At 56.9% G+C, this 81,377-nt stretch carries 66 protein-coding genes (1 of these 66 cut by a window edge); 34 read left to right on the forward strand and 32 right to left on the reverse strand.

Features of this window, described 5'->3' with window-relative positions; genetic code table 11:
* Positions 1 to 437, forward strand: the final stretch of a protein-coding gene (locus NG99_RS13035) for a proline racemase family protein (protein WP_052130694.1). The gene continues 607 nt to the left of window position 1, outside the view; only the last 437 of its 1,044 coding nucleotides appear in the window; the start codon falls outside the window, past its left edge; it ends in the stop codon at positions 435 to 437.
* A 133-nt stretch (positions 438 to 570) separates the two neighbouring features.
* Here the strand turns inward: NG99_RS13035 and NG99_RS13040 are convergent, their stop codons facing one another.
* Genes NG99_RS13040 through NG99_RS13055 form a run of 4 tightly spaced genes read right to left on the reverse strand, consistent with a single transcriptional unit; the run spans position 571 to position 5,386 of the window.
* Complete coding sequence (locus NG99_RS13040; RefSeq protein ID WP_034893359.1) at positions 571 to 2,154, reverse strand: aldehyde dehydrogenase (NADP(+)); 1,584 nt, start codon at positions 2,152 to 2,154, stop codon at positions 571 to 573.
* A gap of 50 nt (positions 2,155 to 2,204) precedes the next feature.
* Positions 2,205 to 3,677, reverse strand: coding sequence for an aldehyde dehydrogenase (locus tag NG99_RS13045; RefSeq protein ID WP_034893362.1), 1,473 nt, complete (start codon positions 3,675 to 3,677; stop codon positions 2,205 to 2,207).
* A gap of 21 nt (positions 3,678 to 3,698) precedes the next feature.
* Positions 3,699 to 4,487 (reverse strand): amino acid ABC transporter ATP-binding protein, encoded by a 789-nt coding sequence (locus NG99_RS13050; protein ID WP_332308349.1) that lies wholly within the window; start codon positions 4,485 to 4,487, stop codon positions 3,699 to 3,701.
* Positions 4,487 to 5,386 carry an amino acid ABC transporter permease gene (locus NG99_RS13055; RefSeq protein ID WP_052130695.1) on the reverse strand — a complete coding sequence of 300 codons (900 nt, stop codon included), beginning with the start codon at positions 5,384 to 5,386 and terminating at the stop codon, positions 4,487 to 4,489. The genes NG99_RS13050 and NG99_RS13055 overlap by 1 nt, the downstream gene beginning before the upstream one ends.
* A gap of 178 nt (positions 5,387 to 5,564) precedes the next feature.
* Between NG99_RS13055 and NG99_RS13060 the strand changes: the two genes are divergently transcribed.
* The 5 genes from NG99_RS13060 (at position 5,565) to NG99_RS13080 (ending at position 11,010) form a co-directional block, all read left to right on the forward strand.
* The gene (locus NG99_RS13060) at positions 5,565 to 6,785 is read left to right on the forward strand and encodes a D-arabinono-1,4-lactone oxidase (protein WP_034893366.1); all 1,221 of its coding nucleotides are present in this window, start codon (positions 5,565 to 5,567) and stop codon (positions 6,783 to 6,785) included.
* Between the two features lie 87 nt (positions 6,786 to 6,872).
* On the forward strand, positions 6,873 to 7,979 hold the full coding sequence (locus NG99_RS13065) for a mandelate racemase/muconate lactonizing enzyme family protein (RefSeq protein ID WP_034893371.1): 1,107 nt from the start codon (positions 6,873 to 6,875) through the stop codon (positions 7,977 to 7,979).
* Positions 7,979 to 9,037, forward strand: a complete 1,059-nt coding sequence (locus NG99_RS13070) for a proline racemase family protein (protein WP_034893373.1) — start codon at positions 7,979 to 7,981, stop codon at positions 9,035 to 9,037. The genes NG99_RS13065 and NG99_RS13070 overlap by 1 nt, the downstream gene beginning before the upstream one ends.
* A gap of 25 nt (positions 9,038 to 9,062) precedes the next feature.
* Positions 9,063 to 9,971: a dihydrodipicolinate synthase family protein gene (locus NG99_RS13075; RefSeq protein WP_034893376.1), complete on the forward strand. Its 909-nt coding sequence runs from the start codon at positions 9,063 to 9,065 to the stop codon at positions 9,969 to 9,971.
* Between the two features lie 58 nt (positions 9,972 to 10,029).
* Entirely contained in the window at positions 10,030 to 11,010 is a 981-nt protein-coding gene (locus NG99_RS13080) for a dihydrodipicolinate synthase family protein (protein WP_034893380.1), read from the forward strand.
* A gap of 169 nt (positions 11,011 to 11,179) precedes the next feature.
* Here NG99_RS13080 and NG99_RS13085 read toward each other — a convergent pair whose 3' ends face one another.
* Entirely contained in the window at positions 11,180 to 12,607 is a 1,428-nt protein-coding gene (locus NG99_RS13085; protein WP_034893383.1) for an NAD(P)/FAD-dependent oxidoreductase, read from the reverse strand.
* A 210-nt stretch (positions 12,608 to 12,817) separates the two neighbouring features.
* Here NG99_RS13085 and NG99_RS13090 point away from each other — a divergent pair, with 210 nt between their 5' ends.
* Complete coding sequence (locus NG99_RS13090) at positions 12,818 to 13,702, forward strand: transporter substrate-binding domain-containing protein (protein WP_084110519.1); 885 nt, start codon at positions 12,818 to 12,820, stop codon at positions 13,700 to 13,702.
* Positions 13,703 to 13,921: 219 nt separating this feature from the next.
* Positions 13,922 to 14,578: a GntR family transcriptional regulator gene (locus tag NG99_RS13095; protein ID WP_034893388.1), complete on the forward strand. Its 657-nt coding sequence runs from the start codon at positions 13,922 to 13,924 to the stop codon at positions 14,576 to 14,578.
* 58 nt (positions 14,579 to 14,636) lie between these two features.
* Here the strand turns inward: NG99_RS13095 and NG99_RS13100 are convergent, their stop codons facing one another.
* Positions 14,637 to 15,374 carry an amino acid ABC transporter ATP-binding protein gene (locus tag NG99_RS13100; RefSeq protein ID WP_034893391.1) on the reverse strand — a complete coding sequence of 246 codons (738 nt, stop codon included), beginning with the start codon at positions 15,372 to 15,374 and terminating at the stop codon, positions 14,637 to 14,639.
* A 299-nt stretch (positions 15,375 to 15,673) separates the two neighbouring features.
* Here NG99_RS13100 and pxpB point away from each other — a divergent pair, with 299 nt between their 5' ends.
* The 9 genes from pxpB (at position 15,674) to NG99_RS13145 (ending at position 24,519) form a co-directional block, all read left to right on the forward strand.
* Positions 15,674 to 16,333 carry a 5-oxoprolinase subunit PxpB gene (pxpB, locus tag NG99_RS13105; RefSeq protein WP_034893394.1) on the forward strand — a complete coding sequence of 220 codons (660 nt, stop codon included), beginning with the start codon at positions 15,674 to 15,676 and terminating at the stop codon, positions 16,331 to 16,333.
* Positions 16,330 to 17,304, forward strand: coding sequence for a 5-oxoprolinase subunit C family protein (locus tag NG99_RS13110; protein ID WP_034893397.1), 975 nt, complete (start codon positions 16,330 to 16,332; stop codon positions 17,302 to 17,304). Before pxpB ends, NG99_RS13110 begins: the two co-directional genes overlap by 4 nt.
* A 19-nt stretch (positions 17,305 to 17,323) precedes the next feature.
* The gene (locus NG99_RS13115; protein ID WP_034893400.1) at positions 17,324 to 18,106 is read left to right on the forward strand and encodes a LamB/YcsF family protein; all 783 of its coding nucleotides are present in this window, start codon (positions 17,324 to 17,326) and stop codon (positions 18,104 to 18,106) included.
* Between the two features lie 11 nt (positions 18,107 to 18,117).
* Positions 18,118 to 18,951 (forward strand): transporter substrate-binding domain-containing protein, encoded by an 834-nt coding sequence (locus NG99_RS13120; RefSeq protein WP_034893403.1) that lies wholly within the window; start codon positions 18,118 to 18,120, stop codon positions 18,949 to 18,951.
* A 148-nt stretch (positions 18,952 to 19,099) separates the two neighbouring features.
* Positions 19,100 to 19,894 carry an enoyl-CoA hydratase gene (locus NG99_RS13125; protein WP_034893406.1) on the forward strand — a complete coding sequence of 265 codons (795 nt, stop codon included), beginning with the start codon at positions 19,100 to 19,102 and terminating at the stop codon, positions 19,892 to 19,894.
* Positions 19,895 to 19,897: 3 nt separating this feature from the next.
* Positions 19,898 to 21,094: a CaiB/BaiF CoA transferase family protein gene (locus NG99_RS13130; protein ID WP_084110520.1), complete on the forward strand. Its 1,197-nt coding sequence runs from the start codon at positions 19,898 to 19,900 to the stop codon at positions 21,092 to 21,094.
* A gap of 54 nt (positions 21,095 to 21,148) precedes the next feature.
* Positions 21,149 to 22,357 (forward strand): aspartate transaminase, encoded by a 1,209-nt coding sequence (locus tag NG99_RS13135; RefSeq protein WP_034893409.1) that lies wholly within the window; start codon positions 21,149 to 21,151, stop codon positions 22,355 to 22,357.
* A 12-nt stretch (positions 22,358 to 22,369) separates the two neighbouring features.
* Positions 22,370 to 23,923, forward strand: coding sequence for an MFS transporter (locus tag NG99_RS13140; protein WP_052130696.1), 1,554 nt, complete (start codon positions 22,370 to 22,372; stop codon positions 23,921 to 23,923).
* Between the two features lie 74 nt (positions 23,924 to 23,997).
* A complete protein-coding gene (locus NG99_RS13145) occupies positions 23,998 to 24,519 on the forward strand; it encodes a gamma carbonic anhydrase family protein (protein WP_034893412.1) in 522 nt (173 codons plus the stop codon).
* On the opposite strand, the gene NG99_RS13150 is transcribed toward NG99_RS13145, so the two are convergent.
* The 5 genes from NG99_RS13150 to NG99_RS13170 all read right to left on the reverse strand — a co-directional run bounded on the left by NG99_RS13150 (position 24,520) and on the right by NG99_RS13170 (position 28,305).
* Positions 24,520 to 25,272, reverse strand: a complete 753-nt coding sequence (locus NG99_RS13150; protein WP_052130697.1) for an amino acid ABC transporter permease — start codon at positions 25,270 to 25,272, stop codon at positions 24,520 to 24,522. It abuts the gene before it with no gap.
* Positions 25,273 to 25,278: 6 nt separating this feature from the next.
* A complete protein-coding gene (locus tag NG99_RS13155; protein WP_034893414.1) occupies positions 25,279 to 25,980 on the reverse strand; it encodes an amino acid ABC transporter permease in 702 nt (233 codons plus the stop codon).
* Between the two features lie 68 nt (positions 25,981 to 26,048).
* Entirely contained in the window at positions 26,049 to 26,471 is a 423-nt protein-coding gene (locus NG99_RS27625) for a hypothetical protein (protein ID WP_157032628.1), read from the reverse strand.
* Between the two features lie 17 nt (positions 26,472 to 26,488).
* Positions 26,489 to 27,853 (reverse strand): acetyl-CoA carboxylase biotin carboxylase subunit, encoded by a 1,365-nt coding sequence (gene accC, locus NG99_RS13165; protein WP_034893417.1) that lies wholly within the window; start codon positions 27,851 to 27,853, stop codon positions 26,489 to 26,491.
* A complete protein-coding gene (locus NG99_RS13170; protein WP_034893420.1) occupies positions 27,853 to 28,305 on the reverse strand; it encodes an acetyl-CoA carboxylase biotin carboxyl carrier protein in 453 nt (150 codons plus the stop codon). The genes accC and NG99_RS13170 overlap by 1 nt, the downstream gene beginning before the upstream one ends.
* Before the next feature lie 243 nt (positions 28,306 to 28,548).
* Between NG99_RS13170 and nac the strand changes: the two genes are divergently transcribed.
* On the forward strand, positions 28,549 to 29,514 hold the full coding sequence (gene nac, locus NG99_RS13175; RefSeq protein WP_072017594.1) for a nitrogen assimilation transcriptional regulator NAC: 966 nt from the start codon (positions 28,549 to 28,551) through the stop codon (positions 29,512 to 29,514).
* A 32-nt stretch (positions 29,515 to 29,546) separates the two neighbouring features.
* Here the strand turns inward: nac and NG99_RS13180 are convergent, their stop codons facing one another.
* The 4 genes from NG99_RS13180 to NG99_RS13195 all read right to left on the reverse strand — a co-directional run bounded on the left by NG99_RS13180 (position 29,547) and on the right by NG99_RS13195 (position 33,523).
* The gene (locus tag NG99_RS13180) at positions 29,547 to 29,978 is read right to left on the reverse strand and encodes a RidA family protein (protein WP_034893422.1); all 432 of its coding nucleotides are present in this window, start codon (positions 29,976 to 29,978) and stop codon (positions 29,547 to 29,549) included.
* Positions 29,975 to 31,192 carry a pyridoxal phosphate-dependent aminotransferase gene (locus NG99_RS13185; RefSeq protein WP_034893425.1) on the reverse strand — a complete coding sequence of 406 codons (1,218 nt, stop codon included), beginning with the start codon at positions 31,190 to 31,192 and terminating at the stop codon, positions 29,975 to 29,977. Before NG99_RS13185 ends, NG99_RS13180 begins: the two co-directional genes overlap by 4 nt.
* 175 nt (positions 31,193 to 31,367) lie before the next feature.
* Positions 31,368 to 32,816, reverse strand: coding sequence for a heavy metal sensor histidine kinase (locus NG99_RS13190; protein ID WP_052130699.1), 1,449 nt, complete (start codon positions 32,814 to 32,816; stop codon positions 31,368 to 31,370).
* Positions 32,813 to 33,523, reverse strand: a complete 711-nt coding sequence (locus NG99_RS13195) for a heavy metal response regulator transcription factor (protein WP_034893428.1) — start codon at positions 33,521 to 33,523, stop codon at positions 32,813 to 32,815. The genes NG99_RS13190 and NG99_RS13195 overlap by 4 nt, the downstream gene beginning before the upstream one ends.
* Before the next feature lie 256 nt (positions 33,524 to 33,779).
* Here NG99_RS13195 and NG99_RS13200 point away from each other — a divergent pair, with 256 nt between their 5' ends.
* The 7 genes from NG99_RS13200 (at position 33,780) to NG99_RS13230 (ending at position 42,646) form a co-directional block, all read left to right on the forward strand.
* On the forward strand, positions 33,780 to 34,991 hold the full coding sequence (locus tag NG99_RS13200) for an efflux RND transporter periplasmic adaptor subunit (RefSeq protein ID WP_034893430.1): 1,212 nt from the start codon (positions 33,780 to 33,782) through the stop codon (positions 34,989 to 34,991).
* Positions 34,984 to 38,160: an efflux RND transporter permease subunit gene (locus tag NG99_RS13205; RefSeq protein ID WP_034893433.1), complete on the forward strand. Its 3,177-nt coding sequence runs from the start codon at positions 34,984 to 34,986 to the stop codon at positions 38,158 to 38,160. Before NG99_RS13200 ends, NG99_RS13205 begins: the two co-directional genes overlap by 8 nt.
* A 594-nt stretch (positions 38,161 to 38,754) precedes the next feature.
* Complete coding sequence (locus NG99_RS13210) at positions 38,755 to 39,561, forward strand: transporter substrate-binding domain-containing protein (RefSeq protein ID WP_034893434.1); 807 nt, start codon at positions 38,755 to 38,757, stop codon at positions 39,559 to 39,561.
* Positions 39,562 to 39,596: 35 nt separating this feature from the next.
* A complete protein-coding gene (locus NG99_RS13215; RefSeq protein WP_034893437.1) occupies positions 39,597 to 40,271 on the forward strand; it encodes an amino acid ABC transporter permease in 675 nt (224 codons plus the stop codon).
* The gene (locus NG99_RS13220) at positions 40,271 to 41,011 is read left to right on the forward strand and encodes an amino acid ABC transporter permease (protein WP_052130700.1); all 741 of its coding nucleotides are present in this window, start codon (positions 40,271 to 40,273) and stop codon (positions 41,009 to 41,011) included. The genes NG99_RS13215 and NG99_RS13220 overlap by 1 nt, the downstream gene beginning before the upstream one ends.
* Before the next feature lie 22 nt (positions 41,012 to 41,033).
* Positions 41,034 to 41,771 (forward strand): amino acid ABC transporter ATP-binding protein, encoded by a 738-nt coding sequence (locus NG99_RS13225; RefSeq protein ID WP_034893440.1) that lies wholly within the window; start codon positions 41,034 to 41,036, stop codon positions 41,769 to 41,771.
* A gap of 140 nt (positions 41,772 to 41,911) precedes the next feature.
* Complete coding sequence (locus NG99_RS13230; protein ID WP_198138773.1) at positions 41,912 to 42,646, forward strand: GntR family transcriptional regulator; 735 nt, start codon at positions 41,912 to 41,914, stop codon at positions 42,644 to 42,646.
* Between the two features lie 55 nt (positions 42,647 to 42,701).
* Here NG99_RS13230 and NG99_RS13235 read toward each other — a convergent pair whose 3' ends face one another.
* The 10 genes from NG99_RS13235 to NG99_RS13280 form a co-directional block, all read right to left on the reverse strand.
* Positions 42,702 to 43,127: a Rid family hydrolase gene (locus NG99_RS13235; protein WP_034893443.1), complete on the reverse strand. Its 426-nt coding sequence runs from the start codon at positions 43,125 to 43,127 to the stop codon at positions 42,702 to 42,704.
* 27 nt (positions 43,128 to 43,154) lie between these two features.
* Positions 43,155 to 43,916, reverse strand: a complete 762-nt coding sequence (locus NG99_RS13240) for an SDR family NAD(P)-dependent oxidoreductase (RefSeq protein ID WP_034893446.1) — start codon at positions 43,914 to 43,916, stop codon at positions 43,155 to 43,157.
* Between the two features lie 40 nt (positions 43,917 to 43,956).
* Positions 43,957 to 44,697 (reverse strand): amino acid ABC transporter ATP-binding protein, encoded by a 741-nt coding sequence (locus NG99_RS13245; protein WP_034893448.1) that lies wholly within the window; start codon positions 44,695 to 44,697, stop codon positions 43,957 to 43,959.
* Positions 44,694 to 45,350: an amino acid ABC transporter permease gene (locus NG99_RS13250; RefSeq protein ID WP_034893452.1), complete on the reverse strand. Its 657-nt coding sequence runs from the start codon at positions 45,348 to 45,350 to the stop codon at positions 44,694 to 44,696. Before NG99_RS13250 ends, NG99_RS13245 begins: the two co-directional genes overlap by 4 nt.
* A gap of 2 nt (positions 45,351 to 45,352) precedes the next feature.
* Positions 45,353 to 46,015: an amino acid ABC transporter permease gene (locus NG99_RS13255; RefSeq protein WP_034893454.1), complete on the reverse strand. Its 663-nt coding sequence runs from the start codon at positions 46,013 to 46,015 to the stop codon at positions 45,353 to 45,355.
* A 39-nt stretch (positions 46,016 to 46,054) separates the two neighbouring features.
* Entirely contained in the window at positions 46,055 to 46,882 is an 828-nt protein-coding gene (locus NG99_RS13260; protein ID WP_034893552.1) for a transporter substrate-binding domain-containing protein, read from the reverse strand.
* A gap of 98 nt (positions 46,883 to 46,980) precedes the next feature.
* Positions 46,981 to 48,048, reverse strand: a complete 1,068-nt coding sequence (locus tag NG99_RS13265) for an LLM class flavin-dependent oxidoreductase (RefSeq protein WP_034893457.1) — start codon at positions 48,046 to 48,048, stop codon at positions 46,981 to 46,983.
* Between the two features lie 31 nt (positions 48,049 to 48,079).
* On the reverse strand, positions 48,080 to 48,586 hold the full coding sequence (locus NG99_RS13270) for a flavin reductase family protein (RefSeq protein ID WP_198138774.1): 507 nt from the start codon (positions 48,584 to 48,586) through the stop codon (positions 48,080 to 48,082).
* 385 nt (positions 48,587 to 48,971) lie between these two features.
* Complete coding sequence (locus NG99_RS13275; protein WP_034893463.1) at positions 48,972 to 50,123, reverse strand: epoxide hydrolase family protein; 1,152 nt, start codon at positions 50,121 to 50,123, stop codon at positions 48,972 to 48,974.
* A 91-nt stretch (positions 50,124 to 50,214) separates the two neighbouring features.
* Positions 50,215 to 51,189 carry a GlxA family transcriptional regulator gene (locus NG99_RS13280; protein WP_034893558.1) on the reverse strand — a complete coding sequence of 325 codons (975 nt, stop codon included), beginning with the start codon at positions 51,187 to 51,189 and terminating at the stop codon, positions 50,215 to 50,217.
* 234 nt (positions 51,190 to 51,423) lie between these two features.
* Between NG99_RS13280 and NG99_RS13285 the strand changes: the two genes are divergently transcribed.
* From NG99_RS13285 to NG99_RS13310, 6 genes are all read left to right on the forward strand, one after another.
* On the forward strand, positions 51,424 to 52,041 hold the full coding sequence (locus NG99_RS13285; RefSeq protein ID WP_034893466.1) for a pyridoxamine 5'-phosphate oxidase family protein: 618 nt from the start codon (positions 51,424 to 51,426) through the stop codon (positions 52,039 to 52,041).
* 143 nt (positions 52,042 to 52,184) lie between these two features.
* Positions 52,185 to 53,192 carry a LacI family DNA-binding transcriptional regulator gene (locus NG99_RS13290; RefSeq protein WP_034893469.1) on the forward strand — a complete coding sequence of 336 codons (1,008 nt, stop codon included), beginning with the start codon at positions 52,185 to 52,187 and terminating at the stop codon, positions 53,190 to 53,192.
* Between the two features lie 64 nt (positions 53,193 to 53,256).
* Positions 53,257 to 54,759, forward strand: a complete 1,503-nt coding sequence (locus NG99_RS13295) for a xylulokinase (protein ID WP_157032629.1) — start codon at positions 53,257 to 53,259, stop codon at positions 54,757 to 54,759.
* Positions 54,759 to 55,943, forward strand: coding sequence for a mannitol dehydrogenase family protein (locus NG99_RS13300; protein WP_034893475.1), 1,185 nt, complete (start codon positions 54,759 to 54,761; stop codon positions 55,941 to 55,943). The genes NG99_RS13295 and NG99_RS13300 overlap by 1 nt, the downstream gene beginning before the upstream one ends.
* Positions 55,936 to 57,075 (forward strand): mannitol dehydrogenase family protein, encoded by a 1,140-nt coding sequence (locus NG99_RS13305; RefSeq protein WP_034893478.1) that lies wholly within the window; start codon positions 55,936 to 55,938, stop codon positions 57,073 to 57,075. The genes NG99_RS13300 and NG99_RS13305 overlap by 8 nt, the downstream gene beginning before the upstream one ends.
* A 107-nt stretch (positions 57,076 to 57,182) precedes the next feature.
* Positions 57,183 to 58,469, forward strand: a complete 1,287-nt coding sequence (locus NG99_RS13310; RefSeq protein WP_034893480.1) for an MFS transporter — start codon at positions 57,183 to 57,185, stop codon at positions 58,467 to 58,469.
* 132 nt (positions 58,470 to 58,601) lie between these two features.
* Here NG99_RS13310 and NG99_RS13315 read toward each other — a convergent pair whose 3' ends face one another.
* Complete coding sequence (locus tag NG99_RS13315; RefSeq protein WP_052130701.1) at positions 58,602 to 59,546, reverse strand: LysR family transcriptional regulator; 945 nt, start codon at positions 59,544 to 59,546, stop codon at positions 58,602 to 58,604.
* Between the two features lie 158 nt (positions 59,547 to 59,704).
* On the opposite strand from NG99_RS13315, the gene NG99_RS13320 reads away from it, so the two are divergent.
* Entirely contained in the window at positions 59,705 to 60,628 is a 924-nt protein-coding gene (locus tag NG99_RS13320) for a carbon-nitrogen hydrolase family protein (RefSeq protein WP_034893483.1), read from the forward strand.
* A 105-nt stretch (positions 60,629 to 60,733) separates the two neighbouring features.
* Entirely contained in the window at positions 60,734 to 61,249 is a 516-nt protein-coding gene (locus NG99_RS13325; RefSeq protein ID WP_034893486.1) for a DUF2778 domain-containing protein, read from the forward strand.
* 250 nt (positions 61,250 to 61,499) lie between these two features.
* On the opposite strand, the gene NG99_RS13335 is transcribed toward NG99_RS13325, so the two are convergent.
* A complete protein-coding gene (locus NG99_RS13335) occupies positions 61,500 to 61,985 on the reverse strand; it encodes an Hcp family type VI secretion system effector (protein WP_034893493.1) in 486 nt (161 codons plus the stop codon).
* A 149-nt stretch (positions 61,986 to 62,134) separates the two neighbouring features.
* Positions 62,135 to 64,165 (reverse strand): TonB-dependent siderophore receptor, encoded by a 2,031-nt coding sequence (locus tag NG99_RS13340; RefSeq protein ID WP_034893497.1) that lies wholly within the window; start codon positions 64,163 to 64,165, stop codon positions 62,135 to 62,137.
* Between the two features lie 121 nt (positions 64,166 to 64,286).
* Here NG99_RS13340 and NG99_RS13345 point away from each other — a divergent pair, with 121 nt between their 5' ends.
* Positions 64,287 to 65,183, forward strand: a complete 897-nt coding sequence (locus NG99_RS13345; protein ID WP_034893500.1) for an AraC family transcriptional regulator — start codon at positions 64,287 to 64,289, stop codon at positions 65,181 to 65,183.
* Here the strand turns inward: NG99_RS13345 and NG99_RS28905 are convergent.
* From NG99_RS28905 to NG99_RS13370, 4 genes are all read right to left on the reverse strand, one after another.
* Complete coding sequence (locus tag NG99_RS28905; RefSeq protein ID WP_052130702.1) at positions 65,173 to 67,509, reverse strand: alpha/beta fold hydrolase; 2,337 nt, start codon at positions 67,507 to 67,509, stop codon at positions 65,173 to 65,175. The two genes, NG99_RS13345 and NG99_RS28905, sit on opposite strands and share 11 nt — an antisense overlap.
* Positions 67,496 to 68,632 carry a Gfo/Idh/MocA family oxidoreductase gene (locus tag NG99_RS13360; RefSeq protein WP_034893503.1) on the reverse strand — a complete coding sequence of 379 codons (1,137 nt, stop codon included), beginning with the start codon at positions 68,630 to 68,632 and terminating at the stop codon, positions 67,496 to 67,498. Before NG99_RS13360 ends, NG99_RS28905 begins: the two co-directional genes overlap by 14 nt.
* Entirely contained in the window at positions 68,629 to 74,820 is a 6,192-nt protein-coding gene (locus NG99_RS13365; RefSeq protein ID WP_052130703.1) for a beta-ketoacyl synthase N-terminal-like domain-containing protein, read from the reverse strand. Before NG99_RS13365 ends, NG99_RS13360 begins: the two co-directional genes overlap by 4 nt.
* Before the next feature lie 55 nt (positions 74,821 to 74,875).
* A partial coding sequence (locus NG99_RS13370) for a non-ribosomal peptide synthetase (RefSeq protein ID WP_034893506.1) occupies positions 74,876 to 81,377 on the reverse strand: 6,502 nt, incomplete at its 5' end.

Raw genomic sequence — 81,377 nt, forward strand, 5'->3', positions numbered from 1 at the left:
GCAACAGCGTCAACGACACGCTGAATATTCCCGATCCCGCTACTGGCCAGCCGTTTCATGTGCCGATGGTGATCTTCACCGAAGAGCAGAACAGCAGCGGTAGCTATCGCAATCTGGTGTTCTTCGGCGAATCGGGGGTGGATCGTTCCCCCGGCGGCACGGGAACCTCGGCGAGAATGGCCCAGCGCTACTATCGTGGTCAGCAGGATAAAGGTGAGAAGTTTTTGCATGAGAGCATTATCGGCTCCGTCTTCGAAGGCACGATTGCGGATACGACAGTGTTAAACACTGTTCAGGCTATTATTCCAGCCATACGCGGACGCGCCCATATTATCGCGCAGTCGACGTTCCTGCTCGATCCTCAGGACCCCTTCGCTGAAGGTTTCGGTGTGGCTTACGGTAGCGACGCCAAACCCCCCGTTTACCTCGCCGAATAGTCCGTCTGAGCCACGCCGGGCGGTGCCCGGTGGTGGCCCGCGAGAATCTTACGCTAGTGCTGATAACGGTTGCCTTCCTGTGGCCTGGCTTACATTCACCGGCATTCCATTGCCGGGTTTACCTTTCAGAACGTCATGATGCAAGGCTGTCGCGCGTGTGTACGCCATTAACAAGGCGCAGCAGATTGAGCGGGTTCTCATCTTTCAGCGCGTCAGGCAGCAAAGCGGGCGCATAGTTTTGATAACAGACAGGCCGCAAAAAACGTTCAATGGCTAGCGTTCCTACCGAGGTGCCGCGTGCATCGGAAGTGGCTGGCCACGGACCGCCGTGCACCATCGCATCACTGACTTCCACGCCGGTGGGGTAACCGTTCAATAACAGACGACCGGCCTTGCGCTCCAGCAGGGGAACCAGCGTGGCGAAGTTGGGTAAATCACTCTCCTCAGCCAGTAACGTGGCCGTTAGCTGACCTCGTAACCCGCTCAGCGCGCTGGACAATTCCGCTTTATCGGCAACGGAGATGGCGATCGTCACCGGGCCAAACACTTCTTCCTGTAGCAAGGGGTCGCCATTAATCAGCAGTCCGGCCTGCGCCTCAAACAGCTGCGGAACGGCCTGAGTTCCCTGCTGGGATTGTCCGGCGAGATGACGTATGCCGCCATGCTCTCGCAACGCCGCCAGCCCTTTTTCATAGCTGCTGAGCACGCCGCGATTCAGCATGGTCTGCGGAGGACTCTGGCTGATGTTTTGCGCCATCTGCCGTAAGAAAGTGCGATAGTCGGGCGAATCGATGCCGACGATCAGTCCGGGATTGGTACAAAACTGGCCGCAACCGGCCACCACCGAGTCGGTCAGCTCGCGGGCGATTTTCTCGCCGCGCACCGCCAGCGCGTCCGGCAGTAGGATCATCGGGTTGATGCTGCTCATTTCGGCAAACACCGGGATCGGATCGGGGCGGGCCGCCGCGATATCGCACAACGCTCGCCCCCCCTTCAGCGAACCGGTAAAGCCTACCGCCTGAATAGCCGGATGGCGCACCAGCGCCTGGCCAATGCTGTTGCCGAAGATCATATTGAACACGCCCGCAGGCATACCGGTTTTGCGCGCCGCCTGGACGATGACGTTAGCCACGCAGTCGGCGGTAGCCATGTGACCGCCGTGCGCCTTCATCACTACCGGACAACCCGCGGCCAGCGCCGAGGCCGTATCACCACCGGCCGTGGAGAAGGCGAGCGGAAAGTTGCTGGCGCCAAATACCGCTACCGGCCCAACCGCGCGCTGCATCTGACGGAGATCCGGGCGAGGCAGCGGCGTGCGTTCTGGCAGGGCGGTATCAATGCGGGCGCCGAGAAAATCTCCGCGTCGCAATACGCTAGCGAATAAGCGCATCTGGCCGCTGGTGCGGCCACGCTCGCCGCGAATGCGTCCTTCCGGCAGCGCCGTTTCGCGCATCACCAGCTGAATAAAGTCGTCGCCGGTGGCGTCCAGCTCGTCAGCAATCGCCTCTAAAAACAGGGCGCGCTGCGCCGGCGAGGTAGTGTGAAAGAGGGGAAATGCCTGTTCAGCGGCCCGACAGGCCAAATCCGCTTCGCGTTCCGTTGCCTGATAAAACGTCCACGGCAGCGCTTCGCCGCTGTGTGCGTCAACGCTCTTCAGCGTGAGGCTGCCTTGTTTGCTACGTTCGCCGTTAATGAAGTTTTCACCAAGGATATTCATGGTACAACCTTTTGCAAAAGCGACGGCGATCCCGTCGCTTTGGGGAGTGATCAGGAGAGGGAAACCCAGATGGTCTTCAGCTGTGTGTATTGATCAAAGGCCTCAATGCCTTTGTCATAACCGCCAAAGCCTGACGTTTTCATGCCGCCAAACGGCGTGGTGATATCCCCTTCGCCGTAGCCGTTAACCGCCACGGTGCCCGCCTGTATCTGACGCGCCATGCGCACCGCAACGTTGATATCACGCGCAAACACCGTTGCCGCTAAGCCATAAGAAGAGTCGTTAGCGATCTGAATCGCCTGTTGTTCGCTGTCGAAGCTGAGGATCGCCACTACCGGGCCGAAAATTTCATCACGCGCCAGCGCCATCTCTGGCGTGACGTTATCAATGACGGTGGCTTCAATAAACAGGCCGCCGCTCTCCTGCCGCACCTGATTACCGCCCAGCACCACGCTGGCGCCAGCCTGTTTTGCCGCGTCGATAGCGGCCAGTACCCGCGTCAGGGCTGAAGGCTCAATCAACGGGCCAAGGCGGGTGCTGCGGTCGGTGGGGTCGCCGGTTTGCCAGACCTGGGCCGCGCGAATAAAGGCCTGAAGGAAGGCGTCTTTAATCGAGCGGTGCACCAGAATGCGTGAGCCGCAGGTGCAGTTTTGCCCCATGTTCCAGAACGCGGCGTTCGCCAGGTTTTCCGCGATGGCGTCGAGATCTTCCGCCACGTCCGGCATGACGATTTGCGGACTCTTGCCGCCGCACTCCAGCACCACTTTTTTCAGGTTGCTGTCGGCAGCATAGCGCAGGAACTGACGGCCAATCTCGGTGGATCCGGTGAAGGTGAGGGCATCCACATCGTTATGCAGGCCGAGTGCTTTTCCGGCGATATGTCCTAAACCCGGCACCACGTTAACGACCCCGGCTGGAATGCCAGCTTCCAGCGAGAGTTCGGCGATGCGCAAGGTGGAGAGCGACGCCAGCTCGGCGGGTTTGATCACCAGCGAGTTACCCGCCGCCAGCGCCGGAGAGATTTTCCACGACAGGGTGGCCGCCGGGAAATTCCACGGCAGTACCATGCCGACCACGCCAACCGGTTCACGGACGATAAGCCCGAGCTGACCTTCACCGGTCGGCGACACTTTGCCGAACACTTTATCGATGGCCTCAGCGTACCAGCGCACGTTATTCACCACGTCCGGCAGGTCGAAACTTTCACAGTCGGTGAGCGGCTTGCCGGCATCAATCGAGTCCAGCAGCGCCAGCTCCGGCGTGTGTTGCTCAATCAGGCTGGCAAATTTCAGCAGGATGCGCTTGCGTTCGCGCGGCTCCATTTTGCTCCATACGCCGCGATTAAATGCTTCACGCGCTGCGCTGACCGCCTTATCGACGTCTGCTGCTGAGCAGGCCGCAATCTTGTTGAGTAATTTGCCGGTAGCCGGATTGAAATTATCAAAAACCTGTTTCTGCTCAGCGTCAGTAAACCGGCCATTAATAAATGCCTGAGTACGCACCGTTTCGGGTAAGGAAGTCATAGTTTCTCCGTGAACGTTCGGTTACAGAACTTTGCCAAGAAAGGCTTTGGCACGTTCGTTTTGGGTATTGTTGAAAAATTCGTGCGGGCTGCCCTGTTCAACGACGATGCCGTTGTCCATAAAGACCACCTTGTCGGACACTTCGCGGGCGAAGCCCAGCTCGTGCGTGACAACGATCATCGTCATGCCCTCCGAGGCCAGCGAGCGCATGACGCTCAACACCTCGCCTACCAGCTCGGGGTCGAGGGCGGAGGTGGGCTCATCAAACAGCATCAGTTTGGGTTTCATCGCCAGCGCCCGGGCAATCGCCACGCGCTGCTGCTGGCCGCCGGAAAGGGTACGGGGATAGGCGTTGGCTTTGGCGGTCAGTCCGACTTTCGCCAGCAGGTTCATCGCATCGGAGGTCGCCTGGGCTTTACGGACTTTTTTGACGTGCATTGGCGCTTCGATGATGTTCTCAAGCACCGTCATATGCGGAAACAGATTGAACCCCTGGAATACCATGCCGATGTCGGCACGCTGGCGCGCCACTTCGGATTTTTTCATTTCATACAGTTTCCCGTGGTGTTCGCGATAGCCGACGGTTTCGCCACCCACCTGCAACAGGCCTTTTTCGATGCGCTCCAGATGGTTCATGCAGCGCAAAAAGGTGCTTTTACCTGAACCCGAGGGGCCAAGGATGCAGCAGACGTTGCCATATTCCACCGTCAGATCGATACCGCGCAGTACCGGCAAGTGACCGAAGGATTTTTCCACACCGCGTGCCACCACTGCGTGTTGCGAGGGAGGATAAGAAGTAAAAGACATCATTATGCGCTCCTTAGCGTTTCATCTTCGGGTTTGGCCTCGGTGGAGGCGGCCAGAGAGCTGTGCTCACTGCGGGCGAAATAGCGCTCGACGTAATGCTGTAACACCGAAAGCACCGAAGTCAGCAGCAGATACCAAATCGACGCGACGATCAGTAAAGGAATGGTCTGGAAGTTGGCGGTGTAGATAAGCTGGGCGGAGTAAAGCAACTCCTGTAAGGCGATAACGCTCACCAGCGAGGTGGTTTTTAACATGCCGATCAGCTGATTGCCGGTAGGGGGAATAATGATGCGCATAGCCTGCGGCAGAATGATTTTCATCATTACGCGGCCCCCTGACATCCCCAGCGCTTCAGCCGCTTCACGCTGACCATTCGGCACCGAGTTGAGGCCCGCGCGGACGATCTCCGACATATAGGCGCCCTCATTCAGGCCCAGGCCTAGCAGCGCGGCAACGTAAACGGTGATGAACTGGTTGGCGTCGAATACCCCGAGATTGGGCCCAATCGGAAAGCCAAGGGTGATTTCGGGATAAAGCGCCGACAGGTTAAACCAGAAAATCAGCTGCACCAGCAGCGGCGTGCCGCGAAATGCCCACAGATAGGCGAAAGCGATGCTGTTCAGCACCGGATTTTTCGACATCCGCATCAGCGCCAGCAGGGTGCCAAGCACCATGCCAATCGCCATTGCGCCCAATGTCAGCCAGACCGTCGCCATCAAGCCGGAGAGAATGGAGTCGTCGAATAAATACTGCGCGACCACCGACCAGTGGAAGCGAGGATTCGTCACCATCGACACCACTAAACCGGCGGCAATGACGAGGATCAAAATGGCGGCGACCCAGCGCCCATGATGTTTCAACGGCACAACGGGTTTAGCTTCCATTTCGTTTTTGTCTCTCATTATCTGCCGATTTAACAATTGTGTTTGTGTCACTTTCGTTCCCCTAAACATGCTTGAAACTCGCTGTGAATGTATGTGAGACTGTGCGGTAATCGATAACCGATAGCCGTTAACACATAATGTGTGTTTAGATTTTATCCGTCAAGTTCAATCACGAACAAATTGGAGGAGGGTGATCATGGCGACATTTACCTGGACAAACTGGGGTAAAAATCAGTCGTTTAGTGCGGCGCAATTCGCAAAACCAGCCAGCGAAGAGCAGGCCGTCGAGCTGGTGCGCCGGGCATTGCGCCAGGGGAACAGCGTGCGGGTCGCCGGCAGCGGACATTCGTTCACGCCAGTGGTGCAAACCGACAGTCTGCTGCTCGATCTCTCCGCGTTCAGCGGCGTAATCAGTGTGGACCATGGACAACGGCAGGCCACTGTCGCTGGCGGTTCACCCCTCGCTGCGCTGGGAGAACCGCTGTGGCAACAGGGCCTGTCAATTGAAAACCAGGGTGATATTGACGCGCAATCCATTGCCGGGGCGATCGCCACCGGCACCAAGGGTTCTGGTATCGCCTTCGGCTCGCTCTCTTCACGCGTGACCTCGTTGCGCGTGATCAACGGCCTTGGCGAGGTGGTCGATATTGATGCGCGCAGTGAAGATTTTCTCAACGCGGCTCAGGTGTCGCTCGGGATGCTGGGGCCGGTACTGCGCGTCGGATTGCAGCTGGTGCCAGCTTACAGGCTGAAAGAAGAAAATGTCATCCTGCCAATGCAAGAGGTGTTACGTCAGTGGGATTATTTTCTTGAAAACTATCGCCACTTCTCATTCTGGTGGATGCCGACGGCGAGGTCGGCCGCTATGTACCGACTGGGCGATGTGCCTGCCGATCACTGTTTCGTCAAACTGCTGCGCGAAGTGCCGGTCGGCGAAAACGATCGCCCTGAAGGGACGCTCAACCAGCGCACCGATCGCGCTTATCGCATCTATCCCGATGGCACCACCGATGCCGAGTTTCATGAACTTGAATATATGGTGGCGGCCGATGACGCGCGGGAAGCGGTGGCGCGGATGCAGCACCTGATGCTGAAACAGTTCCCGGAGGAGATTTCGCCGCTACAGGTGCGCTGGCAAAAGGCCGATCGCGGTTTTCTTTCGCCGCAAAGCGGGCGCGACAGCACCTCCATTTCGGTATCGGGCGAGATTGGCCGCGACTACACGCCGTTTTTGCAGGCCGTCGATCGCACGCTACAGCCGCTGGCAGCAAGGCCGCACTGGGGAAAACTGCATTTTCTCGATGGTCAGCGCGTCGCCGCGCTTTACCCTGACTATGCGCGTTTTCTGCAAATCCGTCGGCAGTTCGATCCACACAATCGCTTTCTTAACCCCCATCTGGCGGCGCTGTTCTCCTGAAACCGGCTGGCGGAAAAAAGCGCATTGACAGCCTTAAAGTTGAATGTAATATATTACCCATAACCAATCACCAACATGAGCGGACCCATGAAGATCACGGCAATTGAAGTTTATGGACACCAACTGACCTATGCGCACGGTGAATATGTGATGTCGGGCGGACGTGCCGCGCAGCGCCAGCACTCCACGCTGGTCCGTATCCTGACCGATGAGGGCGTGGAAGGTTGGGGCGAAAGCTGCACGCTGGGCGGCACTTATTTACCGGCCTTCGCGGAAGGGACGCGGGAAGCTGTCCGGGTTATGGCGCCGTCATTAATTGGCGAAGACCCGACTAATCTGGTGGCGATCCATCAGCTGATGGATCGCTCACTGCTCGGACAGAACAGCGCCAAAAGCGCTATTGATATCGCCTGCTGGGATCTGTTGGGCAAAGTGGCCGGGTTGCCGATCGCGCGTCTGATTGGCGGCATTGCCCAGCCGGATTTTCCGCTGTATGAGGCGGTACCGCTGGCGTCGCCCGCCGACATGGCGGCATTTGTCCGTATGCGCAGCGAAGCCGGGATCAGCCGCTTTCAGCTGAAGGTCGGCAACGACCCTTATGACGACGCCGCCCGCACCCGCAGCGTGGTTGAAGCCTGCTCTAAAGATGTGGTGATCGTGGCGGATGCCAACGGGGGCTGGAACCTCCAGTCGGCGGTGATTGCCGTGCGCGAGCTGGCTGGATTGAACATCTTTATTGAACAACCCTGCCGCGATACCGCTGATTGCGCACTGGTGCAGCGCATGAGTTCGCTGCCGCTGGTGATGGACGAATCGGTGGTCAATGCCGCAGAGCTCTATCGTGCGAAATATGATGCGGGCGCGGTGTCCGTCAACATTAAGCTGGCGCGCGTCGGAGGGATCACCGGGGCCGTGCGTATGCGCGATCAGGCTCAGGAGCTCGGCATGACGATCTGTATTGAAGACGTGTGGGGGGGCGATCTGACCAGCGCGGCAGTGGCCCACGTAGCTGCCAGCACTCGCGCTGATGCGCTGATGCACGCCTCATTTTTTAATGACTGGACGCTCGAACACGTTGCTGGCTACCAGCCGCGCTCGGTGCGTGGCCGGGGTAAAGCGCCTGAAGCCCCCGGACTGGGCATTGAGGTCGATATCCATACCCTCGGCCCGGCTCTGTTCCGGGTGGAAAAGTGATGAGCGGCTTTTCACTGCCCGCCAGCGCTATTGACTGGCTCCAGCGGGCCGATCGTCAAACGATACTGGCGGTGGATTCACACACCGGCGGCAATCCAACCCGCATCGTCTTATCCGGCATCGATCTGCCTGCACAAGCGTCAACGGTGGACGGTGCGCGCAGATGGTTGCGCGAGCACGACGATCGCTGGCGCCGTCGTCTGGTGCACGAGCCGCGTGGCGGAGGACTGACCTGCGCGGTCCTGCCCGTCTTTACGCCAGAAGATGATTGCGATATTGGCGCCGTGTTCCTTGAACCGGGGTCTTATCCGCCGATGTGCGGCCACTGCATGATTGGCTTTGCATCAACGATCGTTGAGCTGAATCTGCTCCCTGACCTGTGGCGCGACGATCCCTGCCGCACCTCGTTTCGCGTTCGCACCCCTGCGGGAGCGATTGGCATAACCGCAAGGCGCGAAGGCGACAGATTCACCACCGTGACGCTGGTCAACGTAGAGTCTTTTGTAGTCAGCCAGTCCACCTGCGAGGTTGACGGGCGAGGCATTCCGGTCGAGCTGCTCTATGGCGGCGATTACTATATTTCGGTGGATGCCAGAAAAATCGGCCTGGCGCTAACGCGCGATAGCGCGACCGAGATTGTGCAATTCGCCCGGCAGCTGCGTGCCGCCTACACGCGAAACGGCGTGCGCGATCCGCTGGATAACGCCACGCTGGATGTCTATCAGGTCCTGTTTTATGACTACGACCCGGCGCAGCCGCTGCGCGCCAAAATTGTGGTGGTGGCGCCGCCGGGGGTCATTGACCGCTCGCCCTGCGGCACCGGCACCAGCGCGCTGTTCGCCAAACTGGTGACGGAAGGCCACGTACGGCCGGATGAGGTGGTGACCACTGAGAGCATTATCGGCTCAACCTTTACCGTCACCGCCGAACGGCTGCGTAACAGCGGACAACGCTGCTTTATTACCCCTGCGCTCACCGGGCGCGCTTACATCAACGGATTCCTGACTATCGCAGCTGATTCAGATGATGAACTGGCTGATGGTTTTCCGCCGCTCTGACATACATTAATGGAGATTCAGCACAATGACCCTTAAAGGTGTACTTTCCGCCATCGTCACGCCGTTCACTGCTGATGGTGAACAGATTGATGAAAAGGCGCTGCGCAAGCTTGTGGACCAAAACATCGCCGATGGCGTAGACGGCTTTGTTCCTGCGGGCGGTACGGGAGAATTTTCCGTTCTGTCGCATCAGGAGCGCCTGAAGCTGGTGGAGATTGTCTGCGAACAGTCCGCGGGCCGCGCCACGGTGCTGGCACACGTTGGCGCAACGTCATCGCGTGAAGCCGTGACTTTTGCCAGGCACGCTGAAAGCGCCGGGGCTACGGCTCTGATGCTGGCGACGCCTTACTATGAGCCGATCGGCTTCGACGAAGCCTTTTCCTACTACGCCGACGTTGCTGCCGCCACCGATCTGCCTGTCTGCGCCTACAACTTCCCGCCGGCGACCGGTCTGCATCTGGATGTTGATTTCCTGCTGAAGCTGGCGCGCGAGATCCCGCAGGTGAAATATGTCAAAGACTCCTCCGCCAACATTATGCAGATGAATTCGCTGCTGATGGAACATCGCAACGACATCACCTTCTTCAACGGTGAAGACGTGCTGATGCTGCCAGCCATGCTGATGAAAGCGCCGGGTATGGTGATGGGCACCGGTAACTTTATGGCGCCTGCGCTGGCCACTATGCAGCGTGCGGTAGAGAAGGGCGATGACCAGACGGTGGTGGATATCTGGCGACAAATCTACCCGCTGGTCTTCCTGCTGGGTTCCGGCCGTTACAACAGCGGTATCAAGGCCGCCTGTGAACTGCTGGGCCTGCGCGTTGGGCCAGTGCGCGCGCCGATTCCACAGTACAGCGCCGCGCAGAAAGAAGTCCTGCGTCAGACGCTGGCTGCGCTTGACCCGGCCTTACTCACTGGCGCGGCGCGCCAATAATTTCAATTACGGCAATCCGCGGTTGCCTGATTTCACTGAACGGGATGGGAGAAGTGCTATGAAAGCAAAAATTTTTTCCGGCGTTATCCCGGCGTTAATGACGCCGTGCGATGAGGGCAGGCAACCTGATTTCGATTCGCTGGTGCGCAAAGCCAAACAGCTGATCGCCAGCGGCATGTCGGCGGTGGTGTACTGCGGTTCGATGGGCGACTGGCCTCTGCTGACCGATGCTCAGCGTATGGAAGGCGTCGAGCGGCTGGTCAAGGCCGGTATTCCGGTGATTGTCGGCACTGGCGCAGTCAACACGGCTACGGCAGTGGCGCACGCGGCGCACGCGCAGAAGGTTGGGGCGAAAGGCCTGATGGTTATCCCACGCGTGCTGTCACGCGGTTCGGTCATTGCCGCTCAGAAAGAGCACTTCAAAGCTATTCTGACTGCCGCGCCGGATCTGCCTGCGGTGATCTATAACAGCCCGTATTACGGCTTTGCCACCCGCGCCGATCTGTTCTTCACTCTGCGCAGCGAACATCCGAATCTGGTTGGCTTTAAAGAGTTCGGCGGCTTTGACGATCTGCGCTATGCCGCTGAAAACATCACCAGCCGCGACGACGATGTCACGCTGATGGTGGGGGTGGACACCGCGGTGGTGCACGGTTTTGTCAACTGTGGCGCAACCGGCGCAATTACCGGCATCGGCAATGTCTTGCCGTTTGAAGTGCTGCATCTGTGCAAGCTTTCACAGGCGGCGGCAGAAGGCGACAGCGACGCGCGCCTGCGCGCCCAGGAGCTGGAACAGGCCCTGGGTATCCTCTCCTCGTTCGATGCCGGTCCTGATTTGGTGCTGTTTTTCAAATACATGATGGTGCTGCGCGGCGACAAAGAGTATGCGCTGCACTTTAATCAGTCCGATGTATTGAGCGACAGCCAGCGCGGATATGTGGAGAAACAGTTAAGTCTGTTTGACCGCTGGTACGACGAATGGAGCCAGCTGCCGGGCGCAGTGCAACGCTGCAAAAGCGGTATGGAACGGGCCGCGTAACGGCGGCCAGTAAAACAGAAGGGCGGTTCATGGTGAACCGCCCTTTTTTGTGGGCAAACTAAAGGGGAATTCTCAGCGAATTCCCCTTTGTTCATCCGTGCAACTGGGGGCTTGCGATCCCCCCTGGTCATGCTGCTGGTAACGCCGGTTAGCCGGAGAAAAACCGGGCTTATGCCTGCTCCTTAAAAGGCGCGGTTTTGCGTTCAACCACTTTCAGCGGCGTCCATTTCTGCTCCTGACCGCTGAGGTGAACGCGCGCGCGGCGTGCCGCTTCATGGCCGGAGCCGGTCGCGATCTCCATGTTGCCAATTTCGGCAAAGTAATCGCCGGCAAAATGAATATTCACATCATTACGTTCGCAATAGCTGAGCATCGGCTGGAAATCAAAACCGGCAGGGCGATAGGTGTTGCCCGGCGTCCAGCGCTGCACAATCGTCTCTTTAACGTGGCCCTGTAAGGTGGGGAACATTTTGTAGACGTCCGCCAGATAGCGGTCGCGGATCTCGTCATCGGTTAACTTCAGCATCTGACGCGCCGGTTCACCGCCGGAATAGACCATCAGACTGCCGCCCGGCTTGCGCTGTCCGGTGGTGCGCAGTGGGTTGGCGTGGTTGAAGAACATATCAAAGGACGCGTCCGGCGTGGTAATCGCATAAATATCATCATACGGCATCGGGCCTGGCTCATCGGTAATGATCCCCATTGTCGGGAAGGGACCGTACTGCACGGCTTGCAGCGTCTGACGGACATCGTCCGGGATCTCTTTGACAATATCTGAGGCCTGATAAGCGGGCACTGCGATGATCACTTCCGCAGCGGTAACAACCTGTTCCTGACCTTCACTTTCATAGACTACGGTAACCAGATCGCCGGTTTTGCTGACGGATTTCACGCTGGTGTGATAGCGCACGCGATCGCCCAGCAGCTCCATCATCACTTCGCCAAAACGTCCCGACCCGCCATTTAGATTCAGCGCCATTGAGTCGCCTTTGCCGGCCCACACGGCGCCAAACAGCGAGACGCCAACGCCGGCATGTTGATCTTCCATCTCGGCGGCTGCCCGGCGGGCGGCTGACTGAAACAGCGCTTCAAGGCGTTTTGGCAGCGGGCCCATAAAATCGCGGAAAGACTGGTCTGCCAGATAGCTGGCAACGCGCGCGCGGCGGCGCTGATTGTTCTCGCCATAGACGGGCGCCATCGCCTGTTGCCAGCCCTTTACCGCTTTCAAAATCTTTAAGCCACGAGTCGCCATGACGAAGCGTTCGCGAAGGGTCATGTTCAGCGTCAGCGGCAGCGCGGAGACCATTTTCGGCTTGTAAACTTTACCGCCCCAGCAAATAGCAAACTTATTGCCGGGGATCTTGATCACCTCTAAACCGATGGAGTGGAGGATGTTACGCATATGCGAGCCCGCTGGCGGAAAAAGGTGGCCACCCAGGTTCAGCCAGTAATCGCCACGGGACATCGAATACAGCCGCCCGCCCAGCCGGTGCGTTTTTTCCAGAACCAGAATTTTTTTATCTCTGAGTTCCCAGGCCGCAGACAGACCGGAAGGGCCGCCGCCAACAACAATGACATCAAAATCGGGTTTAACCATTTTCTTGTTTCACCTCAATTGCTTGCTTGTACGATTGTCTCGCCCTGACGAGGGGGTTGTCCTGCACGCCGCCGATCGTGCGAGTGTGAATTTGCACAGTTGCAGTGGCTGTGTGTAACGGGTAATATATTACACGTAATACCTTATTGTCAAACTGGCGTACTTCTTCCAAACCTTTATCGTGACGTGCATTCACCAGAGGAGAGTTGTATGAAATCAAGTCGTTCTAAGGGGTTGTGTCTGCTTGCCTTACTGGCAACGGGCGCGCTCGCAGGTAGCCATGCCATGGCGCAGACCGGCGCAACCAAAGCCGATAATGTCGCGGCAATGCTGCCGAAGGCACTGAAGGACTCAGGCGAGCTGCGCATCGCCGTTCCTGATATCGGTAAGCCGCTGGCCTACAAAGAGGGCGGTAGCCTGAAAGGCATGGATGTCGATTTGGCACAGGCGGTAGCCGCCACCATGGGGCTGAAAGCTAACATCAGCCTGATCCCCTTCTCGGCCGCACTGACGGGCTTACAGGCCAATAAATTTGATATCTCCTACGGCGAGTTTTACGTCACTAAGGAGCGCCTGCAGGTGGCGGACTTCGTCACCAACTGGCAGGACTACAGCACCTTCCTGGTGAAGAAAGGCAAAGCCTTCCAGCCTAAGGCGCTGACTGACATTTGCGGCCAAAAAGTGGGCGCGATGGCCGGTTCTGCCGAACTGGCCACTCTGAAATCCGCCGGAGCCGGCTGTTCCGGCAAGCCGCCGATTGTGAGCGCCTTCCCATCAATTAACAACGCGGTGCTGGCGCTGAACAGCAGCCGGGTTGAGGGGGTGTTAATTAACCGGGGCGGGGCGCAGGAGTCTATTCGACTGGATACCGGTTTAGACGCCTCGGGTGAAATTGGGGGCGGGCCAACCGCCACGGCGATCGCGCGCAACGCCAACGCCGGAGAGCTGCTGGTGGCGATGAAAGCGGCCTATGACCATCTGATCCAGAGCGGTGAATATGGCAAAATTCTTGATAAAAACGATACCGCTTACGGGGCGGTGACCGCCGCCGAGACGTTTAAAGAGGGCTCCACCCCGCCAAAATACGGTTTTTAGTGGTTTCCCAGGGACGGGGCACTATTTTCACGGTGAAATAGCAGCAAACGGCTCCGCTGAACGATAGAAAAAACTAATGCATCCGGCGAAGATTTTCACGCTGAATGCGGTCTGGCATTTCCATTATGATAAGAAAAGTGAATCACTGTTGAGAAAGTCAGATAACGGAATTAATATGTAGCATGTTATCGACTACTGCAGTATGCGTCTGAGGTTTATATGGAACAGGAACATCAAGTTTTACGGCAATCAAATTTGCGCGATCAGGCGCTCTCTATTCTCAAGCTACGGCTGATCTCTGGCGACCTTGCTCCGGGGCAAATTTACTCCGCCTCTGCGCTGGCGGAAGAGCTGGGGGTGTCTAACAGTCCGGTGCGTGAAGCGATGCTGACCCTGGTGAATCAGGGATTGATGGAAACGGTACGCAATCGTGGTTTCCGCGTGGTGCATTTCAGTGATAAAGAGCGGCAGAATGTCTACGACCTGCGCGTCCTGCTGGAAGTGCCGTCAATGGTCAAACTGGCCACGCTGAAAGATCGCATCGCCGTGCGCAAGGACGAATTCATGAAGATCGCCGCGGATATGGTTATTTACGCCAAAGAGGGGAACATTCCGGGGTATCTGGAAATGGACCACCGGTTTCATCTTGGTCTGCTGTCGCTGCTGGGGAACGAGCCGCTGGTGGCGATTGTTGAAAATCTGCGCGACCAGTCGCGTCAGTATGGCCTGAAAGCGCTGCGCGAAAGCGGCGGGCTGGTAAAATCAGCCGAAGAGCACCAGCCGATTCTGGAAGCGATGCTCGCCGGGAAAACGACGCTGACCTCAGAGCTGATGACGCGCCATTTGAGTCATTTTATGTCTGACTGGGCTGGCTGAAGGCAACACGCTACGGCCTGACGCGTGCGTCCGGTACCGCAAGCGCCCGTCCGGGCCGCTAATGATTGCGCAGATCGCTGATGAATTGCCGGGCGCGCGAGTGGCTGGGGGAAGTAAAGAAGTGCTCAGGCGTTGCCTTTTCCAGGATCCTGCCTTCATCCATAAACCAGATAGTGTCGGCGACTTCCCTGGCAAAATTCATTTCATGCGTCACGCAGATCATGGTCATACCGTCTCTGGCAAGGGCGCGCATCACGTTGAGCACTTCACCGACCATCTCCGGGTCTAGCGCGGAGGTTGGCTCATCAAACAGCATCACCGGCGGTTTCATCGCCAGCGCACGGGCGATAGCGACGCGCTGCTGTTGCCCTCCCGACAGCTGACCGGGATAGGCATTGGCCTTGTGTGATAATCCCACCCGCTCCAGCAGCTCGCCAGCGAGCGCCTGAACCTCATCGCGCTTAACGCCAAGCACCTTAGCCGGGGACAACATAATATTTTCCAGCACCGAAAGATGCGGAAAAAGATTGAAGTTCTGGAACACAAACCCTATTCGGGTTCGCAGCTGGTTGAGCCGGGTGCTGGTGCCATGAATATCCAGACCATCAAACAGTATTTGCCCTTTCTGAATGGATTCAAGACGATTCACCGTGCGTATTAACGTTGATTTTCCCGAGCCGGAAGGCCCGCATATCACCACCACTTCCCCTTTTTTAATCTCGCCATTCAGTTCTTTTAGCGCAGGGTACTCGCCGTACCATTTACTGACCTGATTAAAAATAATAAACGGGGTCATACTCACTCCCTAATCTGAACTGAACCAAGCCAACTAAAAATTGGCGCCGGACGCCAGTGAGACATCACTCAGAACACCCTGAATTTTGACTGTAGCGGGACAGGCACTGAGTGCATAAGACAGGATGATTTTGATGACATAAACAGCAATTATAGTAGTGGGCGTCCGTTTGCCGCTTACCGCCACGCCGTGAGAAATTCTTATAAGCGCTGGTTATCACAACATAGTGCATGAATATTTTTTTCTTAAGACTCAGAACATTAGTCTGGTGCTATCAACGCCATTCGGAGTTCTGAGTCATGAACGATTGTCCCGTAATTAGTTGCCTGGGCACCAGCGCACTGCTGTTTGATGCGGGTGGGGTAACAACGCTAGCCCAGCAGCAGCGCATCTGGGCACTCAGCATGGCGGCCTCAGGCTGGAAAGAGATCCGTGAAGCGGTGCCTTGTCTGAATAATTTGCTGCTGTTCTTTTCTGATACTCCGCCCCGGCAAATTGACTCTCTGCGTGAAAAGCTGCTGAACGAGTGGAACAAAAACGAATACCTCCAGTTAGAAGGCAAAATTGTTGAGCTTCGCGTCGACTACGGCGGCGAGTTTGGCCCACGGATGGAACATGTCTGTGAACACACCGGACTGAGCGTTGAGAGCGTCGTCGAGCTGCACAGCACGCCTCTCTATACCGTTTTTGGTCTTGGAAGCCATCCCGGTCACTGCTATCTGGAGGGGCTGGATCGGCGACTTACCACCCCGCGACGTAAGGTTCCCATTCTGGATAATCCGCTCGGATCGGTGGCTATCGGCGGGTCGCAAACCAGTGTTTCAGCCTCCGCCGGACCAAGCGGCTGGAATCAGATTGGGCTGACGCACAAAGCGTTCTTTGATTACACCGCTTCTCCGCCTGCCCTGATGCGGCCGGGAGATAAAATTCGCTTCTGCCCGGAAAAGGTGATCCGATGATTGAGATTATCTCAGAAACTCGCCTGAGCAGTGTCCAGGATCTTGGCCGCTATGGTCAATTACATCAGGGCGTCGGGATGTCCGGCGTAATGGACAAACCGGCGCTGAGCATTGGCAACATGATGGTGGGCAACGATCCCAACGCGGCGGGCATAGAGATTCCGTTTTTCCCCTTTACGATCCGCTTTCACCAGACCTGCACCTTTGCTGTTACCGGCGCGGATACGCAGGCCAGCCTGGAGCAAAAACCGCTGTTGCCCTGGTGGACTGCGCGCGCGCTGGCTGGACAAACGCTAACGTTACGCCGCCCTCGCTCAGGCGTGCGGGCCTATCTGACCGTGGCCGGAGGGATTCAGGTTGATAAGGTGCTGGGATCGCGCAGTACCCAGTTACGCGGCGCCTTTGGCGGCATGGAAGGGCGAATGCTCCAGCGGGGCGATCGGCTGCCGCTGCATCAGGACACAGACCGGGGAGCCGGTGACTTCGGCATCGTGCCGCCAGACGAGATATTGCCGTTACTGAAAGATAATCAGCCAGCGGTCCGGGTTATTCCCGCCGCTGAATATCCGCTGTTTCCGCCGGCGTGTCGTCAGGCGCTGTGGCAGGAACCCTGGAAGATCACCTCGCAGAGCAACCGCTATGGCTTCCGGCTGGAAGGCACGCCGCTGCTGCCGGAGAAGCCGCTGGAAATGCGCTCTCACGGTATTGTGCCGGGAGTGATCCAGGTTCCTCACGGCGGGCAGCCGATTATTCAGATGCGCGATGCTCAGCCGATGGGAGGCTATCCCAAGATTGGCGCGGTGATTGAAGCGGATATCTGGCGGTTAAGCCAGATACCGATTGGCAAATCCGTGCGCTTTATTGAGACGAATTATGAGCAGGGCCTGGCGGCTCTGGAAGCGGTTCAGGGGTATTTGAAACAGGTACGGGAGATGGTGACCCTTCACCAGATATCCCGCAAAACGGCATAACGCTGACGGGGAAAGAACCATGTTAGAAGTCGATATTAATGCCGATCTCGGTGAAGGATTTGGTCCATGGAAAATGGGCGAGGACGAGCAGTTAATGCAACTGATCTCTTCAGCCAATATTGCCTGCGGATTTCATGCGGGCGACCCCTCGATCATGCGCAATACGCTGTTGCGCGCAAAAGAGCTGGGCATTGATGCTGGCGCGCACGTAGGGTTTCCTGACCTGGTTGGCTTTGGCCGCCGTCGGATGATGATCGATCCCCAGACTTTATGTGACCTGGTGCTGTATCAGCTTGCCGCCATTTCGGGCATGGCGGAGATGATTGGTCATCCGATCAGGCTGATGAGCTTTCATGGCGCGCTGGGCAATATGATCGCTGAAGATGAAGAGCTAGCTACTCCGCTGGTCGCCGCGGTGGCTGCCTTCAATCCTGAGCTGGTGATCAAGTCTTCGCTCAGCCCCTGTATTCGCAACGCGGCGGCCAGATGCGGCGGCATTAAGGTTGAAACTGTTTTTCATGCTGACCGTGAGTATGACGAGCAGGGATTACTGGTATCACGAAAGCTGCCGGGCGCGGTGATTCACGATAATCAGAAAGTGATGCAGCGCGTCAGTCAGTTCCTGCATGAAGGCACCGCTAAGACTATTGCAGGCAACACTATTACTATCCCTGCGCGATCCATTCTGGTTCATGGGGACAATGCCGGTGCCGTTGAGTTGGCTCGTGCTATCAGAGAAGAAGTCATCCGCCTGGGCGGAAAAGTGGTTCCTTTATCAAAATTGTCTTCCACTCTGGGTTAAGGGGAATGGTCATGCGTATACGAACACTCACAGCACTGCTGTTGGTCAGTCATCTTGTGCCACTGGCTGCCCATGCCGAGCAGTTAGATGACGTGCTGGCGAAAAAAACGATGGTATGCGGCGTGCAGTCCAGCACGCCGCCGTTTGGCTATCCCGATCCTGAGACTCGCGCGCAGATTGGGCACGATGTGGATTTATGCCGCGCCATCGCCGCGAAGTTAGGCGTGGCGGTGACCATCAAACCGGTCTCTACCGAAGCGAAAGTCCCGGAGATTAAGCTGGGGCATGTGGATATCGGCATTATGAACCTTGCCTACACCGTTTCCCGGGGTAAGGAGATTCACTTCAGCGATCCCTATTACGTCACCCGGGAAATGCTGGTGGTGTTAGCGAGCAACCCGAAAAATACGCTCGCTGAATTTAAGGGCCAGCGCATTGGCGCCAGCAAAGGGTCGACATCGGAACTGGCGATCCGCCTGCAAGGCGCAAAGCCAGTGACCTTTGAAGATGCCGCCTCGGCCTATATCGCCGCGATTCAGCACAAAACGGTTGGCTTTGTGAATAACGAAATGACCGCTAAGCAGTTTATTCAGCGGGCGAAGAAAAGCGGCGTTGAGCTGAAGATGATTGCTGAGCCGATGGCGCTGGAGCCCGTTAGCGTAGGAATGCGTTATGGCGAACCGAAAATGTACGACAAAATAAACAGCATTCTTTTTGAACTCGAAAGCGATGGGACGCTGAATAAAATCTGGGATAAATGGATTGGCGCAGGCACGACCTACAATATGGTCCGCAAGGACAAAGTCCAGAAAATGTCGGACATTAATTTTAAACCACTTCCCTGATAATAATGGGTGAGCGAGGTTACTGCCTGGCTCACTTATTAACGTCGACAGATTGTAAGTTTGCTGAAAAGTAAACGCGGCTGATAAAGCTGCGTTTCATTCACGCATCTCTGCTGTGTATCCGGCGGAGATAAATAAAGAGGTGAATATGACTACGGAAACATCGAAAATTATCTCCAGGGTGACTGGTCCAATTGGCTGGATTTCCTTTAACGACCCGGCTAAGCATAATGCCATTTCTATTGATATGGCGCGCGCCGTACCTGAAATTGTCGCCAGCTTTGAAGACAATAAGGATATACGCGTCATTATTTTACGGGGCGCGGGGGAACGTGCCTTTGCCGCAGGCTCGAATATTTCCTCTTTTGGCGAAGTCAGAAATAATCCCGAGCAAAATCACCAATACCATCTGATTAATGAAGCCGCCTACAATGCATTCTATTATTGCTCTAAACCTACCATTGCAATGATTAAGGGTTATTGCATCGGCGGCGGCCTGGATTTTGCCACCAGCTGCGATATTCGCCTGTGCGCTGATAACGGCGTCTTTGCTATTCCCGCCGCCCGGCTGGGGCTGGGTTACGGCTATGAAGGTCAAATCCGGCTCAACCGCATTGTCGGCCCCATGTATGGTCGCGACATTTTCTTCACCGGCCGTCATTACAACGCGCAGGAAGCGTTAAAGATGGGGCTGGTGCATAACGTGGTGTCCGGCGAAAACTTTGAACAGTACGTTAACGAATATGCGATGAAGGTGGCGCAGAATGCGCCAATGACGCTGGCCGCCATTAAACGGGCGTTTATTGAGCTGGAAAAAGACGAAAGTGAGCGCGATATGTCCGCCGCGCAAAAATTAATTGATGCCTGCTTCAAGAGTGCAGATTACCAGGAAGGCCGGGCAGCATTTGCTGAAAAACGGCTTCCACAGTTCAGGGGAGAATAGGCCGTGACTGAGAAAGCCAATCGCCAGGGGCCGCTGGCGGCAATTAAAGTACTGGATTTAACCCGCGTTCGGGCAGGACCGGCCTGCGTCCGTCAATTTGCTGACTGGGGGGCTGACGTTATTAAAATTGAAAGCCCTGAATATATGGAGGTCAGCGACGGCTGGGGAGGATTACGTGACGGGCCAGATTTTCAGAATCTCCACCGTAATAAAAGATCGCTGGCCATTAATTTAAAAGATCCCGAAGGTATAGCCATTTTTTATAAATTAGTCGCAGAAGCGGATGTGGTGGTTGAGAACTTTCGCCCCGACGTTAAATTCCGCCTTGGCATTGACTACGAAACGCTGGCTGAGATTAACCCGCGCATTGTTTATGCCAGCATTTCAGGTTTTGGTCAGGATGGGCCCTATGCGAAACGTCCGGGTTTCGATCACATCGTACAGGGAATGGGCGGACTGATGTCCCTGAACGGCGATGCAAGCCACGGCCCGATGCGTGCCGGGTTTGCCGTGGCTGATGTCGGCGCGGGGATGTACTGTGCCATCGCCATCATGACGGCGCTGCTGGAACGCCAGACTTCCGGTCGCGGCCAGTGGGTCCAGGTTTCCCTGCTACAGACGATGGTGTCGATGCTTGATTTTCAGGCCGCGCGCTGGCTCTTTTTGCAGGAGATCCCACAGCAGCCCGGCAACGATCATCCGACTTCCATTCCTACCGGCGTTTATCCCACTTCAGATGGCTATATCACCATCGCCGCAGGCGAACAGGCGATGTTCCGGCGTCTGTGCGCCTCTCTGCAGCGAATGGATTTGATGGAGCATCCCGACTTCTGCTCCGAATCGCTGCGTTCAGAAAACCGGGTCGCGCTGAATACCATCCTGTCAGCTATCACCCGTACCCGTACCCGCGCGGAATGGATCGCCCTGTTTGAGAAAGATTCGGTGGCAGCCGGTCCGATTAACAGCATTGATGAGGTCTTTGCCGATCCCCAGGTTCAGCACCTTGGCATCGCGCAACCTTTGCATCATCCAAGGCTTGGTGATGTGGAGGTCGTCGGCCAGCCCTTTATTCTCAACCGCACACCGAGCCAGATGCGTACGGTCGCGCCCGATCGCGGCGCGCACAACCACGATATTTTGTCCGACATCGGCTATTCGCCGGAGCAAATTACCGCACTGAAAGAGAAGGGTGTGCTGTAGCGCCTGCGTGCAGTGGTCAGGTCATCGTAAAAGCAAAAACAGATGGAGAAGGCTATGAGTAATTCCCGTATTGCACAACGAATTCAGCAAATTAAGCAATCCCCCAGTGGCGCCGCCGCCGACCGCGCTCTGGAGTTGAAGCGTCAGGGTAGCCCGGTTATCAGCCTGGTGGTGGGTGAACCTGATTTTGATACGCCGCAGCATATTCGCCAGGCCGCGTGGGAGGCGATGGAGCAGGGCGATACCCGCTATACGCATAACTCCGGCACAGTCGCGCTGCGTGAGGCGATTGCGCAGAAACTCCAGACTGAAAATGGCGTGAGCTATGCGCTGAACGAAATCATCGTCACGCATGGTGCGAAAGGGGCGGTGTTTCTGGCATTAGGGGCCACGCTCAATAAGGACGATGAGGTGATTATTCCCGCGCCTTACTGGGTCTCCTACCCGGATATGGTGAAACTGTGCGAGGGCAAGCCCGTGGTGGTGCCCTGCCCGGAGTCTGCCGGTTTCAAGCTGACGCCGGAAGCGCTGGAAAGCGCTATTACCCCAAGGACGCGCTGGCTGCTGATCAACTCTCCCAGTAATCCGACGGGAGCCTGCTACACCGCTGAGGACTATCGGGCGCTGGCGCAGGTCCTGCTGCGACATCCGCAGGTGATGGTCATGACCGACGAAATTTACGAGCACATTCGCTACGGTTCCCTTGAGAACCCGAATATTGTGGCGGTGGAACCACAGTTACGCGACCGAACGCTGATCGTTAACGGCGTCTCTAAAAGTTATGCCATGACCGGATGGCGCATCGGTTTTATTGCCGGGCCAGCCGATCTGATCAAGGCGATCGCCACCATGAAATCACAGACGGCTGGCGCAACCTGTTCCATCAGTCAGGCTGCGGCTATCGCCGCCTACTCGGGCGATCAGTCGGTGCTTGCCCATAACCGGGAAATCTATGCTCAGCGTCGCGACAGCGCTATTCAGCTGATCAATGCGATTGAGGGTTTGTCCTGCCTGCCGCCCGACGGCGCGTTCTATCTCTATATCAACTGTGCCGAAGTGATCGGCAAGCGCACGGCCAGCGGAACGCTGCTGGAAACGGACAATGACGTGGTGCTCTATCTGCTTGAAAAAGCCAACGTGGCGCTGGTTCCCGGCTCTGCCTACGGACTTTCTCCCTATTTCCGCGCCTCCATTGCGACATCAATGCAAAATATTGAGACGGGCTTTTCCCGCATCGCCAGCGCCCTGTCAGCATTGCAATAGAGGGGCAGCATCATGGCGGAATCTACACCCTCACTTGCGCTGCACGATGGCCAGCCGCGTGACTTCAGAGCCTCTCTGTTGGCGATGTGCGGCATTTCGCTGGTGATGCTGCTTTCTTCACTGGAACAGACGATAGTGGGCAATGCGCTGCCCAGTATCGTGAACGACCTGAAAGATTTTGATTTGTATGCCTGGGTGGCCACCAGTTATCTGCTGGCCAGCATGGTGGCGATCCCCATCACCGGCCGACTTGGGGATTACTACGGGCGAAAGCCCTTTGTCCTGGCCTCCACGCTGATTTTTACCCTTGGCTCGGTCTGGTGCGGCCTGGCCCGCGAGATGCTGGAACTGGTGTTTGCCAGGGGGCTACAGGGGATTGGCGGAGGGATGGTGATTGGTAGCGCCTTCGCCTGTATCCCTGAGCTTTTTCCCGACACCCATCGTCGTCTGCGCTGGCAAATTATTCTTAGCGTGGTTTCCAGCGTGGCGAATGCCGCAGGCCCGGCTCTTGGCGGGTATGTCAGCAGCCACTATGGCTGGCGCTACGTTTTCTGGCTGAATATTCCGTTAGGGTTTATCGCGCTGCTCTTTGCATGGCGATTCCTGCCCTATTTTCCGCCGCGTGCCAGGGGCAAACCGCGGGTCGACTGGCCGGGGGCGGTGATGGTTGCGGCGGCATTAATCTCCCTCCAGCTGCTGGTGGAGTGGCTGCCTGAGCGGCATCTCCAGCTGATTTGCGGCCTGGCAGGCATCCTGGCGATCTCGGCTGTCGGTCTCTGCTGGTGGGAACCGCGGGCGCGCGATCCGCTGCTGCCGGGGGCGCTGTTTGCTCATCACGCGCTGCGTAAGCTTTATTATCTGGCCCTGCTGATCGGCGGCGTGATGTTCTCCTTCTTTATCTACCTGCCGCTGCTGTTTCAGGGGGGCTACGGCTTTGCTGCCTCAGACGCGGGCGTGCTGATCACGCCGCTGGCGCTGTGCATGACGCTCGGGGCGATAGTTAACGGTCGGCTGGTTACGCGTATTCCCAACCCCTCACTGTTACCCTTCCTCGGCGTCAGCCTGCTGTTGCTGGCGAGCCTGGGCTTTGCGTTTATCGGTACGCGCGCAGGTTTCTCCAGCCTGCTGGCGCTGACCTTTACCGCTGGCTGCGGGTTGGGTTTTACCCTGATCAACCTGACGCTATTTACCCAGTCGCTAACGCAGCCGCAGCATATGGGGATTGCGACCGCCATGCAAAAATCCCTGCGGCTGGTTGGGGCTTTAATCGCGACGGCGGTGATGGGAACGCTGGTGAAAAGCCTCTATCAGTTTAATGTGACGAGGATCTTCACCCGTGCCGGGCAGGTTCAGCACATCATGCTTTATAATGATCCTCAGATGCTGATTCGCAGCGGGCAGCCCATTGATGCCCTCCATCAGACGCTGTTGCCGCTAGCCAGGCAGGCATTGCTTCATGCCATGTCGATGAGCCTGGCGTTTGTGGCGCTGTTGGCGGTGATTGCGCTGATTCTGATCGCCAAACTGCCTTCTATCCCGCTGAGCCAAAAAACGTCGGATAAGTAAACGTTCAGGCCATCAATCAGACCTTCACTTCTTTATATGCCGGCCGAGGGTCGGCAGCGCATGCAGGAGTTCTCATGATCTACCAGTTAGGTTCTTACCGCGTTGAGATTGACGACAACGCCTGGGTAGCGCCCAGCGCCAGCGTGATCGGCAATGTGAAGCTGTCCGCCGGGTCAAGCGTGTGGTTCAACGCGGTGATTCGCGGAGACAACGACCATATCTTTATCGGCGCCGATGCTAATGTGCAGGATGGCGCTGTTTTGCACGCTGACCCCGGCACGCCTCTAACCGTGGGGCGCGGCGTCACCGTGGGCCACAAGGCCATGCTGCACGGTTGCGAGATTGGCGATTACAGCCTGATTGGCATGAATGCGGTGGTGCTGAACGGGGCCAGAATAGGGCACCACTGCCTGATTGGCGCCAGCAGCCTGGTGACCGAGGGAAAAATCATCCCTGATTATTCTCTGGTGGTGGGGTCGCCCGCCAGGGTCATCCGTACCCTGACAGAACAGCAGTGGCGATCGCTGGAGGAAACCAGCGCTAATTACGTCAGTAATGCGGCAAAATACCGCGAATTACTCTCGCCACAGGGGTAATTACCCCTGTTCACGCACTGATGCGGAACTCATCCGGGCAGCGGCAGCAATATCCCCCTTACTGCGACGCTTGCGTTCAATGCGGTTCTCAAGCGAGCCTGCTATTCGCGTCAGGCCATAGCAAAGAATAAAGTAAGTTATCGCCAGGATGGCGTAGACCTGAAAAGGCTTGGTCAGCAGTTGGTTGTTCACCTGATTAGCGGCAAAGGTCATTTCCTGCAGATTAATAATATAGCCGAGGGTGGTTTCTTTAATGATGCTGATGAACTGGCTGACGATGCTCGGCAGCGAGTTATAAAGCGCCTGAGGGAGAATGATGTACCACAGGTTGCGAAAATACCCCATCCCCAGTGCTCGTGCGGCTTCGCTCTGGCCTTTTGGTATCGCCTCCAATCCTCCCCTGATCACCTCGCTCAGATAGGCGCTCTGATAGAGCACCAGCGTGCAGAGCATGGTGACGAAGGCGCTAATGCTGTGTCCGATCAGCAACGGCACCAGAAAATAGGTCCAGAAAATAAACATGATCAGCGGCACGCCGCGGACTATGTATACCCAACAGGTCAGCGGGTAACGTAGCCAGCGGTAGTGGGAAATGCGCGCGGTAGCCAGCGCAATGCCGACCGGAAAGGCGATCAGTAAGGCCAGTACCGAGAGGATTAAGGTACAGGCCAGGCCGCCGAGCGGACCATGAGGGTACTGACCGATTAAAAACAGTTCCCAGTTGTTGCGTATAATGTCAAAGAAATCAAACATAGTGTGTTATCCCGCGTTTTCAATTCGGTAACGGCGGGCCAGCAAAGCACCTGCCCCCATCATGGCAAGTGAGATCAGCAGATAAACCACCGTCGCAACCAGGTAGACTTCAAAGGTGCGATAGGTGTAGTTCTCGACTTCACGCGTGGCATAGGTCAGCTCGCTCAGGCCAATCGCCATCGCCAGGCTGGTGTTCTTAAACAGGGTGACGGTGTGATTAATCAGGGAAGGCAGGCAGTTACGGATCGCCTGGGGCATGACCACATTATGTACCGCGCGGATATAGCCCATGCCCAGCGCCCGTGACGCTTCCATTTGCCCCTCGGGCACCGCCCTCAGTCCACTGCGCAGGTCTTCAGAGAAGAAGGCGGCTTCACACAAACTCAGCGCGATAACGGCGAAGATAAATTCATAGCCAAAGTCGGCAAGCCATGCCTGCAATGCCTCAGGCAGCAATGAAGGGATTGCGAAATACCACAGCATCAGCTGCACCAGCGTCGGCACATTGCGATGATAAGCAACATAGCCCGCCACCAGGCGACGGCCGAATGCGCTGCCGCTTAAGCGGACGGAGACCAGGATCATCGCCAGCACGATCGCCAGAATCCAGGTGGTCACCGCCAGCTGTAGCGTTGTTTCTAAGCCATGCAGTATCTGCTTACCGTATTCACCCGTGAGAATCGGGCGTAAATCAAAATGCGTGCTCATTGATCATTTCCTGTTGTAAACAGTGATATGACATGGCGGCCGCTGAGCGGCAGCCCACCGACGCTGTATTAAACCGACAGCCCGTCAGGTCCCCTGATGGTGAAGAGGGTCATGCCGTAGCCCACCAGTTCGCCCGTCTTTACCTGAGGTTCACTCAGAATGCCGCTGCCGGTAGCCAGAACGGGCAGGAGTAATGCGTCAACGCGCAGGAATGCCACCATATCCCCCTCATGAACCTCCGTGCCAGCCGCGACGGGGGGCGTGGAGTGAGAGGGATGAAACGGCAGGAACGTGCCGACGTTGAGCGCTTTGACCGCCTGCTGCTGCTGCGTGACGGCGACTGATGCACCGTCCTGCTGGTGAGAGCGGGGGACTGGGCCTGTTGGACGCCGCCGCAGCAACAGATGGCTGTCCGGCAGCGTCAGGGTTAGCTGGGTTAGCTGCGTCTGCTGCATCCAGCCCAGCATGAGTCGCAAATCAGAAATTTCCATCGAGCCTCCGATACAGGTTAAAGGGATTCCGCACGCGCTGATTTTTCAGCCAGCCAGCGTTCGAGATGATGAATATCTACCCCGCCTTGACAAAACTCAGGCTCGATAAGGATTTGCTGGTGCAGGGGAACGGTGGTGGTGATGCCTTCCGCGCGTAGCGTGCTCAACGCCAGGCGCATACGGCTGAGCGCCTCATCGCGATCTGCACCGAAGGTAATTACCTTGGCGATCATCGAATCGTAATAGGGCGATACGCGAAACCCGCTGCTGACATGAGTGTCGACGCGGACGCCGCTGCCTGCTGGCGCCGTCCAGCGGCGGATGATGCCTGGCGCTGGCATGAAGGTGGCAGGGTCTTCCGCGTTGATGCGGCATTCAATGGCGTGGCCGCTACTTTTGATCGCGTCCTGGGTTAATTGCAGTTTTTCACCCCCGGCGACGAGGATCTGCTGCTGAACAATATCGATGCCGGTAGTCATCTCGGTGACGGGATGTTCCACCTGGAGTCGGGTGTTCATTTCAATGAAATAGAACGCGCCATCCTGATAGAGAAATTCAAAGGTGCCGACGCCGCAGTAGCCGATATCCAGGCAGGCCTTAACGCAGCGCTGGCCAATTTCGGCTATCAGCGCCGGATCGATACCCGGCGCGGGCGCTTCTTCCAGCACCTTCTGGTGACGTCGTTGCAGGGAGCAGTCGCGGCTACCGAGCCATAGTGCCTGGCCATGGCTGTCGCAAAGTACCTGAATCTCGACGTGACGCGGATGGCCGAGATATTTTTCGATATAAACCCGATCGTTATTAAAGGCATGACGTGCTTCCTGCTGCGTCAGGCTGATGGCGCTACTGAGCGCCTCGCGATTTTCCACCACGCGCATACCGCGTCCGCCGCCGCCGCCCGCCGCTTTGATCAGCAGCGGGTAGCCAATGGATGAGACTTTTTCAGCCAGCTCATGGTCATCATCGGGCAGCACGCCGTCATAACCCGGAACGCAGGGCATACCTGCGTTTAGCATGGCGTGTCTGGCGGCGATTTTATCTCCCATGGTTCGCAGGCAGTCAGGCGATGGCCCGATGAAGGTTAATCCAGCGGTGGCCACCTGTTCAGCAAACTCAGCGTTCTCGGAGAGGAATCCATAGCCCGGATGAATGGCGTCGGCCTGGGTAGCTCTGGCGGCGAGCAGCAGAGCCGCCGGGTTCATATAGCTGCCTGCTAAAGGCGCAGGACCGATGCATACCGACACATCTGCCAGACGCAAAAATTCGGTGTCCTTATCCGCCTCTGAACAGACCACGACGGTTTCAAGCCCAAGCCCCTGACAGGCACGCAGAACGCGCAAAGCAATTTCGCCACGGTTAGCGATCAGTACGCGCTTAAACATTATTCACCCCCGGCAGCGTCGTCAGCGTTTGCAATGCGGAACAGCGGCTGCTCAGCATCGACGTCTTCGCCGGCATTCACCAGAATCGCCTGGAGCCTGCCGCTGCACTCCGCTTCAAGCGGGTGGAACATTTTCATCGCTTCCAGCAGCCCCAGCGTTTGCCCTTTTTCAACGCGATCGCCAGCTTGTACAAACGGCGGTTTGCCGGGGGCGGGCGTCAAATGGAGCACCCCATAAAACGGGGCACATTGGGTATGGCTGTCGCTAACCTGCGGGAATGGCGCTGACGAGGCTGATAATGCCGTCGCGTCGGGTACAGCTGGTTCTCTCTCACCAGACAGAGAGGTCTCCCTGAGCAGCTCAAGCGTGCAGTCATTCTCACTGAATTTAAGCTCTACCAGGTCGCTGGCTGCCATCAAATCAATCAAGGCCTTAATTCGTTGTTGATCCATATATTTTCTTTCTCCGTTTATACGCAAACTGGGGGAGGGAGTGGATTAGGGTTGAATATATCGCTCCGTAGTGGTGCACGATAAGACACATCCTCTCTGAGGTAATAAACGGTGTTTATAGAAAACTGAATCTGGATTAGAACGTTACCAGAAAAAAGAGCCCTCATTCATAAGAGTGGCATATATCCTGCATCATATCTCTCCATTCGGGTTTTCAACTCTTTGTATTCAGACAAATAAATTATGAATCTTCGACGCCTACAGTATTTTGTCAAAAGCATTGAAATTGGCAGCCTGACCCAGGCGGCAGAAGTTTTATTCGTCGCCCAGCCAGCGTTAAGCCAGCAACTCTCTGTTTTAGAACATGAATTAAAGCAAACGCTGTTAATCCGTAATAAGCGGGGCGTAAAGCCTACGGAAGCGGGGAAAGTCCTTTATCGAAAAGCTCAGCTTATATTACGGCTGTGCGAGCAGGCGCATATGGAGGTGCAGACCGCAGGGCAGAATTTATCCGGCAGCGTCAGCGTCGGTCTTTCACAGTGCACAATAGCCGAACAGCTTGCTATTCCACTGCTCAAAGCGGTGCGGGAAAATTATCCGGGGATTTCACTTAACCTTAATCAGAATTCCGGGGTGCGCCAGAGCGAGCTGGTGATGAATGGCACTATTGATTTGGCGTTGCTGGGAACCAGCCTGTACGGCAGCAATATGCCGCACGGGATTCATTTCACGCCTTTATTAGAAGAAGAGATGTATTTCGTCAGCGACCAGCCGATTGCCTGTGAGAAACAATTGAATTTGCAGGATGTGCTGGATCAAGAGCTGATCTTACCCAACCGCAATCACTTTATCAGAAAAACCGTGGATGATGCCTTTATCAGCCTTGGCAGCACGCCACGGGTGGTGGCGGAAATTTCAACGCATCTGACGCTAAATCAGGCGCTTGATGCAGGCATCGCCTCAACCATCCTGCCTGCCTCCGTGGCTATCCACCTGTGCGATAATTCTCCTCGCCTGCACTGCGCTCGCATCCAGCCGGTGATGGTGACGACGCTCGCGCTGTGTGAGTCTAAGTCGCTGTCGCTGTCGCTTCCGTCTCAGGCGGTGAAGCAGACTTTACTTAATATCCTGGCGGAATATACCCTGAAGCTCCGTATGCGTCACGACCACGGTTCAATGAGGTCATTGCCGATCCCGACGCTGGCATAAAGCGGCGCTGATGCGGCTTCACGTTGCCCTGTTCAGGGCGACGCTTTACCTGCCGCAACCACCAGTTGGATCTCCACCGGCGAGCTGCCCGGCAGCGAGATGACGCCGACCGCCGCACGGGCGCCAATACCCGCGCTGCCGTACCTTTCCAGCAGATAATCCGAGGCATAATCCGCCAGCTGCGCATGTGCCGTGAAGTCGCTGCGGCTGGCAATAAACACGGTCATTGAAAGCACGTCAGCCACGATCTCGTCCGGCATCAGCAGTGAATGCGCCGCCGCTATGGCGTTAGCGCACGCCAGCATCACCGCCTCGCGATACTCTGACAAAGGAACATCGTTAGCTACCGGGCCATGCTGAATCAGTACGCCCTCGCGGCGTGGCGTCATCCCTGCTGTATAGATAATATCGGCATGGCGTTTCGCCGGGCGGTAGTTGCCCTGGGGAAGGGGGATAGTGTTCATTTCCGGTAGCGTCCAATCAGGGTTGCCATTCTTTCTACCGCTTTAATTGCCGCCTGATGATCCTGCGAGAAGTTAAGCCGTACGCTTTGGGTTGCATGAGGGCTGAATTCGGTCCCGGGGGTGACAATGACATTGGCCTGATGGCGTAGAACCCGCACAAAGTCCTCCGACCTCAGACGCAGCTCAGGTAAGCGGGGGAACAGATAGCTGCCAGCCTGCGGGCAGCGGATGGCGACCCCGTCGATGGCGCTAAACGCGTTAATCAGGTCGTCGCGAATGGCCTGGTGCAGGCGAATACGCTCTTCCATCCAGCCCGCGGGTTCGCTAAACCAGCCTTGCAGCACCGACTGACTGTAACCGCCAGCGCGCAGCGAAACGATGGCCTGAAGTTTCTCCATGCGATTGATAATGTGAGCCGATCCGAAAGCGACGCCAAGACGATAGCCACTGAGTGATTCGGTCTTTGACGGTCCCATAATGGTGATCAGATTCTCAGGTATTACCGGCTGCGCGCACAGATGGGTATAGCTTTCGTTGCTGTAGAGCAGGCGGGAATAGAGCTGGTCGACAATCACCGTTACGCCATAGCGCTCTGCAAGTTGGGCGATGATAGCAATCTCTTCGGCAGAATAAACGACGCCGGCGGGGTTGTTGGGATTGGAAAAGACGAACACTTTGGCACCCGCTTTAAAGGCGTCTTCCAGCTGGCTGAGGTCCAGCCCGGCACTTTTGTCGTTCGCCAGATAGTCCATGCTGACCGGCACTATCTCGCCGTCGAAGAACTCCACCAGTTTTCTGTTGGCAAAGTAATCAGGCTGCACGATAGCGACTTTGTCACCCGCAGAGGTGGTGGTGGCGATAGCCAGAAAAAGCGCGCCCTGCGAGCCAGGCGTCAGGATCAGCTGCTGGTGGCTGGCAATCGAGGCGCCGGTAAAATCCCCCAGCCGCACGGCCAGCTTTTCACGGATCTGGCTGTCGCCGCGGTACTCTGTATAAGCGCGCTTGCCGCCAATGTGAACCCCTTCGACAAATCGCTCCAGCGAACCCGGCGTGGGTTCAAATGCATCGACATCGCCATGCGAAAAGTCGACCTGAATGCCGGGTAACGCTTCTCCGAGGGTTAGTGAGGCAAGGCTGCTGTCATTCTGGCGAACCTCCTGGCCTGGCGCATTATCCGTAGCCAGTTTTCTGAATTTATTTTCAAGTGCTGTCATAGGGCCCTCAGCGGCTAAGTGAATAAAATCTGACCGATCGTGCTGTCATAAAAATGTTTGTTTAAGTGATGTAACCAGCGCGTCGTCGAACTTAACTCACCCTCAGTCAGTAAGATAGAAGACAGTCTGTTTGAAGTAATAATCAGAACTTATGGATGGCGGGGCGGGGGCATATTCAGTGCGTTAGTTCACTGATGGCGCCCTGAATGGACTCCGGCGAATGAGGTTCGATCGGTCGATCGGCGAGGAAAGAGGGGGGCGTTAGCGAAAGCAAAAAACCAAAGGTATTGACCCCGTTGGCGCTATTAACAAAGACCTCTCCCCGGTGCATCAGCGCGATAGCTCGTACGATCGACAAGCCCAGCCCGTGATGCATGTCACTGTGTACCCGTGAAGAGTCAACCCGGTAAAAGCGCTCGAACAGCCGCGCCAGATGCTCCGGCGCAATCTCTTCACCGCGATTGGTGACGGCTACCCGGGCAAAGCCGTTTTGCTGCTGTAACTGGATACAGACCGTACTCCCGGCTAAGGCATGGCGGGCACTGTTCTCCAGCAGGTTGGCCAACGCGCGGTGAAACAGGCGTCGATCGACATACGCCCGGATCTCGCCAACGACTTCAATAGTCAGACTGTTTTCAATAAACGAAGGCTCGACATATTCCGCGGTTTTCAACGTTTCTTCGCGAAGCGAGACATCGCTCAGCTCCGTCGCGTACTGGCCTGCCTGAGCATGTGACAGGAACAGCATGTCGTTGACGATAGAGGTCATGCGTTCCAGTTCTTCCAGATTCGACTGCAACAGCTCTTCCAGCTCATGCGCGCTACGTTCTCGCGCCAACCCCAGCTGCGTCTGGCCGATCAGGTTGGTTAGCGGGGTGCGCAGCTCATGGGCGACATCGGCGTTGAAACTCTCCAGTTGGCACCACGCCACTTCCTGCCGCGCCAGAACGCCATTAAAGGAGTCGGCCAGGTTATGGAGTTCCGACGGCAGGGCGGCACTGTCCAGACGCTGGCCGGCATGGCCGGGCACCAGATGGTGCGCCTGCTCACTCAGGCTGACCACCGGGCGCATACCGATGCGCGAAATCAAATAACCCAGCAGGGCGGCCAGCGAGACGGCTAGTAGCGAGATCAGCGCCAGTGCATGGGTAAACTCGCGCAGCGTATCCATATAGGGCGTGGAGTCCATCGCCACCACATAGCGTATGGATGGGCGATCGCCCAGCGCCGGGAGAGTGGAAATCAGAATATAAAGCGGGTAGTCGCCTTGTGGATTGGGCGTGCTGGCGAAGCCGTCCGTTAACGTGGCCAGGTTTTTGCTGGTCGGTGGCGGCGTGCCAATGCGATAGCGCGGATCGCGACTGATAACCCAGTGCTTTACCATTCCCCCTTCGCTGCTGGACATATTGTTGAGCTTTTGTTGTACCATCGGCCAGTCGTGCACGGTGCCTTTACTGGCGATAAACGGCGCGATCAGCGAATGGCGAAAGTGCAGTTCCTTGTGCATCTGATTTTGCAACGAGGTCAGCAGCGAGCCGCGCATCACCATAGCTAACGCCAGCATTAGCAGGGCCATGGTCACGGCAAACATCAGCGCCATACGGGTGGAAATGGATATTTTCATTGGGTGCGGAGCCGCAGGGCGTTATCGTCGTGGGCGCGCGCTTCCAGCACGTACCCCATGCCGCGTACCGTATGCAGCAATTTTAGCGGGTAGGGCGCATCGATCTTGGCGCGCAGCCTTTTAATCGCCACCTCTACCACGTTGGCATCGCTTTCAAAGTTCATGTCCCATACCTGTTCGGCAATCATCATTTTTGACAGGATCTCTCCCTGATGGCGAGCCAGCAGGCTAAGCAGCGCGAACTCTTTGGCGGTCAGATCGATGCGGTCGCCGCCCCGGATCACCCTGCGCGCCAGCAGGTCGACGTGCAGATCGTTAATCTGTAGCTGGGTAACGTCAACGCCGTCGCTGCTGCGGCGACGTAGCAGCGCCTGAATGCGCGCGACCAGTTCGATTAGCGAGAAAGGTTTAGGCAGATAGTCATCCGCGCCGCGCCGCAGCCCTTTAACGCGTTCATCTACCGACCCGCGCGCCGACAGCATCAGTACCGGCGTCTGCTTACTGGCGCGCAGACCTTCCAGCACCGCATAGCCATCTTTACCCGGCAGCATCACGTCGAGGATCACCGCATCGTAGTCCTGCTGTACCGCCAGATGCAGTCCTTCAATACCATCGCTGGCGACGTCAACAGTGTAGCCAAGTTCGCTTAACGCACGGTTAACGTATGACGAGGTTTTCTCTTCATCCTCAACCAACAGTAATCGCATGGCTTCCTCCGTTATTCAGCACCAGTCGTCAATTAATCACGTAATCCGTCGCCGCGCCAGGTAGTTTATGCCAGTTATCAGGTCGCCAGGCTGACGGCTGGCTGACATTTCTGTCAGCCAGCGCTGCCGTTGCTTATAAAGCACCGTAGCTGACACGAATGTTATCTGCCGGTCACGTTGAGGTCAGTTATCCGCTCGTAGAGTAAATCCCATGCCGCTCTCCAGCGCTGTCCAGCATGTAAAAGGAAACCTCTCTATGAACGCCAAAATCGCCTCTCTTTCCGTCGGCGTGATTGTTATCGCTGTCTCTCTCTCCCTGTGGATGGTGATGGCAGCCCGAAAAGCGCCACCGGCAGCGCCACCCCCGGCGCCGCGAGTAGGCGTGGTCACCTTGAAAACTCAGCCTGTAACGTTGACCAGCGAGCTGCCGGGGCGCACCAGCGCCTTTCGTAACGCTGAAGTACGACCGCAGGTGGGGGGGATTGTGCAAAAAAGGTTGTTTAACGAAGGTGACGAGGTAAAAGCGCAACAGCCGCTGTACCAAATTGATCCGGCGCTCTACCAGGCGGAGTATAACCGCCGCAGCGCCGCGCTGGTTCGGGCCAATGCGCAGCTGCGCACGGCAACGCTATTAATGCAGCGTTATCGTCCGCTGGTTGAGAGTCGGGTTATCAGTCGTCAGGCTTATGACGACGCCGTTGCCGCTCAGCAGCAGGCGCAGGCCGATGTTCAGGCTGCCGAGGCTGACCGCGTCACCGCGCGCATCAATCTGGTGTATACCCAAGTGCTGTCGCCAATAGACGGTGTGATTGGTCGCTCAGCCGTAACGGAAGGTGCGCTGGTGACGGCGCAGCAGACTGGCGCGGTGGCGGCGGTACAACAGATTGATCCTATCTATGTGGATATCACACAGTCCAGTGCTCAACTGTTACGGCTGAAAAGCGCGCTGACCAGCGGCGTGTTAACGCCGGGAGAGGACCAGCAATCGGCAGCCGTCACCTTAACGCTGGAGGACGGCACGCATTACGCCCACCCTGGAAAACTGCAGTTTTCCGAGATTTCAGTCGATCGATCCACTGGCTCGGTAGTACTGCGCGCGGTATTTCCAAATCCCCAACGTCTGTTACTGCCGGGTATGTTCGTTCGTGCGCGGCTGATGGACGGCATGGCGGCAGAAAGTGGCCTGCTGGTGCCGCAGCGCGGCGTAACGCGCAACCCGCGCGGGGAGGCGACAGCTCTGGTGGTGGAGTCTACGGGTAAAGTCGCGCTGCGTAAGCTGATCACCGAACGCGCGCTGGGCGATCGCTGGCTGGTATCGGCAGGCCTTGCACCAGGCGATCGGGTCATTGTTGAAGGGGGGCAAATGGTGCGTCCTGGCTCGCAGGTAACCGCAGTGGAGTGGCAACCTTCCCCGGTCACGGTCAGCGTAAAACCGGAAGGTCAGTCTGAGGAGGCAAGCAATGGCTAAATTCTTTATCGAACGGCCGGTTTTTGCCTGGGTTCTGGCGATTATCATGATGCTTTGCGGTCTGCTGGCCATTCTTACCCTGCCGGTGGCGCAGTATCCGGCCATCGCGCCGCCAACCATCAGTATTCAGGTTACTTATCCGGGGGCATCGGCGAAAACGGTGCAGGACACGGTAGTGCAGGTGATTGAGCAGCAGATGAACGGGCTGGACAAGCTGCAATATATTTCCTCCGAGAGCAATTCAGACGGCAGCATGACTATTGCGCTGACCTTTGCGCAGGGCACCAACGCTGATACCGCTCAGGTACAGGTGCAGAACAAGCTGGCGCTGGCCCAGCCGCTGTTGCCGCTGGAAGTACAACAGCAGGGTATCCGCGTAACTAAGGCCTCGACCAGTTTTCTGATGATACTGGCCTTTGTGTCGAATGATGGCAGCATGACCCGCCAGGATTTGGCGGACTACGTTGCCTCCTATGTGCAGGACCCCATCAGCCGCACCAGCGGCGTAGGTGACTTTCAGCTGTTTGGATCGCCTTATGCCATGCGTATCTGGCTAAATCCGGCTGCGCTGGTGAACTACAGCCTGACCGCCAGCGATATCAGCAATGCCATTCAGGAGCAGAATGTTCAGATATCGTCCGGCCAGCTGGGGGAGCAGCCCGCACTGCCGGGGCAGGAGCTGAACGCCACGGTGATTGGCCCCTCGCGTTTGCAGACGCCGGAACAATTCGGCCAGATTCTGCTAAAGGCCAATCCGGACGGCTCGCGAGTCAGGCTGGCGGATGTGGCGCGCATTGAATTGGGGGCGCAGAACTACTCCACCGATAGCTACTATAACGGTGCTGCGGCGGTGGGATTGGGGGTTCGGCTGGCGACCAACGCCAACGCGGTGGAAACGGCAAAAGCGGTGCGCGCCACCCTGGATGAGTTAACGCCGTTCTTCCCACCGGGCATGGAGGTGGTTAATGCCTACGACACCATTCCGTTTATTAGTTTGTCGATTGAGAACGTGGTGCGAACCCTGGTGGAGGCGATCATTCTGGTCTTTGCCGTAATGTACTTGTTCCTGCAAAACCTGCGTGCCACGCTGATCCCGACGCTGGCGGTGCCGGTGGTTCTGCTTGGCACTTTCGGCGTGCTGGCGGTGTTTGGCTACTCGATCAATACCCTGACTATGTTCGGCATGGTTCTGGCGATTGGCTTGCTGGTTGATGACGCTATCGTGGTGGTAGAAAACGTTGAACGAATCATGCATGAAGAGGGGTTATCACCCCGGCAGGCTACCCGCAAATCGATGGAGCAAATCACCGGGGCGCTGGTGGGGATCGCCATGGTGCTGGCGGCAGTGTTTGTGCCGATGGCGTTTTTTGGTGGATCGACCGGCGTTATCTATCGGCAATTTTCCATCACCATCGTCTCCTCAATGGCGCTGTCGGTGATTGTCGCGGTAGTGTTTACCCCGGCTCTGTGCGCCACGCTGCTCAAGCCGGTCAATACTCAACAGCATACGGAGCGTAAAGGCTTCTTTGGCTGGTTTAACCGACGCGTAGCCTGGGCTAATCAACGTTACGCCGCTTCGGTAATGCGAGGGCTCAGCCGTCCGCGCAGGCTGATGGCGATCTATCTGGTCATTGCCATCGCTACCGGGTGGCTGTTCACCCGTATTCCGACCTCGTTCCTGCCGCAGGAGGATCAGGCAATGCTGTTCGCCCAGATTCAGGCGCCAGCGGGCGCGACAGGGGAGCGTACCCGCGACACGCTGCACAGCGCCACTGACTATCTGCTCAGAATGGAAAAAGACAGCGTGCGCTCGGTGTTTGCCATTTCCGGTTTCAATTTTGGCGGTCGGGGGCAGAATGTCGGCACATTGTTTATCCGGCTACGCGACTGGGATCAGCGACAAAATCCTGAGCAGAAGGCCGATGCGCTGGCCGTCCGCCTTAATGGCCAGTTCGCCAGGGAATTCCGTGATACCCGCACCATAGTCGTATCGCCGCCAGCGGTGCGGGAATTGGGTAACGTGTCGGGTTTCAACTTCCAATTAATGGATCGTGGCGGTATCGGTCATGAGCGACTGCTGGACGCGCGTAACCAGTTTCTGGCTGCGGCGGGGCAGAGCCCGATATTAAACAGGGTGCGATCCAACGGTATTGAGGATGCTCCGCAATACGAATTGCTGATTGACCGTGAGAAGGCTCGGGCGCTGGGTGTGTCGATTGGCGAAGTCAACCGCACACTCTCTCTGGCCTGGGGCACCGGCTATGTAAATGATTTTATCGATCGTGGTCGGGTGAAACGGGTATATATGCAGGGCGATGCTCCCTCACGTATGCTGCCACAGGATTTAGAGCAGTGGTTCGTTCGTAATGATAATGGCGATATGGTGCCGTTCTCGGCGTTCGCCAGCGCTAAATGGAGCTACGGCGCGCAAAAGCTCAATCGTTATAATGGTGCGCCGTCGTTTAACCTGCAGGGTGAACCTGCGGAAGGATTCAGCTCAGGCGAGGCGATGGCGGAAATGGAACGCATTGCCGGCACTATGCCGCCCGGCGTAGGGTTTGACTGGACCGGTCTGTCGTTTGAGGAGCGGTTATCCGGTGCCCAGGCCCCGGCGCTGTATGCTATCTCGCTGATTGTGGTGTTTCTCTGCCTCGCGGCGCTGTATGAGAGCTGGAGTATCCCCAGTGCGGTAATGCTGGTGGTGCCGCTGGGAGTGGTCGGCGCGGTGACGGCCACTTTGCTGCGCGGGCTGTCTAACGACGTCTATTTTCAGGTAGGACTGTTGACCACCATCGGGCTGGCAGCGAAAAACGCCATTCTGATCGTTGAGTTCGCCAGAGCGCACTTCGAAGCCGGAGCCAGTCCGGTAGAGGCAGTGGTTCATGCCGCCAGGCAGCGACTGCGGCCCATTCTGATGACTTCGCTGGCGTTTATTCTCGGCGTGGTACCGTTAGTGGTAGCCAGCGGGGCAGGCTCCGGCAGCCAGAACGCCATTGGCACTGGGGTCATTGGCGGTATGCTGACCAGCACTTTCCTGGCGATTTTCTTTGTACCGGCGTTCTTTGTCATCATGCTCCGGCTGTTTCGGGTACGACGCCTCAGTGAACGGCTGAAAGAGGAAGAAGCCGCAGAAACCAGCGCCACGCCCCAGGAAGGGGCATCATCATGAAGCCGTTGCTTTCGTCAGGACACTGAGCGGTAGTGCACTGACGCCGGGTTATTAGCGGGCCAATATTTCCCGTGGCACGCTATCCAACAGTCATTCTCTTATCAAAATATCCCCCTTGTTGAGGGGGATTTATCCTGCCGGACTTCTGGTGCTAAAGGAAGCCGAATTTAAACCCGGGGCATTTCTCTCTTCGATTGTGAGTTTATTAAATACTCCAGCTTCTCTTTGGAATACCCTTTTTTTACTGAGTGAAACGAGGAGGATTATTTCTGATTGTTTTTACCATCTGGTAAAATAAACGCCATGGTGCCTTTTACTGGTGCACCCTGCACCTTGATGGTTAATTTTTGTCGAAATTGAAGTTAAAAAATATAAGTAATTGGTATACTTAATTGAGATCAATATGTTAGTGACGTACTGACTGCACCCGATCGGAACATCCCCGCCTAACCGTTTAATTCCATTGATTATAAACAACTTTATCGTCCGATTTGACAAGATTAAAACTGATTGACAAAAAGTGGATTGTTGACAATCATCAATCCTCCGTTTCGGGAAAAATACGCATTACTCCTTTAAAGGTGAGAAAGCGCTATGTTTAAAAAACTGATAACAGTGTTGCTCGGTGTTTTCGTATTATTACTTGCCGTGAATGTTGCCAATGCCAGGACCTTAGATGAGATTATTAAAAGTGGCGTAATCCGCGTCGGCGTATTACCCAATTCGCCACCGCAATCGTCGATTGGCGCGACTAATCAGCTGGAAGGTTTTGACGTCGATATTGCTAATAAACTGGCGAGCGAATTAGGGGTGAAAACCGAATTCGTGATGACCGAAATTGCCCAGCGCGTGCCGTTCCTGGTTGCGGACCGGATCGATATTTGCCTCGGCGGCTTAACCCGTACCGTGGAGCGCGCCAAATCTATTAGCTATACGGTGCCGCTGCATACTGAATCGATGGGCGTGCTGACCACCAGTAAAGTGGACATCAAAAGCTGGAAAGAGCTGAACGACGAAAAATATACCCTGGTGCTGATTCGCGGCGTCTGGACCACAGACTTCCTGAAGCAGAATCTCCCGAAGGCGAAAATTCTCTACGTTGACACCATGGCGGATACCATTCGCTCACTGGCGCAGGGGCGGGCCGATGCGCTGGTCGAGAACATTGAGTTCTACGTGCCCTTTACCAAAAACTATCCCAACGTGCAGTGGAAAGTGCTGCCGGAAGCGCTGAACACCGCCTATGACGGTATCGGTCTGGCGCAGAACAATACCGCGCTGCGCGACGTGCTGAATACTGCGCTATACGATGTGCACACCAGCGGCTTCGTTAATCAGACGTGGGAAAAGTGGTTTAAAGCCCCGATGCTGGTGAAAGTGGTGCCCTCACCGTACTTCTGATGTCTCAGGACGCAGCCACACAGGAGTAATCCGCTATGCATTACAGTTTTCAATTTGGCGAGGTGATAAAGCACTGGCCTGAGCTGCTGTCGGGGGCGCTGATCACGCTACTGGTTGCTTTTCTCGCCTTCTGGATTGGCTGCGTGATTGGGCTGCTCGGCGCGTTAGCCGTGCAGCACGCCCGGCCAGGCGTTCGCCGTATGGTGCGGGGCTACGTGGTGTTTTTTACCAACACGCCTTCGCTGATTCAGATCTTCGTCCTGTTTTATGGCCTGCCGGATTTTGGCATTGTGCTGTCGCCGATGACGGCAGTGCTTATTGGGCTGTCGCTCAATGCCGGAGCCTATCTCACCGACATCATGCGCAGCGGGCTGGTATCGGTGAATAAAGCGGAGCTGGAAGCGGCGGAAACGCTCAATATGTCCCTTATGCAGCGCTTTCGTTTCGTCACGTTGCCGCATCTGGCGAAAACCATCTATCCGCTGCTCTCCAACTTTTTTATCTGGATACTGCTCGGTAGCTCGATCGGCGGTCTGTTCGGCGTCAACGAACTGACCGGCGCGGTGATTGAAATCAGCGCCAGTACCTTCCGCAGCATTGAATCGTTCGCCGTTGCCGCCGGACTGTACGTGGTGCTCACCTTTATCGCCAGCGCCTTTCTTTATGCTATCGGCTACTGGTGTTTCCGTGTACGGGCGAGGTTTATCTGATGCTTACATTGTCGCAGCAATTAACCAATCTGTTCAGCCAGTTCACGCTGGAGTTTATTCTGGAGGCGGCGCTTAACACGCTGAGCCTGTCAGCCATCGGCTGTTCAGTTGGGCTGCTGATGGGTTTTTTAATTGCCTGCCTGCGCCAGACGCGCCATCCCCTGTTTCTGCCGCTGCGCGCGGTGGCGATTGTCGCGGTGGAATTACTGCGCCGCATTCCGTTTCTGGTCACGCTGTTTCTGATGTTCTTTCTGTTCCAGGGCTTCGGCTACAGTCTGTCGTTTTATGTGATTGCGCTGATCTCAGTGTGTCTGATCGCCAGCGCCTATATGGCCGAGATCTTTCGCACCGGCTTCGAGTCGGTGTCACACACTCAGATTGAGGCCGCGCAGACGCTCAATTTCAGCTACCGCCAGATTGTGCTTTACGTGATCTTGCCGCAGGCGTGGAAGGTGGTGATCCCGCCCGCGTTCAGCTTTATGGTCTCCTTTATTAAAGACACGGCGCTGGCATCGCAACTTGGCGTGGTAGAACTGACCTTTTCCGCCAAGATCCTTATCAGCCGTGGGTACTCCGAGTTCCTGATTTATGGCGTGATCCTGCTGATTTACTTTGCCATGTCATATCCGCTAAGTCTGGTGGGACAGCGGCTGGAACGTCGTCTGGCCTCGCCGGGGACGGCGGCAGCCCGCGTCCCAGCCAGCATGACCAACCCCCTTTCACCCTTATCGCCGCCCTGATGGCGTGTACCGGAGTGATGCTATGTCGCAGTTAGAAATTGTTGAACTGAAGTGCTCTTACGGTGAGCATCGGGTGCTGAACGGCATCAACCTGACCGTGAAGCCTGGTGAAATTGTCAGCCTGATTGGCGGTTCCGGCTCTGGGAAGAGTACGCTGCTGCGGGTAATTATGGGACTGACCAGGCCCGAAGGCGGGGCGGTGCGCGTGCAGAACAACGAGGTGGATTACGACTCGATGTCCAGCGTGAGCGAGATCCGTGAGAAGGTTGCTATCGTGTTTCAGCAGTACAACCTGTTCCAGAATATGAGCGTGCTGGAAAACGTCATGGTGACGCCGGTTAAAGTGCAGAAGCGCGACCGGAAAGTGGTGCTTGAGGAGGCGATGGCGCTGCTGGATAAGGTCGGTATGCGCCACAAAGCCGAAGCCTACCCGGCCAGTCTGTCCGGGGGCCAGCAGCAGCGGGTCGCTATCAGCCGCGCGCTGGCGCTGAAACCGCAAATTTTGCTGCTGGACGAGGTGACCTCGGCGCTGGACCCGGAACTGGTAAGCGAAGTGCTGAATACTGTACGTCAGCTGTCGCGCGAAGGGATCACCATGATTCTGGTCTCCCACGAGATGCGCTTTGTCCGCGAGGTGTCGCACAAAGTGGCGATGATGGATCAGGGCAAAATTATTGAGTTTGGTACGCCGGAAGAGATTTTCACGGCCCCCAGACATCAGCGTACTCAGGATTTTATGAACCGGATCGCCTGGCATTAATCCGTTGCGTCAGCCTCACTCCCCTTAAGCGACCTGAGCCGGTGCTCAGGTCTTTCTTCGTGCCGAAGATTGTCGACAATCAGCGACTTCAGCCGCTATGCTATTTTTTTGTTTCCTTAACTCAGGGATGTCTTACCGTCATGCCGATCAAAAAAGATGCCGTAAGCCGGGCGCAACTGGTGCCAATGAACAATATTGCCAGCTCGGAATATGCGGCCGACCAGATTCGGGCCGCCATTATTAAGGGGCTATTTCGGCCTGGTGACCGCCTGGTTGAAAAGAACCTTACCGAACAGCTCAATATCTCACGTCATCCTATCCGCGAAGCGCTGCGCCGTCTGAACCAGGAGGGGCTGGTGGATGTTCGTCCCAATCGGGGGGCGGTGGTGGCGAAACTTGACCCTGCCAGCATTCTGGAGGTGTATGCCATCCGTTCGGCTCTGGGCGAACTGGCGCTGAAGGCGTTTCACGATAATCCGGCGCTGCCGTTTGCCAGTGAGATGAAAGCGCTGGAGAAGATGGCTAACGCGGCCCTCAGGCTGGCGCGTCAGGACAATCAGCAGGCGACCATTCTGAACGACCTTGAGTTCCAGGAAACCATCGTGATCGCCAGCGGGCTGGAGCGATGCGCGCGCTATTTCGCGGAAACTACGGTGGAGGTAAAGCGTTTCAATAACCTGACCGGTATTGTTTATACCGAACGTGAAGCCGACGCGCAGCAATACGTGGTGGCCCTGGTCGCGGCGATTAAAGCGCGTGATATCGACAAAGCGCTCGCCATCTGGAAAGACAAATTCGCCAAAGCCGTGTCGCGGTATATGGCGCTGGTGGAGAAAGAGCAGAGTGTCGGGAAAATTGTGAAGAAGGTGAAATAAGCCTTAATCCAGGTCAGCATCAATGCCGACCTGGAATACTGCCCCAAACAGGGTTTTACAATGCAATCACCCGTCGCTGCTGCGGCAATTCACCCGCGCCGCGCCAGGCGGTGATCTCTACCTCAAACAGATATTCCGGACCGCCGAGCGGTGCGCAGGTAACGCAGCTGGTGGGGTCGATACCGCGATACTTCTCGCCAATAAACGCCATCACGGCTTTAACATCCTCCTGGCGTGGAATAAACAGGCGCGAACGCACCACGTCGGCCAGCGAAGCCCCGACCGAGGCCAGCGCGCCTTCGACATTGCGAAACGCCTGTTCAGCCTGGGCCACTGCCGTGTCCGGCATGATGCGCGTTTTGTAATCGCGTCCGGCGGTCAGGGACATAAAAATCCAGTCGCCCAATACCAGCACGCGGGAGTAGCTCTCCTGATCTTCCAGAATGCTGCCCGATTTCACTTTGATGATTTCGTTGATCATGATGTTCCCTGAGGATAGTGGCAAAAGTTAAATGGAAATTCCGCCGTCGATGATCACCGTTTGTCCGGTGATCATCCGGCCGGCAAAGCCGAGATAAACAATCAGTTCCGCTACGTCGTCAGGCGTGCACCAGCGCTGTAGCGGGGTGGCCGCCACGGTGCTGCGGCGGCGCTCTTCGGACCATTCAATCGCCCACGAGCTTTCCACCGAGCCAGGCGCCACGGCGTTAACGCGGACTTCCGGGGCCAGCGCATGGGCGAGGTTTTTCGTCAGGTTAATCACGCCCGCCTTCGAGGCGCTGTAGGCGAGGGTGCTGGCAATCGATCCAAAACCGGCAATGGACGCGGTATTCACAATCGCCCCCTGGCTGGCTTTGAGGCTGGCGGCAGCGGCTTTTGAGCAGCGAAAGACGCTCATCAGATTGACGTTGAGCAGCGTTTGCCACAGCGCTTCCGAGACGCTCTCCAGATCCTGTATTGGGATCGGTTTGGTAACGCCGGGCGTCCCGGCGTTATTCACCAGCAGGTCGAGGTGGCCGAGTGCCTTAACGGCCTCTTTTACCATGGTCTCTGCCTGAGCAGGGTCCGACAGGTCACCCGGCGCGGCTATTGCTTCCAGCCCTTCGGCTTTCAGCGTTGCCAGCGCCTGCTCGCCTCGTGGATCGCCGGGGAGGTAGTTAATCGCCACCAGGGCGCCGCTGCGCGCCATCAGAGACGCGACTTCAAAACCAATACCGCTGGCCCCGCCAGTGACTAACGCCGTTTTGCCCTGCAAATTGAATGTCATCATGTGCTGCTTCTCCTGAATAAACGAGGGAGTAATGGCCCGATCAGGCCGCCTGTTCGCTGCGCCGTTCGCGCCGCATAAATTTGCGTGTCTGTTCCTGGCTGGGGTGGTCGATCACCTGAACCGCGCTGCCGATCTCACCTATATTGCCCTGATGCAGAAAGGCCACGCGGTCAGCGGATTCACGAACAAAGCCAATGTCGTGGGTCACCACCACCATGGTCATCCCTTCCGATTTCAGCAGCCGCATGGTAGCCAGCACTTCGCCCACCAGTTCCGGATCCAGCGCCGAGGTCACTTCGTCAAACAGCATGTAAGAAGGATTCATTGCCAGCGCGCGAGCAATTGCCAGCCGCTGAAGCTGCCCGCCGGAAAGGTGCGACGGCATCATCAGGGCTTTGCCGCCCAGCCCGACGTGCTCCAGATGCTTTTGCGCCAGCTTGAGCGCTTCCCGTTTGCCGAGTTTCGCCACCACCTGCGGCGCCAGCGCCACGTTCTCCTGCGCATTGAGATGGGGAAAGGCGTTGTATTGCTGGAACACAATGCCCAACTTACGGCGCAGCTGGTTGATATTGGTACTGGCCGCGTGTACCGGAATGCCGTCGACCACAATTTCTCCGCCCTGGATGTTTTCCAGTCCGTTAATACATTGCAACAGCGTGGATTTGCCGGAGCCACTGGCGCCAATCAGGCACACCAGTTCGCCCTTATCAATGGTCAGGTCGATACCTTTCAGTACGTTGACGGCACCGAAGGCTTTTTGCACATTGCGAATTTCGATCATAGAGCCACCTTTTTTTCCAGATAACGGCTGTAGCGGGAAACCGGGTAACAGATGAGGAAGTAAAACAGGCCGGTGCCCAGCAGCAGCAGCCAGGTTTCGTGGGTACGGTTAATCAGCGTCTGGGTAGCGCGCATAAATTCGACGTAGCCGACGACGCTAGCCAGCGCGCTGTCTTTGATCAGGCTGAGCAGCAGATTGACCCAGGCGCTCAGCCCGTTGCGCAGCGCCAGCGGCAGCGAAATATGGCGTAGCTCCTGCCAGCCATTCATCCCCAGCGAGCGTGCGCCGCGGCGAAAGGTATGCGGCACCGCCAGAAAGCTGGCGCGCGAGACTTCCGAGGTGACGCAGGCCATCCAGACGCCGAGGGCCAGGCTACCGAGCACGTAAGGCGATGTCGGGATGTTCATTAATGAAAACAGGCTATTAAGCACAATCAGGATGATGATCATCGGCACGCTGCGGAAGATATCGACCAGTGGCGCGCTCAGTAACTGAAAACTGAACGATGAAGCCCGCGCCCAGCCAAGCGGAATGCCGACTAAGGTGCCGAGCAGCCCGGCAGTGCCTGCCATCGCCAGCGTATTAAGCGCACCCAGCAACAGATAGCCGCTGTCGGACCACTGCAAAGGTTGATAGCCAAGAACAAATTGCATGGTTACCTCCGGTACATCAGACGGAAGGTCAGCTGCGCGCCAAACTGGATGAATTTGGCGATGGCGTAGTAGATACCGGCAGTGACAAGGAAAAATTCAAAGGTGCGAAAGCTGACGGACTGCGCGTATTGCGTCGCGCCGGACAGCTCGCGCAGCCCAACCAGCATCCCCAGCGAGGTATTGAGCATCGCCCAGACGCACTGGGTGATGAACGGCAAAAACACCACCTTAAATACCTGCGGGAAGATCACATGACGAAAAGCCTGGCGCGATGTCATGCCCAGCGAACGGGCGGTAGACATTTGCTGGCGTGGAATCACATTCAGGCCGCCACGGAAAATCTCCGCCATATAGCCTGCGTTATTAAAGGCAATGGCAATTAATACCGCCCTGTAGCTGGAGATGTTAATTTCCAGCGCGCCAAGGCCGAAATACATGATATAAACCTGAAACAGCACCGGCGTGTTGCGTGATAATTCCACCCACCAGCTGGTGAAATAATATTTCCAGCCACTGCCGTTTTGGCGAATTACAGACATCGGTATGGCAAAGGCCATACCGATTACCACCGATAATAGCGTGATCTGCAATGTCACCCAGGCGCCAGATAATAATTGCGGCAATGCGTCAAAGACGATTGACCAGTAAAACTGATAATCCTGCATGGGCGTAACCTGGTATGTCAGACAATGTTTACGGGTGACTTAGAAATCGACGCCGGCCATGGTCAGGGAAGGCAGCGGACCGTCGCCCATATATTTTTTATACAGTTCGGCGTAGCGGCCTGAGACGACCTGATGCCAGACGAATACCCGCGCCCAGTTGAGGAATTCCGGGTCGCCGCGACGGACTACAAGACCATCCATATCAGAGAGCGGCGCCAGCCCGGCGGCGGTGAAGGTGGGAAACTGTCCGCTTTTTTCCAGCGTGCTATAGACGGACGTCGCCTGCAAAATACCGTCAACTTTTCCCTGTTGCAGCGCCATAAACACATCGGCGTCGCTGCCGTAACCGGTATAAGTGGTGCCGGTATCTTTCCAGCGTCCCTGGAGCTCTTTATTGAATAACTGTTCGAAGGTTGAACCGGTAACGGCACCGAGCTTTTTACCCTTCAGATCGTCATAAGATTTGATGCCGGTCTCTTTGCGCGTCATCACCGTGATGGTGTAGTTGACGTAAGGCTGGGTGAAGGCCACGGTCATGGCGCGTTCCGGGGTGATGGTGGTTGAGCCGACCACAATGTCGACGCGTTTGGAAACCAGCGCCGGAATACGGTCTGAGGCTGGGGTTTGTACAATCACCGGTTCGACGCCGAGTGATTTTGCCAGATCGTTACAATAAGCCACATCGTAACCGTCGGGTTTATTATCCGGCGTAATAAAGCCCGACGGCGGTGCATCTAATACCACGGCGCAGCGTAATTTTTTCGCTTTAATAACGGTATCCAGCGTTGATTCCGCCTGCGCAGCATGAAGGGAAAATAAAGAAGAAAATGCAATGAAAAGGACTGATTTAGTCGTCTTGTTCAACATAATGACTTCCCCGCGATGGTTTGAAATAATAACAACGGCTCCACATAACACTGTTTACTTCTTAACGGACAAGGTACGGCAACACTAAGCAGGTAAGATTATTTGAGGCCAATTTCGGCGATTGGTCCTAACTCTTTTTCAATTAACGGCAGCACTTCTTTACTAAAGCGATACAGCGAACGTTGTGCCCGATCGAGCGGCATACAGCCAAACTGGAAATTGCAGGTGTAATTTACCGGGTTGAGGCGTTTAATATCGGCAATCATTTTTTCCGCCACGCTATGCGGATCGCCAACCACCATATTATTGGCATATTGTTCCAACGTATATTCGCCGTCGAACGGTTCATTGCGGATATAGCCGGTTTCGTCCAGCGGCAGCACCGGCTTACGCAGATGGTTCGCCATACGGCCAACGTAGCGTGCGCGCTCGGCGGCTTCCAGCGCTTCGGCTTTACTGTCGGTGATATGCACGTATTGCATAATCGCCAGCGGTTTCGTGGCTGGATTTTCACCGATGCTCTCCCAGCTTTGGTTGAGGCCATCCACCATTTTGTACAGCACAGGCGACCCAAGAGTGCTGGCGGCATGGAACGGCGTGACCTGCCACTTCTTCAGGCGTTCCAGCAGGCGAGGATGGGAAGTGGTGGCAAACAGCGGCGGCAGCGGTGACTGATACGATTTGATGGCGAAGGTAGTCTGTGGAATCGACAGGTGTTCACCCTGATATTCCACTTCGCCGGTGACCAGCGCCTGCTCAATCACCTCCCAGTATTCAAGGAAAATGTCGACTTTTTTGTCCAGCTCGACGTTATAGCGGTCAAACTCATACTGCTGATAACCGGTGCCCATTCCTACCACCAGACGACCATCGGTCATGGCATCGACGGCAGCAATTTCCTGCGCCAGACGCAGCGGATGGTAGAGCGGCAGCACCAGTACGCCTGGCGCCAGTTTGATTTTCGACGTCCAGCCCGCCGCATTGGCGACCATCATCAGCGGCGATGGACTGCTTGAGTAATTGGCAAAGTGGTGTTCGGCAAACCAGGCAATATCAAAGCCGACTTCTTCAGCGGTTCTGACCATGGTTTGGGTGTCATTCAGTACGCCTTTTACCCCCTGCGGATGGTCTCGCAAGGTCATGAGGCTGAAAAGTCCTAGCTGCATTCTGTTCTCCTGCTTGAAAAAAACGCGTTGCTTAGCCCGCAACGGCGGTGGTTAAAGGGGTGGATGTCACGTACGCGCCGTTCTGATAGAGCAGCGGCGCTATGGTTTCACTGAACTGGCAGTCGCTAACCTGACCGATAACGATATGGTGCGTGGCATAGGGCAGGGTCTGATCCAGTTCGCAAAACAGCGTGGCCTGCGCATCGGCCAGGTAAGGGACGCCCTGCGCATTGCTGCGCCATTCACCGGTGGCGAATCGTTCGTCTGACGGGAGCGGCGTACTGAAGCGCTGTGAAACGGCGGTATGGTTGTGGCTCAACAGGTTGATGCAATATTTGCCGCTTGCCAGCAGCGGGTGTAGCAGGCTGGAGGTACTGTTGATACACGCCAGCACCGACACCGGTTCAAAGCACAGCGAGGTGACTGCCGTAGCGGTGATGCCGTAGCGCATCCCTTCATGCTGACAGGTGATGACGCAAACCGTGGCGGTCAGCCGCCGCATACTGTGACGAAAATTATCCCGAACATGGTTATTCAAGGTGATGTCTCCGCATGATGCTGAAAATAAAAAGGCTGATTATCGACAGTTTTGTTAAGGCTTAAATGGTAGATTGTCAACAATGTTAACGCCGTGTACGCATCATTGGTTATGCGGGTTTTGTTGTCAACGGAATGCTTATTTTATCGCCATAGGAAATTTTAATATTTCTATCATTTTGCTAATTATCAGTAGGATATGAAGTATGGTTGGTAAGTGGGAAGGGCAGCGGTCTGCGGTCTGCCCTGGGAGGTAACGCCAGGAAATGAGCGAAAACAGGGGGGTGATCCCCCTCGACATATTGGCCTTTGCAAGGTAAGGAAGGTCACTTTTCCGTTTCACTCGGCCTGTAGAACTGTATGAGCCGCCGAGCGTTTTTTAATGCTCAGCGAGCACGTAGGGAGCGGAAAAAGGCCCGAACATCTTCAGCGTACAGTTCCGGTTCTTCCATGGCCGTAAAATGGCCACCCCGGGGGAGTTTGCTCCACCTGGTAATGTTTAACTTCTTGCTGGCCCAGGAACGAGGAGGTAACAGGATGTCTGCCGGGAAGCAGGCTACGCCGACCGGGACATGAATCTGTCCGATTGGCGGAAGCGAATGGGCGTTGTCATAATACATATTGGCGGCTGAACCGGCAGTGCCGGTAAGCCAGTACAACATGATATTTGTCAGCACCTGATCATAGTTGAAACGGCTCAGCAGGTTGCCATTACAGTCACTCCAGTTGCGGAATTTTTCCATAATCCAGCTTGCCAGCCCGACAGGGGAATCATTCAGGGCATAGGCCAGTGTCCAGGGACGGGTAGCCTGTAACGACATGTAGCCACCTTCCTGGCCGATCCAGGCGCGGGCGAGCTGGCCGTACTGTCGCTCTTCTTCCGTTAATGACGATGAATCATCAACCGCCATCAGCTCCCGGAGAATTCCGATGTCCGTCAGATGAATCCCCGTTACGTTTTCGGGGTGCTGCTGCGCCAGGTAGCGGGTGACGCCCGAGCCGATATCACCGCCCGCAGCGGCAAAACGGTTGTACCCGAGTTCACGGGTCATCAACTGGTGCCAGATTTCCGCAACGACGGCATTATTCACCCCGTTACCGGCAGGAATAGCGGACAGCCCGAATCCCGGCACGGAGGGGATAATCACGTCAAAGGCATCTTCAGGAGAGCCACCAAAACGTGCCGGGTCAGTCAGCAGGGGGATGATTTCCTGATATCGCAAAAAAGAGTCCGGCCAGCCGTGAGTGAGGATCAGAGGAAGGGGAGACGGACCTTTGCCACGCTCATGAATAAAATGGATTGCCGTGCCGTTAATCGTGCAGCGGTAATGGGCGACGCGGTTCAATTCCGCTTCCTGCCTCCGCCAGTCAAACTCGTTTTTCCAGTATTCTATCAGCGCCTGCAACGCATCTCGCTGAGTACCCCTTTCCCATCCGGTGTCTGTGGGTTGCTGCGGCCAGCGTATCTGTTCCAGGCGGCGGGATAAATCATCAAGCTGCTCCTGAGGAAAATGAATGCTGAATTTTTCTGCGGCCATAGATACTCCTTAACGTGCGTGTTTGAACCCTGAGGTGATTGGTTCAAGTTACGGCGTTATCGCCTGACCTGAATGACAATCAGCGAACAATTCAGGACAAGTTACGGCTGCCGAAGCGCTGCCTGTATTCAGACGGCGTCACCTGGAGGTGGCGAGCAAAGACCCGTCGCAGAGAGGTGCTGTTAGCGAACCCTACTGAGGCGGCAATTTTTTTCAGGCAGGTATTTCCCTGTTCGAGCGATCTACGGGCGGCATCCAGCCGGGCCTCTTCCACAAATCTGGCGGGTGTGGTTCCTGTTTGTCGGGTAAACACCCGGGTGAAATTACGCGGGCTCATGGCGACTTTTTCTGCGAGCCTCTCAATCGTGAGGTCCTCACGCAAATTTTCCAGTATCCAGGCCTGCAACTCGCGCAGCGGGCCTGGCGTTCTCGCCTGGCGGGCAAGATAACGGCTGAACTGGGACTGTCCGCCGGGACGCCGCAGAAACATGACCATATCCTGAGCCACATCGCGGGCCAGAGAGAAGCCATGATCTTCTTCAACCAGCGCCAGGGTCAGGTCAAGCCCGGAGCTGACCCCTGCCGATGTCCATATGGCGCCATCCTGAATGTAAATCGGGCCTTTTTCTACCCGTACTGCCGGCCAGCCGCTCTGGAGCGTGTCCAGCAAGCGCCAGTGTGTCGTAGCCCGACACCCGTTCAGCAGATCGGCCTGTGCCAGTAGTAATGCGCCACCGCACACAGAGACTACGCGCTGCGCATTTGGCGCGGCGCGGCGTAGCCAGTCGGAGATATCAACCCGCTCTTCGTCCGTCAGGCCGCGTCCTGTTACCATGATGGTATGGCGCTTTTCTTGCGGGTCGAGCGAGTAAAGAGAGGTGTCAGCCAGCAGATTGAGGCCTGAAAGTCCATGGATAACCTGATGGCGTTGTGCAGTGGCAATGGTGACCTTATAAGGCGCAGCGGAAGGGATTCTCAGGCGGTTGGCGTGACCAAGAATATCAGCGATACCGACCGCTTCCAGCAACATTCCGCCTTCGGGAGCGATGATCAGAAATGTATTCATAAGACCTGTAGAGATCTGCTTAACCAGGAGGGGCATTGTGATAGGGGATGGGCTTCTTCGTAAAGATAAAAAGACCGGATAAGCACGGCGTGTGAATGAAGCGCCGCGCATTGCCTGCAGGCTCTGGCACTGGGGCGGAACGAAAGGGAACATCCGCTATACTCAGGAGCATATAGCGAAGCCGGTACGCGATCCTGCCGGTCACGGCAACATCTCTGTTAAAAGGTAACGGGTATGAAGCGACAGATAGTGCGCGATGTAGCAACCCTGGAGAGCATTTATGGTCAGCCAGCGTCACCCTCGCTGGTCAAGGAGACCCCTTTCATTCATCCGCTCTATCGTCCATGGATAGAAAAAGCGCCCTTTGTGGCGCTGGCTACCGCCGGGCAGGGCGGGCTGGATGTCTCGCCACGCGGCGATGCGCCCGGTTTTATCCATATTGAGGATCGGCATACGCTGTTGCTGCCGGACCGCCGGGGCAATAACCGTATCGACAGCCTGCGTAATCTGCTGGAAGACGATCGCGTGGCGCTGCTGTTCCTGATCCCCGGAATAGGTGAGGCGTTGCGGGTCAACGGACGGGCTACTATCGATATTGCCCCCGAACTGTTAGCGCGTTTTGCCAGCAACGGACAGTTGCCGCGTTCGGTACTCCGCATCGAGGTGGAAGCGGTCTTTTTCCAGTGCAGTCGGGCTATTTTGCGCGCCGGTTTATGGTCGGTGGAAAGTCAGTTAACTAAAGGCGATCTGCCGACGCCGGGGGAAATTTTGCAGGCGCTAAGTCAGGGAGCGGTGGACGGTAACGCTTATGACGCCGCCTTACCGCAGCGCGTGCGCGATACGTTGTACTGATGACGATCTGCGCCGGCAGGGTTTGATATGGCGTCTCAAATATTATTGGGATGCCAGTCACATTAACCGCGGCTGTTTTTGACTTCTCTGGATCATTGGATGTAGTTTGTACACAAAATGAAACGTTTCATAATGAGACTGGCATGGTTTCGACGATTAAAGATGTGGCAAAACTGGCAAATGTCTCCCTTGGTACGGCCTCTAAGGTGATCAATGGCGACCCGACAGTCAGCGCGCGTCGTAAAGCATTGGTGATCAATGCTATCGCCACATTGGGCTATTCGCCGAACAGCATTGCTCAGAATCTTCGTACCGCAAACTCGCGAACGCTTTCTGTTCTGCTGGCGAACATCACCAACCCCTTCCAGATGGCGCTGGCTAAGGGCATCGAAGAGGTGGCCGTCACGCACAATTATAATATGGCGATCGGTACTACCAACGAATCCGTGGATAAAGAACTCGATAGCCTGGATATGTTTGAGCGCAATCGCAGTGACGGCATCATTATCTGTAGTACGGGTCAAACGCAGGAAAAAATCTGTTCGCTGATTGAACGCAACATTCCGATTGTGATGGTGGATCGTTATGTGCCAGGTATTCCCTGTGATTATGTCGGGGATGATTTTCCGCTGGCGATTGTAATGGCGTTGCAATACCTCCAGTCACTTGGCCATCAGCGCATGGGTATCCTGCATGGCGATCAGAACACTTACCATGGTAGTTATCGTTACCAGCAGGCGCTGGTGAAAATGGAGACGCTGGGCATTGCCTATGATGCCGCTCTTCATACCCAGGGTGCTTACAGTTATGAAGAGGGCGGGAGGGCATTTCGCACGCTGATGAGTCAGCTACATCCCCCGACAGCTCTCCTTTGCGTAAACAACATGCAGTGCGCAGGCGCGATTAACGAAGCGAAATCTTTAGGCATTCGCATCCCGGATGACGTCTCGCTAATGCTGATTAACGAAAATAACTTTATGTGGGACATCATCTCGCCAGGCATCACCATGGTCACTCAGTCACCGCTGCGTATTGGAATGCACGCCGCAAACACCATTTTTCAACGCCTTCAGGGTCGCGATGCTGCTTCTTACACCACTACGCTACTGGAGCCAGGATTAGTTGTTCGCGATTCCACGCGGGCGATTTGATTTTTTTTTCATCAAATATGAAACGTTTCATTTTCTGGGGTTGCTCGAAAATAAGGCAAAAATAATGAAAAGCTCAGTTGTTCTTACGCTGGATATCGGTACTACCTCCAGCAAGTTGGTTCTTATCGATAAGCTCGGACACAAGCTATTTTCTGACAAGGCATCTTACCCACTGTATTTTCCTTCGCCAGGCCATGTTGAGCAGGACCCCTGGGAGATTTGGCGGAAAATTTGCGAGATGCTTGCGCGTTTATTCAGTGAGGCAGGGCAAACATACTGCATTGAGGCTGTCGCGATCAGTTCGCAAATCAGCGCTCATTTTCTGGTTGCTGCTGACGGCGAACCGCTCACCAGGGTCATCTCCTGGATGGACAGCCGGGCGAGCCAGGAAGCGAAAGAGCTGGTTGAAACGTTCTCCCGAACAGAATTGCATGATGAGCTGGGTATGGACATGCTTGTTGGCCCTGCTTTCATTGCCCCAAAACTGAAGTGGCTGGCCCGCCATGAGCCTGCACAGCTATCGCGGGCACATCATCTCGTGCAGTTAAAAGAGTACGTCATCTGGCAACTGACCGGGGTGTGGCGTTCCGATCTCACCAGCCTTAAGGGGATCGTTAATCAGCGCACGCAGGTGCTCTCAGCCAAATTACTTAAGTGGGCGGGGGTGTCCGCGCAGATTATTCCACCTCATGATAATCCGTGGGCGGTCGCCGGAACGCTAACTCCGGCCGCTGCGGCGAACCTCAACCTTCCAGAGGGGATTCCGGTGATTCTGGGGTGGAACGACCTCAACGCGGCGATTATGGGCACGATCGGTATCCCGCGGACATGCTGTGGCTTTGATATCACCGGAACTTCAGAGCATATCGGTATTGTCAGTTCCGAATCGCTGAACGCTGCTCCTGAGGGCATTAATTGTCTGCCGTTTGTTGATGATGTGAGTCTGTCTTACGGCGTGACCTCATCGGGTGGTCAGGCACTGCAGTGGTACATGGAGAATATTGCGGTGAGTAAGAATTACGTGGATATCGAACGCCACGTAAACCGCGTGCCCGCAGGCGCTGAGAAACTGATTTTCCTGCCGTATATCAATGGCGAGCGTAACCCATGGTGGAACCCAAATGCGCAGGGCGTGTTCTTTGGTATGCGGGCGCATCACAACAAAGATCACATGACTCGCGCGGTACTTGAGGGCGTGGGTTTCGCACTTAAAGCCAGCGCGGTCAGGCTGGAAACCCTGCCTGAGCAGTTTGTGGTTTCTGGCGGCGCCAGCGCGCTGGATATCTGGAACCAGATCAAAGCTGACATCCTCGGCGTGCCGTTCTGCAAACTCAATACTACGGAAGCGGGTTGCCTTGGCGTGGCTATCCTGGCCGCGTATGCCCTGGGATGGTACGACTCGTTAGCCACTGCATCAGAAAACATGATCCGCACCGCGAAAGTCTTTATGCCGAATGAAGCAAACCACGCGATGTACAACCGCAAATTTGAAATATATCTCAGCCTGTATGACGCGCTCAGAGATGTGTTCGATGCCAATATTCATCAACTTGAGGAAGCTGAATAATGAAAGCCATCATCTATGGCGCAGGGAAGATTTCCCGTGGATTTATCTCGCAATTGCTCTATCTGGCAGAGTGGGAAATAGTGTATGTCGATCTCAACGAGCCACTGTTGCAACAGCTACGGACTCGCGGGCATTTCACCGTCCATGTAATGGGCGCGGAGCAGATGAACACCCTTGTTGATGGCTATCGCTGCCTGAGTTTAAACGACATCGAGGGGGTCGCTTACGAACTACAGGATGCAGACGTTGTTTTTACGTCTGTGGGCGGTAAAAACCTGGTCTCTCTGGGGGCGAGCATTGCCGCCTCGCTGACGGATTGCTATCAGCGCGATCAACGGCAGTCTGCGCTTAACATTATTACCTGTGAGAACTGGAAAGATCCTGCGCGCGTTCTGTCCGAAAGCATTCGCGCGCATCTCAGCGCAGAACATGCCGCTCTGTTTACCGGGCGAACAGGAGTCGCACAAGCCGTTGTGATGCGTTCAGCCGTCGATCCTACCCCAGAGATGTTACTGCATGACCCGTTGATTGTGCCGGTTCAGGACTTCTGGGAACTTCCAGTTGATGCGGCTAACATTCGTGGTCAGCAGCCAGCGATTAAGGGGGTTGTCTATCAGGACAATTTTGCCGGATTCCTCGAACGAAAGATTTTTACCTACAATACTGGCAACGCTACCATTGCTTACCTGGGCTACCTCAAAAAACTCTACTCGCTTGCTGATGCGGCGAACGACAGTTTCATCGTTTCGGTGCTGGAAAACGTCTATACGGCAACCAACCTTGCGTTATCCCGCCGTCATCACTGTAGTCTCGAAGAACAAACCGCGTTTTCACTGCAGGCAAAACGTAAGTATCAGGATTACGCCATCATTGATGACGTCCGCCGTCATGCGGCCGATCCTCTTCGCAAGCTAGGGCCAGACGATCGGCTAATCGGGGCGGCAAAGCTGGTGAGTGAATACGATCTGCCACTGGACGGCATTGCTACCTCCATTGCCGCTGCGCTTTATTACGATAATCAGCAAGATCCCCTCGCGGTAAAATTAAAAGAAATGCGTGAGCAACAGGGTATCGACCACATTCTTAAAACTGTCTGCCAAATTCCGACAGACGGACTTTTAGCTGCTGCCATCAGGGAAAAAATTATCTTTCTTAAAAATGCAGGAATCATTACTTATGACTAACAAACCCTCTGCTGTTGTTATCGGTGCCGGTCAGTCTGGCCGTGGATTTGTCTCTCGTTTCTTTTATAAGAGCGGATATCATCTGACCTTTATCGATAAAAATGAGAAATTAGTTAACTATCTCAGGGAAGACAATTTCTTTACTGTCCACTGCTTCGATGAATCGGTAAAACCTGTACATATTCAGAACTTCAATGCTTATCAGGCGGGCAGTTCTGATGCTAATAATGCGGTTGAACATGCTGACGTGTTATTGATTTCAGTGGGTCAACAAAACTTGCCGGGCGTTGCCGCGGATATTGCGTCCGCAGTACAGCGCCGCCGCGAAGCTGGGGTTTCTGCGCTAAAGATTTTGGTCTGTGAGAACGGTGTTTCGCCGGGACAGATTTTTTCTGAAGCATTAGCCGGGCGATTGGGTGGGCATGACGATTTCAACGTGGCGGAACTTGCCATTTTCTGTACCACCAATGTACTGAAGAAAACCCGGCTTGATATAGGTACCGAGGACTATAACCGAGCCCCTTACAATGCCGCTGCGCTGGGGGAAGTGCTGCCGGTTGATGGTCTTGATCCTGAACCAGACATGAGCAATCTACTGAAACGTAAGATATATACCTATAACTTCATCAGCGCGATTGTTACCTATCTCGGTGCTTACAAAGGTATTGAAGACTACGCCACGGCCGCCAACGATCCGGAGGTTCGTGCTGTTATTCACTCTGTTGTACCTGAGTTGAACCAGGCGCTTTGTCAGGTGCTGGGTGTCGATGCTGATTCACAAACGACCTTCTCCGATAATGCGTTGAAAAAATTTAGTAACCCTACGATTGAAGACTACGTCAGTAAAAATGCGCGCGAAGTCAGCCGCAAACTTCGTTCGGACGATCGCATGATCGCACCGGCTAACATGATTAAAGGCATTCAGGGCGATACCAATATCATCGCCATCGTCATTGCTGCCGCAATTCTCTGGGGGGAGAAGAATGAAAACCTCCTTGATACCTATAAATCTCCACGAGAAGTATTAATTAAACTCAGCGGTGTGGGAGAGAACGCAGAACTTATTCACCAGGTAGAACACCATTACGCGGAGCTAAAAACAGGAAAAAAAATCAGTCAGCTATTGCAGTAAGTTTACGCTTAAATATTAAAAAAATAGCAGTGACGGGTTGGGCATTATTGTCCAACCCGGGTTTTTGTACATAAAAACGTACCTTACGATAAAAGACAGAGGTTAACATGAGTACTAAAAAACCAACGAAGGTCAGGTTTTTCATTCTGTTTATGGTATTTGTTTCCGTAGTCATTAACTACATGGACAGAAGTAATCTTTCAATTGCAGGACCTCATATTGCAACAGATTTTGGACTTTCAACCATTGAAATGGGCTATATATACTCTGCGTTTGGTTGGAGCTATGCTTTGTTGCAAATACCGGGCGGTTTTATGGTAGATAAAATCGTCCCACGTCTGCTCTACACCGTTATGCTGATCGGCTGGTCCGCCATGACCATGTTGATGGGCGTGGCGCAAGGTTTCATGACGCTGTTTGGCTTACGACTGGCTATCGGCGTGTTTGAAGTCCCGGCCTTTCCGACCAATAACAAGGTAGTGACGGCCTGGTTCCCTGAACATGAAAAAGGGAAGGCCATTGCTTGCTATACCTCCGGCCAATTTGTTGGCGTAGCATTTTTGACACCGGTGCTGGTTGCTCTTCAGAGCTGGATCGGCTGGCAGGGTATGTTTATCCTCATGGGGCTGACCGGGGTTGTCTGGGGCATTATCTGGTATGCCCTTTATCGCCAGCCGGATGAGCACCGCCGTGTGAACCAGGCCGAAATAGAGTATATCCGCGAAGGTGGCGGGATCATTTCCGCAACCGTGGGTGATAAAGGTGAAGCTAAGCAAAAGATGGACTGGTCACAGGTAAAAATGGCGTTCTCGCGCCGTAAGCTCTGGGGAGTGTACATTGGTCAGTTTGCGTCGACGTCAATGCTGTGGTTCTTCCTGACATGGTTCCCGACTTATTTGGTGCAGTATCGCCATCTTGATTTCATCAAAGTTGGCTTCCTGACCTCGATTCCTTTTCTTGCGGCATTTGTTGGCGTGCTGCTGGGCGGCATCTTCTCAGACTGGCTGATCAAGCGAGGCTATAGCATCACGTTCGCCCGTAAGTTACCTATTATTCTTGGGTTACTGCTGTCCACATCCATTATTGGCGCCAACTTTACTGACGACACCACGCTGATCGTGTGTTTCATGACGCTGGCCTTCTTTGGTAATGGATTCTCCTCGATAACCTGGACATTGATTTCGGCGATTGCGCCAGTGAGAGCGATTGGCGTGACCGGTGGGACGTTCAACTTTATTGGCAACCTCTCTTCAATTATTATTCCAATCGTGATCGGTTATTTAGTCAGCAACGGTAATTTTGCACCTGCGCTGATCTTTGTCGCGGCTGTCGCGCTAGTTGGCGCTTTGTCATACATTTTTATTGTGGGCAAAGTAGAGCGAATCAGCTTTTGATCGTCCCCGGCCGGCATGTCCGGCCGATATCTTGATGCTAAGGAGCCTGGCGATGAAGATCGTGAAATTCGTGCGCCGGTCCTGTTCCGCTATTAACATCTCCTGGTGTGATATAGCGGATTAACAGCGGCATTAGTCTGGCCGTCTTTCTGTCTCTATACCCACATGATGCAGCGTTGAAATTAACTCCCTGAGCACGCTTTTGACGCCCACGATGGCGGGATCGCGCAGGCCATCATGACGCCACGCCAGCTCAATGGGATAAGTGGGTAGCGCAAGCGGGCAGGCGATGAACGGTAAATCGAAGGCTTCCGCCAGCACATGGGCAGCATGTGCCGGTAATGTGACCACCGCAGACGACCCCTTTAACAGGTAAGGAATGGCTGAAAAATGCGTAGTGGATGCCTCAATGGTGCGCTTCATGTGCAGCTTCGCGAGTTCTTCATCCACGATGCCGATCAGGCCTCCTGCTGAAATGAGGATATGCTTGCGCGCCACATATTCTGCGAGCGTCAATGACGCCGTTGCGCACCCTTTTTCATCCATAAGGCACGCATAACGTCCGTTGCCCACCAGTTCGCTCTGTAGCGCGTTCGATAACAATCCCCCCGTTGTCACCACGATGTCGACCGCACGGTTCATCAGCATTTCGGCCGCGATTTTACGGTGAGTTTGCTTGAGGACTAAGCGAATGCCGGGAAAACGGCTGGCAACCCGGTCGATCAGCAGACGCCCTAGGGCAATTTCATAATCGTCCGACCAGCCCAGGGTCAGGGTGCGATGCTGTAAGCGATTCTCCTCAACGTTTGCCAGAGAAAGACTCTGGCGAAATTTATTCAGCGCGTCGCTAATAATCGGTTTGAGTTCATCAGATTGCCGCGACGGTTTCAGCCCTCGTCCCGTACGGTAAAAAAGATGATCGCTATAGATATGCCGCAAGCGGGCAAGCGCGGCGCTTACGGCGGACTGGGTGACGCCAAGCCGCAGTGCGGCCTTGCTGGCGCTGCCTTCTTCATAGAGCGCTTCAAAGACCCTTAGCAGATTCAGATCGATTTTTTCGATATTCAGGGGGTTCATCTTATCTGTCCGCCTCGTCGCTGGTGTGAAAAAACAGCGTAATCAACAGGATATATGATATGAGTGTCATTAATATCACATATCATCAATGCCTTATTGAACAATATCATACGACGGTTGTATATCTGGATCTTCAGCGAAACTACAAGGTAAAACCCATGTCAGCAGTGACCGTCGTCGCTGCGCTTCAGATTGGCTCAATGCCAGGCGGTAAAGCGCAGACGTTAGAAAAAATTCTTTCCTTTGAAAAAGATATCCTGGAAAGCCGGGCCTCGCTGGTGGTGATGCCAGAGGCATTATTGGGGGGCTATCCTAAAGGCGAAACGTTTGGCACTCAGCTGGGATATCGTCTGCCGGCAGGCCGGGCCGCTTTTGCCGACTACTTTACTCATGCGGTGGACGTACCGGGGAAGGAAACCGAGGTTCTGGCCGCATTATCACAGCGTACCGGAGCCTCGCTGGTAGTTGGCGTGATTGAACGTGATCAGAGCACGCTCTATTGCAGCGCGCTGTTTTTTGAGCCGCAGCAAGGCCTGGTGGCTAAACATCGTAAGCTGATGCCGACCGGAACGGAGCGGCTGATATGGGGGCAAGGCGACGGCTCGACGCTTCCCGTGGTGGCAAGCCAGGCTGGCCGTATCGGCGCGGCAATTTGCTGGGAAAACCATATGCCGCTGCTGCGTACCGCCATGTATGCCAAAAATGTTGAAATCTGGTGCGCACCGACCGTGGATGAGCGCGATATATGGCAGGCCTCGATGCGTCATATCGCGCATGAAGGGCGCTGTTTTGTGATCAGCGCCTGCCAGGTCCAACCCTCTCCTGAAACGCTGGGTATCGATATCGCCGGGTGGGAAAAAGACCGCCCGCTAATCCAGGGAGGCAGCCTGATTATCGGTCCATTAGGCGATGTTCTGGCGGGGCCGCTACGCCAGCAGGAAGGGCTGGTGACGGCGGAGATTGATATTAGCGATATCGTTAAGGCGCGTTACGATTTTGATGTGGTGGGGCATTATTCCCGGCCGGACGTGTTTTCGTTGTCCGTTGATGAAACGCGAAAAAAAACGGTTAACTTTAAGTAATCTGGCGCCTGCCGAAAAGAGCGAGCTATTTTGCCTTTGCTCAATTTTTCCGCTGCCACCAGGCGCTATTATTGCGGACACAGGAAATTAGCTTAAGGACGTTACGTGGCTTTACATGGAAAGTTTATCCTCAATAATGCTGATATAGCCCCTTTATCTTTTCCCGGTGTGGGAACATTTATGGCTTTTTCCGGCAATGGTGCTTATCGGAATCGCGGTGGATGTGGCAAGATCGCTGAAAATGGTCCGCTTCCGGCTGGAAAATACTGGATTGTTCAACGGGGCGAGGGTGGTTTTTTCTCAAAAAGAATTGCCTGGGTGAAAGATACCTATAACAAATATCATAGCGGCGCTGAGTTCAGGCGTTCGGAATGGTTTGCCCTCTATCCTGATAACTGGAGTATTGGAGATAGCCTTTGGGTTGAAGGGGTTAAACGTGAGCACTTTCGTTTACATCCTGGAGTCTTGTCCAATGGCTGCATAACTCTGGCTAATAACTCTGATTATGCCATGTTACGTAATGCATTGCTCAGGACGCAGCTGATGCGTGTGCCGTGTATGAAGGACCTGATGGCATACGGATCGATTGAGGTGATCGCATATGGCAACACTTGCCCGTAGGTTCGCCAGAATGGCGATATTTATAGCCTTGTTTTGCCTGGGGGCACGAATCATTGATCCGTCTACGTTCATTAGCCTGGAGCTAACAGAGGCTTATGCGCAATGGCAAGATGGATACGTGAGTCAGGAAAATTTTGAGGATCTTTGGGTAATTGCCTGGCTTCTGTCCTCGCTAATATTCGCTATCATAGGCGATGTACTAATTATCAGGATTGCCAGGAGAGTGCGCCGGTAAAGGCGCACTGCTTCTTTACGATCTCACGTTCCAATCGTCAGTGTACTGGACATTCCCGTCAACATAACGCCATGTGATCTTGTCATACATCAGGGATACAGATTCCATATGATTGATCTGTGAATTTCCCATCATTTTCACATTAGGCATTCCCGGATTAACACCAGTAATTTTTACACCTTCAGCTAACATGACAAAATAACATTCTTCCTGGCCTGAATGATTGATGCGATACCAACGTATCTCTGCACTTTTCAGCGTCTGACCATTTGCAACCGCTTTATAAAGGTACGGACTGGAACTGTCAAAATCCTTTTCAATCATCATGGGAGAATGGGAGCGAGTCCCCGTGATCTTACCGTTGGCGCTGTCTACGGGAATATTTAAACCATGACTGAAACCAATAATCTCAATACTTCCTTCACGGTACTGAGCGTCTACAGAGCCTTTAATATCTGCGCCGCCATCATCCTTAAGCCACATATACGCGGGTATTGGCATACGAAATCCTTTTATATCAGAAAGAAAGGATTTATATATTACGGTTATTAACTAACCCGAATATTGGTTTGGATCAATTCCCTGTGCTGGGATGTTGAAGTGGTGGTGATTAACCCTTAGTCGTGGCCGGTGAGGGCCACGACGACAGGTCAGAACAGATCGACACGTACGTCAACGCCGACGGTACGGCCCTCATTCACCTGGGCCAGCGCGGTGGTGCCGTTCAGGAATGCGTAGGTGCGGTAGCGGCGGTCAAGCAGGTTATTAATATATGCCGCCACGTTGATGCGCTCGGTGGCCTGCCAGCCAAGGCGCAGATCGGTCGTTACATAGCTCCCCTGGCGCAGGGTATTATCGCCGTCGAAGTATTGCGGACCCACTGCGTTCAGCGCCAGCCGGGGCATCAGCGCTCCCCAGGCGGTATCAATCGTACCATTCACGCTAGTGCCGGCACCGTAACGCGGTACGAACGGCACGCGCTTATCCTGATAGAGCTCGCTGTCGCTGCTGAACTCCGAGCGGATATAATTGCCGTTCAGGTTCCACGACCAACCCGGCGTAAACTGCCAGCTGGTGTTCAGTTCCACGCCGTTGGCATCGGCACTGCCCGCATTACTTAACGTCTGATAGCCCACCGGACCGGAGTAGAGCTGCATGTCTTTGGTGTGGGTGTGGAACACCGCGCCCTGGACCTGAACATCGCCCTGGTCATAGCGCGTACCAATCTCATAGCTGATAGATTTTTCCGCAGAATAAGGCGTGGCGGAGGTGCCAGCGGTTGGCGTCAGGTTAAAGCCGGTGGGCTTATACCCCTGGGCAATACGCGTATAGCCGCGCAGCGCCGGGGTAAACTGATAACCGGCCGACAGCTGGCCCATCACCTGATCGTCACGGGTATGGTTACGGTCGCCATAACCGTAGCCCAGCGAGTTACCGTCGTAGCGCGTTTTGGCTTTATCATGTGAATAGCGCAGACCGCCGCCAAGATCAAACTGGCTGGTCAGATGCCAGGTCAGATCGCTGTAGGCCGCCAGCGTTTCCGCTTCCGTGTTCGAGTTAAGCGAGGTCATTGGGACGCCGCCATAACTGTACGACGAATTCAGCTTTTCCCGCGTATTCTGGCGATACAACCCAAATACCATATCCACCGCGCGACCGCCTCCATGGGTGGCCGCCCGCAGTTCCTGTACGTCCTGATTCCAGCGTTCCGGCAGGCTGGCCTCGTAGGCGGTGTAGGGGAACTGGCGATCGTAGCTTTGCTGCTGCCAGGCGCTCATCAGACTGAAGATCCAGTCATCGGTGGTGTAGCGCCCGGTCAGCGACTGACTGTGAGTACAGCGCCGCAGGTAGGGATCGCCGGAGCCGCTATTAATATCCAGCGTGCGGCCTTTGACGCTGTTGAACGGGACATAGGTGTCCTGTGTGGCGTGGGTACATTCTTCACTCAGCGCGACGTTCGCTTCCCAGGGCTGATCGTCAGGCGCCAGGCGCAGGCGCACGTTGCCAACGTTACTTCGCGATCCGCCCAGCTTATCGCTGCCGGTCGCCGGGTTGGTAAACGGACCGTTATCCACCGCGCGGAGCAGGGTGACGCTGCCATAGAGCAGGCCGTCCTGAATCGGACCGCTGACGTTAATCTTACTGTTATAGCCATCCCGGCTGGCGATCCCGCCTTCAATATAGCCGCGCGGGGTACTGTCGGGTTTTTGCGTGACGATATTGATAATACCGCCCTGAGCGCTCTTGCCATACAGCGTTCCCTGCGGGCCGCGCAACATTTCCAGACTCTCCACATCGCTCAGCGTCTGCATGGCGTAAGTTGACAGCTGCGGTACGCCGTCAACGTAGAAGGTCACCGCCGGGTTGTAGAAATCTTGTGCCGAGGAGACGCCGCGCAGCGAGACCGACTGAAAAATCAGGCTGCCGCTGTTGCCCATGTTGAGGCCGGGCAGTACTCGTGAAAGTTGATCGGTGCGGGTGACGTTGGCATCACGAAGCTCTGCATCCGTGACGGTGGTCGATGAGACGTTGCGTGATGACGCCGAACTTGGGGACTGTTTGCTGGCGCTAACGATCAGTGTGTCGTCCTTACTGACAGCAGCAGAATCGTCGGCCGCGTAGGTCTGCGACGTCAACAGCAGGCCGCCGATAATCAGAGGCGTAACTCGATGAATTTGCATGTGTGCATCCCTGAAGAATAAAAATCTCAGTCTGGGGCAACGGCTGAAAAACGTGTTGCATCTTAAGGTCAGAAATTGCACGATAAAGCTAAATAAAAATCATTATCATTGTGGTGGGTTTATGGTGAAACATAAGGGTGGTAAGGAAACACTGACCGGAATTGATCATCTGCAACTGACGCCGCACATCGTGCTGAAACATGTGCAGACCACATTGCAACAGGATCTATTGCTACAGGGCGAAAGCGCGGCCCATTTGACCCTGGTGATCATGATGGAAGGGGCGGGGCATTTCAGCCTTAACCAGCAAACGTTGCAGCATTATCGCCCGCAGTCATTCTGGCTGTCCTGCGCGCAGACCGCCTGTCATGGCTATGATTTTTTCCCACGCCACCATTTTTACCATCTGCTGATCCTGGAATTTTCACCCGATCTTATTCCGCTGGTTGACGAATGCGGGTTGTCCGTCCCGGCGCAGGAGGATGCGTGGATTTTGTCAGCGGTGCTGACGGATGAAATCGCGCGGCAAATGCAGCAGATACAGCAGGGCTTTAGCGATCGTTCAGCGCTGGGCCGACTCCGGCTGGAAAGCCTTGCGCTCGGCACGCTGTGGCTGGCGGTGAGAGAACTGTGCCAGCAGCGGAAAAGAGTAGTGCCCGCCGTCCGTTTACCTAACCGCGAGCGCAGACGCCTTATTGCCGCCCGAGATTATATTCGCCAGAACGCGGCCCAGCCGCTGTGTATTGAAGAGGTGGCGCAGCACGCCGGGCTCAGCCTGATGGCGCTGAAAAGGGGGTTCCGCGCGATGTTTGCCATCACGCCGTGGAATTATGTGATTGAATGCCGCCTGCGGGAAGCGCAGCGGCTACTCGAAAGCAGCCCGCTGCCTTTAAACGATATTGCCCTGCACTGTGGCTTTGCTCACGCCAGCCACCTGTCGCGTTTCTTTCACCGACAGTTTGGACAAACGCCTGGCCGCTACCGCAACAGCCGGGGACAGGCAATGCTCAGAGGTTAACCCCGGCGACGAGGGTCCGCAGTATGGCTTCGCGGTGGCGCTGCAGATAAAAATGACCGCCGGGGTAAACATGCAGCTGGCCCCGCCCATCTCCCCAGTTGAGCCACTCTTTCATCGCTTCCACGCTGACTTCGGCATCGTCATCTCCGCAAAAAGCATGCAGCGGCAGGCGTAGATCCCGTGGCACCCGATCCCATTGATAGCGTTCCGTCAGGCTAAAGTCTGCGCGCAGCGCGGGCAGAAACAGCGACACCAGCTCCGTATGCTGGAGGATATCATCCGGCGTTCCCTCCAGACCTTGCAGCTCTTCCGCCAGCTGGTCATCGCTCAGCAGATGACGCAAAGGTTCAGGGGTTGGCTTGTCAGGCGGACGCCGCCCTGACACAAAAATCCCCCGCAGATTTCCGGCTGGCAGCCGCTGCGCCAGTTCGAAGGCCAGCAGACAGCCCAGGCTATGGCCCAGCAGCGCAAAGGGGCGCTGGCAGTAGGGAGCCAGTACAGCTTCCAGTTCGTCGATCAGCGCGGGCAGGTCGGTTCGGGGGGATTCTGTAAACCGGCTGGCGCGACCGGGTAGTTCAACCGGACAGAGTTGCAGACCTGAGGGCTTCGCCAGTTCCCTCCACTCTCGCCAACTGGCCGCGTTGCCTCCGGCATGATGGAAGCAGAACACCGGCAGCCCTGCCGCCTTATCCGGTAAACCAAAGGGAAACCAGCGGGCGTCCGAAGGCGGGGGAGAACTCAGGCGTTTTTTCAGCAGCCCGATCAGCCATTCTTCCAGCGTTTCGCGCTGTAGCCGCAGGAAAAAGTGCCCCCCGCTGACGCGCCTGATCTGGACCTCTTCCGTCAGGTGATGTTGCCAGCGCAGCATATTGACCACCGGCACCAGCGCGTCATCCTCCGCCAGCACCAGCATAGTGGGCACGCTGACCTTAACGCTGACGGCGGCCTGATAGTTCTCCGCCAGCGCGCAGTCTGCCCGTAGCGCCTTGCCGACCGTTTTCATCATTTCAGGGTCAAGCAGTACGTCTTCTGGCGTCCCGCCCAGACGGCGAACCTCGTGGTTAAAAGAGGCGTCGCTGCACTCGGAAATCCGCTGGGACAGCGGCACCGACGGCGCGGGACAGGCCATCAGAAACAGCTGACAGGGCGGCCGGTTCAGCCGGGTAAAATAGCGGGCGAGTTCAAACGCCACCTTGCAGCCCAGGCTACAGCCAAGCAGCGCCCACGGGCGGTGGCTGTATGGCTCAATCTGCCGGGCCAGTTCCGCCACCAGACTCTCCATCCGTCGGTGGGGCGTCTCATCGATACGGTTCTCGCGACCGGCAAGCTGTAGGGCGCAGAAGCGCCAGTCAGCAGGCCACAGGGAAGACTGCCCCCATTCGCGATAAATTGTGGCGCCGCCGCCCGCGTAGGGTAGAGCGAACAGGTTTAGCGCGGCCTCGTGCGTTGGCTTGCCCAGCGGAAACGCTTCGCTACTTTCTCCTGTGCCTTTCACCACGTTTTCAAGCCGCTGGTTTCGCTGTTCAAGGAGATGAAGTAGCGCGGCAGGCAGGGCGCGGGCGGGATCGTCCACTATGGGCTTACGCCAGTGAAAATAGTGATAGTCAGCCTGACCTGATGCCATTGCCTGGTAAACCGGCGTCCCCGGCAGGGCAAAATAATTGCGTAGTCCGGCGATATCCTGCCCGCCCGACGGCAGCGCAGTCTGTAATCTGTCTATAACTTTATCCCCGGCGCCGCGCCTTGCCGCCATCACTTCCCGACTGACCGAGCGGTCGCTGACCAGCACAAAGCCCATAGTCTCCAGCGCCTGCCGGGTGTGCTCCAGCGTCTCGCGATCGAAGATATCCGCATAGAAAAACTCGCCGCCGGCTTTAAGTACACGCCATACCTGGCGGAAGAACGCCGCGATATCCGGATAGGCGCCGGATGACTCAACGTTCAGCAGCAGGTCAATGCTGCCGTCGGCCTGAGGGAGCTGGCAGGCATCCGCCAGCTGAAAACGCAGCCGTGGCTGGCGGTGACGCTGGCGGCAAAAGTGGATGTTGCTACTGCTCAGATCCACACCGGTAACGCTCAGCGGCCGCCATTTTTCGACCAGCAGCGCTGCGGCGCCCCCCCGGCCACAGCCAACGTCCAGCACATGAAGGCCATCCAGCTGGCGATCGCCAAGCAGTTGCAGAATTAACTGGCGCTGGGCCTCGCCGGGCGAGGTGTTTTTTTCGTCTGGCGACTGATAGCCCCAGTTCAGAAACAGGGCGTGTTCAGCCAGTCCGGCGGCGTCGAGCAGCGCCGACAGGTCGCGGTAAGCATCAGAGGTTGACATAGGGCTTATCCATCGTGCGGTGGGCTGCGTAGTGCAGCGGATCGGGGAAGGGCGCAGCCGGTGCGCTAAAGGCGCAGAGCTGCGGCGCACCGGCGTTGCGCATCAGGGTTGTCCAGACGTCTCCGTGCTGCTGCCACCAGGCAGGCTGTTGCCACCATGGCTCCTCTTCGGCGGTCAGATCGCCTAGCGCCGTCAGAATAGCCAGCGGAAAATCATGCCTGGTGGCCTCTATCAGGTTAGGTGCCTGTGGCGGGCCGAAAACAATCGCCGTCGGCTGCCGGTTATAGCGTGAAGCCAGATGATGCTCAGGGGAGAGCAGCCACGAAGAGGCCACATCGTCCTGCTGATAGCCCTCGGCATAAATGGCGTGACTCCATACCACCGGGCCAAAGCTGCCCGCGAGACAGACGTTGCCTTCGCTGCCGCCAATGGCGATACGGTGCATCACCAGGCTGTGGTGGTCGGGATCGCGGGGATCAAGCGTGGTTTGCAGATTGATGCATACTGGAATACCGGCGAACTCGCCCTGCATTTGACGGAAAGGCCAGATTTGCGTCCCGGCGGCGTGCGGCGCAGGTTGCGGTAGGGCGGCGCAGAACGGCGTCAGCGAGCCCAGCGCGCGGCCAATAATATCCAGCGACGAATAGAGCAGCTGCAAACTGGTCGTCAGCTCGATAAATGCCGGTTTCTGCTGCCGCGCGCTTTGGCGCGCATAGTCGATAAAACAGGCGGCGGCAGGTAGCGAAGGATAGAGCGTATTGACGTGATAGCGGGTGCGGTGCTCGGCCGCCAGCGCCTGCATACGGCGAATATCGGTCGGATGCAGCGGATGCTCCTGTAACACGGCGATCCCCCGCCTTAATAGCTGTTCCGCTATCGCCGAGCCCTCTCCGCCGACAATGCGGCTGCGGATTGCCACGCAGGCGAGATCAATGCCTTCCGGAACCTCTTCGATGGTCCGCCAGAGCGGGACAGCCAGTTTTTCCGCCAGTAGCCGTGAGCGCTCGCTTCCCCGCGCCACAATCCCGGCCAGCTCAAAAGTGGAAGCCGGATGGCGCAGAGCCGCCAGATAGTGCTCGCCAAAGCGGGTGCCGCAAACCACCACCCGTTGTCTGTTGCTCATGGCTTCTCCTCCCTGGTCTGCTGCGCCAGCGCAACAATCTGTTCGTCAACCGGCAGTAAATCCGTCAACGGGGCGAGCCAGGCTTCTTCCACCTCAGAGAGCGTTTCCAATAGCTGACGCAGCGTTATCAGGGCAATCTCGCCCATCTCGTCCGGCAAGGTGCCGCACTGCACGTCAATATTGAATAGCAGGGCGCTCTCTTCCTCCAGCGCCTGTAAGTGCAGCGGCGTCAGCGGCTGAGCGGCATACTCGTAGCCGGGCATCCCCAGCAGCGGGTCGGAGGTTTCTGGAATGGAATAGGCCTGTCGGACGCCCAGCAGGCTGGTGAACGCGACCGGCAGCGACGCCAGCCAGTCCGCTTCGTAACTCGCTCCGGGCAGATGCTGGGCGAGATGTTGCTGCCGGTACCGTGCCGCCTGTCGGGCCAGTTCGGTAAAATCTGTCGCGGTGCTGAGATCCAGAGGAACTGGCGCAATGGTCGTGGCATCCGCGATCAGCTGCGAGGCGTGCGGATGCAGCGGCAGGCGGTCGGTGAAATCAAGCCGCAGGGTAAAGGCGCTATCCGTTATCCAGTCCCGCAGCACCAGTCCCCAGGCGGCCAGCAGTAAATCGCTGCCGCTGAGATCCTGCTGTTCGCCACGGGCTTTCAGCCGTAGCCACTGCCCGGCGGGCAGCGCATCGCGCCAGATGGCAAATCTCGTCGGTGAAGCCGCTGGCTGCCACGGCAACGCCGGAGGAGCAGGCAACTCGGGAGCGGGATAAGATGCTGCCGGGGTAGTGGCCAGCGCCAGCAGGGCGTGATGGTAATCCTGCGGGGTGAAAGCGCGCTCCGGCAGCGCCACATCGGGCTGATGGATCAGGCTGTCCAGTTCACGCAGCAGCACGCGGAAGCTTTCAATATCCACCAGCAGAGTATTAAGCACGATATGCAGCCGGTAACCCTGCTGACTCTGGCTGGCCGCCAGCACAACCTGCGGCGGCGCTTGCAGATCGAACGCATGGTTCGAGAGGGTTTCCCGCAGCCGCTGCTGCTGCGCCAGCAACGCATCGGATGCCAGCTCTTGCCAGTCGTGATACTGCATTTCCACCGTAGGCGCATCATTGACGATAGCGATTTCACCCTGCGCCGTTATCGCCGCGCGCAGCATGGGATGTCGCTGCTGCAAACGCTGCCAGCCCTGGACAAAGGCCGTCAGCGGGAAGTCGTGCGGCTTGTCGTACTCTACGTACAGCAGGCGCGGAGCGTGCTGATGCTGCTGCCAGCGCAGTCGCTGAAGCGGCGTCAGCGGCAAGGGCATTCCGCCAGCGGCCTGACGGGTGACGTCACCTCGCGAGTCGAGCCAGCCAGCCTGCGCCGACTCCAGCTCGGCCAGCGCTCGTCGGAGCAGCGAGTCGCTACCCGCGCCTGCCTGCATCTCCTGTTGCAGGCAGGCGATCAGTTCCCTGACGCTACCGGCGCGGAACACGCTTTCAGCGTTGAGTTTCACCCCGAGATCCCGGCCCAGCGTCTCATTAAGATCGAGGAACAGCAGGGAATCCAGCCCCAGCTGCACCAGATTGCTCTCCAGCGTGACCTGTTCCGGCGGGCAGTTCAGCTGCCGGGACAGCGTTTCCCGCAGATACCGTTCAAGCTGTTCCCCCTGCGGGGTTTCAGTTTTAGTTTCAGCTTCTGTGCTAACTACCGGCGCGGCTGGGGACTGTGGCAGGAAGGCGGAGAATCGTTGCCTGTCATCAGCGGAAAGCGCCCCTTTAGCCAGCGTCTGCCAGTCAACGCGCATTGCCGCCACCACCGGGTGTTCACCGGCGAGGGCGGTTTGCAGCAGCGCCAGCGCCGTGGTGGTTTCAAGCGGAGCCATTCCGCTGTCAGCCAGATGGTCCGCCAGCTTCGCGGAAACCGATTCGGTGATCTGCCAGTATCCCCAGACGATGGCCAGCGTGTCATGACCCCGGGCGCAGCGCTGTTGGGCAAGCCTTTCCAGTGCGCCACAGGCGGCGGCGTGAACCGCCTGACCCTGCGGGCCGAGAACCGTGGCGGCGGAAGAGAACCAGACGCTTTGCTGCGGCCGTAGCCGCACCTGCCAGCGATCCAGCATTCTGGCGCTGTTCAGGCGGGTAGCCAGCCCCTGTTTCAGCTGCGGCCAGTTCAGCCTGGCAATCGGCATGTCGTTGACCGCCCCGGCCAGGTGCCAGACTGTGCCAATCGGCAAATGACGTTGTGCAAGACGCTCCAGCGCCGCACCGAACGCGGTTTCGCTGCTGGCATCGGCGTCGCTGTCGATGATGATTTCCGCACCCCGAGCCATAAGGTCAGCCAGCTGCCGCCGTTGAGGGTCATCCGGCTCGCGGCGAGTCAGCAGGACCAGCTTTTTCACCCCGCGGCTGACCAGGTCTTTCATCAGCGCCATCCCCAGCGGCGAGAGGCCGCCGGTCAGTACGTGACAGCCTGGCGTGACAGCCGCTCCGCCATGTCCCACCACCGGCTGAAGAACCGGCGTCTGCCAGCCGCCCGCATGCCAGCGCAGCTGTCCGTACCCGCCGTGGACGATCTGGCGACACTCTTCATCATCAGGCGTCTTCTGCGGCAACCCGGCAATATCCAGCAGCACGATGCTGAGCTGGGGGTATTCATGGCGTGCGACGGTCAGAAAACCAGGCAGCCAGGCGGCGGGGTGTTCATTCCCGCCGGGATCAAATATGCCTTCGGCCAGCAGCAACAGCGCATCAGCAGGATCGGCGGCGGTCAGCTGCTGTTGCAATTCGCTGAAGAATGCCTGCTGCCGATCCTCATTTTCAGGCACCGTTTTTTTGATTATGCTGCGGGCGGGGCTGCTTTGTGACGGCGTCACTTTCTGCCACTGCCAGCGATAGAGTTCCCCCTGATGACGCCAGGGCTGTAACAGATCTCCCGGCCACGGCGTGCTTTCCACGCCCGCTACGCGGGAGGGAAGCAGGCTGGCGCTGAACAGTGGAATCCCTTCAACCTGTGCGTCCACGCGCTGTTCCCGCTGCTGAAGCGTAATCCGCAGCGGATGACCGGCGCCTGACGGATCGTTATGCCAGTGAAGCTGGCACAACCTCGAAGGATGCTGAGGCGCAAGCGCGCTCAGCGCGGCCTGCAATATTGCGGCCTGCGACCAGCCGGTCAAGCCATCCGGTTGCTGAACATCCGCTGGCACTTCAAGAGTGAAAACGTTCAGCGGATCGTGCGTGGCGCGCTTCGTACTCTGCGCCGTCCGCGCCAGCAGGATCTGTTCGCCAAGGGCGGCGGCAGGAAGATCGGCTGCGGGGAAGGCGTCACTGGCGACAAAGCCCGCATCGCTCAGCGCCGCGCGCCAGTCCTGCTCGGAGGCGAAGAGTTCGTCATGGCGCAGCGCGGTATCGCTAATCGGCGGCACCAGCGCGCCAAACACAAAATCGAACAGCTTTTTAGGCGCGGTGATTTCCCGCATCAGCAGTATGCCGCCGGGCTTCAGCAGGCTGGCAAGATTACGCAGCATCTGGCGCAAATCCGCCGCATTATGCAGCACATTGGCCGCGACGATCGCGTCATAGCGCTGGCGCGGTAAATGCTGAGCGGCCGCCGGTTTCTCCATATCGAAAGGCACGTATTCGAGGAACGGCCAGGCGGCGAATTTTTCCCGTGCGCGCTGGAGGAACAGCGGGCCAAGATCGGTAAAACTGTAATGCTCACAGCTGCCCGGCGGCAGTGTATGCAGCACATCGTGCGTGGTGCCGCCGGTGCCGCCGCCCACCTCCAGAATCGTTAACGGCTGGCTGCTTTTGCCGGCCAGCGCGGCCAGCGTCTGTGCGGCTATCTGGTTGAAATAGCGCGACCAGGGCTGCTCCTGATACATATGCTCAACGTCCGCCGTGGACGCAGCCGGGAACACAATGCTGACCGGATCGACATCGCCCCGCAGCATGGCGCCCAGCTGTGGACCCGTGCGGCTAATCAGATCGGCAAGGTGCTGATAGCCCACCTTACGCATACGTGTCAGCCAGTCGTTAACATCCGTGGCGGTGGCGGTTAGCTCGCCATACAGCCATTCGCCCTCCTGCTGTCGCCGCGTTATCGCGCCGCTTTGCGCCAGATCGCGCAGCAGGCGGCGCATCAGGTCTGCATAGCGCGGCGGGATGTTCCCAGCCTGCATCAGCTGGCCGACGGTGAAGAATGACTGAGGCTGTTGCAGCAACGGTATTTGTCGCAGCATCGCGGTGACGTAATGCTGATGCAGCGCATCGACGCAGCGTTCTTCTTCCCCCAGTAATGACAAATCCAGCGCCGTGCCGCTGTCGCGGGCGGTTTGTGCGGCCTGTTTGCACAGCGCCAGCCAGCCATCCTCATTTTCCTCAGTACTGACCGCGCGCTCGTTCTGCGTTGGGCTGCCGGTAATGGCGGGCGCACAGTGTTCGCCATCAAACGGGCTGACCGGAAGCAGGGCGCGTTGCGCCATCGGGGCTATCCAGCGATCCCATTGGGGAACCTTCAGCGCCGCCTCAGCGAGCAGCGCCTCCGGCAACTCCCCGGCGGTGAACAGGACTACGCCGTCATCTCCTGCAACCGTTTCTGGGCGTACCTGCTCAACGACGTTCAGCAGATGCGCTATCCAGCCGTCGGCATCGCTGGCGCTAATCAGCAGGCGGTGAGAAAACAGCGTGCGGTGATAAAAACTGGTGGCGGCATAACACCGGGCGTCAAAACCCGCCTCGCGATCGCTCAGACGCAGCAGATGCTGGCTGGCCAGCGCCCACAGGCTGGCTTCACTGCGTGCCGAAAGCAGCAGCACCAGCGGTTGGTCATCGTGCGCTGGCAGCGTAGCGGAGGCTTCATCGACAGCACGGAATAAGGCCGCGTCGGGGGCGGCCTCAAGGATTGCATGGGCATTGCTGCCGCCAATGCCAAAGGAGCTGACGGCCGCGCGCAGCGGAGCGTTCACCGCTCGCCAGGGCTGCAGCTGCTGCGGCACGTAGAATGGCGTCCGGGCGAAATCAATCGCCGGATTAGGCGTGTCGAAATTCAGGCTGGGGGGAATTTGCTGCTGCCAGAGCGCCAGGCCCGCTTTCAGCAGACTGCCAATCCCGGCGGCGGTATCGAGATGTCCCGTATTGCTTTTCAGCGACCCCAGCGCCGTTTGCTGCGGCTGCGGTGACCATGAAGCCCAGGCTTGGGTCAGCGCGCTGACCTCTATCGGGTCCCCCAGCGGCGTGGCCGTGCCGTGCGCCTCCACCAGACCAATGGTATCCGCGCCCACATCGGCCATCGCCAGCGCATCCTGAATAACCTCGCGCTGCCCGCTCAGCGAGGGCGCGGTGAATCCCGCCTTATCGCTGCCGTCGTTATTAATTGCGGTGCCGCGGATCACTGACAGGATCGCATCGCCATCCTCAAGCGCATGGTCGAGCCGTTTCAACAGTATCACGGCGGCTCCGTTGCCAGGCAGGGTGCCATTTGCCGCCGCATCGAACGGGCGGCAGTGTCCATCGGCGGAGAAAATCATGCCTTCGCGATAAAAATAGCCGGACTGCTGAGGGAAACTCAGGCTGGCCCCGCCAGCCAGCATCATCCGCGCATCGCCGCTGGCTATCGCCTCGCAGGCCAGATGAACGGCAATCAGCGAGCTGGAGCAGGCCGTCTGCACCGTGTAGGCCGGGCCGCGTAAGCCCAGCTTGTAAGCGGTTCGGGTGGCGAGATAATCCTTGTCATTGCCGATCAGCTTCTGGAAAACCTGCGGCGAGGCGATGTGCTGCGCATCCTGACGCTGCGCCAGCTGCCAGGTGCTCATTCGCGAAGCGCCAATCACCCCGGTGCGCGCACGGAGGCTGTCGGATGGATATCCCGCCATTTCCAGCGCGTCCCAGGCACACATCAGAAACAGCCGCTGCTGAGGGTCGATACTTTCCGCTTCCTGACGCGAATAGCCGAAAAATGCCCACTCGAAGCGTTCGGCTTCCGCCACGATTGCGGCGGCCGGAACGTAGTCCGGGCGCTGCAGCAGGGCGGGATCGACGCCCGCGCGTTGCAGATCGTCGCGATCGAAACGGGAGATCAACTCTTCACCATCGGCAATGCGCCGCCAGAATTCAAAAACAGAGGCTGCATGAGGGAAGCGACAGCCTGCGCCGATAATGGCAACCGGGACGGTATCGCCATAGCGCTGGGTAAACTGCTCGGAATCAATTAGGTTCATTTGCGTACTCGTTTTTCACAGAGACAATTCGCGGGCCGCAGCCCGCGAAGGGATCTTAACGTTGACGTTGCTGACGTCGCCGCTGACGGGCCTGGCGTCGTTCACTGACGTCGCGAGGCGCTTCGGCCAGGCTCTCTTCCTGCCGCGACAGCCAGTTGGCCAGGGCGCTGGCATTCGGGCGGTTAAACAGTTCAACCACCGGGAATGACCGCCCGAACTTCTGTTGCAGCGCCTGACGTAAGCGGATCAAATGCAGCGACGTTGCGCCAGCCTCGAAGAAGTTGCGCCCGATCGGCACCTCGTCTAATCCGGCGATGCGCTTCAGTTCGTCCGCAATGTCAGCCGCCAGCCGGTCGCTGCCTGCTGCGGTTTCATCCGTCGGAATGACGTTGTCCATCGCGGGCAGGGCGCTCAGCTGCCAGTCATTTTTCGGTAACCGTTGCGCCAGGTCCTGCTGCCAGAGATCCTCGCGTGCGGCCAGCGCGGCCAGCAGTTCGCAATAGTGATGGAACATGATGTCCAGCAGCCCGTCGGGGAACAGCGCGTCGACGCAGTCCCAGCTGAACACCAGCTCGCCGCGCCGTTCAACCACCTGGTGATCAATCCAGACTTGAGGCGTCTGGCTGACGCTCCAGCCAAACTCGCCCAGCCAGTCGGCCGCCACGCTGCTGTCGCTGCCGCCGGCATCCACCCCCAGCCCGCTGGTGAAGACCACCGGCATGGCGACCGCCTCAAGACGACCACGACGGCGCGCGGCCTCACGCAGTACCCGTACTGCTGAAACTTCGCTGTGGCTGAGATCGTCCCATAGCTGCTGTTGCAGCGCGGCGGCCCGTGCCTGAAACTCCGCTTCGCCGTCCATGTCGCAGACCAGCAGGCTCAAAGAGGTGAAATCGCCGACCAGCGCGGGCAATTCGGGATGAATATCAGGACGCTGGAACAGCGTCAGATTGAGGGTGAAACGGCGGTCACGGCTCCAGTTGCCGAGCACCGTGCCCCAGACAGTCAGCAGCAGGGCATTAGGGGTAATGCCAGCCCCGGCGGCTTTCCCGCACAGCGCCTGCCACTGTTCTGCGCTGAGGCGGGACTCGCGGCGGATAAACTGCGGCGACAGCAGGTCCGCGCCGCTGCCGATCTGCGGTAACTGCGGCCCGGCTGGCAGATGCTCCAGGCGGTCCAGCCAGTAACCCAGCGCCGTTTGCCAGCTGGCCCGCTGACTCCACTGCGCCTGCGCCAATACATAATCACGGAAGCGAATGCTCAGCGGCGGCAGCTCAGTTTCCGGCTGGCGGGCCAACAGCGCCCATTCGGACAGCAGCATGACCATGGATCGACCGTCGCAGATCAGGTTATCAAGGCTGATGCACAGACGCAGACGTTGCGGACTCAGCTGCGCCGCACGCAGGCTGAACAGCGGCCAGCTGCTGGTTTCATGAACTTCATGGCTCAGCGCCGAGCGGGTCTGGTTCTGCCAGGCGGCACGCTGTGTTTCGCTGGCGGTACGCAAATCCTCGCAGGGGATCGAATAAGCCGGGACGTCAGGCAACACCCGCTGATAGCCATCGTCGTCAACAACCGCGCGCAACATATCGTGACGGACGATCAGCCGTTGCCAGGCGCTTTCCAGCGCGGCATGACTCAGTTGGTCAATGTCGATTTCCACATACAGATGCGTTGACACGCCGCTCAGCGGCAGACCGCTCTGGCGCCCAATCCAGTAGGCCTGCTGGACATCCGTCAACGGGAACGGCTGGTAGCGCTGCGCCTCATCGGCTTGCCAGGCCGGATGGGCGTCCTGACACTGCGGCGCGGCCTCGACCTTAACGGCGAATTCAGCAAAGCGCGGCGACAGGAACAGATCGCGCAGGGCGACCTGACGCTGTAGCTGATGGCGAATCTTCTCCACCAAACGGACGGCGGTCAGACTGTCGCCCCCGGCTTCAAAGAAATGCGTTTCGGCGGCGGGGATCTCCCCGTCAAGCAACGAGCTCCACAGGGCCGCCAGTCTGGCGCTGAACCCCTTCCAGTCTGGCGCTGAGCGGGCAGTGAGCGTCATGCTTCCGGCATGGGGGCGCGGCAGCAGGGCGCGGGCCACTTTCCCGGTTGGGCTGAGCGGCAGGGAATCCAGCACCATCAGCGTTTGCGGCACCATATAGCCGGGCAACAGCGTGGCAAGATAGTCGCTGACCATGGCAGGCGAGAACTGCCAGAGGCTGTCCGGCATTTTCGCCATCAGCAGGTGCAGGCCGCTGTCCGTCAGTTCCGGCAGCGTTAGCGCGGCAGACTGCTGGTAGTGGGCAAACTGCTGCTGCCAGGCATCAGCGCTCAACAGCGGCAGCGCCTGTTCGCGACGCTGGTCCTCAAGCTGACTGTAGCCCGCCTCAAGCAGCGCCACGGTGGCAAGCTGGAAGGGGCTGTTGCGGGTCATTTCCGGGGCCAGTAACCAGCCGCCGGGACGCAGCAGAGCGCTGATATGCCGCAACAGTCGCGGAATATTGTGGCTGCGATGCAGGGCATTGAACGCCAGTACGATATCGTAATCATGTTCAGCGAGAGCCTGCTGTGTTGGCGGCTGCTCGCTGTCGAAGACCCGGAACTGTAGCTGGTGCTGCGGGCTGGCGATGAGTCGGGCCTGCGCCTGCTGCTGCAAAAGGCGTGACGCATCGCTGAAGCAGTAATCAAGCGGCACATCTTCCAGTTCTGCCAGTAGCAGCTGCGTAGCCAGACCGCTACGCCCGCCGATCTCCAGGATGCGCGGCGCGCGCCCCAGATTGTTTGCCAGACTGCGCAGCAGGGCGGCCAGTACCAACGTTACCGGACCGGAAAGCGGATTGGCCTGGGTCAGCTGCTCAGGTGAGAGCGTCTGATCGTCGCTGTAAAACAGTTCCATCGCGTCGGCTTCGCCGCGCAGAATGCGCAGTCGATCGGCTGCACCCGACCGCAAGCGAACCAGCGCCTCACGGGGCAGACCACAGCGACCGGCCTGCTGTAACAGCTCATCCCAGTCTGGCGTTGTTGGGGTGCTCAGCGACTGCCACCGTTGGGCCAGCGGGGCCAACGCCGCTGACGCGGCCACCGGCTGCCCGCCAGCCACCGCCAGCGTATCGGCTATCGCCCGCTCACCCAGGCTATCAATCAGGGTCCAGAACTGACGCAGTTGGGCATCCGTTGGCTGATGGGTTAACTGCGAAAAATGCCTCTTCGCCAGCCCGATAAGATCGCTGGCCCGTTGCCATGCCGCGTCGGCCACTATTGGCAAACACAGCGCCTGCGCCTCCGACTCCAGCACCAGCCACGCTGCCAGCCGTTTATCGCCGCGCTCGTTGCCGATCGTATCGACCACCACATCCCTGATAGCCTCATGCTGCTGTAATGCTGCCTCAATCTCGCCCAGCTCAATGCGGTTGCCGGCGATTTTTACCTGATTATCGCTGCGGCCGAGAAACTCCAGCGTGCCGTCCTGCCAGTAGCGGGCCAGATCGCCGGTACGGTAGAGTCGTCTGCCCTGATGCAGCATAAAACTGGCGGCCGTTCTCTGCGGATCGTTTTCATATCCTCGCGCGACGCCAAGCCCGGAGATGTAAAGATCGCCGCTGACATAGTCAGGCCGGTCGCGCAGCTGGCTATCCAGCACATGATAAGCCTGATTGGTTAGCGGATAGCCGTAGGGAATGGTTTTCCAGCGGCTGTCGAGCGTCTCTACCCGGAACCAGTTCGACCAGATGGAGGCCTCGGTCGCCCCGCCCATGGCGATTAGCTGGCTGTCAGGCGCATGATTTTTCAGTCTCGCAGGCAGAGGAAGCGGTATCCAGTCGCCGCTAAGCATTACCGTACGCAGACCCGACAGAGCCTGCGGATGGTAGTCCGCCTCAGCCAGCAGCAAATCCAGCAGGGCGGGAACGGAGTTCCACACCGTGATCCTGTCGCGTTCAATCAGCTCCAGCCAGCGCGCCGGATCGCGGATCGCCTCTGGTTCTGGCAGCACCAGCGTGCCGCCTGCGGCAAAGGTGCCGAAGATATCCCACACCGAGAGATCGAACCAGAGCGAGGAGATGCCCAGCACCACGTCCCCGGCGCCAATGCCGAATCGCTGATTGACATCCAGGATAGTGTTCACCGCGCCACGGTGATCGATCAGCACGCCTTTCGGCACGCCGGTTGAGCCGGAAGTATAGATAACGTAGGCGTCATCGTCGGGCTGATGCGTCGGCGCGGGAACAGAGTCGGCCATTTGCGGCCGGGACGCATCCACCGTAATAATGTTTCCGGCACTCATCAGCCGTGCGGCATGTTCCGGCTGGGTGAGCAACACCGCGATATGGCTTCCGTGCAGAATAGTGTTAAGTCGTGCCTCAGGCGTGTCCGCCGACAGGGGAACCCATGCCGCGCCCACCGTCTGAATGGCCAGGCAACTGGCGATCTGAGACGCCCCTTTATGCATCACCACCGCCACGCGGTCGCCTTGCCTGACGCCCGCCTCGATCAGCTGCCGGGCGATCCCGCGGCTCCAGGCCGCCAACTGATGATAGCGCCAGCTTCCTTCAGCACTCTTCAGCGCCAGCGCATCGGGCTGCGCGTCGGCGCGCTGATAGAACAGTCCGTCCAGCGTTTTATCGCTGGCGGGAGCAACCACCGCATTACGCTTTTCTCTTACGCTGAGCTGCGCTGGCGGCAGCAGGGCATCAAGGGGATGCTGCCAGCAGCGGTCGTCCGCCGCCAGCCTTTCCAGCAGGTCGCCATAGGCGCTGAACATCGCGTCCAGCACGCCAGGCTGAAACAGTTGGTCTACGGCGTCCCAGTTATAGATCAGCGCGCCATCCTGTTCGCTGGCCTGATGATCCAGCCACACCTGCGGCGTCTGGCTGATGCCCCAGACAATCTCGCCGAGCGGGCTTTCCGCCGCTCCCTTGGTCGGATCGTTAACACCCAGCTGGCTGGTGAACACCACCGGCATACCGACCAGCGCCTGCTGTTCCCGGCCGCGATTCCATTCGCGCAGCACATCTACCGCGCTGAAGCTGCGATGGTCCAGACTCTCCAGCACTTCGCCGTTTACCTGCGCGGCCCGATCGGCAAAGCTGAGCGGCTGCCGGTGATCGAGAGCCAGCAGGGTGACGGCGGTAAAATCGCCGACCATGCGGGGCACGTCGTCATGCCAGGGCAGGCGGTCGAAAATCGTCAGGTTCAGGCTGAAAGTGGGTTCGCTGCTCCACGCGGCCAGCACTTCGGAAAACGCCGCAATCAGGAGAGAGGCTGGCGTGACCCCGTGATGAGAAGCGCGATCGCGCAACTGTTGCCAGGCGGCAGCGGGGAGGGTGCGCTGTCGGCGGCTGAACTGCGGATGAACCAGACTCAGGTTCTCCACCAACAGCGGCAACTGCGGCGCGGTCGGCAGCGTGGGCAGGCGCTGTAACCAGTATTCCCGATCGCGCTCCCACTGCTGCAGACGCGCGCCTTCCCGCTGCTGTTTCGCCAGCACATAGTCGCGGAAGCCAATGCTGAACGGTTGCAGTCCGGCCTGACTCATCTCGCCGTCAGCACGATACAGCGCCACCAGTTCATCCCACAGCAGCTGACTGCTGGTGGCATCGTTGATTAACATATCGATACTGATATGCAGCCTGCTGCCGCCCTGCGGCAATAGCGTGACGCGCAGATCGAACAACGGCCAGCGATCGGTCGGCAGGACCTGATGGGAGAGCTGCTGCCGCCATTGATCGCAATGGCTGGCCGCAGATGAGCGGCTGGCCTGCTGCAAATCAGCCACCGTAATCTGGTAGTCGGGCACCTCTGACAGCACCCGCTGGCGCCCCTGTTCGTCAATGACCAGCCGCAGCGCGTCGTGGCGATCGATCAACAGGTTCCAGCAGCGCTGTAGCCTGGCAATATCCAGCGCTTCAGGTGCGTCGGCCTCCAGGTAGGCGTGACAGGCTACGCCGCCCAGCGCATAGTGATCCTGACGCCCAATCCAGTAGGCATACTGTAGCTCGGTCAGGGGGAACGGCGCGTAGCGCTGTGCCGCGTCATGAACAATATGCATCTCTGCCGCTGGCATTGCATCCGCAGCGGAGACGCTCAGCTGGCTGGTGAGGTAATCGATCAGTCTGGCCGGGGTGCTGTGCTCGAAGATTGCCTTCAGCGAGCACTGAATGCCCAGTTCACTGTCGCATCGGCGGGAAAAATCCATCACCAGAATGGAGTCCATTCCCAGCGCCAGCAGCTCGCTGTCCGGCTCGATGCTGTGTGGGGCAATGCGGAGCGTGCGCGCCAGCTCGCTGCGGACGAAATCGTGAATCAGCTGTTTTTGTTCCGCTTCGCTCAGCTGATGAAGATTTCGTGTCTGTACAGCCGACGGCGCAACGCTGGCGGCCTGCTGCGTCAGGCAGCGCCTGAACAGATGAACCGGGCTGTAAAGCGCGAACAGCGGCACGAACTTCTGCCAGTCTATTTCAGCCGCCAGCCAGACGGCCGGGAAGTCGGCGCTAACGGTCGCGGCGGCAAACAGCTTGTCCAGCGTAGCCAGATAACGCGCTGGCGGCTGCCGCTGGATACCCGCC

The sequence above is a fragment of the Erwinia typographi genome (genome assembly GCF_000773975.1).
GTDB lineage: Bacteria > Pseudomonadota > Gammaproteobacteria > Enterobacterales > Enterobacteriaceae > Erwinia > Erwinia typographi.

What these genes read in the sequence shown, in the direction of transcription:
- NG99_RS13155 (WP_034893414.1), bottom strand. Translation starts at nt 25,980, where the DNA reads ATGAGCACGCATTTTGATTTACGCCCGATTCTCACGGGTGAATACGGT.
- NG99_RS13075 (WP_034893376.1), top strand. Translation starts at nt 9,063, where the DNA reads ATGACCCTTAAAGGTGTACTTTCCGCCATCGTCACGCCGTTCACTGCT.
- NG99_RS13335 (WP_034893493.1), bottom strand. Translation starts at nt 61,985, where the DNA reads ATGCCAATACCCGCGTATATGTGGCTTAAGGATGATGGCGGCGCAGAT.
- NG99_RS13120 (WP_034893403.1), top strand. Translation starts at nt 18,118, where the DNA reads ATGCGTATACGAACACTCACAGCACTGCTGTTGGTCAGTCATCTTGTG.
- pxpB (WP_034893394.1), top strand. Translation starts at nt 15,674, where the DNA reads ATGAACGATTGTCCCGTAATTAGTTGCCTGGGCACCAGCGCACTGCTG.
- NG99_RS13205 (WP_034893433.1), top strand. Translation starts at nt 34,984, where the DNA reads ATGGCTAAATTCTTTATCGAACGGCCGGTTTTTGCCTGGGTTCTGGCG.
- NG99_RS13290 (WP_034893469.1), top strand. Translation starts at nt 52,185, where the DNA reads ATGGTTTCGACGATTAAAGATGTGGCAAAACTGGCAAATGTCTCCCTT.
- NG99_RS13080 (WP_034893380.1), top strand. Translation starts at nt 10,030, where the DNA reads ATGAAAGCAAAAATTTTTTCCGGCGTTATCCCGGCGTTAATGACGCCG.
- NG99_RS13305 (WP_034893478.1), top strand. Translation starts at nt 55,936, where the DNA reads ATGACTAACAAACCCTCTGCTGTTGTTATCGGTGCCGGTCAGTCTGGC.
- NG99_RS13320 (WP_034893483.1), top strand. Translation starts at nt 59,705, where the DNA reads ATGTCAGCAGTGACCGTCGTCGCTGCGCTTCAGATTGGCTCAATGCCA.
- NG99_RS13360 (WP_034893503.1), bottom strand. Translation starts at nt 68,632, where the DNA reads ATGAGCAACAGACAACGGGTGGTGGTTTGCGGCACCCGCTTTGGCGAG.
- NG99_RS13115 (WP_034893400.1), top strand. Translation starts at nt 17,324, where the DNA reads ATGTTAGAAGTCGATATTAATGCCGATCTCGGTGAAGGATTTGGTCCA.
- NG99_RS13070 (WP_034893373.1), top strand. Translation starts at nt 7,979, where the DNA reads ATGAGCGGCTTTTCACTGCCCGCCAGCGCTATTGACTGGCTCCAGCGG.
- NG99_RS13150 (WP_052130697.1), bottom strand. Translation starts at nt 25,272, where the DNA reads ATGTTTGATTTCTTTGACATTATACGCAACAACTGGGAACTGTTTTTA.
- NG99_RS13365 (WP_052130703.1), bottom strand. Translation starts at nt 74,820, where the DNA reads ATGAACCTAATTGATTCCGAGCAGTTTACCCAGCGCTATGGCGATACC.
- NG99_RS13170 (WP_034893420.1), bottom strand. Translation starts at nt 28,305, where the DNA reads ATGGATCAACAACGAATTAAGGCCTTGATTGATTTGATGGCAGCCAGC.
- NG99_RS13125 (WP_034893406.1), top strand. Translation starts at nt 19,100, where the DNA reads ATGACTACGGAAACATCGAAAATTATCTCCAGGGTGACTGGTCCAATT.
- NG99_RS13295 (WP_157032629.1), top strand. Translation starts at nt 53,257, where the DNA reads ATGAAAAGCTCAGTTGTTCTTACGCTGGATATCGGTACTACCTCCAGC.
- NG99_RS13180 (WP_034893422.1), bottom strand. Translation starts at nt 29,978, where the DNA reads ATGAACACTATCCCCCTTCCCCAGGGCAACTACCGCCCGGCGAAACGC.
- NG99_RS13050 (WP_332308349.1), bottom strand. Translation starts at nt 4,487, where the DNA reads ATGATGTCTTTTACTTCTTATCCTCCCTCGCAACACGCAGTGGTGGCA.
- NG99_RS13310 (WP_034893480.1), top strand. Translation starts at nt 57,183, where the DNA reads ATGAGTACTAAAAAACCAACGAAGGTCAGGTTTTTCATTCTGTTTATG.
- NG99_RS13280 (WP_034893558.1), bottom strand. Translation starts at nt 51,189, where the DNA reads ATGAATACATTTCTGATCATCGCTCCCGAAGGCGGAATGTTGCTGGAA.
- NG99_RS13040 (WP_034893359.1), bottom strand. Translation starts at nt 2,154, where the DNA reads ATGAATATCCTTGGTGAAAACTTCATTAACGGCGAACGTAGCAAACAA.
- NG99_RS13100 (WP_034893391.1), bottom strand. Translation starts at nt 15,374, where the DNA reads ATGACCCCGTTTATTATTTTTAATCAGGTCAGTAAATGGTACGGCGAG.
- NG99_RS13045 (WP_034893362.1), bottom strand. Translation starts at nt 3,677, where the DNA reads ATGACTTCCTTACCCGAAACGGTGCGTACTCAGGCATTTATTAATGGC.
- NG99_RS13340 (WP_034893497.1), bottom strand. Translation starts at nt 64,165, where the DNA reads ATGCAAATTCATCGAGTTACGCCTCTGATTATCGGCGGCCTGCTGTTG.
- NG99_RS13210 (WP_034893434.1), top strand. Translation starts at nt 38,755, where the DNA reads ATGTTTAAAAAACTGATAACAGTGTTGCTCGGTGTTTTCGTATTATTA.
- NG99_RS13110 (WP_034893397.1), top strand. Translation starts at nt 16,330, where the DNA reads ATGATTGAGATTATCTCAGAAACTCGCCTGAGCAGTGTCCAGGATCTT.
- NG99_RS13065 (WP_034893371.1), top strand. Translation starts at nt 6,873, where the DNA reads ATGAAGATCACGGCAATTGAAGTTTATGGACACCAACTGACCTATGCG.
- NG99_RS13265 (WP_034893457.1), bottom strand. Translation starts at nt 48,048, where the DNA reads ATGCAGCTAGGACTTTTCAGCCTCATGACCTTGCGAGACCATCCGCAG.
- NG99_RS13230 (WP_198138773.1), top strand. Translation starts at nt 41,912, where the DNA reads ATGCCGATCAAAAAAGATGCCGTAAGCCGGGCGCAACTGGTGCCAATG.
- NG99_RS13220 (WP_052130700.1), top strand. Translation starts at nt 40,271, where the DNA reads ATGCTTACATTGTCGCAGCAATTAACCAATCTGTTCAGCCAGTTCACG.
- NG99_RS13055 (WP_052130695.1), bottom strand. Translation starts at nt 5,386, where the DNA reads ATGAGAGACAAAAACGAAATGGAAGCTAAACCCGTTGTGCCGTTGAAA.
- NG99_RS27625 (WP_157032628.1), bottom strand. Translation starts at nt 26,471, where the DNA reads ATGGAAATTTCTGATTTGCGACTCATGCTGGGCTGGATGCAGCAGACG.
- NG99_RS13285 (WP_034893466.1), top strand. Translation starts at nt 51,424, where the DNA reads ATGAAGCGACAGATAGTGCGCGATGTAGCAACCCTGGAGAGCATTTAT.
- NG99_RS13300 (WP_034893475.1), top strand. Translation starts at nt 54,759, where the DNA reads ATGAAAGCCATCATCTATGGCGCAGGGAAGATTTCCCGTGGATTTATC.
- NG99_RS13215 (WP_034893437.1), top strand. Translation starts at nt 39,597, where the DNA reads ATGCATTACAGTTTTCAATTTGGCGAGGTGATAAAGCACTGGCCTGAG.
- NG99_RS13085 (WP_034893383.1), bottom strand. Translation starts at nt 12,607, where the DNA reads ATGGTTAAACCCGATTTTGATGTCATTGTTGTTGGCGGCGGCCCTTCC.
- NG99_RS13275 (WP_034893463.1), bottom strand. Translation starts at nt 50,123, where the DNA reads ATGGCCGCAGAAAAATTCAGCATTCATTTTCCTCAGGAGCAGCTTGAT.
- NG99_RS13315 (WP_052130701.1), bottom strand. Translation starts at nt 59,546, where the DNA reads ATGAACCCCCTGAATATCGAAAAAATCGATCTGAATCTGCTAAGGGTC.
- NG99_RS13345 (WP_034893500.1), top strand. Translation starts at nt 64,287, where the DNA reads ATGGTGAAACATAAGGGTGGTAAGGAAACACTGACCGGAATTGATCAT.
- NG99_RS13060 (WP_034893366.1), top strand. Translation starts at nt 5,565, where the DNA reads ATGGCGACATTTACCTGGACAAACTGGGGTAAAAATCAGTCGTTTAGT.
- NG99_RS13190 (WP_052130699.1), bottom strand. Translation starts at nt 32,816, where the DNA reads ATGAAAATATCCATTTCCACCCGTATGGCGCTGATGTTTGCCGTGACC.
- NG99_RS13225 (WP_034893440.1), top strand. Translation starts at nt 41,034, where the DNA reads ATGTCGCAGTTAGAAATTGTTGAACTGAAGTGCTCTTACGGTGAGCAT.
- NG99_RS13235 (WP_034893443.1), bottom strand. Translation starts at nt 43,127, where the DNA reads ATGATCAACGAAATCATCAAAGTGAAATCGGGCAGCATTCTGGAAGAT.
- NG99_RS13090 (WP_084110519.1), top strand. Translation starts at nt 12,818, where the DNA reads ATGAAATCAAGTCGTTCTAAGGGGTTGTGTCTGCTTGCCTTACTGGCA.
- NG99_RS13250 (WP_034893452.1), bottom strand. Translation starts at nt 45,350, where the DNA reads ATGCAATTTGTTCTTGGCTATCAACCTTTGCAGTGGTCCGACAGCGGC.
- NG99_RS13095 (WP_034893388.1), top strand. Translation starts at nt 13,922, where the DNA reads ATGGAACAGGAACATCAAGTTTTACGGCAATCAAATTTGCGCGATCAG.
- accC (WP_034893417.1), bottom strand. Translation starts at nt 27,853, where the DNA reads ATGTTTAAGCGCGTACTGATCGCTAACCGTGGCGAAATTGCTTTGCGC.
- NG99_RS13200 (WP_034893430.1), top strand. Translation starts at nt 33,780, where the DNA reads ATGAACGCCAAAATCGCCTCTCTTTCCGTCGGCGTGATTGTTATCGCT.
- NG99_RS13260 (WP_034893552.1), bottom strand. Translation starts at nt 46,882, where the DNA reads ATGTTGAACAAGACGACTAAATCAGTCCTTTTCATTGCATTTTCTTCT.
- NG99_RS13135 (WP_034893409.1), top strand. Translation starts at nt 21,149, where the DNA reads ATGAGTAATTCCCGTATTGCACAACGAATTCAGCAAATTAAGCAATCC.
- NG99_RS13195 (WP_034893428.1), bottom strand. Translation starts at nt 33,523, where the DNA reads ATGCGATTACTGTTGGTTGAGGATGAAGAGAAAACCTCGTCATACGTT.
- NG99_RS13245 (WP_034893448.1), bottom strand. Translation starts at nt 44,697, where the DNA reads ATGATCGAAATTCGCAATGTGCAAAAAGCCTTCGGTGCCGTCAACGTA.
- NG99_RS13140 (WP_052130696.1), top strand. Translation starts at nt 22,370, where the DNA reads ATGGCGGAATCTACACCCTCACTTGCGCTGCACGATGGCCAGCCGCGT.
- NG99_RS13145 (WP_034893412.1), top strand. Translation starts at nt 23,998, where the DNA reads ATGATCTACCAGTTAGGTTCTTACCGCGTTGAGATTGACGACAACGCC.
- nac (WP_072017594.1), top strand. Translation starts at nt 28,549, where the DNA reads ATGAATCTTCGACGCCTACAGTATTTTGTCAAAAGCATTGAAATTGGC.
- NG99_RS13255 (WP_034893454.1), bottom strand. Translation starts at nt 46,015, where the DNA reads ATGCAGGATTATCAGTTTTACTGGTCAATCGTCTTTGACGCATTGCCG.
- NG99_RS28905 (WP_052130702.1), bottom strand. Translation starts at nt 67,509, where the DNA reads ATGTCAACCTCTGATGCTTACCGCGACCTGTCGGCGCTGCTCGACGCC.
- NG99_RS13185 (WP_034893425.1), bottom strand. Translation starts at nt 31,192, where the DNA reads ATGACAGCACTTGAAAATAAATTCAGAAAACTGGCTACGGATAATGCG.
- NG99_RS13240 (WP_034893446.1), bottom strand. Translation starts at nt 43,916, where the DNA reads ATGATGACATTCAATTTGCAGGGCAAAACGGCGTTAGTCACTGGCGGG.